A 115343-nucleotide genomic window follows, 5' to 3' on the forward strand; every position below is an offset into this window, starting at 1 on the left:
CCAAGGGCCTGAAGGAAGGCTCTTACGCGCTGGGCGCCACCCGTTGGCAAACCATATACCGCATCGTGCTGCCGACGACGCTTCCGGCGTTGATGACGGGCATCGTGCTCGGCATCGCCCGCGCGTTCGGCGAGGCGCTGGCCGTGCAGATGGTCATCGGCAACGCGCCGCACATTCCGCGCTCGCTGTTCGAATCCGCTTCGACGCTGACCAGCGCGATTACGCTGAGCATGGGCAACACCGCCATGGGCACCGTCGAGAATAACGCCCTATGGTCGCTGGCGCTCATTCTGATGCTGATGACGTTCGTCTTTGTCTTTATTGTTCGCTGGCTGGAAAGGAGGTCGAAGGTATGAGCGCCAAAATGGCCAACAAAATCGCGACTGCCGTTATCGTCGCGGTCGCCGGTCTGATCGTTCTCGTCCTGGCCGGCCTTCTCGGCTACATTATGATCCGCGGTCTCGGCCATATCAGCTTCGACTTTCTGACGTCTCCGCCGGAGACGATCCGCCGCGGCGGCGGCATCGGCCCGCAGCTGTTCAATTCGGTGTTCCTGCTGTTCCTGACGATGATTATTACGATTCCGCTCGGCCTGGGCGCCGGCATCTACATGAGCGAATACGCGCCCGCCAACAAGGTGACGAACGGCATTCGCCTGATCGTCGAAGTGCTGTCGTCCGTGCCTTCCATTATCGTCGGCCTGTTCGGACTGCTCGTGCTCGTCAACCTGTTCGGCTTTGGCTTCTCGCTGTTCGCGGGCGCTCTGGCGCTGACCGTATTCAACCTCCCGCTGATGGTGCGGATTACGGAGCAAGGGCTGAAAAGCGTGCCGAGGGAGCAGAAGGAAGCCAGCCTGGCGCTCGGATTGTCCAAATGGAAGACGATTACGTCGGTGATGCTGCCGATCTCGATGCCGGTTATTCTGACCGGAACGATTCTCGCCGCGGGCCGGGTGTTCGGCGAAGCCGCCGCGCTGCTGTTCACCGCCGGCATGAGCTCGCCGCGGCTCGACTTCTCCGACTGGAATCCGTTCAGCCCGTTCTCGCCGCTGAACCCGTTCCGCCCGGCCGAGACGCTGGCGGTGCATATTTGGAAAATCAATTCCGAGGGCCTCGCGCCGGACGCGAAGGAGATCGCCGCCGGAGCTTCCGCCGTGCTGGTCATTACCGTGCTCGCGTTTAATTTCGCGGCCAGATGGCTGGGCCGTTACCTGTACCGCAAGTTCACGGCCATTAAATAAAGGGGAGGAAACCGGATGACCGCCATCGGCATGTCCACCAAAAATTTAAGCGTCTATTATTCCGACAAGCAGGCCGTCAAGAACGTGTCGCTGGATTTCCAGGCGAAGCAGGTGACGGCGCTCATCGGGCCTTCCGGCTGCGGCAAGTCGACGTTCCTGAGAAGCTTGAACCGGATGAACGACCTGATTCCCGACTGCAAGATCACGGGGGAAATCTGGATCCGGGATCGCAACGTCAACGGTCCGGATACGGACGTCGTCCTGCTGCGGCAGCGCATCGGCATGGTTTGGCAGAAGCCGAATCCTTTTCATAAATCGATCTACGAGAACATCGCCTTCGGTCCGCGCTATCACGGAACGAAAAACAAGAAGCAGCTGGACGAGATCGTCGAGCAGTCGCTGCGCAAGGCGGCGCTGTGGGAGGAGACGAAGGACCGGCTGCACAATTCCGCGCTGGCGCTGTCGGGCGGCCAGCAGCAGCGGCTGTGCATAGCCAGGTCGATCGCGGTCAGGCCGGACATTATTCTGATGGATGAGCCCGCGTCCGCGCTTGATCCGGTGTCGACGTCCAAGATCGAGGAACTGATCGCCGAGCTGAAGCGGGAATACTGCATCGTCATCGTGACCCACAACATGCATCAGGCCGCCCGCGTGTCGGATAAAACGGCGTTTTTCCTGACGGGGGAAGTGGTGGAGTACGACTTGACGACGAATATTTTCACGAATCCGCAGAAGCAGGAGACGAACGACTATATCACGGGACGGTTCGGATAACGCGCATTTCAAACGAACAAGAGGAGAATGGCCATGAACTCCATTATCGAGATCAATGATTTGAACTTGTACTACGGAGATTTTCACGCTCTCAAGAGCGTCAACATGGAAATTCCCGAGAAGGCCATCACCGCGTTTATCGGTCCTTCCGGCTGCGGCAAATCGACGCTGCTCCGCACGTTTAACCGGATGAACGACATGATCGCGGGAACGCGCATCGAAGGCAAGGTCGATATCGCCGGCACCGATATCTACTCCGGCGAGGTCGACGTGGAGACGCTTCGCAAGCGCGTCGGCATGGTGTTCCAGCAGCCGAATCCGTTCCCCAAGTCGATCTACGACAATGTGGCGTACGGGCCTCGCCTGCACGGCATCTCCGACCGCAGGAGGCTGGACGAGATCGTGGAGACGAGCCTGCGCTCCGCGGCGCTGTGGAACGAAGTGAAGGATCATCTGAAGCGCTCCGCGAACAGCATCTCCGGCGGTCAGCAGCAGCGGCTGTGCATTGCCCGCGCGCTTGCGGTCGAGCCGGACATTCTGCTGATGGACGAGGCGACCTCCGCGCTCGATCCGATCTCCACCTTAAAGATCGAGGAGTTGGCCCAGGAGCTGAAGGATCGGTATACGATCGTCATGGTCACGCACAACATGCATCAGGCGGCGCGGGTATCGCAGCAAACGGTCTTTTTCCTGAACGGAGAGGTCGTCGAATATTCGGAAACGGAGCGGCTGTTCTCCAATCCGACCGATCAGCGCACGGAAGATTATATTAGCGGAAGGTTCGGTTGAACCCCGGGGAGGATGGCGGAATTATGGTAAAAAGGCTGGAGTTCGATCATGGACTGGAGGAAATTACGAATCTGCTGATCGAGATGGGCAAGCGGGTGGAAGCGGCGTTGACCGAATCCATGGACGCGCTGAAGGATTCCGACGTGGAGACCGCCAAGCGGATCGTCAAGTCCGATATCTCGCTGAATCAGCTGGAGGAGAAGGTCAGCGAGATCGGCGCCAAGCTGATCGCCACGCAGCAGCCGGTCGCGAAGGATCTGCGGCGCATTCTGATCGCCTTCAAAATCTCCAGCGACCTGGAACGGATGGGCGATCTGGCCGTCGACATCGCCAAAGTCGTCATCCGGCTGGACGGACAGCCGCTGATCAAGCCGCTGCTCGACCTGCCGCGCATGGCCGAGCTGGTGGAGGTCATGATCAGCGAGTCGCTGCAATCGTACGTGGACGAGAACGCCGATCTGGCCTACAAGAGCGCCAAGGACGACGACCAGGTCGACGCGCTGTATTCGCAAATTATCCGCGAGCTGTTCTCGCTGATGGTCGAGAATCCGAAGACGGTCGGCCAGGCGATGCTGCTGAGCTTCGTCGGGCGTTACATCGAGCGGATCGCCGACCATGCAACGAACATTGCCGAGAGCGTCGTGTACTTGATCACCGGCAAGCGGCCGGATTTGAACCAATAAACAAAAAACGGAACGGTACCTTCCGGTCTGTCGGACGAACGCCTATACGCGCGCGGCGAATGCCGCATACGTTGGTAGCACCGATAATTGCCCAAGGGAGGTACCGATTTGCCGTTCCCCAGCGACAGCCAATACGTTCCCCTGAGTCTGACGGCCCTTCCTTCGGCCGGCGAGGCCGGCAGCGCCAATCCCGCTTATGTCGACGTCGTCGGCACCCCCTCATCTCCCGCCGCTTATTACGGCTATGACGGCATCAACGTTTATTTCCGGATTCGCCTTAAGGGCGACCCCCGCTTCAAAAGCGTCTTTCGCAACGCATACTGGGGCGTGCTGTTCGATACGGACGGACTGCTCTCCGCGTACGAATGGCTGCTTCGCGTGAACGGCACGGATCATTCCGTCGAGCTTGTCCGCAACAACGCCTCCCGGGGAACGGGCATCGCCGCTTTGGCCGCAATCGCGAACGGAACGTCCGCCGCGGGCTCCCGGACCGCCATCGTCAATTTCGATATCGCCCGCGCCAAGCCGGCCGACGACCGCCCGGGCTTGCGCGGCGATTATTTCATCGATTTTTACGTTAACGCGGGGGTTCTGTTCGGGGAGCTCGGCCTTGGGGCGGCTTCTCCGCTTCGGCTGCTGTTTTTCTCGGCGGAAACGGAAAACGGCGCCGGCAGCGATCTTCCTGTTTCCGGCACCGGCGCCCTCTCGAACGAGGTCGCGATCTCCGGCGGCAACGTCCGGGCGGAGCTGTCGGTCGCCCAGACGCTGAACGGAGCGCCGTTCCCGCAGGATCTCCCCGCCGGTCCGCAGCTTGCGCTGTCGGGGACGATCCAGGTGGCCAATACGGGCCGGAGCGCCGCCACCGCGCTGTTCGCCAATACGCTGTTTCAGATCGACCGGACGCTGGTCTCCTTCACGATCGATTCGGTATCGGCCGGCAGCGCGACCTTTACCTCCTCCAATCTGACGCTGAGCTGGACCGTCGGCAACCTCGAACCCGGTTCGACCGCGGAGCTGCGCTATACCGCGCAGGTCATCTTTGCCGGGGCGGGCAATCGGATTTTCAATACGACGCGGGTTCGCGGAGTCGATTCGTTCACGGGCAACCAGCTGGCGGAGCTGCTTGACATTCGGTCGGTCAATATTGTGCAGGTCCGCTTGGCGGGCTTGTCCGGACGGATTCAAAGCCGGGCGACCGGAATGTCCGTCCCCGGCGCGCAGATCGAGCTGATCTCCGGCGGGCGGACGACGGCCGGCGCGGCATCGAACGGATCGGGCTATTACAGCTTTACGGGCATCGTGCCGGGCTCCTACGCGCTGACGGTGTCGGCACCGCTGTTCCAGACGGCGACGGCGGACGTAACGCTGGCCAACGGGGAGGTGGCGATGCGGAACGTGCAGCTGGTTCCGCTTCCTTCGGGGCTTCAGGGAACGGTGACGGCGTCCGATACCGGTCAGCCGATCGCCGGCGTCTCCGTCCAGCTGAGCGATGTCGTGGAGGTAACCGCCGCGGGCGCTACGAGCGACGCTTCGGGTCTTTACCGGCTGACCGACGTCACGCCCGGGACGTATCGGGTCAGCTTCTCCGCGCCGGGCTTCCAGCATAACGATCAGCCGGTTACGCTCGAGCCCGGGGCCGTCCGGACGCTGAACGTCGCGCTTGCCCCGAATCCGGGCACCGTCTCCGGAACGATCTCCGATACGTTCGGCAATCCCGTCGCGGGAGCGCTGGCCGAAGCGCTTGACGACCGCATCAATCTGATCGCCCTGACGAACGCCGACGACTTCGGCGTCTACGCGATCTCCAGCCTGTCCCCCGCGTCTGACTATCGGCTGCGGGTCACGGCGCCGAATTACGCGACCGCGCTGCTCGGCTTCTCCGTGGCCGCCGGACGGGTGACGACGGTCGACGTTGCGCTTGCGCCGCTGCCCGGCTCCATTGCCGGCTCGGTGACCGATTCGTCGACCGGAGGTCCGATCGAGGACGCCTGCGTCCGCGTATACAATTCGGCCGGCCTCACCATTCAGACCGCCCGGACCGACGGGAACGGCCGCTACGAGGTCGGCTCGCTGGCTCCCGGAGCGTACAACGTTCTGTTCAACGACACCGGCTACGCGAACCGGACCGTCGGGGCTTTCGTGCGGGCCAACGAGCAGACGACGCTCGACGTCGCGCTCGACCTGCTGTCGGGCTCGCTGGAAGGCGCCGTTCGTTCGTCGGGCGCTGGCGGGGAACCGATTCCCGACGCGCTCGTGCGCGTGTATGCCAACAATCTGGTCGTCGCCCGCGCTTCGACGGACGAGAACGGACGTTACAGCGTGACGAGTCTGGCGCCTCGCTCCTATATTTTGACGGCGCGGGCGACCGGCTTCGGCGGGCAGACGCTCGGAGCCGTAATCGTGGCGGCGGCGACCGCAACCGTCGATTTCTCGCTGCAGCCGGAACCGGGAAGCCTGGTCGGAACGCTGACGGATACGAACGGAAACCCGGTTCCCGGCGCCGCCGTCGCCTTGATGAACGACCTGGCGGGGGGGCCGGCGGTCGTCGCGCGGGTCGTCTCCGGCGATGACGGCGCCTACAGCGTCGACGATCTGGAGCCGGGAAATTATGCGATTTGCGTAACGGCCGAGGGCTACCGGAACGCGGTGGCCGGCGTCATCATCCGGCCGGGCCGGGAATCGAACCAGTCCTTCGTCCTGCTGGCCGCGCCCGGCTCCTTGTCCGGCACGATCACCGACACGCTCGGGGTTCCCCTTGCCGGGGCGGAGGTGGAAATTCGCCAATCCGCCATCGGCGGGACGTCCGTCTCCTCGCAATTTGCCGATGCGGCCGGGAGATTTATCGTCGATAACCTGATGCCGGGAAGCTATACGTTGTTCGCCTCGCTGGTCGGATACCGGACGAATACGATTATCGCGACCGTAAGGGCCGGCGCCGTCACGGAGGTCGGAATCATGCTGGCCGCGCTGCCCGGCGCCATCGAAGGCAGGATTACCGACGAGACGACAGGGGCGCCGCTCCCGGGCGCGTTCGCGCGGGCGCTTAATCAAACCGGACTGCAGCCGGCGACGGCGGTAAGCGACAGCGAAGGCCGCTATCGGATGGACGGCCTCGTTCCCGGCAACTATACGGTCGTCGCCCAGGCGCGCTTCTATCAAAGCCGGTCGATCGGGGCGATCGTCGAAGCGGATGCGACGACTCCGATCGACCTTGCGCTTGCGGAGCTTCCGGGCAGCATTGCCGGAACGGTCAGCCTGCCGCTGCCGGGCGTGCTGATCGAATTGTACAATCGCGCCAATCTTCCGCTCTCTTCGACGTACACGGATAGCGCAGGCCGCTTTCGCTTCGATAATTTGCAGGTCGGCTCTTACGTGCTGACCGGATCTTTCGCGGATTACACGCTGGACACCGCGGGCGTTACCGTTCGGCCGGAGCAGGAGTCCGAGGTTCTGCTGACGCTGACCCCGAACCCGGCTGCCGTCAGCGGACGCGTCGTCGATCCGGCGGGCTCGCCGCTGGCCGGCGCCTCCGTCCGGCTGATCGATCCGGGCGAGACTCCGCGGGCGGTCGGACAGACGGACGCGGAAGGACGATTTGCCGTGGGAGGGCTGCCGGTCGGCGTTCTGATCGCCGTCGTGTCCGCTCCCGGCTATTCCACCGTCACCGTCAGTCTGCGATTGTCTCCCGGCCTTATGGTAGAAGGATTGCTGTTCACGCTGCAGCCCAATCCGGGAGGCATCACGGGGACGATCCGGGACGCCGATACGGGAGAAGCGATCGCGGGAGCGGCGGTGGAGGCCCGACAGTCCGACGCTTCCGGCGTCGCGATCGCCGTGGTCGCGACCAGTCCGTCCGGCAATTACATGTTCGAGGGGCTGCGTCCCGGGACGTACGCGATCGTCGTCTCCGCCGCCGAATACGTGACGGCTTCGATCGGAGCGATCGTCGCGAGCGGGGAGACGACGGACGGCAGCTTAACGCTGGAGAAGCAGGCCGGGGGCATCGAAGGCTCGATTACGGTGCGCGGCAGCGAACGGCTTGCCGGCGCCAGCATCTTCATTCGCGTGTTCACGTCGGGAGGGACGCTGGTCGTCACGCTGTTCGCCGGCGACGACGGCCGGTTCGAGGCGGGAGGATTAAAGCCGGGAGTCTATTCGGTAACGGTGTCGGCGATCGATTACGAGGCGACCGCGCAGACCGCCGTCGTGCTGCCCGGACAGGTGAAGAGGCTGGCGTTCGAGCTGATCCCGTCCAGGGCCGCGCTGCTGGGCCGGGTAGTCGACGAAGCGACGGGGACGGGCATCGACGGCGCGCTGATCAAGGTGAACCGGAGAGAACGGCTTCCCCTGCTGACGGCCGTCTCGGACGCCGCCGGCGAATTCGCGATTACCTCCCTGCCGATCGGCGTCTTCACTCTGACGGCGTCGGCCCAAGGCTTCGGCGCGGTCTCCGTCGGCTTTGCGACAAAAGCGGGGCAGACCGAGCGCGTAACGCTCCGTCTGGCTTCCTTGCCCGGGACGGTGTTCGGATTCGTCAGCCGCTTCGACAACGGCGCCAACCTTCCGGGGGCGGAGATTCGCCTCTATAACGGAGCGGGCGTGTTGGTCGCCACGGTGCTCAGCGACAGCGACGGATCGTACGCTTACGGCCTGCTTAAGCCCGGCGAGCATACCGCCGTCGCCGCCGCGGACGGGTTTGCCTCCGCGAACGGGGGCTTCGTCGCGGCGGCCGGCCAAAGCACGCGCTTCAGCTTCTCTCTGCAACCTCTGCCGGGGACGCTCTCGGGCCGCGTCGCCCGTTCGGAAGACGGAGCGTCGTTGGCCGGAGCGCTGGTGGCGCTGCGGCTGTTCAACAATTTCGGCGAAATATTGGCGCAAACCTCGACCGCAGCGGACGGAGGATATGCGCTGGAAGGGCTGGCCGCCGCGAATTATACCGTTGTCGTCTCGCTGGAGGGCTATGTCGGCCAGCAAACCTCCGTCTACGTGGGCCCGGGCGGCTCCGTGTCGTTAAACGTCGCGCTGGCGCGCGGCCTGCGTCGTCGAGGGCTCCGTTGCGACGGATAAAGGAACGCCGCTGCCGGGCGCGCCGGTAACGGCGACGGACGCGAACAGCGTCGTCATCGGCAGCGGCGTGTCGGACGAACAAGGAAGCTATATTCTCCCCGACCTGTCCGAGGGCGAGACGACCGTCACCGTTATCGTACCGACAAACCGCGCCCGCTCGGAGACGACGATGCTTGAGCCGAACCATCCCGACACGATACAGGTCCGTCTGCCGGCCGGCCCGCTGTCCGTCGTCGGCGCGATCGTCGAAGGCGGCACCGGGGCGCCGGTGCCGGGCGCAATCGTCACCTTGATCGATGCCTCCAACGTTCCGGTTGCGACCGTCGTCGCCGACGGCGCGGGCGTCTTCCGCTTCGACGGCCTTGCTCCCGGCTCGTACACGATCGCCGTATCGGCTCCGCTGTACGGCTCGGTCTCGAAGCCGGTCGCGGTGTCGGCGGAGCCGCCGGTAACCGATGCCGGAAAGCTGGTCGTCACCGCGGGATTCGGAGCGCTGGCCGGTTCGATTCGCGACGAATCCGGCCGCCCGATCGCTAAAGCGCTGGCGGAGCTGTTCACGGCTCCCGCGGCCGCCGCGGGAAAGGCCCGCCCGAGCGCTGCGGTCGCCGCGAGGGCTCCGCGGACGGCGACGGCGCTGGCAAGACCGCCCCAGTCGTCCATTCTGCGCTCCGTCATCAGCGACGAATTCGGCCGGTATTCGCTCACCAATCTGCCGCCGGGTGCGCTGCCCGCCTATTTCTCCTTTCCGGGCAAACGCTCGGAGCTGCGCGCTCCCGTCATTGTCGACGGCCGTACGACGGTGCTGGACATCGTGCTGCTGGACGAAGAGGAGGAGTGAGCCTCTGGCGGAAGGGGCTGTCCCCTAAGTGGTTCAAGTTGCTCTGAATGATGATCCATACGAAAGATGCCAGGGGTATGTACCTCCTTCCGATGCTATACGCTCCTAAAATGGGAATGATAAACCCGTTACAATGTAATTTTAGGAGCGTATGAGGCATCTCCAGGAGGTACATACCCCTTCTTTGTTTATCTATCCTCTCAAGCAACTCCACTTATGGGACAGCCCCTTAGCTTAACGACATCCCGAAAGTAGTCCGCCCGCTCCGCACTTTACCTTCCGTTAACAAAGTGTGGGATCAGAAATGACGAATCCGTGTTAAGGTGAAGAAAACAAGCGGATCTCGCAAACCGGGAAACGCCGGGCGGAGGTTAGACGTCATGAAGGAGACCGGAGGTTGGTTAAGCGGGGACATTTTGCGGCGGTGGCAGAGCAAGGACGGAAGCCCGGGACATTGCGGGCTGTTTGTCGTGCGGTGGGAGGGCGATCCGGAGGCGCCCCGCGGCTTCTCGCTTCGCGCCGCGCGCCTGCTGCGCGGAATAGGCATGCGGCTGGCGAAGCTGACGGATTCGGTGAGAGGCTGGACGCTGTCCGGAGACGATCTGATCCTGGCCGTATCGTTCGCGCCGGAGGAGAACGACGATTGGGCGTCCGGCGACGTTTCCTCGGGCCGGATGGCGTTTCTGATTCGCGATACGGCGCAGCGCCTGCTGCTGGAATTCGGAACTCCCGAGGCGATGCGGCCGGGCGGGGGCATTCGCTGCGGCTTCGGCTGGGCGGCGGGGAAAGACGGCCGGACGATTCCGATGCCCGGCAGCCTCCGCGAATGGGAGGCCGCGCTTCTGAACGCCTACGAGACGGCTTTGAAGCGGATGCTGTTCTCACCCGCGCCGCTCGTCCGGTTTCCGCTGGAGGAGCTGCGAGACTCCCTGATCGGATTCGAATTCGAGGTTCGCTATTTGCCGATCGTCTCGCTGCTGGACGGATCGCTGTACGGATACGAGGCCGTCCCGGTCGACGCGCTCAGAGGCAAACGGATCGAGCTGGAAGCGTTCTACGCCCAGGCCGACCAATCCGGCAAGCTGTTCGAGTGGGACCGCCGCTTCCGGGAGGCGGCCATTCGGGGGCTGCCGTCCGGCAACGGCGACGTTAAGCTGTTTCTCCCCGTGCCGGCCAAAATCATTTTCGATCCGCGGCTTTATCCCGGAAGCACGCTGCGCAGAATCGAGGCGGCGAACCTGCGGCCGGAGCACGTCGTGCTCGTCCTGATCGAAGGGGATAACGATTCCGCGGCCATGACGGGCTCGGCTTTGAAGCATTACCGCAATCAAGGCTTTCGCATCTCGATTCCGGGAATCCGTCCCGAGCTTGAGTCGCTGCGGAAAATGGCCGATCTGCACCCCGACTACGCGCGTCTGGACGTGGACTGGATTCGCGGGGAGACGACCGACGCGGTGGAGACGAGCCTGCTGCAAGCGCTGATCGCCCTGGCGCGCAAGGAGCAGATCGTCTTTATCTCCGGAGGGCTCGACCGGGAGCAGCTGCTGCCGGGGCTCGTCGCCAGCGGGATGCATTACGCGCAAGCGGAGAGGCTGTCCGAGGACGGAGGGGGCGAAGAGTCCGGGGCGGACGAACGGATTGCCCGGCTGCAAGCCCGCATTCGGACGGAGGTCGGCCGGAAATTTCGCGGGGCGTCCGGCACGATGGCCCTGCTGGCCAATCCGGTCAAGCAGTTCGGCCGGAATACGCCGGTGTCGGAGGCGTCCCGTCACTTCGAGCTGCACCGCGAAGCGCAGGGTGTCGTCATCTCGGAGGACGGCAAGCCGGTCGGACTGCTCATGAAGGAAAAGCTGCTCCAGCTGCTGTCGGGCCAGTTCGGATTGCCGCTTTATTGGAACAGGCCCGTAGGCAAAATTATGGACACCCACCCGGTCATTGTCGAAGAATCCGTCTCCGTGGACCAGGCGTCGCAGATGGCGATGGCCCGCGAGCCCGACAAGCTGTATGACGAGATGATCATTACCCGGGACGGACAGGTGACGGGGACGGCTTCGGTCCGCTCGATGCTGGAATGGGTATCCCAGGCCCGCGTGAAGGACGCGCAGTGGGCGAACCCTCTGTCCGGGCTTCCCGGCAACGAGCCGATCCGCAAGGAAATGAACCGCAGGCTTGCCGAAGGCCGTCCGTTCGCGGTGCTGTACGCGGACCTGGATCATTTCAAATGGTTTAACGATCAGTTCGGGTTTCAGCGGGGGGACGACGTCATTCGCTATACGGCCGAGACGCTGGTGCAGTCGGCCAGGGAGTGCCCGAACGGCGATTGCTTCGTCGGCCACATCGGCGGCGACGACTTTATCGTGATGTCGTCCGGGATGGACGCGCTCGAAGCGGCGCAGGGGACGATCGCCAGATTCGAGCAGGGGAGCGGTGCTTACGTCTCCGCCCATTCGGGCGTGGTGCTGGACCGCTCGGGACAGCCGCTGGAGGCGCCCGCCTTGTCCTTGTCGCTGTCGCTGCTCCTGTGCCGCTCGACGGCGGGATGGACGGCGGAGGCGCTCTCGGAGAGAGCGGCGCTGCTTAAGAAGCGGGCGAAGCGCCAGCGCGGCAATTCCATCGCCTGGGAAGAGCTTGGAGAACGGGACCAGACCGAACCGGCTTCGGAAATGGAGTTAACCGGGCATTAACACAAACGCGAAATTGCGTTAACAAAACTTTGTTACATTTATTGATGCGGTTATTTTTACAAGGAAGCTGGTGTTCAATCGTATGGCAACGTCCTGGTTCGGCATAGAGCAACTCATCGATCGAATCGAACATCATCCTTCTATCGGTCTTATTGGCATCGATCTTTCCGAATGGAGCGGCGGGCTGGCGTCCAAGTTCAGGGAAGAGAGCTTCGAATGGGAAAAATGGCTCGCCAAGTCGATGAACCGCAGCGACCTGTGGTTCGGCGACGAGGTGTCGGGCCATCTCTGGCTGTATGCCGGCCTGCCGGCTTCCGTGCCGGAGGACGAGAGGGATCCGTATTTGCGGGCGATGGCCAAACGCGTCCGGGAAGCGATCGCCGCGGAATCCGTAGGAAAGGCCGGGCAGCCGTCGGCGACGTCCGGACAGAAGGAACGGGGCATCGGCTATGCCAGCCTGCAGGGGCTGGGAACGGGCCGGATCAAAGATGTCGTCTACGACGGCGTCGTCAAGGCCGCGGAGCGAATTCGGGAATCGCTCAGCGGACAGCGGGAGTGGGAGCTTCGCTGCGAGCTGGAGCGCCTGCTGGCGGAGAGCAGCATCAAGAGCGTCTATCAACCGATCGTACGCCTCGGAGACAGCAAGGTGTTCGGCTACGAAGCGCTGACGAGGTGTCCGGAGGGCAGCCTGTTCGACGGACCGCTCGCCTTGTTCCGATTCGCGGAGAAAAATCAGATGGCTCTGGCCCTGGACCGCCTCGCGAGGGAAACGGCGATCCGGCATTCGCCGGCGCTCGCGGCCGTCCAGAAAATTTTCATCAACGTGACGATGAGCATCATCAACGATCCGCATTTCGTGTCCGGCCAGACGGTGCGCTGGCTGAGCGAGAGAGGGATGTTCCCGGGCCAGGTCGTATTCGAGCTGACCGAACGAAGCTCGATCGACGATTTCGACGCGGCGAAAAAAATATTGGCGCATTATCGCAGCCAAGGCTACGAGATCGCCATCGACGACGCGGGAGCCGGGTATTCGTCGCTGCAATCGATCGTGGAGCTGAACCCCGACTACATTAAAGTGGACCGCTCGCTCGTCAGTCTGGCCGACAAGGACGAGATGAAGAAGCATATGCTGCGCACGTTCGTCCGCTTCGCCAAGAAGATGAACATCCGCACGGTAGCCGAAGGAATCGAGCGCCCCGAGGAGCTGCGGCTGCTTCGCGCCATGGGCTTCGATTACGCGCAAGGCTACTTGATCGGAAGGCCGAGCGAATTTCCCGCGGCCGCCAATCCGGGAGTCCTCCCCAGAGCTTGACAGCTCCGGCGGGGGCTCTTTTCTCATTGTGGAGGGAATACCTGCGGGGTGCGGCTCGTTCGGCAATTATGTTATGATGAGGCTATGACAAAAAGTCGGCGAGGTGGACGAACGGGCATGGCTAATGAGAAGGACAAGCTGGTTCTGATCGACGGGAACAGCATTATCAATCGGGCTTTTTACGCGCTGCCGCCGCTTACGAGCAGCAACGGATTGCATACGAACGCCGTTCTCGGGTTTACAACGATGCTCCTGAAGGTGCTGGAGGAGGAGAAGCCGAGCCATGTGCTCGTCGCTTTCGACGCCGGCAAGGTGACGTTCAGACACGAAGGCTACTCGGAATATAAAGGCGGCAGACAGAAGACGCCCCCGGAGCTGTCCGAGCAATTCCCGCTGCTCAAGGAGCTGCTGCAAGCGTTCTCGATCTCGCAGTACGAGCTGGCCGGCTACGAGGCGGACGATATTATCGGCACGATGGCGAAGCAGGCCGAGGAGCGGGGCAAAACCGCGATTATCGTGTCCGGGGACAAGGATATGCTGCAGCTTGCGACCGATCGGGTAAGCGTCTGGATTACGCGCAAGGGTGTCAGCGAGGTCGAGCGGTTCACGCCGGAAGGCATCGGGGAGAAGTACGGGCTGACCCCCGGGCAGATCATCGATCTGAAGGGCTTGATGGGCGACGCGAGCGACAACATTCCGGGCGTTCCCGGCGTCGGGGAGAAGACGGCGCTTAAGCTGCTGCACGAATTCGGCACGGTCGAAGGCGTGCTGGAGCATGTCGAAGAGATCAAGGGCAAACTGCGCGAAAATATCGAAGCCAACCAGGACAGCGCGAAGATGAGCAAGGAGCTGGCGACGATCTATCGCGAGGTTCCGCTTGAATATTCGGTGGAAGAAGTCGCCTGGAAGGGCTACGATCCGGCGGCTCTGGCGGGGGCGTTCCGCAAGCTGGAGTTCAAGGCGCTGATCGAACGGCTGAACCTGGGGATGGCGGACGAAGCGCTGGAGCAGCAGACGGCGGAAACCGCCTCTCATTACGAAGTCGTCCAGGTTGCCAAGGCGGGCTGGGACGGCCTGTACGGCGCGTTGACGGACGCGGAGGCGGTTCTCGTCGACGCGGCGGGAGACAACCCGCATCAGAGCGAAGGGATCGGACTGGCGATCGCGGCCGGCGAGACCTGCTATGTCGTTCCGTACGCTTCGCTGCTCGGCCCGGAAGCGGAACGGCTGAGAGCGTGGCTGGCGGACGCGGACGCGCCCAAGACGAGCTACGATCTGCATCGCGTCGATCTGGTGCTGGCCCGCTCGGGCATCGAGCTGCGGGGACATTCCTTCGACGTGCAGCTGGCGGCGTATTTGCTCGATCCGACGGAGGCCGATCCGTCGCTGCACAAGCTGCTGCAGCGTTACGGGCTGGCGCCGATTCCGTCCGACGAAGCAGTGTACGGCAAGGGCGCGAAATTCCGCGTTCCGGCGGCGGACGAGCTGGCCAAGCATCTCGCGGCCAAAGCCGACGCGGTGCGCCGGCTGAAGGAGCCGCTGTCGGAGCAGCTTGAGACGCTGGGCATGCACCGGCTCTATTACGAGCTGGAGCAGCCGCTGTCCGTCGTGCTGGCGGACATGGAGAAGATGGGAATCAAGGTGACGCCGGGGACGCTGGAGGAGCTGGGCACGGAGTTCCAGCGCCGTCTCGAGGAGATTACGGAGAAGATCTATGCTTGCGCGGGCTTCGAATTCAACATCGGCTCGACGCGCCAGCTCGGCGATGTGCTGTTCGAGCGTCTGCGCCTGCCGGCCGTGAAGAAAACGAAAACCGGCTATTCGACGGATGCGGAAGTGCTGGAGAAGCTCGAGTCGCATCACGAGATCGTCAGGCTGATTCTGCATTATCGCCAGCTGTCCAAGCTGCAGTCGACCTATATCGAAGGCCTGCTGAAGGAAATTCGTCCCGAGACGGGCAAAATCCATACGTTTTACCGGCAGACGATCGCGGCGACGGGAAGGCTGTCAAGCCAGTTCCCGAACCTGCAGAACATTCCGATCCGCCTGGAGGAGGGCCGCCAAATCCGCAAAGCCTTTGTACCGTCCGAGGCGGGCTGGAGCATTCTCGCGGCGGACTATTCGCAGATCGAGCTGCGGGTGCTGGCGCATATTTCCGGAGACGACGGGCTGAAGGAAGCCTTTTTGAAGGAAATGGACATTCACACGAAGACGGCGATGGACGTGTTCGGAGTGCCGGCGGACCGGGTGGACGCCAATATGAGACGCCAGGCGAAGGCCGTCAATTTTGGCATCGTATACGGCATCAGCGATTGGGGCTTGTCGCAGAATCTGAATATTACGCGCGGCGAGGCCGCGGACTTTATCGAGCAATATTTCGTGGCGTTCCCGGGAGTGCGCCGCTATATGACCGACATCGTGGAGCAGGCCAGGAAGGACGGCTACGTGACGACGCTGCTGGAGCGGCGCCGTTATTTGCCGGAAATTCGCCATTCCAACTTTAACCTGCGCTCCTTCGCCGAGCGGACGGCGATGAACACGCCGATCCAGGGGACGGCGGCGGACATTATCAAGCTGGCGATGATGCGGATGAGCGAGGAGCTGTCCGCGCGCGGCTTGCGCAGCCGGATGCTGCTGCAGGTTCATGACGAATTGGTGTTCGAGGTGCCGGAGGACGAATTGGAGACGATGCGGAGCCTTGTGCCGGAGACGATGAAAAACGCGTTAAAGCTCGACGTGCCGCTGCTCGCGGAAGTGAGCGTCGGTACCAACTGGTACGAAGCGAAGTAAGCGGCAGAACACAGCGAAGAGACGATCCCATGAAACGGGGAAAGGGACAGGGAGAAGGAAGGGGAAAGAAATGCCGGAATTGCCAGAGGTAGAGACGGTGCGCCGCACTTTGAACCAATTGATCGCGGGGAAACGGATCGAACGCGTGACGGTGAATTTACCGCGTATTCTGCAGAAGCCGGACGATCCGCAAGTATTCGCCGCCATGCTGGAAGGAAGAACGTTCCAATCGGTGGAGCGCCGCGGCAAGTTTCTGCGGCTTGTGCTGGACGGGCTGGTGCTCATCTCCCATCTGCGGATGGAAGGCCGCTACGGCTTGTACGGCAAGGGAGAGCCGGTCGAGCTTCATACTCACGTGCTGTTTCATTTTACGGACGGCACCGAGCTGCGTTACAAGGACGTCCGCCAGTTCGGAACGATGCATCTGTTCGCTCCGGGAGACGAATGGATCGCCGCTCCGCTGAATAAACTGGGATTAGAGCCGCTGGACGAGAGCTTTACGCCGGACGAATTCAGGCGGGTTCTCGGACGGAGGAAGACGAAGATCAAGCCGCTCCTGCTCAACCAGGAAGTCGTCGTCGGCCTGGGCAACATCTACGTGGACGAGGCTCTGCATGCCGCGGGCATTCATCCGGAGACGCCAGCCGACGAATTGAAGCGGAAGGAGCAGGAGAAGCTTCATGCCGCTATCGTCGCGACGCTCGCGGCCGCCGTGGAAGCGGGCGGCTCCTCCATCAAGTCGTACGTGAACGGGCAGGGCGAGATGGGCCTGTTCCAGCACAGCTTAAGGGCGTACGGCAGAACGGGCGAGCCTTGCCTTGTATGCGGCTCTCCGATCGAGAAGTCGGTCGTCGACGGAAGAGGCACCCACGTGTGCCTGAAATGCCAAAAGCCGCCTCGCGCTTCGCTCGGCTCGTTGGCGGATGCCGCGCCGCGGCGGCGTTCCAACGCAAATGCCAAAGCCAATGCCGTCAAACGGCGGTTGGACGGGGCTGAACGATAGCCCAGATATAAGCGGGGCATTGCGGCCGTCGTCTGCATAGGATGGAAGGTACCCGGTTTCGGAATCGGAAGACCGGGATCGCATCCATGCAGGGGGAAATCCGCTATGATGGCATCTGTGGCGTCTCTTCTTTTGTTGTCTTTTGCCGTAAGCCTGGACGGCTTCGGCGTCGGTATGACCTACGGCGTCAGGAAGATCAAAATTCCCGTATCGTCCGTGGCGATTATTTCGGCCTGCTCCGGTCTGATCATTCTGCTCTCGATGATGGTTGGCGTCGCGATGGCGCGGTGGATTCCGCCGCGAGGCGCTTCGGCCGTAGGCGCGGTTCTTCTGATCGGCATCGGCATATGGGCGCTGGTCCAGTTCGTCCGAAGCGGAGAACGCGACGGGCGCGACGCAGGGAGCGGCGGAGCGGGATCGGGAAGGGCGGATACGGTCGGCGATGCTCCCGTACTCAAGATGGAGCTCAAAATATTCGGATTCATCATTCAAATTCTGCGCACGCCTTCGGCCGCCGACATGGACCGGTCGGGAACGATCAGCGCGGGAGAAGCGTTCCTGCTGGGAACGGCGCTGTCCCTGGACGCCTTCGGTGCCGGCATCGGCGCCGCTCTGGTCGGTTTTCCGCCGTTAGTTACGGCCGTTCTGATCGCGGCTTCCAGCGGACTGTTCCTCTGGTCGGGCACCAAGTTCGGATTATGGGCGTCGCGCTGGCGCTGGATGAAGCAGTTGTCCATGCTGCCCGGCATCATTCTGATTACGATGGGAATATTCAAATTGCTGGTATAGGGAAGAGGGCTTATGAACATTGGTTTAACGGGGGGCATCGCCACCGGCAAGAGCACGGTCGCCAAGCTGCTGACGGAGCGCGGGGCTCTGCTGATCGATCTGGACAAAATCGCCCGGGAGGTCGTCGAGCCCGGGCAGCCGGCCCTGCTCGCGATTGCCGAGCGGTTCGGACAAGCCGTGCTGCAGCCGGACGGCTCGCTGGATCGCAAGAGGCTGGGCTCGATCGTGTTCGCGGATTCGGCGGAGCGCAAGGCGCTCGAGGCGATCACGCATCCGGCCATTCGAGCCGTCATGAAGGAGCGAATGGCGCGCGGCGAGACGGAGGAGCCGGACAGGCTGGTCGTCGTCGACGTTCCGCTCCTGTACGAGTCGAAGCTGGAGTCTTATTTTCACCGGGTAATGGTCGTATATGCGCCTCGCGAGACGCAGCTGGACAGGTTGATCGAACGCGACGGCCTCTCGCGGGAAGAAGCCGAGCAAAGGCTCGCGGCCCAGATGGATATCGAGGAGAAGAAGCGCCGGGCGGACGTGCTTATCGATAACGGCGGAACGCCGGAGGAGACGAATCGGCAGATCGAACGCTTCTGGCGGGAAACGGGGTTGGGATGAAGAGAAGGGTCAAACGCAAACGCTTCATCCTGCCGTTGGTCGTTATCGTATTGGGAGCGTTGTTTATCCGGTCGGACTGGCTGGGAAAGCGGATTTATCCGATCTCTTATCAGGAAGAAATCAAGCGGAACGCGCAGCATTACGAGCTGGACCCGCTCTTGATCGCGGCGATCATCCGGGTCGAATCGAACTATAAGCTTGCCGCGGTGTCTCGCAAGGGAGCGATCGGCATTATGCAAATTATGCCCGATACGGCGGAATGGATTTTGAAGCAGGACGATTTCGGAGCGATCACGGTGAAGGACGCGGGAACGCAGGCGCATGCGGGAATCGCGCTCGGCTCCTGGTACGTGAAGGACCTGCACAGGCAGTTTGGCGGCGATCTGACCAAATCGCTTGCCGCCTATAACGCCGGGCCGGGCAAGGTGAGATCGTGGCTGCAGGAAGGCGTATGGGACGGCGACGAACGGACGATTAGCGATATTCCTTACGGAGAGACTAGACATTACGTACAGCGTGTGTTGTATTATTATAAGAAGTATCAGGATATATACGAAACCTTGTAGCCGACGACGCCGCAAAAGGAAGCCTTGAAACGCTCGCGCGTCTCAAAGCTTCCCGATATTAAGTGCTTCAGCCGACTGTCAGGTCGAATTAACGGCCCGCCAGTTGTTGTTCGGCGATTTGTACCAAACGGCGGGTAATGTGACCCCCGATGGAACCGTTGTCCTTCGTCGTCATGTTACCTTGGTAACCGTCTTGCGGGATGGCAATGCCAAGCTCTTGGGCCGCTTCGTATTTCAGTTGGTTCAGGCCTGCAGTCGCTTGTGGTACGACCAATTGGTTGCTGTTGTTGTTTTGTCCGGCCATGTGTGTTCACCTCCTTGCGGTTGGTAACTGTATTATGTGCTTTATCCTACCGATCATGTAAGGGAAGGCTTGGAAAATCAAACGTATTCGAAGGAGGCGAGAGCGGCGACATGAAATGCCCTTTCTGCGATTACAACGGAACGAAGGTGCTGGATTCCCGGCCGGCCAACGATAACAAATCGATTCGCCGCCGGCGGGAGTGCGAGAAGTGCTGCCGTCGATTCACGACTTTCGAGACGGTCGAGGAAACGCCGCTGATGGTGATCAAGAAGGACGGGAGCCGCGAGGAGTTCAGCCGGGACAAGGTGCTCAGGGGCCTGCTCCGCGCCTGCGAGAAACGTCCGGTATCCGTCGGCCAGCTCGAAGTCATCGTCTCCGAGGTGGAGCGCGAAATCCGCAACACGGCTTCGGCCGAGGTCGAGAGCCGGATTATCGGGGAGCTGCTGATGGAGCATATCTATCCCGTCGACGAGGTCGCCTACGTTCGCTTCGCGTCGGTATACCGTCAGTTCAAGGACATCAATATGTTCTTTAAAGAGCTGAATACGTTGATGAACAAGCATGGCATTTAACGCGCGTACAAAAAAGCCAGCTGGAGCGACGTCGGACAAGGGGGCCGGAATGGAACGTTTATCGGTTCCGTCGGTTTCTGTCCTGTGCGCGTCTCTCCAGCTTGATGGCTCCGATTTCGGCCGTTGCGACGGCTAATTTTCGAATCGTGTATGCCGTCGATCGATGCTCCGCTAAGCGTCGATCGAGTGCCGGAAAGACGCTTTTCCGACGGAAGAAGCAATCGGCACGTTTATGCGCTCTTTTCGCTCGAAAAGGCATTGACAACCCTCCCGCCCTCATGGTAAACTCATTTTTGTCGCCAATTCTTACGGGGCTTCGGCAATGTATCGGTATTTTAGCTTCAGCTGGGAGTACGACATGGTCGGCTACACTGCCCTAAGAATTATCAAGTTTTATATCCCGGGCCTTTAGCTCAGCTGGGAGAGCGCTTCGCTGGCAGCGAAGAGGTCAGCGGTTCGATCCCGCTAAGGTCCACCATAATGTAAACATTGCAACCTGGAAAGGTTGCTTTTTTCATTAAGGGAACTTATCAGCATTATCAAAAATCTTTTTGATATACGGGTTGGTTCGTCGCTTGGGTGTGCTGGTGATATTGAAGTTATATCGTAATTTTGATAAAATAAAGATAAATTACTGTGGGGGATGATCGATATGCCTACGATACGGCGAAGTTCCGATTTGCGGAACAATTATAATGAGATCTCCGATTTTTGCCATCAGTACGATGAGCCTGTCTATATTACGAAGAATGGTCAGGGTGACCTGGCTGTGATGAGTATTGAAACGTATGAGAAATTAGTCGGTAAATTCGAATTGCATAAGCTATTGGATGAAGGTATGGAGGCTATGCGGAATAAAGAAGTAAGACCTTTTCGCGAGGCGCTTGCAGATATTGAACAGGGGATTCAGAAGTGAGTATGAGGTTTCGTGTAGTCATTACGGAACCGGCAGAAAGTGATCTGCGCGGTATCGCCAACTATATTTCCCATGAATTGCTTGAACCTGTAACTGCGCGTACAGTAGTTGCGAATATTTCGGAGGCGGTACTACTACTGGAAACGATGCCTTACAGGCATGAATTAGTCAGGGATCAACGATTGGCTGGACAACATATTCGGAAAGTGCTTGTAGATTCCTATATCGTGTTCTATGTCATATCGGAGCAGGAAAAGACGGTCACGATCGTTCGGATTTTATATGGAAAAAGACATTGGAGCAGTATATTATGAACAAATTTGGTAGTGAAACCAGCGAATGCGGAAGAGCCCATCGCTGGCAGCGATGAGGTCAGGGGTTCGATCCCCCTAATCTCCACCATAATAACAAATTAACCCTCCATGTTAATGGAGGGTTTTGATTGTTGTGCGGTCGTGGCGGAATTGGCAGACGCGCTGGCTTAGGGTCCGTGTGAACGGCTCGTGCGGGAAGGGCAGCTGAAGCGGTCCGTAAGTATCTGCACAAGCTGTGCATCCAAAAACCAAGGAGATGCTGGAGGGATAGACGACAAAGTCTACGAGATTAGCGTCAAGGTTGGCTTCGAAAGCGTCAAGCACCTCACATGTATTTTCCGAGAAATTGTGGGTGTTACTCAGTTGGAATACCGGGTGCTGAAGCGGTTGTTGAGCCCCGAAAAATAACCTGCGAAGCAATCGATATGACTTCATAGGGAACATTCGGATATTTGATCCGGAACAGAATTTGTTGCGCCAGTCGAAAGCCGATATGCGAATTGGGCACCTGCACGGTGGTCAGGTCATCGGCCAGCGAATATTCTTGGTTGGCATCGAATCCGGATACGGCCACATCCTCGGGAATGCGCACACCGCGCCCCAGCAATAGCTGCATTAAAATGCAAGCGACATGATCGTTGGCGCAGACAAAGGCGTCCGGCAGACCGGGAAGCGCAGCGACAAAAGCGGATATTTCCTCTTTGTAGGTATCCCGGCCGATAGGGCCTGTCAGGCTGCGCTGCGAATCCATTGACAGACCATGCTGAGCCAGCGCTTTGGTAAAGCCCTCAAATCGCTCGTGGTTCGACTGGGCATAATCGATGTCGCCGATAAACCCGAAACTTCTCCGCCCGCTCGCGATCAGACTCTCCGTAATTTGGGCGATGCTGGCCCGATTCTCCGTCAGAACCAGATCGCCATTCAGCTCCGACGAAGGCACTGCGGTTGAGGTGTCGAGAAACACTTTGGGTAAGTGCGACGCCGCAAGCAGTCGCAGCAGCTGTTCGTCATAGACATTGATGATAATGATTCCATGCGTACCTCCGTTGGTGAGCGAAGCCGGCAGGGTATAACCTGCGCCAACAGACGTAGGCAGGTACGTATAGATCAAGTTCACCTGATGCCCGGACAGTTCCTTGGCAATCCGGTGAATGATCGCCAACCAGAAAGTGGAGGTTTCCGGGCGGCAGACGGCCAGAGCGATATTGAGCGGAGCTTCGGCAGCGGCATCCGCTGCCGGGTAGGATCCCTCCGGAATGGTATAGTTCAACTCTTGGGCTTTAGCAATGATTTTACTCCGCAGATCTTGGGAAACCCCTGTCTGACCGCCAAATACTTTCCAGACCGTGGTGCGGGAAATGCCGAGGGAATCGGCGATTTCCTGGATCGTAACCTTCCTCATATTTGCCTCCATAACTTCCACATCGATCAGGGAACATGTTAGTTTATTGTTGGACAGCCGTTCATTTTACTTCTACCTTACCGCTCGAATAAATCACGATCGTCCTCAACTGATCAGCGGCAGGGCAGGAGATTACGAAGGTTTGGGAGGTTGTTTCAATGCGGTACGGCAGCGCCTGGATCGCGCGGTTCTCATCGCTCGGCGCGTAGGCTCGCAAAATATCCGCTAACTCTTCCAGCCGATCGCTGTAGCGCTTGTGCAAGTCTAAATAAATTTGCTGAGCGTAATAGAGTTTTCTCAGCTCCCACTTGCGGTATTCGTCTTCCGGGATGACGCCTGCGGCAGTTGCCGGGCCGGAACCGACAAAGAAGAGGAAGCCCCATAACTCCGGATAGTGAATATTGACGACACCGGTCGGCGCCCACACCCAGTTATCTTCCGGCAGCGCCCGGCCGGTCGCGGGATCGGTTTGCTTTTTGTATTGCCCGTCCACGATATCGGTTTTCCAGTGTACTCGCGAGAAATTGACCCGATAATAGTCGCCTGCTTGCGGCGACCGTTGCTGCGGCAGGCATTCGGTGATGGCGGCAAAGGGGATGACGATCTCCGCTGACCAGCTGCGGTTAGCCGCGGAGGGTTGGTTGATCGCTCCATCGACAAATACAGCAGTGCGCAATCCGCGAATATCATAACCGTTCAGGGCGCTGCCGCCATCCCGGTAAGCGACCGGGAGAAACAAATCCCACACCGTGTTTAACACATTCATTTCAAACTCATAGTACTGTTGGGTATCGGAATCGGGATCAATGAAGACTTCGAAGTCGTTATCCTGGAAAATAATATCGTCACGCCGGGTGACCGAGCCCCAAATCTCATCTCCATCAAGCTGAGCGCCAATATACAGGTTTTCGTCATCCCAGAGCAGTTTCACCCGAGTGCGGAACCGCGCGCCAGGCATGTGCGACCCTTCAATGTCGAGGAAATCGCTGGTGAAAGGTACGTCTTGCCAAAAAGGCTTGTCGAGCTTTCCGTTTAATTGAAAGGGAACGGCAGCTCGGCGGCAGGTATAGATGGGAGGGTTAAATCCAACTGCAGGGAGGGGGATTCTGACAGGTTCCATAAGGACCTCGATTCCGCGTCGGATGCGCAATATTGTCTATGGGTCGAATTATAGCATGGAAAGCGGTAAATTGTAAAATAAAATGAACATATGTGAACTTTATTTAACCAAAAATGTGAACAAGATTATTGAATAAAGGCCATTGAAGAAATAAATATTGGAAAAAAAGCAAAATTGAAAACGCTTATAAAAAGTATTGACAAAATATTTGAACACATGTTAGAGTTTGTTCATTAACATTTCCTGTGAATTTTTGAACAATAATGAACGTGATTAAACGAGGAGGGGAGTCCATGAATTCTGCAGCGATTAAGCGGAAAGGCCATGTTGGGCGGGTGCTGAGGAGAGATGCCTCCCTCTGGCTGTTTTGTATTCCTGGCATCGTACTGACTTTTATTTTCAGTTACATACCGATGTATGGCATACAGCTGGCTTTCAAAAGATTTAATGCCACAGCGGGCATCTGGGGAAGCGATTGGCAAGGGCTGTACTATTTTAAGCGGTTTTTTGAGTCGCCTTATTTTGAATCGACCATCTGGAATACCTTGGTTATCAGCTTCTACGGTTTGCTCGTATCGTTTCCGATTCCAATTATTCTGGCGCTGCTGCTGAACTCGCTTCATCACAAGCGCTACCGCAAACTGATTCAGACCGTCACTTATGCGCCAAATTTTATCTCGGTCGTTGTCATGTGCGGCATGATTATCCTGTTTCTATCGCCGACTGTAGGCGTTATCAATAGTGTCTTGCACTTATTCGGCATGGATCCGGTCAATTTCATGGCCAAGCAGGAGTACTGGCGGCACATTTATGTGTGGACCGGTGTCTGGCAAACCGCCGGCTGGAGTTCCGTTATCTTTTTTGCAGCTTTGGCCGGGGTCAGTCCGGAATTGCATGAGGCGGCCCGCTGTGACGGAGCGACGAAATTCCAGCTGATCCGGCACATCGACTTCCCTTCCATATTGCCGACAGCGACCATTCTGTTGATCTTGAACTGCGGCAGCATTCTCTCCGTCGGGTTTGAGAAGGCTTACTTGCTGCAAAACAACCTGAACTTATCGGTTTCCGAGATTATTTCGACCTATGTGTACAAAGTCGGTCTGATCAACAACGATATCTCCTATTCGACAGCGATCGGCCTGTTTAATACATTGATCAATCTGGTATTGCTCCTGATGGTTAACAAAATTGCCGACAAGCTTTCAGGCAACAGCTTGTGGTAGGGGGAAGATGAGAGGATGAAGCCAATCGCGGCCAGCCGTCTTAAAGTAAAACAGAAGCGCAGCAAGGAAGATGTCCTGTTTGACACAATCAACTTTACGGTGCTGACCTTAATTTTGTTAATTGTGGCGTACCCCCTCTATTGGGTCATCATTTCCTCCATTAGCAACCCGGGCGCCGTATCGAGCGGTCAGGTTCTGTGGCGACCGATCGGGTTTACCTTGCGGGGCTATGCTGAAGTGTTCGCGGACACCGCGGTTATGCGCGGTTTTTGGAACGCCATCGTCTATACCGTTTGCGGTGTGCTGGTGAATCTGTTCGTCACTTTACCGACCGCGTATGCCCTGTCCCGCAACAATTTTAGCGGCAGAAAGCCGATCATGATCTTCTACATGATCACGATGTTCTTTGGCGGCGGTTTGATCCCTACCTATTTGGTAGTAAAAAATCTCCATATGATCAACACAATATGGGCGCTGATTCTGCCTGGAAGTTTAAGCGTATTCAATATGATTGTCGCCAGAACTTTCTTTAAGACGAATATTTCCCAGGAGCTGTATGAAGCGGCGGAAATCGACGGCTGTACTCAGGGGAGGTTCTTCTTCGAAATTGCTCTGCCGCTGTCTAAAGCGATCGTCGCCATCCTTGTGCTGTATTACGGCGTGGGACACTGGAACGCCTATTTCTCGGCATTGATCTATATCTCGGACAAAAACATGTATCCGCTGCAACTGGTGCTGCGCAATATCCTGATCACCAATCAGGCCGCACTGGCTCAGGCGGCGACCTCGGAGGCGGCAAGAGCGGCGCTGCGCGAGAAGCAGGAACTCATCGCCCTCATGAAATACTCGCTGATCATTATAAGCAGCATCCCGGTGCTGGCTATGTATCCGTTTATCCAGAAGCATTTTGTAAAGGGCGTCATGATCGGTTCCGTAAAGGGTTGAGCGCAACGCTGTCGGGTAGTCTGCCGGAGTTCTTGCCCCGGCTGCTATATAAAAAAGAGGAGGGTATCACACATGAAGAGAAGGACAGTGGCATTGGCTTTAGCCGTGGTCATGGGCGCGGCGACACTGGCGGGCTGCAGCAGCGATAATAAGAAAGCTGCGAACAGCAGCAACGCCCCCGCCAACACATCCACACCGGCAACGGTGGATGATGCGGGAAAGGTAAACGGTCTGATGTACAAAGAGGGGTTGCCGCTCGTCGATGCAGGCGGGTACAAATTCTCCATCTTCGCTGACGACTCCAGCTCCACCGGGGAGTTTTACATGCTTAATGAATTTAAGAAGCAAACCAATGTCGAGGTTGATTTACGTATTTTCCCCTACGAAACAGCCAAGGAGCGGTTGAATCTGGATCTGAATTCCGGCGATTATGCCGACGTGATCGGCGGCTGGACTTTGTCGGACAGCATGATTCTGACCTATGGGGTCAAGCAGCAAGTATTCATCCCCCTGGAGGATCTGATCAAGGAATACGCCCCCAATATTTCGGCGATTCTTGATCTGCCCGGAGTACGGGAGCAAATGACGGCGCCGGACGGACATATCTATACGATTCCTTATGTAACCGGGGATACGAGTGTCAACTATACACCCTACATCAACAGCAAATGGCTGGAAAATGTCGGCATGAGCATACCCAAAACGACTGATGAGTTCGAAGCGGTACTGAAGGCATTCAAAGACAAGGATGCTAACGGCAACGGAGATCCAAACGATGAAGTTCCGTTCTCCGCCGATCCGAACAACAAGCATATTGAAGCAATGGCCGGCTGGTTTGGAATGCCGATGGATAAGTTCGGCCTTTCGGTCGCGGACGGAAAAGTGGTATATGGCGGCGCCAGCGACAAGTACCGCGAATTTCTCAAATGGTTTGCCGGACTCTACAAACAAGGCCTGATCGACATAGAGCTTTACACCCAAGACAAGTCAACTTGGGAAGGGAAGGGCAACAAGGATCTCTATGGCGTATCCATCGCTTACGGAAGCAAAGAGTTTTCCGGTTATACAGGCAAAGATAAAGGCGACTATGACGTACTGCCCGTATTGAACACGGATAAGGGCGGGATCTGGCTGCGTGACACAAATGGCTTCAGCGTGTTTAAAACCCAGGCCGTGATCTCCAATAACGCCAAAAACCCGGAAGTCATCATCCGCTGGTTTGACAACGCCTTCGCACTGGAAAACGGGATTGGCACCAGCAGAGGTCCGGTAGGCGTAGTGACCTTCAAGGATGGCGACCAATACCGGTCGATCGATACGGCTACTCTGCCGAAGGACGAACAGGAAAAGGTGAGCTGGAGCAACCTCTGGCCGCAGTCGCTGCCGAAATATTTGCCGGCAGGCTTTAAATTTATCGAAGAGAATCCCGGATATGTCGAAAAGGATGTTTTGCAAAAAGATTATGAGCCGTATTTGACCAAGGAGATCGTTCCCAGCCCTTGGATCGGTCTCGACGATGTCGACCGTTACTCCGATATCAGCACGGCCCTTCAGGATTATTTCGACCAACAGCAAGCTCTGTTTGTTACGGGACAGAAAGATGTGAACAACGACGCGCAGTGGCAGGATTACGTCAAGGGCCTCCATTCTTTAGGCTTGGATGACTGGATGAAGATTCGCAGCATCGATACAATCGCCAAATAAGAGTTGTACTAACGGAGGGACCGTCAGCATGGCAAATGACGAGCGCGGCCACCAACTATCATTAGGGCACATCGATACTGAAGAAGGGGAGCGCCCGGAATTGGCGGAGGCGGCTTTGGAGGCACGGATCGAGCAGGGCGTGCACCATTCCAGCGCCGCGGAAGATTACGTCTGGCCGACGGATCAGAAGGTTCGGGAAAAGCTGGAGTGGTTTCAGGATCAGAAGCTGGCTTTGATGATCCACTGGGGACCATATGCTCAGCTTGGCGTGGTTGAATCCTGGGCGCTGTCCGACGCCGACGCCGATTGGTCCAGGACGGGGATCGACTGGGGCGTCAACGCGCAGGAGTTCAAGCAACAATATTTCGGACTGAACAAAACGTTTAATCCCGTCCGCTTTCAGCCGGAACAATGGGCGGAGCTTGCGGCGGAAGCCGGCATCCGCTATCTGGTTTTCACCACGAAACATCATGACGGCTTTTGCATGTGGGATAGCGCGTATTCGGACTACAAGATCACGGCGGCGGATTGCTCTTACCATGCCAATCGGTATGCCGATATTTGCGGACATTTGTTTGAAGCCTTCCGCAAGAAGGGGATCGGCATCGCCGCCTACTTCTCCAAAGCCGATTGGCACAATGAACATTACTGGGCGAAAGGTTATCCGCGAGGAGATAATACGTGGAGAGGCCCGACCTATGAGCCGAGCGAACATCCGGAGCAATGGGAGCAATTCGTGCAGTTTACGCACAATCAGATTAAAGAGCTGGCCAGTCAATACGGCAAGCTGGATATGATGTGGTTTGACGCCGGCTGGGTCTGCGAACAGGCCGGACAAGACATTCGCCTGGGCGAAGTGATCGATCAAGTCAGAATGTGGCAGCCGGGAATGCTATGCGCGGATCGCACGGTGGGCGGCCCTTACGAGAATTACATTACGCCGGAGCAGTGCGTGCCTTCTGGGCCGCTAGGCGTACCGTGGGAGAGCTGCATCACGCTAGGCACTTCGTTCTCCTTCGCTTATGAGGATACGTACAAGTCGCCGCGAGAGGTCATCCACTTGCTGGTCGATATCGTAGCCAAGGGAGGCAATCTGGCGATCAATGTCGGCCCGCAGCCGGACGGCCGGTTGCCGCGCGGAGCGGTGACGACCTTGCGCGGGATGGGAGAATGGCTCGCTGTCTATGGCGAGGCGATCTACGGTACCCGGGTCTGCGCGCCGTACAAGGCGGCAAACCTCGGATTCACCCGAAAAGGAAATACCGTCTATGTGCTGGAGCTGTTTACCGACGAGACGAAGCAAGTTCCCGACTTGGTATGGATCCCTTACACGGGAGCCGTGCAAAAGGTAACTTTGCTGGATACGGGGGAAGAGTTGGTCTTTACCGCCGATACGGCGGGGATTACAGTGAACGTCCCCGGCGAACAGAAGGGCGCAGCGCCGATCTCCCGGGCATACAAATTAGTGATGAATGGGTAAAATGATGAGAAAATTGATTGGGTACGTAGGTACGAGAGATCTTTCCGCAATGCGGGAGCAGGATGTCCGCTCCCTCGATGTCATCAACATTGCCTTTGCCGGCTTGCAGGACGGTCGCGTGATTTGGTCCGGCGAGGGCAGCCGCGAGGCGCTGCGGCGAATTCGCCGGATCCATCCCGGGATCAAGCTGATGCTCTCGGTCGGCGGCTGGGGAGCGGACGGGTTTTCTCAGGCTGCAGCGACTCAGGCGGGGAGAGAGCGGCTGGCTGCCAGTGCGGTGGAACTAATCGGCGAATACGGTCTGGACGGCGTCGATATCGACTGGGAATATCCTGGATCTTCCCTCGCGGGGATCTCGGCAAGTCGCGAGGACAAACGGAATTTCACTTTGCTCTTGAGGCAGCTGCGAGAGGCGATAGACACCGGTGGTCCCGGACGGATGTTAACTATCGCCGCCGGCGGCGATACGTACTTCACCTTGCAGACGGATATGAGGGAGATTTGCCGCTATCTCGATTATGTTATGCTGATGACCTATGATCTGCAGGGCGGGTTCCAAACCGTGACGGGCCACCACGCGGCGCTATATCAGGGCAGTAGAAATCTGATCGACGCATGCGTGGACAAAGCGGTCCGAGTGTTCGGCGAAGCCGGTGTGCCTGCGGAAAAGATGATAATTGGCGTGCCATTTTATTCCCGGCAATGGGATGGAGTAAAGGGCGGCGGCGACGGTCTCGGTCAGGAAGCGGCAACCGTCGGTCACTATGGTCCGGATTACGGCAGTCTGGCTGATTATGTCGAACTGACGGATCGCGCTCAGCAAGGCGCTTACCGCCGCTATTGGGACCCGGAAGCAGGCGTTCCCTATCTGTTTGACGGCGGCACGTTCATCAGCTATGAGGATCAACAGTCACTGGCCGGCAAGATTGCCTATATCCGGGAGCGGGGCTTGGCCGGTATCATGTTTTGGGAATACCGATCCGATCCGACCGGGACGCTGATCCCATTCCTAAGAGAACAAATGGATAAATAGACGGACTCCCTCCTGTTGGAGAGGATAAGATCGGTTTACCTGTCTGTTCAATTGCAGAAATTGGTATGGCAGGCGCCGAAGCAGGGGGCGAAAAGGCGGTGATAGATGCCTCTGAACGGGTTTGCATACACGCCCTAGCTTCAATTTAAAAGTGTCAAGACAGAAAGCAGGCGGGTCCTCCGCCTGCTTTCCGTCTTGTATACCCGGCAATATACATTAGCGATCTATCTGCCGTATTAGAATAATGCATATTCAGGGAGCGAAATTTCGCTTACGGCACCCTAATTATAGAATTGCCAATTCGCTTTGCCATCGTACAATAGAGATAGGAATTTAAGAATGCCATTGAAAGGCGGATTTGTATGCCTAACCGCTTACGCTTGAAGCTTCTGGAACGCAGTCGAAAGGTGATCCAACCTTTTACGAACAGCATCCGGAGGAAGCTGATTGTACTGATGATCTTGATCACTTGTTTGCCTTTGATTGCGGTTATAATCTTTGCTATAACAGATGCGCGGAATAAACTGGAAGCGGAGATTATCCAATCCAACACCTCGAAAATCGAAACTTCTGCCCTATTTATGGACGATCAGCTGGAGTTTTTAGATAATATTTTATTTTCCGTTATGGCTGACAAGGACATTACCCACTACATGGAAACCTCAAGCGAAGAAGCGGCTGCTTCTCTGTTCATGATTCAGAATTATATCTTTTCAACGCTGAGCACCTTATATTTGCCCAATCTCAATAGCTTTGACGAAATTACCCTTTACAAGAAAGAAACGGACAAATCCTATGCTCTTAGAAATGGCGTTGGACATGTTTTGCTGCGCCAGAGCGAACATCGGCCTTGGAATCGACTGGGGAATATTAAACCGGCTTATGTCGTGGGCAGCCCCGAAGAGGAGAATTTCCACATGTATCGCACCTTTTATCGCTTTATCGACCATGAAATCCGTGGCGGGGTTGATCTATTTGTGAAATGGAGTGCGTTCGGACAAGTTTTTCAGTCCCTCAAAACGGAGGATAAAAGTCTTATTCTTGTGATGGACGAGCAGGGGAGAGTCGTGTATCGGCCTTATGGCTCTATGGAGCCCCGCATGGATATTTCGGTGATTTTTACCGGAATGAAAAGCTATCCGGACGATTTATTTTTTAAGTCGAATTCTCATTATGTTTTTTATGAAAAGGTTGCAAGAGGGAATATGTATTTGGTGAAGCTGATTCCGACCAGTCTTGTAGCGGAGAGTAGCAGGGGGACATTGTCGTTTAGTATTGCCGTCGGATTTATCGTAATCCTCGCTTCCGTTGTTGCCTCGGTCAATATTGCCAATCGGGCATCCGCGCCGATTCTCAAGCTGATCCGTGCCATCTCCTTGACGGAGGAAACCAACAGCGACAGGTTCATTGAGAGCAATCGCACGGATGAAATTGGCCTCTTGGAGCAGAAATACGGAAAAATAATTCAATCGAGATATCTGCTGCATATTGAGAAACGAACCGCCCAGCTTAAGGCGCTGCAAGCTCAGATCAATCCTCACTTCCTGCATAACGCATTGCAATCTATTGGAGCGATGGCTATTGTAAGGAATATGCCGGAAATATATCGGATTATTCAAGCGCTTAGTCAGTCGTTTCGGTATACGATGACCAAGGGGCAGGATTTGGTGACGCTGAGAGAAGAACTGGAGCATGTGGAAAATTATTTGCGGATTCAAGAATTCCGGTTCAAGGATAGAATTAACTTTAAAATCGAGATGACTCCCGGGCTTGATCGCGCGCTGCTGCCGCCATTAACCTTACAGCCGCTTGTCGAAAATGCCTTTGAACATGCTTTTCCCCATAAAAGAGGCAGCTGGGAGATTCAGATTGAAGCTTATCTGGACGACGAGCGACTTAAAATCATCATAAATGATAATGGGACAGGCATATCAGAGCTGCGATTAGACGAAATTCGACAGAAATTGGCACAGGAAGCGGGTAAGGTCATCGATATTCAAGAGAGTATGGCGTTAACCAACATTCATGCCCGGCTGAAAGCAATCTTCGGCGACAATTCCGGACTGGAGATAGAGAGTAAATTGGCGCAGGGCACTCGGATTACGCTCGATTTTCCCTATTATTCCCCGGATAAGCGAGGTGACCGAATTGAAGCGGTTAGTGATTATAGAGGATGAGCATTGGACTCGAGAATTAGTTAAACAATGGGTAAAGGAAGCGAAGCTGCAGATCGAAATTGTCGGGGAGGCCGAGAATGGAGAGGATGGGCTGCGGCTTATTAAGGAGCTTGACCCGGATATCGTCATTACGGATATGAATATGCCGCTTATGGACGGAGCGCAGATGCTTCATCATCTGGAGCAATGGGAAAAGCCGATTCAAATTATGGTGTTAAGCGGCTATGATCATTTCCAATATACGAGACAGGCGATCCGATCCGGAGCTGCGGAATATTTATTAAAGCCTGTAGATCCGCTCGAACTGAAGCATGCGCTGGAATTGTGTATACAAAAAATAAAACAGAGCCAGCAGCAGAACCCGATCGCGGGTACGACGGTTCAGCTTCCGGGAGAGGCGATCTTCATCCTTGCCGGCTGCAAAAGAAGACTAAGCGTCCTGTTTACGGAGAACGAATTCGAGCCCATTAAGCAAGAGCTGGAGGCCTGTCTCGGCAAGCTGGAGGCCGCATTCCCCCAGTGCACCGCGGAACAATGGCGGAGAATTTATAGTGAATTGACCCTGCATCTGGAAGTCATTATTGCTGCTGATAGCGTGGAGGAGACCCACGAGATCAAGGAAATCCTGGAGCAAATTAACCGCTTGTCTTTTGAGGGTCATTCCGAGGAAGCGGCGCGCGCGATTTCCGGCTTTTACTATAAAACCTTAGCTATTCTGGCGGATCGAAGAAAGAATCGGAAGAAACTGAATATGGCGGTTATTCAAGAATTTATATTAAATCATTACGCTGAGCCCTTAACCTTGGAGTTATTGGCGAATCGTTTTTTTGTCAGTAGAGAGTATTTAAGTAAAGCTTACAAGCAGCAATATAAGGAGAATTTGATGGATTATTTGCTTCGTCTGCGGATGGAAAAAGCATGGAAGCTCATTGAGGATAGCCGGCTGCAAATCAAAACGATTGCCCAGGCCGTAGGCTACAAGGACGTTTCTTATTTCCATAAGGTTTTCAAAAAATATTACGATATTTCGCCAATGTCGATTCGCAAGCCATGAATGCGGTTCACAATTTTCCATTCCAATCCGCTAATATCCTACAGTTACAAAGAAAAAGAATCCCTTTAATATAAGGAAAGCGCTTAAATAGAGGGAGGCAATCAAAAATGAAACAAAGGATTACATCGGCATTGTTGCTTGTAGCGTTAACGGGAGGTTTGCTGGCGGGATGTGGAAGCGACAACAAGAGTCCTTCGACTTCAACTGAAAGCGGTAACAATTCGGAAGCCGGAGTGAATCAAGAAGCTCGGAGCGTCAAGCTCAACATTATGCTGCCGGGACTTGGGCGTTTCAAGGATTCGTTCGATGGCTATTTGAAGCAATTTGCTCTAAAAGAAAAGGCCGAGAAGAACATCGAGGTCACTTATAATCTGGAGTTGCCGTCTGACCCGAACCTTTTGACTACCCGTTTGGCAAGCGGAGATGCGCCTGATATTTTCTGCCTTCATATCGTGAATCAAGGCAAAGTGTTCGAAAAGGGGGGATATTTAGCCGATCTTTCGGATCAGCCCTTCGTCGGCAAATTGCTGGACAGCGCGAAGGAAGTAGTAACCATCAATGGCAAAGTTATCGGATTACCTCTGGAAACCTTCGCTTGGGGGTATTTGTACAACAAAGACATTTTTAAGGAAAATGACTTGAAGGTGCCCGCAACGCTATCCGAAATGATGGCGGTTGTGGATACGTTGAATAAGAAAAAGATTGTCCCCTTCGAGCTGGCTTACAAAGATAACTATGTGCCGGGCTGGGTAACTTTTCTGGCCATGAATGCCATCGCCGACACTGAAATTCCGGATTGGTGGGAACGGATGGCCGAAGGTCAAGGTTCCTTTCAAGAGGTGGTCGACAAAGGGGTATTTGATATCTTTGATTTGGTGAATGCCAATGGAACTAAACGCCCGCTTGAGGTAGGCGTAGAGGATGGCGTGGCAGATTTCGCAAGCGGGAATGCGGCCATGATGATAACCGGTCCATGGTATTCGGCAAATATTTTGAAGGTGAACCCGGATTTCAATCTTGGACTTGCCCCACTTCCTGTGAACGACGACCCTGCCAGTACAAAAGTAATTGTGGCAGCTACCACAACCTTGGCAGTGTATCCGAAAAGCCCGAATAAAGAAGTAGCCATCGATTTTATAAACTATGTGCTTGATGACAAGGATTCGTCCGCGTTGTTTGAAGCTATGCAATTTAATCAGGTATCCAAAACACAAGCAATTAAAGTTCAGCCCTGGACCGAAGAAGGTCAAACGTATATGGCAAACGGTCATGCTTATTTCGGAAAAGAGCTCCCTTCGGCGGCGAACGAAGCCAATGGCAAGCTATCCCAAGCATACTTTGCAAAACAGCTGTCGAAAGAAGAATATATTAAGCAATTGGATGAAATATGGAAGAAATCAGTGGAAATTAGCAAATAAAGGATTGCGGCGGGGGCGATAACGGATGAGAAGACGGCACACCTCAAGGCGTTGCTGTCTTCTCGCTGCAAGGAGGGCCAATTCGATCCGTTCGCTGCTGCTCATCCGTCACGCGCTCCGGCGGAACCGGTTCGTACGGCTTCCGCGATCGGATCTCCTTTCTGACTTATCATTTATTCAGGCGGTGATTTTAATGCAAGTCCAAAGAAATAGACCTTGGCTCGCCTTGTTGGCTTTTACGGCACCCGCTTTATTATTCTTTATAATCTTTCTGGCCATCCCGACACTCGGAGGGATTTATTATAGCTTAACGGACTGGAACGGATTATATGAAAATCACAATTTTGTGGGCCTAAGCAATTACGTTGAAGCCTTAACCAAGGACTCGCGATTTATCCATTCTTTATTTTATACCTTGCAGTATGTGATTGTTATCGTGATTGCACAGAATGCCATAGGCATAGGATTAGCGCTGCTTGTTGAGAGCAGAATGCGCACCAAGTTCCTGTTCCGGACCTTGTTTTTCATGCCTAACATGATTAGTGTATATATCACCACATTAATGTGGGCGTTTATTTTCGCCAAGGTACTTCCTTACATTGCGGACCATACGATTCTGACCTTTTTTAATCAGGGATGGATCGGCGATCCCAAGGTCTCTTTTTTTTCCATTCTAATTGTTTCGATTTGGCAGGGTTCGGGTTACCTCATGGTCATTTATATCGCGGCCTTGCAAGGTGTGCCTAAAGACATTCAAGAAGCGGCAATGATCGACGGGGCATCCGTTTTACAGAAATTTATCCACATTGTGCTGCCTATGCTGATGCCCGCCATAACCATTTGTGTGTTCCTCACCTTAAATGGCTCGTTCAAAATATTTGAGGTCGTTTATGCCTTAACCCAAGGCGGACCGGGGTACAGCACGGAGGTCATTGCGTTGAACATTTATCAGGAGGGATTTGCAAGAGATATGCGATTTGGCTTCGCAACAGCGAAAGCGATGATTCTGCTTACGATTATTCTGGTTATCACCTTCATTCAGGTGTCCATCTTTAAGAAAAAAGAGGTGGAAGCATGACGAATAGACAGCGTTTATCCAATTTGTTCATTTACGCCTGCCTTCTGCCGATCACCGTCTTTTTCCTGTTTCCACTGCTGCTTGCCTTGATGAATTCGTTAAAAACACAGGGAGAAATGTTCAAGTCCGTGCTGTCGCTTCCGAGGAAGCTGCATTGGGAGAATTATACGCATGTGCTAACGGAAGTTCATCTTCTGCATAATTTTTATAATACCTTTATTATTACTTTATTGTCCCTGATCGGTATTATCGTTTGCGGCTCCTTGGCGGGTTATAAATTGTCGAGGGTTCCCGGCAGACTAAGCGCTTTTTTATTCTTCTTGTTTGTCGGATCTATGCTGATCCCTTTTTTCTCCATTATGTTTTCCTTGATCGAGATATCCAAGTTAGTCGGAATTAACGGCTCTATCTATGGCTTGCCGCTTATCTATACCGGACTTGGCGTAAATTTCGCGGTATTCCTTTACCATGGTTTTGTTAAATCCATTCCGCGTGAGTTAGAAGAATCAGCCCAAATGGATGGCCACGGCCAGTTCAAAATCTTCATCTATATTATTTTCCCGTTGTTGATGCCCATTACGATGACCGTTGCGATCCTCGATTTGCTGTGGATCTGGAATGATTTTATGCTTCCTCTCATCATGATTACCAATTATGACAACTATACACTTGTCCTTGCGGCAAGCAGCTTTTTTAGTGCTTATAACACGGAGTGGTCCTCCATTTTGGCGATTCTGGTATTAACTTCTCTGCCTGTAATTGTATTCTACCTGCTTTTTCAACGTTACATTGTTCAAGGTATAGCTGAGGGGGCGATAAAAGGATAAAGTCGGGGTTCGTCCGCTACCGTGAATGGAAGATTCAGTGAGCTTGCAAACGGCAGGCTCTTTTTTTATTTGCGAATCCGTCCATTTACGGGATGACGGGCGTATCCGTTTTCCAACAGGTATCGGATAAAGTTTTCTTGATCTGCTGTCTTGACAGGGGTTCCAAGCCATACACTGCTCAGCCTACTCGCGTTTCGTGTATAATAATGGGAGAAATGTCTCGAACGGGCGAAACAAAATCGGTAGGAGAGATGAATGCAAAATGAGTATCTTTCGCGAGAAGGTTTGTTTGGTTACAGGCGGCGGGTCTGGGCTTGGTCGGGAAGTATGCAGCCAATTAGCGGATCGGGGAGCTTGCGTGGTCATTGCCGACCTGAATGAAGAAGCCGCGCGGGATGTCGCACAGAAGATTTCGAATCATGGCGGTACGGCGATCGCTTCCTATGTGGATGTGACAGACTCCAAATCGATAGAAGTTCTTATTGATGCAGCATTGGCGCAATACGGAAGATTGGATTATATGTTCAACAATGCCGGCATAACGGTAGTTGGCGAGTTTCGGGACTTGCCGCTTGATGAATTGAAGAAGGTATTGGACGTTAATTTGACCGGTATTCTTCACGGGTCTCATTATGCCTTTCAAGTCATGGCAAAACAAGGCTATGGGCATATTGTGAACACCGCTTCCGGCTTCGGCCTCGTGCCGGGTCCGACCAATCTGCCCTATACGGTGGCGAAATTCGGTGTTGTCGGGTTGTCGGAGACCATGCGCTGCGAAGGCTTGGATTTGGGCATTAAAGTAAGCGTTATCTGCCCCGGCTATATCCGCACTTCCATGATCGACAACATGCGCACTTTCAACGCCGACTCTGCGGATGTCATTTCGCAAATCCTCGCCAAAATGGTTGACCCGCAGCAAGCAGCCCGTCTTGTACTGCGGGGAGTCGAGAAAAATCGCGCGATCATTGCTTTCCCGTCCTACGTAGGTGTGTTGACCTTCTTGTACAGATGCTTTCCCCGGTTGTTCCTTCGTTACTCTCTCACCACGATCCGCAATTTCAGAAAAATCCGTAAAAGTTGAGCCCCTGAGCGATTGCTTGAAATTGTACTGTATCCTATTCGGCTCGTTCCTTGCCTTGCTCGAGAATGAGCTTGTCCTGCACGTACTTGGCATCGAAGAGGAACAGGCGCATCAGCAGGATGAGGGAAGGAAGGAGCAGGCAAAATCCGGCGATAAAAGCGATGATCAACGCCCAGGCCATTGCGTCGCCGGTCACGCTGTCTTTGATATTCAGATAAGGATACAGAAGGTAAGGGAGATGCGCTGCCCCGTAGCCGTAGAAGGCAAATGCGAACTGCAGCATAACGAGGCCGAAGGCGGCGCCGTATCGTATGCGCCGCCAGACCAGCACGACGGCACCGGCGAAGCAACAAAACGAGAGAACGAACATCGGGCTCCATCGGATCATATGGTCAAAATGCCAGCGGCTGTGTTCCCGAATGGAGATGAACACGAACAAGGAACTGACGATCGTCGGCAGGCTCCAGGCGAGTGCATACCGCCGCAATTGCTCGGTAGCCGCCGCATCCTTGGCGGATGCCGCATAATAGGTCAAAAACATGGCCGATATGTACAGCACGCTCACGACAGCGAGCAGCACGACGCTCCAGGAGTAACTGCTCAGCAGCAGCTCGGCATAGTCGAGACGAATTCGCGAACCGCCGGCGATGCCAGGTACTTCTTCGATATAACCGCCTTCCGAAAGCGTCAGCACGGTCGAGAGTGCCGCCGGAATAAGCACGCCGGTTGCCCCGTAGAGAAACATGTAGCTGCGATGCTGGGACAAGCCGTACGTATTGAAAGCATAGTAAGCACCGCGGATCGCGAGCATGATAATGGCCACGCTGCCCGGTATGAGCAGCGCTGTTCCGTAATAGTAAGCAGTGCGGGGAAAAAAGCCGATGACGCCGACGAAGAAAAACACAAGGAACACATTTGTGACTTCCCAGAAAGGAGAGAGGTAACGGTAAATCACTTTCCCGACCAGATGATTTTTCCCCGTAACCGTGCTGTAATAGTTGAAGAACCCCGCGCCGAAATCGATGGAGGCGACGATCAGGTAACCGAACAGAAACGTCCACAGTACCGCAATGCCGATCAGTTCGTAGCTCATGATTCCGGTTCCTCCGACTCTTCTTCAATCTGCGCGCTCAATCTCGGCGCCACGGGATCATTCAATTCCGCTTCGGGCGGACGATTGGCGAACATGCGGCTCAGCACGCGCACCACGGTCAAGCCGAGCATCAAATACAGCGAGCAGAACAGCACCAGCATCAGGTCGACGTGTTCGGACGTCGTGGCGCCTTCGCCTGTCTTCATGAAGCCAACGAGAATCCAGGGCTGCCTTCCTCTCTCGGTGAACATCCATCCCAACTCGATCGCCAGCATCGCGAGCGGTCCTCCGAGCCATACGCCTCTCAGCAGCAAGCGATTATCCGCCAGCGTTTTGAATCTGCGCCAGCCGCTCCCGATGGCAGCCAGCGCAGATACAATCAGCAAATAGATGCCGATTCCGACCATCAGATCGAAGTAATAATGAATGACAAGCGGCGGCTCTTCGTCATCCGGAAACCGGTCCAGGCCGATGACTTCGGCATGCGGATCGGCATGTGCCAGGAAACTGAGCATATAGGGCAGCTTCAGCCCAAAAGAGACACGCCGGGTTTCCTTGTCGAGAATGCCTCCCACGATGAGCGGGGCGCTTCGCGATGTCTCGAAATGCCATTCGGCCGCCGCGAGTTTCTCCGGTTGATATTCGGCCAAGTATTTGCCCGACAAGTCTCCGACTGCGATTGTCCCCAAGGCGAAAACCGCCGCCGCGATCATGTTAAGCTTCAGCGACTTGCGGTAATACTCATGCCTGCGGTTCCGCAGAAGTCCCCGCGCCGCGAAGGCGGCCAGAATAAAGGCTACGGTGAGGTAGGCGCTCAGCAAGACATGGCTGACCTTGCTCGGCGTGGCCGGATTGAACATCGCAACGAGCGGCTGCACGTCGGTCAGAATGCCGTTCTCCAGCCGAAAGCCGACGGGCGAATTCATGAAGGCGTTAACCGTCGTAATGAAGAAGGCCGAGGCGCTCGAGCCGAGAACGACCGGTATGAGGAGCAGAAAATGAATCATCGGGTTGTTGAAGCGATCCCATGTATACAGATAAATGCCAAGGAAGATGGCTTCGAAGAAAAAAGCGAACGTTTCCATAAACAACGGAAGCGCGATTGCCTGACCGGCCATCTCCATAAAGGCAGGCCACAGCAGGCTGAGCTGCAGGCCGATAGCCGTTCCGGTCACTACGCCCACGGCGACGGTAATCGTATAGCCCCGCGCCCAGCGGCGGGCCATGAGCAGGTAGTGGGGGTCCTTGCGTCGGATGCCGATCCATTCGGCCAGCGCCAGCAGAATCGGCACGCCGACGCCAACTGTAGCAAAGACAATATGAAAGGCCAAAGTAGCGAATGTCAATATCCGGGCATAGAGTACGGGATCGTAAGCAGGCAACGAATAATTCAACTCCTTGAGCGGTTCAGATCAAATGTCGCAAGAATGAGAGCAGTAGAATGGCCGCAACGGCAAAGCAGACGATGGCCAAAATCTTTTCCTGACGCTGGCTCGGCAATCTGCGCGACTCCCTTCTACCGAAAAAATCCATGACAGGATTAGAGTTTCCCGAATGATTGCGGTTATGCACGGCTTCCGCGGCGAAGATGGTTCCGCCGAACCAGCCGCTTCTTCTCTATTGCCAAAGCGGAATGCGCAGTAAAACAGCAGCTCAAATTTTGCGGAAGAATGGCTGCCAGGACCTCGCGCACCTGCAAGGCGGGCTTGGTGGCTGGAATGGCAAGTTAATTCGCAAATAGGCTGTTTCGAATCGTTTGTTTGAGACATTGCCTTTCACTATAATACCTATAGGGGTATGTGCGATTTCAGACGATTAAACGGGGTGATGCGGGGATGAATTATACCTATACGGAGGAATTGAAGGTCCGCCTGCGCAGAATTGAAGGACAAGTACGCGGCGTGCTTCGGCTCATGGAGGAAGGCAAACCTTGCAAGGAAGTCGTCGCTCAGCTTTCGGCGGTACGCAACGCTTCGGACAAAGCGATTGCCCAGATCGTCGCCGAGAATTTGCAGCAGTGCATTTTGGCCGAGCTGGAAGCAGGCCAAGATACCGGGGCTATTGTGAAAGAAGCCATCGAACTGCTTGTGAAGAGTCGATGACCTGATAAGGTGAACACCAGTATAAAGACAGGAGGAAAATATCCCATGTTCCATTATACGGTCGAAACGAAAAAGACGCCCGAGCAGGCCATCAATGCCGTTATAGACAGCTTAAAGTCGGAAAAGTTTGGTGTATTGTGGCAGGTTGACATGAAGGAAAAGCTGCTGGAGAAGGGCGTCGAGTTCGATCGGATATATCACATTCTAGAGGTGTGTAACCCCATCGAAGCCAAACGCGTAGTATCCGTAAGTCCGTTGGCCGGATATTTTCTTCCGTGCAAGGTGGCGGTATATGAGGAAAATGGCGTTACCAAAGTAGGCATTCCGAGACCGACGGCTTTAATTGGACTGATGGAAAGCGAACAATTGATGGATATTGCGGCGGAGATTGAGAACCGGCTGATCGAGTGTATTAAAAAAGTCGCCGACTGACAAAGAGCGCGACTGGGTGCTGGCTGCTGGGTGCAAACGGTATACCGCCTATCCGCAGCTTTTTCCCATGGCCTCGCCGAGGGCTTCTTTATGATTTTGTTAGTTATAGCTGCTTCTTCCCCCTTTCGGGGAGAGAGAGCAGCTATTTTTTAGGGACGAAGTATGAAGAAACGATGATATATAAAAGTCTTTCATCCTTTTCAAAGTTGAAGAGTTCAGGGAAGCGGAACGGGAGATGGCGGCAGCCGGCGTTCCCTGTTATCCGAATGGTATCCCGACGAAGCGAATAAACGAAATTATGGCCGCGGATTTGTCGAAGGCTATGGATGCCGGCGACGAGTTGGCAGCCAACATTTTGCGGAGCGCGGGAACATAGCTTGCCCTGGCATTGGAATCTGCGATTTACCTGCTCGGTCCTGAGTAATTATCATCGGCGGGGGCGGCGTGCGAGCCGGCGAGAGACCGCTGAGGCCGATCCGGTTCGAGTCCACTCGACCGCAGCGTGCATCAAACAAGCACTTCTCTCGGGAAGAGTTTTTATTTTGCATTTTATCAACAATGTCTGAAGGGGGTTACGAAATAGCTCAAAAGCAGGAAACGAATAGAGAAATTTATATAAATAAAATTGAATTTGATTCCGGCTGACTACGACCGCCTGCAGGCCGAAAATCATCGATAGCGTTTGGAAAACGCAAGCCTTCATTCTGACGCTCACAGTGAAAAGGTTGAGAAGCAGATAGCAAGTTTTCCTAAGAATCGTTGGGATCTTTGTAAAAAATATACCACCGCCACTGAAAAATTGGCGCTCCAATAAAACCAGATGAATTGACTTGCAAAAACTATAACTGCGAGGTAATTTTAGACACATTAATCATTCGAGATGCCGTTTTTATTTTCCCTTGCATCGGCATTGGACGCGATTGGGCGCGCAGTCATAACTCCCTATGGCCATGCATACATATGGATGAGAATGTAGACATGGAGGTCGAGGAATGGACGACAGGAACTCGCGCGATCAGACGAACAATCAAAGCTGGCAAGGAACGGCTCCTTCGCAATGGAAGGGCGGTCCTCATCCGGAGCGTTACTCGCAGACGGTAGGAGAGCGCGGCCCGATTCTGGAGCAAGACACGATGCTGCATGAAAAAAACGAAACGTTTATCCACGAGACCCTGCGGGAGCGCCCATTGCATGTGAAGGGCTTCGGAGCCTTCGGTTATTTCGAGACGATTAACTCGATGGCGGCTTACACGAAGCTTTGTTTCCTCCAGCGTCCGGGCCAGCAAGTACCCGTCGCCGTCCGATTCTCGCTGGCGGCCAGCAACAAAGGAACGCCGGACACTTCGCGCAATGTACGCGGGTTCTCGACTAAATTTTATACCGAGCAAGGTATCTTCGACTTAATATGCAACCATCTTCCCGTGTTTACGATTCGGGACCCGATGCGGTTTGCAGAGACGGTCAGCGCCCTCAACCCGTCGCCCGTCAACAACCTGATGGATCCCAACCGGTTCTGGAGCTTCTACGCGAAAAATCCGGAAGCGACGCATTTCGTGCTGCAGCTGTACTCAGACCTGGGAACGATCAAGAGCTTTCGTCACATTCCGGGTTACAGCGTGAGCACTTATGTTTGGAAGAACGGGCAGGATGTCCGTACTTATGTGAAATACAACTGGATTCCGTTAGCCGGCGCGCAGTATATCGATAGCGAGGAGGCGGCGCGGCTCGCCTGCGAGAACCCGGATTACGCGGGCAAGGATCTCTATGACACCATTGCCCAAGGAAAGCAGGTCGAATATGGGCTGTATGTTCAGCTTATGAATCCGCAGGACGAAGCTGCGCTGCCGTTCGATCCGCTGGACGATACGAAAGTGTGGGATGCTCGGCAGTACCCGCTGCTTCCGGTCGGCAGGATGGTGCTGAACCGCAATCCCGACAATTATAAGGAGCAGGTGGAGAAGCTGGCCTTTTCCCCGTCCAATATGCTGGAGGGCGCCGAGTTTTCATTCGACAGAGTGCTTCAAGGCCGCGCCAATATTTATACGGATTCGCAGCGTTTTCGGTTGGGGCCGGATTTCCGCAGCATCCCGATCAACCATCAGGCGAACTGGAAGCCGTCGGACGAGATAACAAGCGGCACCGGCCACTATGTGGCAGGGCGGCTCGAGCGTACCGCGCCTCCCAAAGGGGACGACTTCACGCAGCCGGGGCAATTTTACAACTCGCTGTCGCCCGTGCTTCAGGAGCACCTCGTCCACAACATTGCCTCCGATCTTGGAGCTGCCGTGCCGGAGCTGCAGCGGATTGTGATAGGTTATCTGGCCCAAGCGTGCCCGGAGCTCGGGGAACGCGTTGCCCGGCAGATCGCGGCCAAGGGAAAGAGTTAGCGTCATCCAATCGTTCGATTCTTCGGGCTCCGCCATACCTTAAGCGCAAACGGCAGTGATGCCGTTTTTTGCGTTCTCCAGGCCGCCGCTTTCGTGCAGAGCGGTCCCCATTTACATGTTGGCTCCGGCTCCTGCTTTGGCTTTATTCGTCAAAAACAAGGCGGGAACGACCATGACTGCCGTTACTGCGCTGGCGACAAGGAAGCCGGTTTGGTAAGCGGAAGCCGGATGAGCGAGATCGGGGACGGCTTGATTCATCTGATTGGCGACAACCGTGGCCAGCACGGCCGATCCGAAGGCTCCGCCAATATTTTGAATAATGCGCGTGGCGACGCTCGCTTGCGGGATTTGTTGGCGAGAGAGCCCCGTATAGGCATCCGTCATCACGGGGATCGTAATCCCGCCAATCCCGATGCCCCGGACAAACAGCACGACGCCGATCACCCAGTAAGGAACGCCTGCCGAGAACCAGACGAATGGAATCGTTCCGACCAACGTAATCGCAAGGGCGCACAATACGACAATTTTGGCCCCGATCCTGTCTGTCAGCGTCCCGATCAGAGGTCTGGCGAGCAGCATGCCCAGGCCTTGAGGGACCAGCGAGAGCGCGGCGAGGATAACCGTGTCGTGCCGGATGTTTTGAAAAAATAAAGGCAGCAGCAGCATCGCCCCGTTCATCCCGGTACCCGCCAGGAACAAGGCAAAGACGGAGGCGGTGAAGCTCCGGAAGCGCAGCAGGCGCAAAGGGACGATCGCTTTAGCGGGACGGGCCAAGGCGTACAAGACATAAACGACGGTCAAAACGACGCCCGACGCCAGGAATCCGATCGTGGCCGCATTGCCGAATCCGGAGCCTGACGCAGCCTGCGAGATCCCGTAGATAGAACTGGCGGAGAGTCCGCCCAGCAGCAGAATGCCGATCCAATCCAGCGCAGCCCGTCTGTCGGAGGCCGGGAAACGCGGCAGCTTCATGCGGATAAAATACATGGCAATAAGTCCGACCGGAACATTCACGAAGAAGATCCAGCGCCACGAGACGTATTCCGCGATCAACCCGCCGATGACCGGCCCGAGGATGGGACCGAGAATGATCGGCAGGCCCACGATGGCCATCAATTTCCCCATATTGTTCTGTCCCGCTGTCTGTACCAGCAGCGTGGTGAGCAGCGGAATAATCAGCCCTGCGGCGAACCCTTGAACAAGCCGGAACGCAATCAGGCTTTCGACATTCCAGGAAAATCCCGCGAGCAGGGAGCTGATCAGGAACAGCAGCTCAGCGGCGAGATAGACGGATTTCCCTTCAAAGCGCTGAACCAGCCACCCGGAGAAGGGAACGGCGATTCCCATCGCCAACACATACCCCGTCATAATCCACTGGACGGTGTCGAGCGAGGCATGAAAATCCCGGCCGAAATCGTTCAGCGCAATGTTCACCATCGTGGTATCCAGCATCGGGGCGATGGCTCCAAGCACCAGCACAAGCGCGATGCGAACCAGATCCTTCGGCAGCTTCTCTCCTTTTTTCTTTCCCATACTATCCATCCTCTCCAACTCTCAATAAGGTTCAAATTGTATCTTATCTACGAAACGAGTATACCTCTATCGCATATAAAGTACAATATGTATCTTAAGGTGTGGTAAACTGATTGCAGGAAGTCGCGGGAGGGAAAGGGCAATGAAGAACGAACGCAAACGGGGAGAGGAATTGGAGGCGGCGATTCTGGAGGCCGCTTATGAGATCATCCAGACCACCGGGTATGAGGGCATGACCTTTCAGCATGTCGCCAAGCGGGCGGAAACCAGCCGGACGGTCATTTATCGCCGCTATGAAACCCCCGTGGAGCTGCTGCATGCCTTGGTTCGATACAAAACGATTCAGGCTCTTGGAGGCAGAATAAACGATTTGTTCCGGGATCAGGGGAGCCTGCGCGCCAATTTATTGGCTCTCGTACGCCTCTACCAGCGTTTTTTCGAGGCCGTGGGGCCGAAGATGCTTAGCGCCATGCTGACCGAATTAAGCCGGAATAACGAGCAGTTCCAGGTATGGGCCTCGCAGGCCCGGAGCAGTAATATAGAGGTCATGAAGAAGATTGAGGAATATGCCAAGCGGAACGGGGAAATCTCGCATGAGTTTACAACGATGCAGATGAATTTGCCCTTTAACCTTTTGCGGTTCGAGAATATCATCAGCGATGAAAAGGTAACGCCGGCGTATTTGACAAGCCTGGTGGATGAAGTGTTGATGCCGGTCTTATCGAGAGGCGGATAGGAGCTTTAACTCTGCCGACAAAAACGCTCTCCCGTCCGATGGACGCCGAGAGCGTTTTTGCTTGTATTCGGAGGGATTCACTTTTTTGTTGGTGATGAGAATGATTATCAATTATAATGGGATCAAAAGAAAAATCCGACCGGCAGCGGGCAGGGCGGTCCAAGCGGCCCGGGTCGGCGGAGCGGAGCGAGAAGGAGAGGAAACGACAAGGTGGACATGGGCACGCAGATTGCGCTGTGGAACCAGGTATATATCCGGATCGTCGATATACGCCATACGAGGATGTCTCAAGGAGATGCGCTGCGATCGTATTTGCTGCCTTCCAGCGCTTTTATATATGTGATCCGGGGCAGCGCCAAGGTGAGCCTGGACGGGAAGCCGGCGCGGGCGGAACGGTTTAACGTGCTGCATGGCGGGAAGGGGCTTTGTCTCGACATCGAGGCGGAAGAGCGGTTCGAGTACGGACTCATTTTATATCAGGCGCTATTGCCGATAAAATCCCGTCAGGAGCTGATCGAGCGTCTGGAGCGCGACAACCCGTTCCGGCTGCAGTATGCGTTCGCTCCGACCTATCCGCTGTCGCTGTACGGACTGGTGGAAGCGATGACGGCGGGCTGGAGCAAGGGCGGTTCGCTGGAGGTTTTGCGCGTCAGGACGACGTTCTATCAATTCGTGCAAGAGCTGCTTGCGCAGATGGAGGAGCAGGGGGTGCGGCCGGTCAAGCCGGACCTGACGGAGCAGGCCGCGCGTTATTTGAGGGAGCGGTATCGGGAGCCGATCACGCTCGCTTCGCTGGCGGCCGCGCTCGATTGCAATCCGCGCCAGCTGCTGCGGGCGTTCAAGAGCCGGCAGCGCACGAGCCCGATCGATTATTTGATTCGCATACGGTTGGACCGGGCGAAGGAGCTGCTGCTGGATACCGATTTTACGCTGCGGGAAATCGCCGAGGCCGTCGGGTACTCGGACAGCTATTATTTCAGCCGGATGTTCAAGAAAATCGAAGGGGTGGCGCCGACGGTTTTCCAGGAACGGGAACGCCGCCAAGCGAACGGTCGGCATAATCCATCCTTGCCGTCCACATATCCCATTGCCGCCAAACTGCGCCGACGGTATATTTATAACGATCATGATAATCATTCTCAGTATACCGGAGGGAAAACGTCAGTTATGCACAAAAGATTCAGAACGTCGATGGCAGCAGCCATGTTGTTAAGCTTCCTTGTTTTGGCCAGCGCCTGCGGAACGGCCGGCAACGCGAATTCCATCGCGTCGGGAGAAGCCGCGACCCCGTCGTCCAGCCAGGCGTCCGCCGCAGCCGCATCGCCGACTCAAGCGGAAGCGGAAGCGCCGCGGGTCGTCAAGCATGCGATGGGCGAGATTACGCTGACCGGAACGCCGAAGCGCGTCGTGATTCTGACCAACGAAGGGACCGAAGCGCTGCTGGCGCTCGGCGTCAAGCCGGCCGGAGCGGTGTCCTCCTGGGTCGGCGATCCGTGGTACGACTTTATTAAAGACGACATGCAGGATGTGACCGTCGTCGGGGACGAGCTGCAGCCGAACCTGGAATTGATCGCCGGACTGAAGCCGGATCTGATCGTCGGCAACAAGGCCCGGCAGGAGAAAATATACGAGCAGCTGTCGCAAATTGCACCGACCGTGTTCTCGGAGGATCTGGGCGGCGACTGGAAGACGAACTTTAAGCTGTATTCGGAAGCCGTCGACAAGCAGGCGGAAGGCGAGCAAGCGCTCGCGGCCTACGATCGGCGAATCTCGGACATCAAGGCGAAGCTCGGCGACAAGACGGCTACGCAAGTATCGGTCGCGCGTTTCTCCGCTTCCCAGGTTCGCATCTATCAGAAGCTGTCGTTCTCCGGCGCCATTCTGAACGACTTGGGTTTTGCCCGTCCGGCTTCCCAAGACAAGGATTCCTCGATCGAAGTGATGTCGAAGGAGACGATCCCGAGCATGGACGGCGACGTCCTGTTCTACTTCGTCACGAGAGTCGCGGGCAAGACGGACGCGGACCAAGTGGTGAAGGAGTGGATGGACGATCCGTTGTTCCAAAATTTGAACGTGGCCAAAGCGAACAAAGTTGTCGAAGTGGACGAGGCGATCTGGAATTCGTCCGGCGGCATCGAAGCCGCGAACCTGCTGCTGGACGAGCTGGTTAACTATTTCGGCATTGAATAAGGAACGGTCCGAGGCGTCGGACAGGCAGCCGGGCGGGAGTGTGGACAGCGATGACGGTTTGGATGGAGGGCGGCAATCGGAAGGTCGCCGGATTGGCGGTCGGCGCGCTGCTGCTTCTGGTAGGTATGGCGTGCAGTCTCTTGTTCGGCGTACATACGTATAAGCTGGCGGATATATGGACGGCTTACGCCCGGTTCGACGGTTCCAACGAACAGCTGATTCTGAGAACCTCGCGGGTGCCGCGCACGCTGATCGCTGCCGCCGTAGGCGCAAGCCTGGCGGTTGCGGGCGCGGTGATGCAGGTGCTGACGCGGAATCCGCTGGCGTCGCCTTCCGTATTCGGGATCAATTCGGGCGCTTCCTTGATGATCGTCGTCGGCTTGACGGCTTTCGGTTCGTCGATGACGATGGGCAGCATGGTGTGGACGGCCTTCCTGGGAGCGGCCGCCGCGGCGGTCTGCGTGTTCGCGCTGGGGGCGGGAGGCGGCGGCTTCGAGCCGATCCGGCTGACGCTGGCGGGCGCCTCTATCGCCGCCTTCGCTTCCTCCGTCACATCCGGTCTCATTTTGCTCAACAAGCAATCGCTCGACGCCGCGCTGCTGTGGATGATCGGATCGGTATCCGGCCGCAAGCTGGACCACTTGATGATCGTGCTTCCTTATATGGCGGCGGGCCTGCTGATCGCCCTGCTGCTGTCCGGTTCTCTTAATGTGATGGCGCTTGGCGACGACAATGCAAGAAGTCTCGGACAGCGGCTCGGGCTCGTCCGCGCGCTGTCGGCGGCAGCCGTCGTGCTGCTGGCGGGGAGCGCCGTCGCCGCGGCCGGCCCGATCGCTTTCGTCGGGCTTGTCGTTCCGCACCTGTGCCGGCATCTGACAGGCAGCGACCATCGCTGGCTGCTGCCTTATTGCGCGCTGACCGGCGCAATTCTGCTGGTCGCGGCGGATACGGCATCGCGGCTTATTCTGCTGCCGAAGGAGGTGCCCGTAGGCGTCGCGATGGCGCTGATCGGCGTACCGTTCCTGATTCGCGTTGCGAGAGGGAGGCGCCATGATTAGATCGCGACGAAGCAAAGCGATTGCCGTTCTGTCGACGCTGAGCCTGCTGACCGCGGCGGTTGCTGCCATATCGCTGGCGGTCGGCGGCGTCAGAGTTCCGCTCGGCGAGGTTTTCCTGTCGCTGCTGGGACGCAATTCCGGGAGCAGCGACCTTATCGTGATGCAGCTGCGAATGCCGCGCATCGTCGGGGCCATTCTGATCGGAGCGGCGCTGGCGGTTGCCGGCGCGCTCCTGCAGGGCATCGTCCGCAATCCGCTCGCCTCGCCCGATCTTGCGGGCGTAACGGGGGGAGCTTCGGTTGCGGTCGTCGCTTTTATGACGTTGTTTACGGGCTACAGCATCCATCTGGTGCCGCTCGTCGCCATCGCGGGAGCTTTTGTCGTTGTATGGATTCATTATGCGCTCTCCTGGAAAAAGGGCGTTACGCCGTTCCGGTTCGTTCTGATCGGCATCGGCCTGTCGACGGCGTTAAGCGCGCTGACGGCGTTCCTGCTCATCAGCGGTCCGGCCTATTTGGCGGCGCAGGTGCTTAATTGGATGACGGGCAGCATTTACGGAACGAATTGGAGCTACATTCGAATGCTGACGCCGTGGGTCGCCGTGTTCATTCCGTTGTCGCTGCGATTTGCGCATTCGTTAAACGTGCAATCGCTTGGAGACGAGGCGGCCGTCGGGCTGGGCGGCAGGCTCCAGCTTAGCCGGATGGCGGTCTTGTTCGGCAGCGTTGCGCTCGCCGGCGCTTCGGTCGGCGTCGCCGGCACGATGTCGTTCATCGGGCTGCTCGCCCCGCATATCGCCCGCAGGCTGACGGGGAACGATTATCGTCTGGTTATTCCGGTGTCCGCGCTGGTGGGCGCGCTTGTATTGCTGCTGGCGGACATGGCGGGGAGGACGTTGTTTCTGCCAATGGACATTCCCGCGGGGGTGTTCACGGCGGCGGTCGGCGCGCCGTTCTTTATGTATTTGCTATTTCGCCTGGGACGGGCGTATGGACCCAAATAGGAAGGAGGCATGGCCGACCGGATGGAGAGGTTCGACGTCACGATTATCGGAGGCGGGCCGGCCGGGCTGTATGCCGCTTTTTACGGCGGGCTGCGCGATATGAGCGTCAAGCTTATCGAAGCGGGCAGCGAGCTTGGCGGCCGGCTGCGCTCGTATGCGGACAAGACGGTCTGGGACGTCGGGGGCGTGCCGCCGATTCGCTGCGCGCGGCTGATCGAGCAGATGATCCGCCAGGCGCGAACGTTCGAGCCGACGATCGTGCTCGGGCAGCGTATCGCCGAGCTTGAGCGGCGGGAGGACGGGACGATGACGGTCGTCTCCGCGTCCGGGGAGCGGCATCATACCCGCGCGCTGATTTTGGCTCTTGGCCATGGCGTGCCGCAGCCAAGAAGACTGGAGATCGAAGGGGCGCAGCGGTACGAAGCGGCGAACCTGCATTATGCGGCGACGGCGGACCCGGGGCGGCTGCGCGGCAAAACCGTGCTGCTGTCCTGCTGCGGAAGCGGCAATGTCTCCGCCGTCCGAATCGAAGAATTGGCGGCGCTGGCGGCTCGCGTCGTTGTTGTGCGAGGTCGCGCTGATTTGCAGCCAAGCGACCGGAGCCGGCCGACTCCTTCGGTTGAGTATCGCGCGCCGTTCGTCGTCGAACGGCTCCACGGGGACGGGAACCGGATCGAAGCCGTGACGATCGCGCGGGTCGACGGGGAGGGCGATTTTGCGGGGGAGCGGGAACGGATGGAGGTCGACGAGGTGCTCGTCGATCACGGGACGCGCAGCGAATACGGCCCGATTGTCCGCTGGGGATTGGAGAAGACATCCTGGAATTTCGACGCGGACGAGCGGCTGGCGACCCGGCTGCCGGGCGTCTTCGTCGCGGGCGACGCGGCCAACTATCCGAGCAAGCTGCATCTGATCGCCGGGGCGATCTCGGACGCGGCGATAGCCGTCAACAGCGCCAAGCGTTACCTCGATCCGACCGCACCGAAGTCGGCGCCCATGTCTACGAGCAGCGCCAAGTTTGCCGATCGCAACAAGGCGCTCGGCCTTTGAAGGCGCCACCGGCTCGCATGCGGAAGCGCCAATGCCGGGGACAATGAATCGCCGTGTTCAAGCCGAACATGGCGATTTTCCTGTATTCCGGCTATTTAAGCGCGCATGTTCTTTAGATAGGGACGTGCATTTTTTCTATGACCGACCAATTCGCATACATGAACTCGAAGGAAGCGCGAACCCCTACTCAACCACCCCTCTTTACGGCCCGGCAGGGGCCCATTCGTGCAGTTGGCCGCATTTAGCGGTCAGGGAGGCCGTTAAGCAAGCCCATTCGTGCAGTTGGCCGCATTTAGCGGTCAGGGAGGCCGTTACGCAAGCCCATTCGTGCAGCTGCCCGCATTTAGCGGTCAGGGAGGCCGTTACGCAAGCCCATTCGTGCAGCTGCCCGCATTTAGCGTTCTGACAGGCCGTTACGCAAGCCCATTCGGGCAGCTGCCCGCTTTTAGCGTTCTGACAGGCCGTTACTGGGCGGCTTCAACCGATTTTGGCTCGAAGGAATTGTGTGTCGAAGCACGGGTAATGTCATGGCGGGGGTTAATCTATTTCGATTCTGGCGAGTTCATGTACGTCAACTGGTCGGCCGTAGTTTTTTGCGTTTTAGCCGAAAGCGGAGGTTGTTCTCCCAATTAAATCGAGAGATAATATGACAAATAAGAGATCGAATTCCACGGAGGAAAATAGGTTTGCGATACAACCTTGCGATTGCTCGGACGATCATGCGATTAAAGTGGACAAGGAGCAGCTGACAAGGAATTAAAGAAGTATATCTTAAATACGTATGCGGTTTTTCTTACCCGCGGCATTAGTGGAACGTATGTTTACGTTTGCGATCACAACCTAGAGAGTATTTGAAAAGGTATATCGCTTGCGAAAAATATCGGCATGCGGAGCCACCTATAATTGAACTACCGTGATTTACCTCAAGGAGGATTGTGCTTAATGAAGAGGCGGATATTGCTGGGAGTGGCGCTGGTTGCGGTGCTGGGAGTCGGCTGGCTGCTATACGATCAGGGCAGCTCCATGCCGGACGCAAAGTCGGATGGGACGGCGTCAACCGCGACTGCGGACGGAGCGGATGCGATGCCATCGGCTTCGCAGGCGGATGCGGCCCCGCAGGCGCAGGATATCGTCGATTTTCGCATGCTTGATCTGGATGCGGGGTGGTTTCGGTATGCCGATGGCGCAATCATGGTGACCGAGGACGGAGGCGTTCATTGGCGGCCGGCGGGACCGGACTGGCGCGAACCGGTGGACGAAGACGGAACCGGGGCAAAGGAAGCCGACGGAGACGCAGAGAAGCTTGCGGACGAGGTTGAGCGGGCGATACGCGCGATCGAGGCGGCCTATACCGAATTCTTGCCCGGCGAGACTATCGATTACGAGGGCCGGCAGCTCGCGGTGAAGCGGGCGCAGCCCGTCTCCGGACAAATCGGCTGGGCGCTGGCAGCGGAAGGAAGCGGACTGGGGATGCCGCTGCTGGTTACCGTCGACGGCGGGCAGACCTGGCACGACGAGGTGACAGCCGATCTGCGCGCAAGGATGGAGGAAGAGAAGAACAGGCGCGAGGGCAGGGCGGAAGAAGCGGCTCTGTACGGATCGCCAGAGTTGGCGCGGAAGGCGATAAAGCCGGGCTGGACCCTGCTGCCGGATCGAACGTTTCCTGGGGACGTCGTGCTCGTGCGTCACGGCGAGCCGGGAGAGCTGGAATGGCAAGGGAAGACGTACAAGCTTCAGCCCTATAAAGCCGGGTATTTCACATATCTTCCTATCTCGCGGTCGATGGAGCCGGGATTATACGAGATTGGAGACGGCCGGTTGATCGTGGAGGAGAAGGAGTTCAAGACGCAGCATCTGGAAGTCTCGAAACAGATGGAGAGCATGCGCGAGAATACGGAGCGGATTCAGGCCGACCAGGAGAAGGTCGGCGCGGCCCGGGCGAATTCGGCTGCGACCTTCCTGTTCGATTCGGAGTTTATCGTGCCGCTCGAAGGACGTTTGTCGACCCCCTTCGGGTATACGCGTTACGTAAACGGCAAGCTGAGCAATTCGCACATGGCCATCGACCTGGCTGTTCCGCAAGGAACGCCGATTAAGGCGGTGAATGACGGGGGAGTGGCGCTGGCGGACGAATTGTATTTATCGGGCAACACGATTTATCTCGATCATGGGCTGGGTCTGTTTTCCCAGTACGCGCATTTGTCGGAGCTTCAGGTAGCCGCCGGCGATACGGTGAAAAAAGGCGATATCATCGGCCTCGTCGGTTCAACCGGCTTCTCTACCGGCCCCCATCTGCATTTCGCTTTTTGGGCGCATGACGTTCCGGTCAATCCGGATCTGTTTGTGGAGACGACGCCCTTCCAATGGTTGAAGGAATCCGCATAAAATCCCTGCCGCTATGCCAAGATGCCAGGGTTGTACGCTTTTCGATTTGATGTATAATAAATGATATATATCATACGATATATATAAAGCGCTGCGCTGAAGCGCAAAGCGGGAGGGCCGGGATGAAAGAAGGAATCGTAATCATTACCGGAGCAAATTCGGGGATCGGCAAAGCGGCGGCGATCAAGTTCGCGTCGGAAGGGTTTCGGGTGGTCATGGCGTGTCGCAATAGGGCGATAAGCCAACAAGCACAGCAAGAAATAGCCGCAGTTTCCCGCAGCACGAATATCGATTTATTGGAGCTGGACGTCTCTTCCTTTGAGTCCGTTCGCGCTTTCTGCTCAACGTTCGCGGCCAACTATCCGAGGCTGGATATTCTGATCCACAACGCCGCCTATCTCAATCATGGCGAGAAAACGTATAAGCTCAGTCCCGAGCATATCGAGCTGACGTTCGCCACGAACGTATTCGGTCCCCTTCTGATGACGCGTTTATTGGCTGACCAGTTGGGAAAGTCGCAAGATCCTCGAATCCTGAACGCCTGCACGACAAATATTAAGCATTTTTTCGACCCGAAAAGGAAAATCGAGTTTGATAATCTGCAAGGCGAATTCCGCGATACCCGGCCTTACAGCGTCTATAAGATGTACGGGGACTCGAAAATGGCGCTGCTGATGCTAACCTTCAAACTGGCCGAGCAGCTAAAGAGCCGGGGGATCAAGGTCAATGCGCTGCAAATCAATCGTGTGAAAATATCGCAGGAGACGATTCGAAAGATGAGCCCCTTCTGGAGAGCGCTTGCGCGGGCTCAAAATCTGACCAATCCTTTGCCGTCGGGCATGGCCGACAACTATTACCTTATTTGCACCTCCGAACAATATAAGGACGCGACCGGAAAGCTTTTTAACCATCGAAGGGAAATCGTTCGGGCGTCGACGAGGGAAACGGGCTTTGCGCAATTAAAAAACATTTTCGGCTCCGGAAGTTATCCTGCCTATGCGACCGATCCGGTCAACGTGGAAAAAATATGGGCAATGGGCAGCGCGCTGACCGGGGAAGAATAGCGTCGAACCGGACTGGACCGGCGCGGCATTGCGGACGATTTTATTGTCTATATTATTTGCAGCTTGTCCTATTGACATCGCTCCCCCGTGCGTATTATAATAATTTTTGTGATTTTGTTCAGGACGGTAGAGCGTTTCGCTTGTAGCGAAGAGCCTAGCGACTCAGCCTTTAATCACTTACATGCGGGTTCTTAGCTCAGCTGGCAGAGCAGGTGACTCTTAATCATCAGGTCCAGGGTTCGAACCCCTGAGAACCCACCAGCATATTGCAGACAAAACGGCAGAGATGCCGTTTTTTTGTTTTTCGTTAACCCTCTTTGGCGGACGTTGGCGGCCGGCTTCGAACAGAGACGGGTTATCGCGAGACGATCGTGTCGTCCCGCGGCAAGCCGGAGGCGGTCCATCTCGCCGAAGCGACCCGGCCCGCGTTTGTGCTTATCCTTCCCTAGAGATCGATGAAAGCAACAATTTGAACAATCGATGAATACTACCGGGGGATGTATCTTCCTGCGCTGCTGATACGGTCATGAAATTAGGAATCGATTAACCCGTAACAGGGTAATTTCATGACCGTATGAGGCAGGCGCTTCGCTCTCCGGAAGATACATCCCCCTATTTTTATCCTGATCATTCAAATTGTCTTTCTTAGGAAGGCAGCCTCTCTTTTGCGATCAAACGAGCTGCTTGAGCTCGACTGTCACGCCGGAGGAATCGACGCTGAGCGCCTGCCCGTAGATCGTAAGGTCGACCGGGCGGCCGGAGACGACCTTAATGGAAGCCTGATGCTTGTCGACCTCGACGAGCAGCTTCGATTCCTTGTACGAGATCGGGAAGCTGTAGCGGTCCCATTGCGCCGGAATCGTCGGCCGCAGAACGAGACGGTCGCCGTCGGACCGCATGCCGCCGAAGCCGTAGACGATGTTCATCCAGGCGGCGGCGATGGAGGTCGTATGCAGACCTTCGCGTGTGTTGCGGTTGTAGTTGTCCAGATCGAGCCGGGTCGCGAATTCGAAAAACCGGTAGGCTTCCTCGCCTTTCCCGATCTCCGCCGCCAGAATGGAGTGGATGGAAGGCGAGAGCGAAGACTCGTGGATGCAGCGCGGCTCATAATACTCGTAGTTGGCGATTTTCTCGGCCAACGGATAATCTCCGCTATACAGGAATAGGAACATGAGCACGTCCGGCTGCTTGATCATGTCGTACCGGTACAGGCGATCGTACGACCAATGCGAATAAAGCGGAAATTCCGTCACCGGAATCGAATGGATGTCGAGATGCGGCATATCGAAGAAGCCGTCGTGCTCCTCGTAAATGCCGGTCTCGGGGTCCTGCGGAATTTTCATCTTCTCCGCCTTGAGCCTCCAATCGGCCTGCTCGTCTTCGGTCAGGCCGAGCCGTCCGGCCAGTGCTTCGAACGCTTCCCCGGCTTCCCGGGACATGCGGCCGATGACCTCCAGCGTATACTCGAACAGCTTTTTCGCCATCAGATTGAGATAGCAGTTGTTGTTGACCATGAGCTGGAATTCGTCCGGCCCCATGACGCCGAAATAGCCGTACAGCCCGGTTTTCTGTCCCCATTGTCCGCGAGTCGCGTAGAAGCGGCTGATTTGAACGAGCATTTCCAGCCCTTTGCCGTACAGGAATTCGAGATCGTCCGTCATGCCGACATAGTGGCGAATGCCGTAGGCGACCGCCGTGCCGACATGAAGCTGAAGATTCGAGTGCTGCCAGAGATCGCAGCTTTCCGTGCCGTCGATCGTCGCGATCGGGTAGAAGGCGCCGGCGCAGTCGAGCTCCTTCGCGCGCTCCAGCGCATGGGGCAGCGACTTGTAGCGGAATTCGAGCAGGCTCTTGGCGGCTCGCGGATTGTTGAAAATGTAGAACGGCAAACAATAGGACTCGGTATCCCAGAAGGCCAGCCCTCTGTATGCCTCTCCCGTCAGCCCTTTCGCTCCGATGTTGAAGCCCGGATTGTCGCCGTGGTACGTCTGATACAGGTTGAAAATGCAGAAGCGAATGCCCTGCTGATTGTCGGGATCGCCTTCGATGACGATGTCCGATTCCTTCCATACATTCTCCCAGTAATCCGCCTGCCGCCGTTCCAGATCCGCGTAGCTTGCGCTGACGTAAGCTTTCGTATGCCGCAGCCCCGCGCTCCACAGCTGATCGTTCGTCGCCGACGGCTCCTTCTCCGCGCAGTTAAAGACGAATTTATCGAAGGTCGACGCTTCGCCCTGCGTCAGCCGGATCGTCACGTCCTGTCCGATAAAACGGTCGGCCTCGACGAGTTCCGTCCGCACCGCGTCCGGCACGTCCAGCGCAAAGCCGGAATACAGCCGGTTTTTCGTCCGGATCGTTTTTCCCAGCATCGCCGTTACGCCATCCTCCCGGCCGTGCCGGACGCTTTGCCAGAAGCAGCGGCCCTGGTCCTCGTGAACGACGGAGAAATCGAGGCCCGTTCGGACGTCGACCCGTCCGGAGAAGTTAAGCGGCTCGAACACGATGCGCTGGCAGCCCAGATTGGACACGTTCATGCTGACGAATCTCTCGAACGTCAGGCGAAGCCGCCTGCCGCCGGCCAGCTGCCAGACGAAGCTGCGCACGTATTTGCCGCGCTTGAAGTCAAGCTCCCGCCGGAAATCGTCGAACCGGCTTGTCGCAAGGTCCAGCGTTTCTCCGTCGACGCTGATTCTCGCATACAGCCAGTCTACGGCGCCGACCATAAAGCGAAGGAAACGGATAATGCCCTTGTAATGGGCGGCCACCTCGATCTCTTCGAACAGCCCGTTAAAATAACTGCCGACCAAGGAGTCTCCGCCGTAGCCCTCCTCCGGATAAGCCCGTACCCCCATATACTCGTTGCCGAGGGAAAATATCGATTCCGAGACGCGATTCCTGTCCCGGTCAAAGCCGTTTTCGACGACCTTCCACGTGTCTACGCCAAGATACCTGTCGGCTATTTTTGCCACTTCGCTCCGCTCCTCTATCGACTTGGAATTCCATGCACAGTTAGGATAGGGCATTCGGAGAGCGGATCGAAGGCTTATCGTTAAGCATTTTATGTGTATTTATACCGGAATTCGAAAGCGGCCGGGCTCAATTGCCAAGCGGATTGCTCCATTCTCTTTGGAAGCCTTGCCGGAATCGTCCGATAGGATTGGCCAAACTCCATTTACACGGTTTTGCGAGGATGATATCATTTTGAACAAAAGTACAGCGAGAAGTCGATTCGATCGCCGTTCGACGAAAAGGGCGCCGTAACGTGCAGGAATTGTTCAGCTGAGGCAGCAGGAAGGGAAGAGATAACATGTGGAGCGTGGAAGAATTTTGCGCGGCCTATGGCGTTGACAGAAGAAACAGCGATAGCGTGAAATGGGACCGCGTCGAGGAGCGGTTCGGAGCGGGAGGCCTGCTCCCGATGTGGGTTGCCGATATGGATTTCAAAATACCGGAGGCGGCGCAGAAAGCGATGATCGATCGCGTTCTTCACGGGGCGTTCGGATACGGCGGGATTCCGGCTTCGTATTACGAAGCGTTGTTCGGCTGGATGAGTACCCGTCACGGCGTGGAGCTGGACCAGAGCTAGATTCGGTTCTCGACGGGGGTGGTCAATTCCTTCTTCTGGACGGTGCAGGCGTTCACCAAGCCCGGCGACGCGGTGCTCGTGTGCTCGCCCGTGTATTATCCTTTCTATCATGCGGTCGAGGACAACGGGCGTTTGCTTGTGTGCTCGGAGCTGGTCAATACGGAGGGCGAATACGCAATCGACTTCGACGATTTCGAGGCGCAGATCGAAGCCCGCCGCGTGAAGCTGTTTATCCATTGTTCGCCGCATAATCCTGTCGGCCGGGTGTGGACGGAGGAGGAATTGCGCCGGATCTTCGATATTTGTACGAAGCACGGCGTAATTGTCGTCAGCGACGAGATTCATCTGGACTTCACCCGTCCGGGAACGGAATTCGTAAGCGCCTTGAAGCTGAAGTCTTATTTTCCCAACTTGATCGTGCTGCATTCGGCTTCCAAAACGTTTAATCTCGCCGGACTGCTGCACTCCCATCTGATTATTCCGGACGAACGGCTGCGGGAGGTTTACGACGCGCATGCCAAGCAGGTGAACAAGGCCGCGACGAGCGTGATGGGTTTGATTGCCACCGAGGCCTGCTACCGCGAAGGCCGCGAATGGCTGGACGGCTTGCGGGGTCTGATCGAGCATAATTACGGGCTGCTGAAAAACGAATTCGCGGAGCGTCTCCCGCGGGCCGTGCTCAGCGAGAAGGAAGGCACGTATCTGGCCTGGCTCGATCTCAGAAATTGCGCCGCCGCCGACCAGGTACGCGCTGCGGTGCAGGACAAATGCGGGCTTGCCGTGGATTACGGCGAATGGTTCGGGGAGAAGTCGCAAGGGTTTATCCGCATCAATCTGGCGACTGTGCCGGAGCATATCCGCTTTGCCGCCGAGCAGATCAGCAAGCATTTCTCGATTTCCTGAGAGTGGGCTGTCTCTGGTTCAAGGAGCAACCATTTGATAGATCGATGATTAGGTACCGGGGTATGTATCTCCTTCCACTACAATGTACCCCAGAAAATGACGGGAAGCTTCGCAGCTTATTCCGATTACTTTCCGGGGACCCCGAAGCGCGGTCATGAAATCAGGAATGGATTAACCCGTGACAGGGTAATTTCATGACCGTATGAGGCAGGCGCTTCGCTCTCCAGAAGATACATGCCCCTATTTCTATTTCGATCCTTCAAATGGTCCGCCCCGAGGAGACAGCCCTCTTTGGTTTGAGGCCCAAAAATCAGACAGCCCTCGTTCGGGAAATCCTAAGCGAATGCCGCAAAGCGCAAGCAGACCGGTCGGGACACCTCGAGCTCGATGCCGGCGGGCCGCAGCTTGCCACTCTCCGCGTCGCGGGCGAACGTGACGATGTGGTTGCTGTCGCGGTTGGCGACGAGCACGAACTGTCCGTCGGGCGAGATAGCGAAGTTGCGGGGATGGCCGCCCAGCGCAGGCGCGAGCTCGACCAGCGTCAGACTGCCGTCTGCCGCGTCGACGCGGTACACGGCAATGCTGTCGTGACCCCGATTGGAGCCGTACAGGAATTTGCCGTCCGGAGACAGGTGGATGTCCGCGCAGGCGTTGCTTCCCTCGTAGCCGTCAGGCAGCGTGGCAATTGTCTGGACGACGCTCAGCCGTCCGGCGTCCGCGTCGAACGCGTAGACGTTAATCGTGCCGTTCAGCTCGTTAATGCCGTAGCCGTACGGCAGCTCCGAATGAAAGACGAAGTGGCGCGGTCCCGATCCCGGGGCGACGCTTGTTTCGCTATGTAAGACCAGGGATTGTTCCGCCGCGTCGATTCGGTACACGAACACCTTGTCCAGGCCGAGATCGGAGACGACGGCGTAACGGTTGTCCCGGTCGACGACGGCCGAATGGACTCGGGGCTGGGACTGGACCGGCAGCACGCTGGCTCCCTCGTGCCGATGAACCTGCAGCACAGGGCCGATGCGGCCGTCGTCGAGCACGGACGAGACGCCCAGTGCGCCGCCATGATAGCTTGACGTGATCGCCAACCGACGCGTGCGGTCCAGCTCGATATGGCAAGTCGTCCCCGGCGTCGTGGCCTCCAGATTAAGCCGCTTCAGCCGCTCCGCTTCCGGATCGAAGCGGAACGCGGCTGCGGCGCCGTTGCGTTTTCCATCCTCATCCTTGATCTCCGTAATGGCATAGATCGTTCGCTTGTCCTCGTCGGGAACGAGGAACGTCGGGTTCGGCAGACCGCTCGCCTGGTCCAGCATCGTCAGCCGGCCCGTCCGCTCGTCGTAGGAGCAGGCGTACAGCCCCGGTCCGCTCTCCTCTGCGTAAGAACCGATAAAGGCATACACTCGTTTTGTCATCCTTCCATTCCCTCCTGAATCCTGTCGCATCTCTGATTCAACGGCTATAGTCGCTCTAGAATTGTATCACGATTCGTCGGAGGACGCATGCGAATTCCCGGGCGCTCCGGAGTCCGCCTCCTCCTCGAGACCGATCCGCAAACCGTTCCGCGGAAGGTTTATCGGCCGCCCGAGGTTCCTTACAATGGAACAAGAAGCGGCAGGAGCTGTGTCCGCCGCCGTTCATACTCAGTTCATAAACATGAGTTATTTTTCTAGGAGTCGATTGCATACGAGGAGGAATTGAAATGTATAAAAACGACGAATGGGCCGTCGAAGCGCGCGGACTCGTCAAGGTGTTCGGCGATAATCGGGCCGTAGACGGAGTGGATCTTAAGGTGCGGGCAGGTTCGATCTACGGCGTGCTCGGGCCGAACGGAGCGGGCAAGACGACAACGATTCGAATGATGGCGACGCTGCTGCGGCCGGACGCCGGCACGGCGCGCGTTTTCGGCTACGACGCGGTGAAGGAATCGCAGATTGTCCGCCAATTGATCGGAGTGACCGGGCAGTACGCCTCGGTGGACGAGTCGCTCAGCGCGACCGAGAATTTGGTCATTTTCTCCCGGCTGCTCGGGCTGGGGAAGGCGGAAGCCCGCAAGAAAGCGGCGGACCTGCTTGAAGAGTTTGGCTTGACCGAGGCGGCGAAGCGTCCGCTCAAAAATTTCTCGGGCGGCATGCGCCGCCGGCTCGATCTCGCGGCGAGCCTGATCGCCCAGCCGCCGCTGATTTTCCTGGACGAACCGACGACCGGTCTGGACCCGCGCACGCGGGCGCAGATGTGGGAGACGATCCGCCGTCTGGTGAAGACGGGCTCAACCGTGCTGCTGACGACGCAATATCTCGACGAAGCGGACCAACTGGCCGACCGAATCGCGGTCATCGACCGCGGGCACGTCGTGGCCGAGGGTACCGTCGACGAGCTGAAGACGTCGATCGGCACCTCGTCGCTGCATCTGCGCTTGGAGCAGGCGGCCGACGTACCGGAGGCTCGCCGCACGATCGAGCAAGTGCTGAAGGCCGTATCCGGCATCTCGTCGGAAGCGGGCGTCATCACCGCTCCGATGGCGAACGCGGATCTGGTGACCGATCTGCTCGTCGCGCTCCGCGCGAAAGGCATTCGCCTGTCCGAGATGAGCGTGCAGAAGCCGACGCTTGACGAGGTTTTCCTCACGATTACAGGCGAAGGCGCCAAGCAAAAAGAGGAGGCAAGCGCATGAGAACCGCAACCGTCAAAGCGGGAGCAGCCCGCCAATTGAAAAACCATACGAGCTTTGGGCAATCGCTGCGCCATTCGTTAACGATGGCCTACAGGGGACTGCTGAAAATCCGCCGCACGCCCGAGCAGCTGTTCGACGTGACGCTGCAGCCGATTTTGTTCACGCTGATGTTTACCTATATTTTCGGCGGGGCCATTTCCGGCGACGTGGTCAGCTATTTGCCGGTCATTATCCCGGGCATTCTCGTCCAGACGGTCATCACGACCTCCATCGTCACCGGCGTTCAACTGCGGGAGGATATGGACAAAGGCGTGTTCGACCGGTTCAAATCCCTGCCGATCGCGCGCATCGCGCCGTTGGCCGGAGCGCTGCTCGCCGACACGATCCGCTATACGATCGCCACCGTGCTGACCTTTACTATGGGTTACATTATGGGCTATCGTCCGGACGGCGGCTTGGAGAACGTCGCTCTGGCGGCGCTGCTGGTTATTTTCTGCTCGTGGGCGATCAGCTGGATTTTCGCTTTCTTCGGCGTCATCGCCCGTACCGCCTCCAGCGTGCAGGGCATATCGATGATCGTGCTGTTCCCGCTCACGTTCCTGTCCAACGCCTTCGTGCCTGTCGACACGATGCCGAAATGGCTGCAATGGTTCGTAAACATCAATCCGGTCTCGCATCTTGTAACGGCCGTGCGCGAGCTGGCCAATTCCGGCACCGTGAGCTGGGACCTTGGCATTTCCCTGCTCGGGGCCGCCGTCATCGTCGCCATCTTCGCCCCGATTACAGTGCGCGCGTATATGCGCCGGACGTAACTTCCTGCGTGGATCTACGACCTCAGAACATCCCAAAAAGTCCCGACTTCATCCAATTGGAATGAGGTCGGGACTTTGCCGTTCGTACGGGGATTTTTGGACCCACGATAATTGCATAATAATATAAGGAAAAGAATAAGTCTATATTTTTTTGCAGTTCCTTCTATACTTAGGGCTATCTTGGAGAAGAATAGAGGGATATCGCGATGATCAATCGTACCGAAGCGGAAGAGAGAGCTTATCTGGATGCGACGACCGCCCGGATTCGCAGAGCGGCCGAAGAGTTGGACGAACGGATAAGGACCGCGGGAAAAGACATTGTCGAGAGCAAAAAGTACGTATGGGAAAACAGGGCACAGCTCGATCCGGCGGAGAGAGCGGCGAACGTCGTCGACATCCTCACGGCAATCGACAGGGGAGAGAGTGTGGCAGCCAGACGGGACAGGTTTCGCAAGCTGGAGTCGTCCCCCTATTTCGGTCGGGTCGACTTTATGGCGAACGATCGGGAACGGGCGAACGCTTATTATATCGGCGTTTTTTCCTTCGGCGAGCAGGCCGATCCGAACCAGGAAATCTACGATTGGCGGTCTCCCGTGGCAAGTTTGTTTTATGATTATGCCGTCGGACCGGCCAGCTACATCGCGCCCGAAGGCGACGTCGACGGAGAGATCGGACTCAAGCGGCAGTACCGCATCCGGCAAGGGCGGATGGAGTATATGCTCGAGAGCGCGATCAACATTAACGACGAAGTGCTTCGGAAGGAATTGAGCCGCGCCTCGGACGAGAAAATGAAAAATATCGCCGCCACGATCCAGAAGGAACAGAACGAGATCATCCGCAACGATTACTCCCACGAGCTGATTATCCAGGGGGTCGCCGGTTCGGGGAAAACCTCTGTCGCGCTGCATCGGATCGCGTTTTTGTTGTATCGGCACAAGCTGACGCTCGCTTCCCGGAATATTCTGATCCTTTCGCCGAACAAAGTGTTTTCCGACTATATCTCGAACGTATTGCCGGAGCTCGGAGAGGAGCCGATCGCGGAGCTCGGATTCGACGATATTGCCGACCGGGAGCTTGCCGGCGCGGGTGCGTACCAGACGTTCGCCGAGCAGGTTGCGGAGCTGACGGCTTCCGGGAGCGCGTCTTTGATCGAGCGAATTCGCTACAAGACCGGAGCCGGCTTCGTGCGCTTGCTGGACGAATATGCCGATCAGGCGAGCGAGCGTTTTTTTTGCCCTGCCGATATTCGTCTGGATAACGTGTACGTCGCCAAGGAACGGATCGCGGAGACCTACGGGAGCTTCGCCGGATTGCCTGTAAAGCTAAGGGCGGACAGGACCGCAGCGGCTGTGGCCGGGCGAACGCGGGATCAGGACGGGGGAAGGCTGTCGATTTCCGAGGCGAACAACATTAAGGCGATGATCCGGAAAATGCTCAAAAAACCCAAGCTGCTCGGGATTTATAAAGATTTTTACGACCATATCGGAAAGCCGGAGCTGTTGAAGCCGGCGAAGCCGCGAACGCTTGAATATTCCGACGTGTTTCCTCTCGTGTACTTGAAGTTACGGATCGAAGGGGCGAAGGAGTACGGCGAGGTCAAACACCTTGTCGTAGACGAAATGCAGGATTACACCGTCGTTCAATATGCCGTTCTTTCGCTGCTGTTCAAGTGCAAGAAGACGATACTCGGAGACGTCGGGCAGTCCGTCAATCCGTACTCCTCCTCCACCGTCGACGACGTTCGCCAAGCGTTCCCGGAAGCCGACGTCGTACAGCTGTTCCGAAGCTATCGCTCGACCTTCGAGATTATCGAGTTCGCGCGAAGAATAAAGCCCGACAGCCGGATTGTTCCGATCGAAAGGCACGGCGCTCCGCCGCAGACGATCCGAGCCGACGACGCGGACCGTGAAGCGTCGATCATCGGCGAATTGATCTCGCAATTCGAGCAAGCCGCTTTTCAGACGATGGGCATCGTCTGCAAGACGCAAGCGCAGGCGGAGGCTCTGCATCGGCAGTTGACCGGCTCCGGTAAGTCCGTTCGATTGTTGGATTTCGGCAGCGACAGGTTTTACGAGGGTGCCGTCGTCACGACGGCGCATATGGCCAAAGGGCTGGAATTCGACCACGTTGTCGTGCCCTTCGCCGATGGCGGCAATTACCGGACGGAGATGGATCGGTGTCTGCTGTATATCGCCTGCACAAGGGCGATGCACGCGCTGACCCTGACGTTTCACGGGACGCGCTCTCCGCTGCTCGACTAGCCGGGAGAGTTCATCTCCGCATTGCTCGTCGTTTGGCAAAAAAACCGCATTTGGATTCGGGCTTCCGAGTAGGACATCCGCCCGTTTCGTGGTATGATGGGAAGCGGGTGAAGCAGACAATGGACAATAATGAGACAAAAAACGCGTCAAGCGACGGCCAGGAGGCCAACAAGGACGAGAAATTCGCCGAGCTGGTCAAGGCGGTTCATCATAACGGCCTTGTCGCTCTGAGGATGCACTTCGACCAGGTCGAAGGACAGGTACTGAACCAGGACGTATACGGTCCGGTCTTTGCTTTTCGTGTCAAAGACGAGGCCGACGACGGGTATGAGTGCGGGTTTTTCCTGCGCGAGCTCGTTGCCAAATTCCAGGGGAAAGGCGATCCTTCGGAATGGATGGCGTCCTTTTTTATCGAGCTGATGAAAACCAAAGGGGGCCAAGCGTTCCCCAAGCCTCCCGCGAACGAGACGGAGGCCAAAGCGCTGATCGACAATGTGCTCGTTCCGCAATGCATCAAGGCGGTCACCGAGGAGTTCGCTCCGGAGCAAGTGCATGCGGGCTTGGCGTGGAATCAGGAGCACGGCCCTGTCTTCGAAACCGGGTTTCCGGCCATTCGGGACGGCAACAACGTGTGTGCGATTCCGCTGCACCTCTTGTTCACGCATCTGCTGTTGAACCGGGACCCGGCCGACCTGCTGCTGCAGGGGCTGTACAAAATCAGAGAAGAGCACGGCCTGCAGTAAACCGGAAATCGAACCGGATCAACACGGCGATCATACATCTTCAGAGGTGGAACATACACACATGGAATCCGTTAAGCCCGAACTATCGCCGGTACCGATCTGGCGCTGCCGCAATGCGGAATGCAAAGTATGGATTCGGGAGGAGCTGGCCGCGTCTTCATCGCCGGAATGCCCGATGTGCAAGGGCGTCATGATGCGGGGCATCAAGCATTTGCCGAAGCTGATCAAGAAGCACAAGAGCGTGCGGAAGACGAAGGACGAAGCCGACGCTTGGAAATAAATCGCGCCAACGGCCGCACTTATCGCTAACCGTCAAGGAACCTTCCCGCTGCTCCGGCTTCCGTCGGAACGGGGAGGTTCTTTTTTTACGCGGCGCGGGGAGGGGGGAACGCGGGAGGATGATCTTGACAATTCTCCGCTAATCCATAATGATAGTAAAGGATATTATGAAAATGATTCTCATTATCACAAATAAAGTTGCGTGAAAAACATAGAGGAGCAGTGGGACATGAAGATGAAAAAAGCGTATCTGCCGATCATGCTCGGGTTTGTGCTGATCGCCGGCGCATGCAGCGGAGGCAAGCCGGGTCAGTCGACCAACGCGGCATCAAGCGCATCCCAGGCGAGCGGCGGGGGCTCGGGCGGGGAAAGGAAGCCCGGAATCGTCACCTACGAATCGGAGAACGGACCGGTGGAGGTTCCGGCCGACCCGCAGCGCATCGTCGGTCTGACGAACGCTCCGAACATCGCTTCCCTGGACGGCAGATTGGTCGGGGTGGACGAATGGACGAAGAGCAATCCGCTGTTCGCCGCCAAGCTGGCCGACGTCGAGGTCGTATCCGACGCGGATTTGACCCGAATCAGCGAGCTGCATCCCGATCTGATCGTCGCCGGAGCGTGGATGAACCATCTCGACGAGATGAGCGAGATCGCTCCGACGATTATTTTCACATGGGGCATGGATTACTTGGACCAGCAGCTCGAGATCGGCAAGCTGCTCGGCCAGGAAGCGCAGACGCAGGCGTGGATCGACGATTTCAAGAGCCGGGCCAAAGCTGCCGGCGATCGGATCAAAGCGAAGCATGGCGACGACGTGACGGTATCGGTGTTCGAATACGACTCGAACGACATCTACGTATTCGGCAACAACTGGGCGCACGGCACCGAGATTTTGTACCAGGCGATGGGCCTGAAGATGCCGGACAGAGTCGAGCAGGACACTGCGGAAGCGGGCTATTATACGCTCGTCCAGAACGAGATTCCGGATTACGCCGGAGATTTCGTCGTTCTGAGCAAGAACAAGGACGGCAACGACGCGTTCCTGGAATCGGCAGCATGGAAAAACCTCCCCGCGGTAACCGGCGGCAGGGTAATGGAGATCGACAGCGCATCGACCGCCTCCAGCGACCCGACTACGCTCGAATATTTGCTGGACATTTTCAAAGAAGGATTTTTGACCGAGCCTTAATTCGTCTTCGGAGGCGGCGCAGGAGCTGTTCTCCAAGCGAACAAAGACGTACAGAACGAATAATCGAGGGAAGGTTATAAGTCGCATCTATCTTTTTCCGTTGCGGGAGATGGATGCGACTTTTTTTCTGCGGCTGGCCAATTGACTCAACTATGACTTTATCCATGCTCCGACAGGCGATTCCTTCGAGCCTTCAGGCTCCAAAATCTGTTGAAGCCGCCCAATAACGGTCTGTCAGACCGCTAAAAGCGGGCAGCTGCCCGAATGTGCCAGCGTAACGGTCTCCCAGACCGCTAAAGGCGGGCGGTTGCCCGAATTCGTCCGCGTAACGGTCTCCCGGACCGCTAAAAGCGGGCAGCTGCCCGAATGTGCCAGCGTAACGGTCTCCCAGACCACTAAAGGCGGGCGGTTGCCCGAAAGTGCCAGCGTAGCGGCCTCCCAGACCGCTAAAAGCGGGCGGTTGCCCGAAAGTGCCAGCGTAACGGCCTCCCAGACCGCTAAAAGCGGGCTGCGCTCGGGGGTTTTTCGAGAGGATATAACCGATTCTGTAGAACATTGCTCGCCGTTTGAGCGGAATTAAGGAGACGTTACTCGATTTTCTAGAACATCTCGGGTCAATTGGGAGTTTTTCGAGGGGAAGCGTCGCTTGACGAGGCAATTAGGAAAATGCTACATTCATTATAGACCGACGGTCGGTCTAAACGATAAATGGTTTGCAAACGGAGGGAGCTGTCATGAGGGTTTCCAAAAACCCGGAGGAGAGGAAAAGCGAAATTTTAGATGCCGCCGAGCGGCTGTTCCTCTCGAAGGGGTATGCGCGTGCGACGATCAACGATATTTTGGGCGAGGTCGGGATTGCCAAGGGGACGTTTTATTATCACTTCCAATCGAAGGAGGAAGTGATGGACGCGATCGTCATGCGATATATCGATGCGGGCGTGGAAGCTGCCGCGGCGATTGCCGCCGATCCTGCGCTGACGGCGCATGAGAAAATCTTCCGGATCGTCGCCTCCGGAGGCCCGGAAGCCGACGGGAAAGAGCAGATGATCGAGCAGCTGCATCAGGTCCGCAACGCGGAGATGCATCAGAAAAGCCTCGTCGAATCGATCCTTCGCCTGACGCCCGTATTGACGAGCGTCGTCGAGCAAGGGATAGAGGAGGGAGCATTCCGTACGGCTTACCCGCGCGAGACGGTGGAGTTTCTGCTCGTCTCCTCGCAGTTTCTGTTTGACGAAGGCATTTTTCAATGGAAGCCGGAGGAGCTTGCCCGCAAAGCGGCGGCTTTCGCTTCGATGATGGAAGCGGCGCTGGGAGCCAAGCGGGGCAGCTTCGGATATATGCTGGGCTTAATGGCCCAAGGGACGGACCATCCGGAAGAACCGCGGGAAGGGAGCTAGTGCGAGGAAGATGCTCATTCGAATGCTGAAAAGGGATTTGCTCAGGAACAAAACGATATCCGCGGCTTTGCTCGTTTTTATTTCCTTGTCGGCGCTGCTGGCTTCCAGCGGCGCGAACATGATCGTCGAGCTGTCCCATTCGCTCGGAGCGCTGTTTCAGAAATCCGGCGTTCCGCACTTCGTGCAGATGCATGCCGGCGACGCGGACCTGGAGCGGATCGACCGATGGGCGGACAACAACGGCCTTGTCCGGCGGCATCAGACGGCGGAGATGATTAGAATCGAGGACGGCAATCTCGCGCTCGGCGAAGGGAACGGCCCGGGGAGCGGGGGCGTCATGGATCACTATTTTGTCCGTCAGAACCGTTCCTTCGATCTGCTGCTGAATTTGGACAGCCAAGTTGTCCAGGTGAACCGGGGAGAGGTCGCGGTTCCGATCTATTACAAACAGCGCGACGCTCTGGAGATCGGGGACACGGTCCGGATCGCCGCGCCGGGTTTCGCGATGGAGCTGCGCATCGCCGATTTCGTCCGCGACGTGCAGATGAATCCTTCGATTATTCATTCCAAGCGTTTTGTCGTTCACGACGACGACTTCGCCCTCTTGAGCGGCAGCCTGGGAGAACGGGAATATTTGCTCGAATTTCAATTACACGATCCCGGCAAGCTCGGCGCGTTCAGAACCGCCTTCGAAGCGTCCAATCTGCCCAAGCTGGGACCGGCCGTCGACCACACGCTGTTCCGAACGCTTAATGCGTTGACGGACGGCCTGTTGGCCGCCGTTATCGTGCTGGTCGGCCTGCTGATCTGCGCGATTGCGATCTTTTGCCTGCGATTTACGATTCTTGCGGCGATCGAGGAGGATTATCGGGAGATCGGCGTCATGAAGGCGATCGGCATCGGAGCAAGCGACATCCGCAAGCTCTATCTGCTGAAGTACGCCGTGACGGCCGCCGTCGCCGCGGCTGTCGGCTATGCGGCTTCGCTGCTCGTTAATCCGCTGTTTACGGGCAACATTCTGCTGTATATCGGGACGGCGCCGAAAGGGCTGGGCCTTCGCCTGATTCCGGTTGCCGCGGCCGCGCTTATTTTCACTATCGTCGTCTTCTTCTGCCTGCTGACGTTGAGAAGGTTCAACCGCATATCGGCGGCGGAAGCGATCCGGTCCGGAACGGTTGGAGAAGCGCTTCCGGCCGGAGACAAGCTGTCGCTGCGCGGAAGCCGGGCGCTCAGCGTGCCCGTGTTCCTCGGGATCAAGGATGTCGTAAGCCGCTTCAAAATGTACCGCCTGCTGCTGCTTGTCTTCATCGCCAGCTCGTTTATTCTGCTCGTTCCGGTCAACTTTTTCCACACGGTGCAATCTCCGGGCTTTAATCATTACCTGGGCATCGAGCGGAGCGATCTGCGCATCGACCTGCAGTATGCCGATTCCGCCGCGGACGATTATCGCCGCATCCTCGACCGTCTGCGGGGGGACGGCGACGTGGAGCGACACGCCCCCGTGCTTGTCGGGTCGTACAAGACGATGAACAACGCCGGCGTCCCGGAAAATATGACAGTCGAGATCGGCGACTTTTCGCTGTTCCCGCTGGACTATTTGCAGGGCTCGGCGCCGGCGCGCTCCGACGAAATCGCGCTCTCTTACTTAAACGCCAAGGAAATGGACAAGAAGCTGGGCGATCCGGTCAGGCTGCTCGTTGACGGCGAGACGAAGGTGCTGAACGTAAGCGGCATCTACCAGGACGTCACCAACGGCGGCCGCACGGCCAAAGCGGCGCTGACCGACGCGCCCGAGACGGTGCTTCGCTACGAGATCGTCGTCGATCTGAAGCCCGGCGCCAACGTCGCCGAGAAACGAAATCTGTATGCGCAAACGATGCATCCGGCGAAGGTGACCGACCTGGAAGGCTATATGGCCCAGACGTTCGGCGGTACGATCGAACAGCTCAAGCTGGTCGCGACTGTCGCGGCGGCCGTCGCTGTGCTCGTATCGGCGCTCATTACGGCGCTGTTCCTGAAAATGGCCGTGGCCAAGGACGCCGGACAGATCGCGATCATGCGCAGCATCGGCTTCTCCGTGCGGCACGTCCGCATACAGTATTTGACCCGGGCGCTGCTCGTGCTTGCCGTCGGCATCGCCGCCGGAGCGGTCATCTCCAATACGGCGGGAGAGAGCCTTGCGGGCTTCGCGATGTCGTTCATGGGAGCCGCCCGAATCAAATTCGCGGTCGACCCTCTCCAGGCCTATGTGCTGTATCCGCTGCTGCTGTTGGCCGTCGTGACCGCCACGGCGCTCGTCAGCGTCGCGTCGATCAGAAAAACGAGCCTAACCGGAATAAACGCAGCCTAAGAAGGAGGATTCGCGATGGGAGTATTGCTGGAAGCGAAGGAGCTGGGCAAATCGTATGCGATCGGCCCGAACGAAGAGCAGCACGTATTGAAAAAGGTGAGCCTGCAAATCCGCAAAGGCGAATTTATCGCCGTAATGGGACCTTCCGGGTCCGGCAAGTCAACGCTGCTGTTTCATCTGAGCGGGATGGATCGCGCCAGCTCGGGCAGCGTAACGTTTAACGGGGAAGAAATTTCCTCGCTGTCCGAGAAGCGGCTGGCCGAGCTGCGCCTGACGAAAATGGGCTTTATTTTTCAACATATCCATCTGCTGAAAAACTTGAACCTCTTCGACAACATCGTCTTGTCCGCCTATCTGGCCAAGCGGAGCAGCCGCAAAGCCGTGAACGCCAGGGCGCTGGAGGATATGAAGCGGTCGGGCATCGCCGAGCTGGCGGACAAAAGCGTGACGCAGGCGTCCGGCGGCCAGCTTCAGCGGGCGGCTATCTGCCGGGCGCTGATCAACCGGCCCGACATCGTGTTCGGGGACGAGCCGACAGGCGCGCTGAACTCCAGGTCCGCGGGAGAGATTATGGACCTGCTGGCGGAGATCAATCGGGAGGGGACGACGATTCTGCTCGTGACGCACGACGTCAAGGTGGCGGCGAAGACGGACCGCGTGCTGTTCATGCTGGACGGCAGTCTCGTGGCCGAACGCCAGCTTGGCAAGTACAGGAAGGAGAACAACGACGGCAAGGAGAGGGAGGAGCGGCTGGCCGGTTGGCTGGCGGGCCTCGGGCTGTAGACGGGCGCGCCTGCAGCCCGGAAAGCTTCGTAAATTCGAATACGGGGAGAGGGATTGGCGATGAAAATGTCGGGAACCGAACAGGTCGAACAGTTCCTGAGCAAGCTGGAGCATCCGCTGAAGCCGGAAATCGAAGCGGTGCGGCGCATCGTGCTGGCGGCGGACGAGCGGCTGACCGAGCAGATCAAGTGGAACGCGCCGAGCTTCTGCGTCAACGGCGAAGACCGCATTACGATGAATTTTCGGGGCAAGGGCGGGCTGCTGCTCGTCTTCCACCGGGGCGCCAAGGCGAGCCGGGACAGCTTCGAATTTCGGGACGATACGGGGCTGCTGGAGTGGGCCGCGGCCGACCGGGCGATCGTGAAGCTTGCGGACAGGGACGATGTGGAGGCGAAAAAGGAGCGGCTTGCGCAGGCGGTGGCGAAGTGGGTAACCGCGACAATCTGATCCTCGCAACTTTTTCCAATTTCATTGCGTCTAACCGGTGGAACGAAAACGGACGGAAGGCGGCATGACGTGTCTACATATTTTCGCATGACAAGAGCGCTTGCGCTAAGCTGCCTGGCGGCCGCAGTCCTGCTTGAGGCTTCCTGCTCCAGGGGGAACGGGGCGGGCGCGGCGGACTCCGAAGGGGCGGCGGAAATTGCCGGGAACGCTCCGGGCGAGGCCGTTGCGGCGGCGAATCTGGTTCCGGAGCCCGCGGACGAGGATGGAGACGGGATTTTCCGGCCTTATTTGCTGGCTTCCGTCCCCGAGCGAGACATCTCCCTGTTTGCCGAAGAAAACGGGGTCGTTCTGCAGGCAGGCGGGAAGTCGCGGGAATACGAATGGAGCTACATGACACCGCAAGCGATTGGGCCGGAGCTGTGCGTGCGCGACTTCGACGGCGACGGGGCGGACGAGTTGGCCGTTATTTTGCATATCGGTTCGGGAACGGGAGTCGCCGTAAGCGAGCTCCATCTCGTCGAGCTCGACGATCTGCAGGATTACCCGCTGTCGGAGGACGAATACCGTCCCCGGATCGAGCGGGCGATTGCCGAGCTGAAGGCAAGCTCCGCCATTCCCGCGGCGTTTGCGGAAGAGAACATTTTGTTCGGCAGCTGGATTTCGTACGATGCGGACGGGGACGAATTGCGGGCCAGAATCGGCTTGGGCCTGTCGGGGCAGGACCAACCGGCGTTGACGCATATCGGCGACCTGCTCGCGGACGTGCAGTTCCGGGCAGGCAAGTATGAGCTGACCGGTTTTGAGTTCGAGAGCGATCCGGCAGCGGAAGGAAACGGGCTTGCCGAGTCGGACTTTAGCGATGGAACCGCCGAACTGGACGCAAACAACGGACTGGCCGAGCCGGGCGTAAACCACGAATCCGCGGAGTCGCCGGACGGGCGGTATTTGATCGAAGCTTATGGCGTCAACAAGAAAATTACCGCAGGCGGGCTGTATCCCGCCGAGGGCATCCGGCTCGTGAAGCGGGCTTCCGGCAAGGAGCTGTGGTCGACGACGGGGTATTACAGCCATTCCTTCTTGTGGTCGGCGGACAGCCGTTATGTGGCGGCGTCCTACGCGGCGCGCATATGGGAAGGCTCGATTGTCCTGGACGCGCGGGACGGCTCGGAAATCGAGCTGCCGGGCGTAGAAACGATGCGGAAGCAAACGAAGCGGACGACAACCGTCCACGAAGCCCGGTCCGATCCGTATTTTCATGCCGAGGAATGGCTGGATAACCGCAGCCTGCGCGTATCGTTCCAATGGACGGGAGCGGATTACGAAGATTACTCCGGAGATTACGTCTATGACGTACGTTCCCGCAAGCTGCTTGAAGTCCGTTGGCACGAGGGGGACACGCCCGCGTCGTGATCGGCAATCTGTGGTATACTGTTTACATCGTATACACTTACCAAGGAGAGAACGATGGAACACAATCGCAACGGGAACGACCGGGACGGAGTGGACGAGGCGGCGCTGGAAAAGCTGCCGAACGGCGCCAAGCTCGGGTGGGGGCTGGCGAAGCCTTCTACTCGCGGACCGAAGGGAGAGCTGAGCGTCAAGAAGATCGTCGACGCCGCGGTCGCGCTGGCCGACCGGGACGGGTTGGCCGCCGTATCGATGAGCCGGGTCGCGTCGTCCCTGGGTTTTACGACAATGTCGCTCTACCGATATATCGCGAGCAAGGACGATCTCCTGATGCTGATGTACGACTCCGTTAGCGAGGTCGAGCTCCCGGCAAGAAAGGACGGGGACTGGCGAGCCGAGATGCGGGATTACGTATGGGCCTGCGTCGAGGTGTTCGTCCGGCATCCCTGGTTCGGGGACATTCCGGTGACCTCGATCCCGATCATGCCGAACACGCTGAAGATCGTCGATTGGGTGCTGGGGACGATGCGCTCTTTTCCGCTGAACGAGCATGAGAAAATGTCGATCCTGCTGCTTCTGAGCAGCTACAGCCGCTCCGTCGGATTGATCAACCGCGACTTCGGGCAGGCGCTCAAGGCGGGAGCCAATCCGGATACGTTTAACGGGCTGGAATACAGCGCGGCTCTGAAGCAGCTCGTCAAGCCGGAAAGTTATCCTCACCTGCATCCGATCGTCATGTCGGGAACCTACGCGGGGGAGAACGAGCAGACGAGCACGGTCGGCGACGACTTCGATTTCGGATTGGAGCGGATTTTGGACGGCGTTCAGCATTATTTGGATATGAAAAAGGGATAAAGAAAACGGCGGCGCGCCCGGTGAATACCGATGCGAACCGCCGTTTTTCTTTTATCTGCGTCCGGCCTTGCGTTTGAACGAGAGGCTGCACCAGACGACGGAGCCTACGATGAGCAGCGCGCACCAGCCGACGGCCAGCCAGGCCTGATCGCCGATCGGCGTGCCGGTCAGCAGGCCGCGAATCGTCTCGATGACCGGGGTGATCGGCTGATGGTTGGCGACGCCCTGCAGCCAGCGCGGCATCGTCTCCGTCTGCACGAACGCGCTGGACAGATAGGGAAGGAACAGCAGCGCGAAGCCGTAACCGCTGGCCGCGGAAGGGCTGCCCGCGACCAGGCCGATCGCGGCGAACAGCCAGGTGAAGGCGAGAATGAACAGCACGATGACGCCGAGCGCCGCCAGCCACTCCGCCGCTCCGGCGTTAGGGCGAAAGCCGACGAGGCAGGCGACGCCGATGACGATCGCGGTGGCCAGCAGGTTGCGGGCGAGACTGGCGGCGACATGCCCGGTCACCACGCCCATGCTGTGGATCGGCATCGTGCGGAAGCGGTCGATGATGCCGCCTGTCATGTCCATGGAGACGTCGACCGCCGTGCTGGACGAGCCAAAGCCGGCGCACAGCAAAATGATGCCCGGGACGACATAGTTGACATAGTTGCCGCCCGGATCGAGCGCTCCGCCGAATACGTAGGTGAACAGCAGCATAAGCATTACCGGGAGCATGACGGCCATGATCAAGGCCTCCACGTTCCTTAGACTGAGGCGAATGCTGCGGCCGACGAAGACGGCATTGGCGACGAGGAAGGATGCCGAAGCGGGCGCCGTACGGGGTGAGAGATTCATGAGACCGATTCCTCCAAACGCTGTTGGGATGTCAGAGCAAGGAACACGTCGTCCATGCTCGGCTTGCGCAGGCTGACGCGAGTGTCCGGCGGGAGCAGGGGAGCGAGTTCGGTCAACGCTTGACGAACGTCGGAGATCGTGCCGGAGGTGGCCACCGTCTGCAGCAGCGTCTCGTTGCGGTCCCGCAGCTCGATCACTTCTTCGCCGACGCGGGCTTTCAGCTCCGCGGGGGTTCCCGTCGCGACGATCCGTCCGCCGTCGATGACCGAGATTGCGTCGGCCAGTTGATCCGCTTCCTCCAAGTATTGCGTCGTCAGGAAGACGGTAATGCCCCGTTCCTTTAATTGAAGGATGATTTTCCATAACGTCTGCCGGCTGATCGTATCGAGACCGGTCGTCGGTTCGTCCAGGAACAGCACCGGTCGTTCGACGACAAGGCTGACGGCGAGATCGAGCCTTCTGCGCATGCCGCCCGAATACGATTTGACCCGCTTTTCCCCCGCCGCCGCGAGCTCGAACCGTTCCAGCAGCTCCGCCGTACGGGTCTTCGACTGCGTCGGAGACAGCCCGGAGAGCCGGCAGATCATGCGCATGTTTTCTTCCCCGGTGAGCAGTTCGTCCACCGCCGCGAACTGGCCGGTCAGGCTGATGGAGCCTTTCACCTCCGTTTTTTTCGTCGCGACGTCATATCCCGCTATTCTTGCCTCTCCGGCATCCGCGGCCGTCAGCGTGGAGAGAATGTGAATCAGCGTCGTTTTGCCCGCCCCGTTCGGTCCGAGCAGCGCATAGATACTGCCGGAAGGCACGGACAGGTCGACTCCGTTCAGCACGTTTTGTTTGCCGAAGCTTTTTTTCAAACCCTTCGTTTCTATGGCAAGCTGGCTCATTCAAGCGCTCCTTTCTTGTTCTAAACTGTGTTCTGCATAAACAGTATATTATATACACTATTTTGACGCAACACTAAAAATCCAAAACTCGTCCGGGCGCGTCAGCAGGGTTCGCTGTCATCCCATAGACGGAGCTCAGCGATGGAGATTGTCCGGCGGCCGGCATGCGTGTACACTGAAAGTTACATGGAAAAAATGATTAGCCGGAGGACGGATATTCGATCTATGGAGGAATTATATACGTGTACGGGCGCATGGCGAACCGTGCTGCAGGCGGCGGACGGAGCGGACAGACGCTGGACGGACGGCTACTGCCTGTTCGTCGCCCTTGGAGGCCAAGGCCGGCTGGAGATCGACGGGGAGCAGTGGATTATGCACCCGGGAGCGGTCTTCTTCTGCAATCCTGACCGGCTTGCGGAATTGCGGGCGGCCGACCGGCGCCATCTCGAGGTCGCCTGCGTCCGCTTTCGGATTGTCCGCCGCAGCGAAGCGGAGAGCGAAGAGGGCGTTTACCGGGAACGGACGAGCCGCTGGCTGCCGGACGGGGAGCTCGAGAGCGGGGCGTCCTATCGGGCGGCGGAGCTTATTCGGGATATTTTGGCCGCTTCGGCGGAGGCCGACGACATGAAGCTTATGCGCAGGGATATGCTGCTGTACGAGCTGCTGCTGCAGCTGCGCGGGAACGTTCAAGCGGCCGAGGGCCAAGCCGAGGCCGCGGATCACCGGACATCGATCCGCACGGTGATCGCTTATTTGCAGCAGCATTACAGCGAGGAGATTACGAGGGATGCGATGGCGGCGCTAGCCGGCTTTCATCCGCGTGTGTTCTCCGGATTGTTCAAGCAGGAGACCGGCATCGGCTTCGCCGACTATTTGGCCGGCATCCGCATTCGCAAGGCAAAGGAGCAGCTTCTGCTCACCCGCGGCAATCTGGACGAGATCGCCCGCAATGTCGGCTATTCGAACGGCTTGTATCTGAGCCGCAAGTTCAAGCAGGAGACGGGGCTCTCGCCGAAAGCTTATTTGCGCGAGCCGAAGCGGGTCGTCATCTACGACCTGATCGGCAGCCTGCTGGCGCTCGGCGTAAAGCCGGTCGGAGCTTCTTATTTCTACGGGCTGGCGAATCACCATCTGCTGAAAGAGGAATTGCGGGGGATCGCGGACGTGGGACGCACGACGGTGCAGCCGGTTATCGATCTGGAGCCCGAGCTGATCGTCGTTCCGTTGTGGCTCGGTTCGGAGCTGATCGGCAAGCTGCAGGCGATCGCGCCGACGATGATCGTTCCTTACGGAGACCCGGTCGATCGCATGCGCCGGCTGGCCGACGCGCTGGGCAAGCGCGCCGAAGCCGAAGCTTGCGTGTCCGGCTATATGGAACGGGCGAAGCAGGTTCGGGAAGAAATCGGCGAGGTGATCGCCCTCGGCGAAACCGTCGGCCTCTACGAGCTGAGTGCCGACAGCGTCTGGGTGTTCAGCGAATTTCACGGCCGCGGAGGCTATAACCTGTATCGGGCGATGGGGCTCGAGCCCCCGGAGAACGTTCGCCGGCATGTCATGGGCAAAGGCATGATTACCGAGGTGCGAATCGAGCGGCTGCCGGAATATGCGGCGGACCACATGTTCGTCTGCTATCCGTTTGCGTCCGACAGCGAACCGTGGGTGACCCGGATGATGCGGCATCCGGTGTGGAGCTCGCTCGAGGCGTATCGCCGCAACCGCATTTACTTTATCAACCGGAAGCTGTTTCATTCCGCGGACATGCTGTCTATGATCAAACAGCTCGAACTGCAGAGGGAACTGCTGCTCAAGCATGGAAGAGCAAGCGAAGGGCCTTGCGTCTTTGTGCATAAAAAGGATGACTTTAATGCATAGACGGGCGCGTTCATCCTGATAAAATAAAACTGTTCGATGATAATGAGAATCGCTCTCACCTTGGTCGGACAGTTTATGAAATCGGGAGGAATAATGAAGGATGGGTTCGAAGCAAAGAAATAGACAGGGGTACACTGCTGCGTTGATTGTCGCGGCGCTGACGTTCATGCTGCTCGCCGCTTGCGGCAGCAATAACGATAAAGCGGGGAACGCCGCTTCGACGGAATCGGTCGGCGCGGAGCAGCCGGCGCCGTCCCAGGAGCAGGAAGCCGCGCCTCCGGAGGAAGAGACGAAGCCGGACGAGCCGACGGAGCGTACGCTGGTCGATCCGCTCGGACACGAGGTGGTCGTGCCGGCCAAGCCGCAGCGCGTGCTGGCTTCTTATTTGGAAGACTATCTGGTAGCGCTCGGCGTCGTCCCGGTGGCGCAGTGGTCGGTCGGCGGCTCGCCTATGGGGTATTTGCAGGAAGAGCTGGCGAATGTGCAGACGGTGCCGCATGATCTTCCCTACGAAGTGGTGACCAGCCTCGAACCGGATCTGATTCTGATTGGGGACGAAGCGCTTATCGCGGACGGTAAATACGATACTTATTCCAAGATCGCTCCGACTTACGCTCTTGGCCAAGAAGTCAACGCGGACTGGCGCAAGGCGCTGCTAAAGGTCGGCGAGGTGCTGGGCAAAGACGAGGAAGCCCAAGCGGTGCTGGACTCGTACAATCAGGAGCTGCAGAGCGCGCGCGAGAAGATCGACGCGGCTTACGACGGCAAACGTCCTTCCACTACGGCAATCTGGCTCGTCTCCAAAACGTTCTGGATGGTCAGCGACAATCAGTCCAGCGGCGACGTATTGTACAAGGATCTCGGACTTGCCGTCCCCGAGCTAGTGGCGCGCATCTCCAAGGGCGAGGGCGGCATCTGGAAATCGGTGTCGATGGAGGCTTTGACCGAGCTGGACGCCGATCATATTTTCCTGATCAACAGCGATTCCGCATCCGGGTCGGAGGCGCTGCAGGACCCGGTCTGGCAGAGCATTAAAGCGGTCAAGAACGGTAATGTTCACGAATATCCCGCAAATTCGAGTTGGCTCTACACGGGCATTATCGCCAACCGTCAGATCGTCGGGGACGTACTGGAAAGCCTCGCGCCTTAAAAATTGATACTTAGTGGAGAAAGCCTTCCGTTCCCGCTGTTTGCACGGGCCGGAGGGCTTTTTTGCGATTTTTGCGAGGGATAACCGGGATTTGTCCGGCATTTCGAGTGGAATTGGGGGGCTTTGGGCGAGGAGATAGCAGGTTTCTTAGAACATCACGAGTGGAATAGGGGCTTTTGGCGGGGAGATATCAGGTTTCTTAGAACATCTCGAGCGGATTGGAGGCTTTTGGCGGGGAGATATCAGGTTTCTTAGAACATCTCGAGTGGAATGGAGGCTTTTGGCGGGGAGATAGCAGGTTTCTTAGAACATCTCGGGCGGAATGGAGGCTTTGGGCGAGGAGATAGCAGGTTTCTTAGAACATCTCGAGTGGAACGGAGGCTTTTGGCGGGGAGATAGCAGGTTTCTTAGAACATCACGAGTGGAATAGGGGCTTTTGGCGGGGAGATATCAGGTTTCTTAGAACATCTCGAGCGGATTGGCGGCTTTTGGCGGGGAGATGGCAGGTTTCTTGGAACATCTCGAGCGGATTGGCGGCTTTTGGCGGGGAGATGGCAGGTTTCTTGGAACATCTCGAGCGGAATGGAGGCTTTTGGTGGGGAGATAGCAGGTTTCTTAGAACATCTCGAGTGGATTGGCGGCTTTGGCGAGACGATAGTAGGTTATCCGCTATCTGGCCTGGGTTGCGCACGGCGAAGGAGTCTCCCGTTCCGATTTCGTGTTTTATATTCGGAAGTTGTTGTGGCCTTGCAGGAATTTTGCTATGCGGTGCGAATCGATAAGGCGATACCCTTATCTACTAGGAAGAAGGCGATCTCGGTGAGCAGACAGGTAAGCATCGGAGTTATCGGATTGGGCGGAATGGCGCGGTATCATATCGAGCAGTTGGAGAAGGTCGAGGGCGTAAGCATCGTGGCCCTGTGCGACGTCAGCGAGGAAGCGCTCGCCGAGGTCGGCGGGCGGCTGAACGTGCCGGAGGAGCGGCGGTATCGCGACGCGCAAGCGCTGATCGCCGATGCGGAGGTGGAAGGCATCGTTGCGGTAACGCCGAACGATTCGCACGCGGCGATTCTGCTGGCTTGCATCGCGGCGGGCAAGCCGCTGCTGGCGGAGAAGCCGCTGACGCGGACGCTGGACGAAGCGCGCGAGGTGCTGGAGGCTTATCGGCGCAATCCGATCCCGCTGCTGATCAATTTCTCTTATCGCAACGGGCCGGCATTCCAATATGCGAGGAGATTCGTTGCCGAAGGCAAGCTCGGCCGCATCAACCATCTGTTCGTGCAATATTTGCAGGACTGGGGCTCGACGGCGAAAAACACGCCATTCTTGTGGCGCTTCGACGAGGCGGTGACCGGAACGGGCACGCTGGGAGACCTCGGCTCGCATATGATCGATATCGCCGAATATTTGACCGGTGGGCGGATGGCCGAGCTGCAGGCGATGCTGACGACAATCGTGCCGGAGCGTCCTCATCCGCGGACGGGAGAGCCCGTGGCGGTCAAGGTCGATGACTTTGCCTGCTTTAACGCGCGCTTCGCGGACGGAGCCGTCGGCGTGTTTCAGACGTCCCGCAACGCGCTCGGCTCGGGCAATCAGCACGAGGTCGCGCTGTTCGGCGAGAAGGGCACTTTGCGCGTCAGCACGTTGAACGACCGGCAGCTCGTCTGGACATACCCGACGGAGGACGGCAGGGAGACGGCGACCGAGACGATCGACGTCGCGGAGAGCGAAGGGCTGAACCCGTGGGCGGAGTTCGCCGAGCGCATCCGCGGCGATCGTCCGGCCAGCCCGGAATTCGCCGGGCTGGAGGACGGCTACCGCAATCAACTGCTGCTGGAGACGGTCGTACGGGCGAACGCGGTCCGCGCCGTCGTTCCGGTCGAAGCGGAATAAGAAACGTTACTCTAAGTTAAAAAGGTGTCGGACGTTCCGATCGCATTCGGAATGTCCGACACCTTTTTGCCGTGCACGGCCGGAGCCCTCATCAAAGAACGGAACGGATTCCCCCCAAACGATAATGTAAGCGGTTTCCGACAGCCTGCGATTTCCTGCATACTGAATGGGCAACGACATCCAAATCACGTTGACGGGGGAGAACAGTCGATGAAAAAAAGCTTATCCGTTATGCTGGCGTTCGCGCTGATGTTCGTTATGGCCGCGTGCGGCGGAGGAAATAACGCAGCCACTCCAAGCGGCAGCCAAGACGCAAGCTCGAACCAGCCGTCCGAAAGTTCCGGGAAGTCGGCGGAAAAAGTCGCGATCGAATACTGGCACACGTATTCCGATTCCGAGGAGAAGGTGCTGCTGGAGAAAATCAAGCCGAAGTTCGAGGCCGATTATCCGAACATCGAGCTGAAGCTGACCCGCATGCCGTACGAGGGGCTGAAGGATCAGGTGATCGCGGCGGTGGCCGGCGACGCGGCTCCGGATTTGATGCGCATGGACATCATCTGGGTGCCCGAGCTCGCCGCCAAGGGAGCGCTGAAGAAGCTGAGCGACTTGCCCGGCTTTGACGACGTGAAAAGCGCCGTATTCGACAGCCCGATGCAGACGAATATTTTCGAAGGCGAATATTACGGCGTGCCACTGAACACGAACACGAAGATCGCCATCTACAACGCGGACACGCTGAAGGAAGCGGGATTGGAGCAAGCGCCCGCGACGATGGACGAACTCGTGCAGGCGGCGCGCGCGCTCAAAGCCCAAGGCAAGCAGGGCATCGGCGTATCGAGCATCGGAGCCTGGGGCATGCTGCCTTACTTCTGGAGCCTCGGAGGCAAAGTGACAAGCGACGATTACACGCAGGTGGACGGCTATCTCAACAGTCCCGCCAGCATCGAGGCCTTGGAGCAGATCGTGGGCTGGAACAACGAAGGGCTCGTTATTCCGGCGCTGCTCGGCGGGGAGCCGGGGGCGTGGGACGGCCTGAAATCCGGCCAGTATATGATGATCGACGACGGCCCGTGGTTTTTCAGCATTTTGCTCGGCGACGCCGAGAATACGTTCGACCCGCTCGTGAAAACGGTCCGTGCCCAGCTTCCGGCCGGTCCGGGAGGCAGCGTCTCCGTCGTGGGCGGCGAGAATCTCGTCTCGTTCGCCAACTCCAAGCATCCGGAGGAAGCCTGGACGTTCATGAAGTGGATGCTCGGCAAAGAGCCGCAGCAGATCATGGTCGAAGCCGGGATGGTGCCGACGAATCGCGAAGCCGCACAGGCGATCGACGAGGGCCAGAATCCGTATATCGGCCCGTTCATCGAACAGCTCAACACGGCGCTGCCGCGCACGCCGATTCCGCAATGGGGCGAGATGGAAACGATCTTTAACCTGAGCCTGGAAAAAGCGATCCGCGGCGAACAGACGGCGTCCGAGGCGCTGAACGACGCGGTGAAGCAGATAAACGCCATTTTGGCCAAGTAGCAGCCATCCGTCCATCGACGACGGCCGCGCAGGCGAGCGTTCGCGTTCGCGGCGCGGCCGTCGCTATCCCGCAGAAGGAGGACCTAGCCATGACGCAAGCGCAAGCGACGTTATCCGCCAAATCCCGGTTCCGAACCGGCCTGGCGCAGTGGCTGAACGCCCTGCCGTTCGTCGCCGTCGGGCTCGTCGGCGTACTCGTTTTCGTCGTCTATCCGATGATTCAGAACGTCAAGGTGAGCTTTCAGGAGTTCAATATTTTGCCGGGTCAGAGCAGTCCGTGGGTCGGCTGGGACAACTACCGGGCCGTATTCGAGGACCCGAACGACAAGTTCATGATCGCGCTGAAGAACACGTTCCTCAACGTCGCGGTCACCGTGCCGATCAACTGGTTTCTGGCCGTCTTTTTCGCCGTCGTCATCAATACCCGGTTCGTGAAAATGAAGGTCGCCTTCCGCACCTTGTACTACTTGCCGATCGTAACGTCGTGGATCGTCGTGGCGCTGCTGTTCAAGTATTTGTTCGCCGACGGCTCGGGCGGCTTCGTCAACTACGTGCTGCTGCACGTCGGCATCCTGTCCGAGCCGGTCGCCTGGAAGAGCCATTACTGGTCGGCGATGATTATGATCTGGCTGTTCCACATTTGGAAAACGGTTGGCTGGGGCGTCGTCATCTATCTGGCTGCCCTGCAAGGCATCCCGCGCGATCTGTACGAGGCGGCGGACATGGACGGCGCTTCGGCGACGGGCAAGTTTTTGCGCGTGACGCTGCCGATGCTGCGCCCGATTACGCTGTTCGTGCTGATCAACCTGGTTAACGGCGCGTTCGGCTTTTTCCCGCAGGTGTACTTTATTACGGCCGGCGGTCCGATGAACCAGACGCAGGTTATTCCGAGCCTGATCTACATGGAGGCGTTTAAGCACTTCCACTTCGGGGAAGCGGCGGCGATGGGCGTCATGATGGGGCTGCTCGTATTCGCCGTCACCTATTACCAGATGACCAAGATCGGCAAGCAACGCTTGTTCTGACGACGAGGGGAGGAATTGCGCCATGCGAACGCCATGGATAACGAAGCTCGCCGTATACGCCGTTCTTGTAGCCGGGGCGCTGCTGTTCGTTTTTCCGTTCATTTATATGATTCTCACCTCCTTCTTCACGGCGACGTTCTCGCTGCCGCGGCCGGAGGAGGTATTCAGCGTCACGCCCAACTTCATCAACTATCAGGTGGTGTGGGGCAAAAACCATTTCGCGCAGTATTTCGGCAACAGCGTGCTGCTGACGTCGGTCGCGATGCTCGGGGCGCTGCTCGTCAGCTCGCTGACGGCTTACGGGTTCGCGCGGTTTTCTTTTCCCGGCAAGGAGGGCGTATTCCGTCTGTTTCTGCTCACGATGATGATCCCGTCGGTCATCAACATTATTCCGCAGTTCATCATTGTCAAAAATATGGGGCTCGTCAACACCTACGCGGGCCTGTGGCTCGTCTACATCGCGACCGGGGTCGTGGGCAACATGTTTTTCCTGCGCGGGTTTTTCGAGAGCATTCCGCGGGAGCTGGAGGAGTCGGTGCTGATCGACGGCGGGGGGAGCTGGCGCATCTACTGGAACATCTATCTCCCCCTGTCGCTGCCGGCGATGGGAACGCTGGCGATCTTCGTGTTCCAGGCGACGTGGGAGGAATACTTCCTGGCGCTGACGATCATCAAGAGCGAGGCGCTGCGCACGCTGCCGATCGCCATTCTGATGTTCAACGACAAGTACGCCACGAATTACGGGCAGATTTTCGCCGCTTCGATCATCGCGCTGCTGCCGGTCATTGTCATCTATATCGCCTTCCAGAAAAGGTTCGTGCAGTCGGGCTTTAACGAAGGGGCGGTAAAAGGGTGAAGCGGACGGGGGACGGAATTCCGGAAAATGAGACACCATCCTGAAAGTGCTTTCATCCTCTCCTGCGGACGGTGTACAATGGAGAACACGGGAGGAGAGGCGAATGAATCCACTTGCATGGGGAGCGGGTCAGCGGCTTCGCGGGAGCAAAAGGTTCGCGACGAAAATGATTCTGGCCCTGCTCGTCGTCATCCTCATTCCGACGCTGACGAGCGTGCTGTTCTACAACGCCTCGTCGAAGCTGGTCAAGAAAAATGTGCGCGTCACCTCGCTGCAGCTCGTCCGGCAGGCCGCGGACGCGCTGTCCGCGATTATGCTCGCCGGCACGGACGCTTCCAATATTTTGTACAGCGACGTCAAGCTGCAGCAGGCCGCGCGCAACACAAGCCCGACGCCGGAAGACGAGGAAGCCTACAAGACGTACGTATCCAACCTGCTGAACAACTATGTGGGCTCCAACTCCTTCGTTAAAACGCTGTACGTGCTGCGGGAGGAAGGGACGAGCTGGGGGAGCGGCTCCTTTAAGCTGTCGAAAATTTACGTGCAGTCGCTGCACGACCTGGATTGGGCGGCGATGGCCAGGGAGAAGGACGGCGAGACGGCCTGGGGGCGGCTCGCTTACGATCCGTACAGCGGCATCGGGGACATCAACGATCTCGTGCTGCCCGTCATACGCGTTATCAAAGACTTCGAATCGCTCGACGACGTCGGTTATTTGCTCGTCAATCTGGACGGCAACAAAATATTGGATCGGTTCGGACAAATCCGTCTCGGGGATACCGGCGGTTTTTTCGTCGTGGACGAGTCGGGAACGATCGTGATCGACCGCCGGCTGGACCGTCTCGGGCAGCCGCTCTCCGATCCGGAGCTGAGGCAGTGGGCGGCCACCGGCAAAACGGCCGAATTCGAGCACGAGGAGGACGGCGTCCGCTACTATCATATCAAGCAGCTGCTGTCCAACGGCTGGAGCGTCGTCGGCTCCGTGCCGATTCATGAGATTACCGACGAGCTGACGCGCATGCGCCGCCTGATCTGGACGTCGGCGCTCGGCTTCGCGCTGCTCGCCGTGGCGATCGGCCTCGTCCTGGCCCGTCAGGTGACGAAGCCGATCCAGCAGCTGACCTCGCAGATGAAGGTGGCGGAGGGCGGCGACTTCACGGCGCGTACGGAGGTCCGCTCCAAGGACGAGATCGGGCTGCTCAGCCGGCAGTTCAACAAAATGATCAAGCGGGTCGACGAGCTTGTCCGCGAGGTGCGCGAGGTGCACGAAGGCAGGCGTCAGGCGGAGCTGCGGGCGGTGATGCACCGTATCAATCCGCATTTTCTGTTTAATACGCTCAGCACCATCAAGTGGCTCGTCCGCTACAATCAAAGCGCCAAAGCGTACAACGCGCTGTCGTCGCTCGTCCTGCTGCTGGAGGCGAACATGGGCAAGAAGGGCAGCTTTGTCACGCTGGCGGAGGAGCTGGACATCGTCGCGAAATATTTGTCCATTCTGCAAATCCGCTACGATACGGAATTCCGGCTGCATCTGGACATCGCTTCGGAAGCGGAGACGTTCCCGGTGCCGCGGATGCTCGTTCAGCCGATCGTCGAGAACGCCGTATTCCACGGGCTCGTGCCGGTAGGAGGAGGCGGAGACATCTGGATTGAGGCCAGGGCGACGGAAGAAGCGATCTCCATTGCAATCCGCGACAACGGCCGCGGGATATCGCCGGACGACCTGCAGAAGCTGGACGTTCCGCAAGGTGCGGAGTCGTCCGGAATGACGGGAATCGGGCTGACGCACGTTCGCGAATGGATTCGTCTCTATTATCCGGCCGGCTCGGAGCTGCGAATCGACGGCGGCGGAGCGGCGGGCGGCACGGTCGTACGCATGAAGCTGATCAAGCCGGCCGACGACATCGCGAAGCGGAAGGGGGAATGACGATGTATCGCGTAGCCATCGTGGACGACGAGCCGGTCATCCGGTTCGGGATCAAAGCGTCGGTCGACTGGGGCCGGGAAAACGTCGGGCTTGTCGGAGATTTCGCCAACGGAGACGAAGCCTGGCGGACGCTCGAGCGCGACCCGGTCGATATTCTGATTACGGACATCAAAATGCCGGTGATGGACGGCCTCGAGCTGACGCGCCGGACGCTGGAGCGGCATCCGCGCACGAAGGTGATTTTCGTCAGCAGCTACAACGATTTCGAGTACGTCCGGCAAGGGCTTAAGCTCGGCGTCGTCGATTATTTGCTGAAGCCGACGCTGGAGCCGGAGGGGCTGCTGGAGCTCGTCCGCAGATGCCTGCGGCAGATCGAGGAGGAGCGGCGGCAGGACGAAGACCGGCAGCTGCTCCGCAGAACGAAGCTGGTCTCCGGCCGCCGCCGCTTGGAGTCGGACGTCAAGCGGGCGCTGGCCCACGACGACGGCGGTCCGGACGCGGAGTCGGTACCCGAATGGATGCGCCGCAGCTACGCGATCTGCACCGTGCTGATCGACGGTCTGCGGGAGACGGAGGAGCGGTTCGGTCAGCTTCATGCGGCGATTTTGCTGGAGGAGATGCAGGAAATCTTCTACGAGACGGCGCCGGAGGGAATCGCGTTCCTGGTCGGCACGCGGACGCTCGCGCTGATCGTGCCCGCGCCGGACGGAGAACCGCCCCGGACGGCGTTTGCAGCGGCGTCGGAGGCATGGTCCGACCGGCTGGGAGTCGAGGTCACGGCCGGCTGGGCCCTCGGAGGAAGCGTCGAGCGGCTGCGCGAGGCGTTCCGGGCGAGCGGACGGGCGGCGGAGCGCCGGTTTTTCGAAGGCGGCGGGGAGTACGGATTGCGGGAGCCGATCTGGACGGAAGCGTCGCGGCCGTCCGATTATCCGAGCGCCGCCCAGCTTCTGCAGGAGCTGAAGACGCACGCGTTATCCCGCGACGCGGAAGCCGTCGACAGGCTGGTCGGCGCCTGGATCGGACGATGGGAGACGCTTCGTCCGGACCCGGATACGGTGCGCCGCGAGGCGTTCGAGATCGTCACCGCGCTGTTCGTGAACGAGCAGGAAATGACCGTGCTGCTCGAAGGCTTCGAGGAGCTGAAGCGCAGCGAGACGCTCGGCGAGCTGACCGCCCTGCTGCAGGCGCAGATTCGGGGCTACCGCAAGTCGTTCGCGGCCGGCTCACACACGCACAAGGGCAACAAGCAGCTGATCGACAAGGCGATCGCCCGCATCTCGCAGCATTACACGGGAGAGATTACGCTGCAGCAGCTGGCCGATTACGTCCACATGAGCAAAAACTATTTCTGCCTGCAATTCAAGCATCACACGGGCTTTAATTTTATCGACTATTTGATCCGTCTGCGCATCGGCAAAGCGAAGGAGCTGCTCGGGGACCCGAGTCTGAAAATATACGAGGTGGCGCAGAGGTCCGGCTTCAACGACGTCAAATATTTCAGCAAGCTGTTCAAAAAGACGACCGGAGCGTCCCCGGTCGAATACCGCGAACGTCTGTCGCAGCGCGAGTAGGAGAGGAGGCGAGGACGGTGTCGAAATTTTTGAACGCGCTGGACGGCAGGCTTCGCTGCCGCCCGCTGGCCGTTCTGTGGCTGGCGCTGGCCGCCGTCCTGCTGCCGGGCTGCGGCGCCGAGAGCATTATCGACGGGGACGAGGTCGAGCTGGTGATGGAGCCGGAGGCCAGCGAGGTGATCACGGTCTGGCATACGTACAGCGACGTGGAGATGAAAGTGTTCGAGGAGGAGGTCATTCCGGCCTTCGAGGCCGAGCATCCCGACATTCGCGTCGTGTCGGTCAAGCATCTGTACGAGTATTTCAAGGGCTCGCTGATCGCCGAGACGACCTCGGGCACCGGTCCGGACATCGTGCGCATGGACATCGCCTGGCTGCCGGAGTTCGCCAAGCTGGGGCTGATCTACCCGATCGACGCATATCCGGAGCTGCCCCGCGTCACGAAGCTGCTGCTGGAATCGGCGCTCGAGTCCGGGAAGTACGAGGGCCGGTACTACGGCCTGCCGCTGAACATCAATACGAAGGCCGCTATTTACAGTCGCGAGCTGCTGCGGCGGGCCGGACTGGAGAAGCCGCCGGAGACGATGGACGAACTGGTCGCGCTCAGCGAGCGAACGGGTTACCGGATCGGCGTCAACGGCATCAATACGTGGGCAGTGCTGCCTTATTTTATCGGACTTGGCGGACAGCTTACGAACAAGGATTACACGAAGGCGAGCGGATATTTGGACAGTCCGGCGAGTGTCGGGGCCGTTCATACCTTGCGGCGGCTGGTCGAGTCGGATCTCGTCAGCGACGACGTGCTGTCCGGCAAGCTCGAGCGCTGGCAGGCGGTGTTGGACGGCAAACTCCTCATGATGGATGAGGGACCGTGGTATTATACGATTTTGTCGAACGTGGAAGGCTACGATTACGAGAAGCTGCAGCAGGACACGGTGCCGGCGCCGTTCCCGCACAATCCGGGAGCGAAAGGCTCGATCATCGGCGGCGAAAACCTGGTGCTGATGGAAAACTCCCGGCACAAGCAGGCGGCCTGGACGTTCATGAAATGGATGGCGGGCGCGCAGGCGCAGCGGCTGATGTTCAAGGCCGGGCTGCTGCCGACGAACGCGGAAGCGAGCGAATCGGAAGAGACGTACAGTCCGACGATCCGCCCCTACGTGGAAAGCCTGAACGCTTCGTTCCTGCGCCCTCCCGTGGCGAACTGGGCGAAGATCGATACGGCGTTTAACGAGATGTTCGAACGCATGCTGCGCGGACGCGTTCCGATCGAGCTCGGTCTCGAACAGCTGGCGAAACAGATTGACGAATGGCTGCTTAACATTTAACAGGAGGCGACCATGGTGACTACCGATGAGCTTAGACGGCTGGCGCTGGAGCTGCCGGAGGCGGAAGAACAGATGCATTGGGATAAGCCCTCATACCGGGTACGGGGTAAAATTTTCGCCGTCGAGCAGCCGGACGGCGTCACGGCTCTGCTGAAAATGTCGTTGGAGGAGCGGGAAGCCCAAGTGACGCTCGCTCCCGATATTTTCGGCATTCCGGAGAAGTACGCCACACTTGCCTACGTCTTCGTCCGTCTCGACCGGATCGAACGGGACGAGCTTCGCTCTCTGCTTGTCGGCGCCTGGAAGCAGGTTGCCCCCAAAAGCCTCCTCAAGCGCTTACCGGACGATATCCCCGGCACTCCGTCCTAGGGCGTGTATGCAAACCCGCTCGGGGGCATCTTTCACCGCCTTTTCGCCCCCTGCTTCGACCCTTTGACGTACCCCCGGTACGCCTTCACAAAAGTTCCTTGCATGGAACGAAAATTCGGCAATATCTGCTATCCTCGGAGGTTGCATACACGCCCTAGCGGCAGCGAAGCCAAATATCGATCGCCTTGAACATCGGCGGCCTTAGTCTTTTCCGGTTGCAGCGGAACCTGCTCAGGCCGTCGTTCGGATAGGCGCTGCTACCCAGCCCGTCGTGCGGTTCATCGTGCGGCATGCTTTCGCGCCAGCTCGGCGGCGATCAGATCTTCCCCCGTCTGCCGAAGCAGCTCGATTAGCGCCTCTTCGCTGGCTCCGGGCAGCGCGCCGTTGATGTCCATGACGGACAGCCCCAGCTGAAAGACGCGCATCTTGAACAAAATCCCCATCAATTCTTCATCCGAGAAAAGCTCCAGTTCCGGCTTGCGCTTCATGTAGGCGAGCAGTTCTCCGACAGGCGTCTGAACGTCCTTCAGACGGGGATGGTTGTTGATCGCCAGCTCGCGAAACAACGCGGGGTGCTCCCGAGCAAACTTCAGGCTGGCGATACCGATGCTCAGGAACGGGTCGGGGCTGTAGGGCGTTTGCGCCATTTCCGCCGATAACGCGACAATTCGGTCCAGCACCGCGTCTTTCAGCTCTTCGACATCCTTGAAATTGACGTAGATCGGCGCGATCGAGCTTCCCAGCTCGTCCGCGATTTTACGAATCGTAACGGCATCCAGCCCCTCGCGATCGGCAATGGCCAACGCAGCGTCAACAATCGCTTCCTTGGAAAATCTGGCTTTCGGAGGCATAATCAAACTCCTTGAAAATCGATCGATACATATCGTGTGATATATCATGGCATAGGGACCGCGTGTTGTAAAGCTGCAGCAGGCCAAAGGCTGGACAAGCGGCTGCTCTATTTGGCTGTCCTGTCTATGTGATCCGCCCCATCCATTCTCTAAGCCCCATTCGAATACCGCCCCCAGTGACGCCGATGTTCTACACATTCGATTATCCTCGCTCGATTTGGCCTCATTGGGGCGCCGATGTCCTACACATTCGATTATCTCCGTTCGATTTGGCCTCATTGGAGCGCCGATGTTCTACACATTCGATTATCTCGACTTGATTTGGCCCCGTCGGAGCGCCGATGTTCTACACATTCGATTATCCTCGCTCGATTTGGTCTCACGGGAGCACCACTCCAATAGAAAAAGCCGGCTTGGAGGCCGGCGTTTCCGGGTGGGGGTTATTGGAGGGCGGGAAGGGGGCCCACGGATTCTCCTTTAATGAGCGTGACGTAGATTCTTTCGGTTTCGACGGGTTGTCCGGCGATCATTTTCAGCAGCTGCTCGGAGGCGATCGCTCCCCACTTCCGCATTGAATAGTCGATGGTGGCAAGACGGGGTCTGGCGAACTGGGCCAGCTCGATATTGTCGAATCCGATCAGATGAATGTGCTCTCCGATCTTCAACTCCGTACACGACGTAAAATAACGATACGCGCCGACGGCCATCTCGTCGTTCAGACAAAATACGGCCGCGGGCCGTTCGTATTCGGCGGCGATGCTGCGAGCCGCTTCTTCCCCGGACGCTCTGCTGAAATCGCCCGGCAGCTCGATGACCCGGGCATGCGGGGCGCGTTCCGCCATTTGACGGACGGCGCGAAGGCGCCGGTCGGCGTCGTATGAACCGGACGGACCGGTTACCGCATAGATTTTGTCGTGCCCCCGCTCCAGCAAATATTCCATCGCCAGCGTCGCGCCGGCTTTGTTGTCCAGTAGCACCTGGTTAACGTTCGGATGGACCAGCTCGCGATCGAGTACGACAGCCTTGTGGTCTTTTTCGGCATATTGGAGCAACTCCTTGTCGGAAAACGTGACGTCGAGCACGATGGCCCCATCGATCATCCGTTCGGGAATGAGCCGCCGCGATTTCTCTCCGCTGCAGACGAGCAGATCGTACCCTTTGCCGCTCAAATATTCCTTGACCCCCTGCAGCAGATCGCCGTAAAAGTTACCGCTGAAATCGGTCAGAAAAATCCCGATCAGGTTGGACTGTCGTTTTTTCAGCAGACGCGCGGCGGCGTGAGGGACATAATGGAGTTCTTCGGCGATTTGTATGATTTTGGCGGCCGTTTCCTTCGTTACCTTATCGCTGCCGTTCAGGGCATACGAGACGGTCGAGATGGAGACGCCGGCTTTTTTGGCGATGTCTTTAATGCTGGCCAAGTGAGGTTCTCTCCTTCGCATTCGGTGAAACGTTTCGATTTTAACTATAACGGATCTGGAAATCGTATTCAATAGCGGATATTGAACGTTTGACAGGGTTAAAATTCGATTTTATAATCAAAATGAAACCGAATCGAAACGTTTCTATTACATCTGAGAGGTTGCGAATATATGACGGAATGGAACGGCAAACAACCTGATCTGCAAGAGCTGGTGCGGCAAATGACATTGGACGAGAAGGTTGCTCAGCTGATTCAGCTTGCGGTGCCTTTTTACGAGGGGGCGAAGGACGAGGGGCTGATCACGGGGCCGATGGCGTCGCTCGGCATCGACGAGACGACGGTTCGCGATTCCGGCTCGGTGCTCGGCATGGCCGGAGCGCAGGAGGTCATCAACGTGCAAAGAACGCATTTGGCGAACAATCGCCACGGCATTCCGCTGCTGATGATGGCCGATATCGTGCACGGGTTCAAAACGATTTTTCCGGTTCCGCTGGCCATTGGCTGCTCATGGGATTTGGGGCTGGCGGAGCGAAGCGCGGAGATCGCGGCGAAGGAGGCGTCCGTATCGGGCGTCCACGTCACCTACGCTCCGATGGTCGATCTCGTCCGCGACCCGAGATGGGGCCGGGTAATGGAGGCGACGGGGGAGGACCCTTACTTGAACTCGGAATTCGCCCGGGCGTTCGTGCGCGGCTTCCAGGGAGACGATTTGTCCGCCGATACGGACAGGGTCGCGGCCTGCGTCAAGCATTTCGCGGCGTACGGCGCGGCCGAGGCCGGACGCGATTACAACACGGTCGACTTGTCGGATCGGCAGATGCGCGAGTTTTATTTGCCGGCGTATAAGGTTGCGCTGGACGAGGGCTGCGAGATGGTCATGACCTCGTTCAACACGGTCGACGGCATTCCGGCGACGGGCAACGCCAAGCTGATGCGCAAGTTGCTGCGGGAAGAGTGGGGCTTCGATGGTATCCTCATTTCCGACTGGGGCGCGGTGAAGGAGCTGATTGCGCACGGCATCGCCGCGGACGAACGGGAAGCCGCGCTTAAGGCGATGAAGGCGGGAGTGGACATCGAGATGATGACCTCCTGCTATGTGAAGCATCTGTCCGAGCTGGTAGAAAAAAAGGAGATCGAAGAGTCGCTGATCGACGAAGCGGTGCTGCGTATTTTGACGCTGAAGAAAAAGCTCGGCTTGTTCGACAACCCGTATCGCGCGGCCGATCCGGAGCGCGAGAGGGAAGTCGTGTTCTGCGACGAGCATCGCCGCGTTTCGCGGGAATTGGCCGTGAAGTCGTGCGTGCTGTTGAAGAACGAGGGTGTCCTGCCGCTGGACAAAAAACGCAAAATCGCCCTGATCGGTCCGTTCGCCACGAGCGAAGACGTGCTTGGGCCGTGGTCGTGGACGGGCTCCAAAGAGGACGCGATCAAGCTCGCCGACGGCATGAGGAGCAAGCTGTCCGACGCGGCGGAGCTGACGGTGGCGGATGGCTGCGGCATCAAGACGGCTTCGGAGGAGCAGATGCAAGCGGCTGTGGCGGCGGCTCGGGAAGCGGACACAGTGGTGCTGGCGCTTGGCGAGCATTCGGACATGAGCGGGGAGGCGGGCTGCCGGGCCGATATTCGGCTGCCGGAGGTTCAGCTTGAGCTCGTTGGCCGCATCCGCGCGCTCGGCAAACCGATGGTGGTCGTGCTATTCAACGGCCGCCCGCTGGATCTGCATGGCGTATACGACGAAGCGGACGCGATTTTGGAGGCATGGTTCCCGGGCTCCGAAGCGGGCGGCGCGGTGGCCGACCTGCTGTTCGGGGACGCCAATCCGTCGGGACGTCTCACGATGTCGTTTCCTTACAGCGTCGGTCAAGTGCCGGTATACTACAACGCCTACAACACGGGACGCCCGCAAGGTGCGCCGGACGCGCAGGTTCGGTACGTGTCGCAGTATTTGGACATTCCGAACGAGCCGCTGCTGCCTTTCGGCTTTGGCCTGAGCTATGGGGATTTCGAATACGATAACGCGCGGCTGTCGTCGGAGGAGATGACTTCGGACAGCGCGCTGTCGGTCTCCGTTACGATAACGAACAAAGGCGCAGTCCCCGCAGAGGAAACGGTGCAATTGTACGTTCGCGACTTGTCCGGCGAAGTGGTGCGTCCGGTGAAGGAACTGAAGGCGTTCCGCAAAGTCACCCTGCAGCCCGGAGAAAGCCGCGACATCGAGTTTACGCTGGAGGAATCGCAGCTCCGCTACTACCATTCGGACCTGACGCACAGCAGTGATGCCGGCGCATTCATCGCCTACATTGGGCCCAACAGCCGGACAAACTCCGCTCTTCCTTTCCGCTTGATCAAGTAATCGGTCAAGAGGGAGGCCGTAAAAGGCGCAGATGGAGGTCGCCCGAAGCGTTTAACGGTCTGCCGAGCCGTTAGAGGCGGGGATGAAGGTCGTCCGAAGCGTTTAACGGTCTGCCGAGCCGTTAGAGGCACAGATAGAGGTTGCTCGAAGCGTTTAACGGTCTGCCGAGCCGTTAGAGGCGCAGATAGAGGTCGTCCGAAGCGTTTAACGATCTGCCGAGCCGTTAGAGGCGCAGATGGAGGCCGTCCGAAGCGTTTAGCGGCCTGCAGGCCGTAAAAAGCGCGGATAGAGGTCGGCCAAGCATGTAACGGCCTGCGGAGACCAAAAGCAAGCGGCGCTAATAAGGATAAGGCCGATAACGGCTAACCGAGGAGACAGGGCTGTTCCATATGCGGTATGGGGCAGCCCCTCTTCTGCAGATTTCGTGCGTTCGTCGAAGGCAGAATGGGTTTGGTGTGCAGCGGAAGTGGCGCGCAGCAGAGTGAACGGGAGTATGAGGAGCGAACTCAATAGGTGTGTGGCAGGTCTAACGTGCGCGGTACCAAGGTGCGGGAACGGAGCGGGGATCGAGATCGCAATCGCAATGCGTCTCTGGCGCGAATAAGAAATTCAATGTTCAAGGAAGCCCCAAGAAGTCCAAAAAGAGGCTATCCCATAAGCTAGGGCAACAAAAATGATCGCAAAAAGAATGGGGATATATCTCCTGTAGAGCGAAGCACCTGCCTCATACGATCATGAAATTACCCCGTTACGGGTTAATCGATTCCTGATTTCATGACCGCGCTTCGGGGTCCCCGGAAAGTAATCGGAATAAGCTGCGAAGCTTCTCGTCACTTTCTGGGGTACATTGCAGCGAAAGGAGATATATCCCCATGGTAATAAATGGATCATTTTATAGGGTTGCTCCTCTAATGGCTTATGAGACAGCTTCTTAACCCGGCAACGAAGACGTCGCCCCGAACTATTCCTTAACCGCGCCGATAACGACGCCTTTGACGAAGAAGCGCTGCAGGAACGGGTAGACGAGCAGGATCGGGAGCGCGCCGATGAAGATTTGCGCCGCTTTGATCGTCCGCTGCGCTTTGTTGACGACGACCGAGACGTCGAAGCCGGTCATATCCTCGGCAACGATGATCGTCTGCATGAAGCTGGCGAGCGGAAGCTTTTCGGCCGTCTTCATATAGATCAAGCCGTCGAAGTAGGCGTTCCAGTGGCCGACCATCGTGAACAGGGCAATTGTGGCGATGGAAGGCAGCGAGATCGGCAGGTACACCGAGAAATAGGTTCGCAGATGGCCCGCGCCGTCGATGAACGCGGCCTCCTCCAGCTCCTTGGGCACGTTGCGGAAGAAGTTCAGCATCAGAATGAGGTTGTAGACCGCGACCAGTCCCGGAAGGATGAGCGCCATCAGATTGTTCATCAGGCCGAGCTTCAGAATCAGAATATAGCTTGGAATCAAGCCGCCGCTGAACAGCATCGTGACGACGAAGTACCACATGTAGACGGTCCGTCCCCGGAACATCCGGTTGTCCTTCGACAGCGCGTAGGCCGCGCTGGCGTTAACGACCAGCGCAAGCGCCGTTCCCAGCACCGTTCGCTGCACCGAGACGTTGAGGGAGGTCAGGAAATTTCTGTTCTCGAACGTTCTGGCGTAAGCATCGAACGAGAAGTCGATCGGCCAGAGCGAGACGAGACCGGCGTTGGCCGGCGCCGCGGAGCTCAGCGACACCATCAGCAAATGATACATCGGAAGCAAACACAGAATAGAGATTACGCCGAGCAGGATGTAGTTGAAGATGTTAAATATTCGGTAGGGCAATGTTTTATGATACACGCGATGTCATCCTTCCATTTGAGCTTGCATTAGAAGATTCGATATCCGGCAAGCTTGTAGGCCAGGCGGTACGAAATGGCGATCAAGATCAGGCTGATCACCGACTTGAACAGGCTGACCGCCGTCGCGAAGCTGAATTGACCGCTCAGCAAGCCTTCCCGGTAGACGAACGTGTCGATGATATCGCCTTGCTGGTAAATCATCGGGCTGTACAGGTTAAACACCTGGTCGAAGTTGGCGTTCAGCACGTTGCCCAGCGCCAGCGTCGCGACGACGATCAGGATCGGAACGAGCGACGGGATCGTTACGTACATCGTTTGCTTAAAGCGACCTGCGCCGTCCACTTCGGCCGCCTCGTAGAGAGAAGGATTGATGCCGGCCAGCGCGGCCAGGAAGATGATCGTGTTAAAGCCGAATTCCTTCCACACGTCGCTGACCACAATCGTAATTCGGAACCAGGTGCCGTCTCCGAGGAAGAAGATCGGTTTTTCCAGGCCGAATACGTTCATTAAGAACTGGTTCACGATCCCGGTCTGGGACAGGAGGTCGATCAGAATGCCGGACAGAATGACCCACGACAGAAAGTGGGGCAAGTATACGAGCGTCTGGATCGCCCGCTTGTAGCCCATATTCCGGATCTCGTTGAGCAGAAGCGCGAAAATAAACGGAATGATCAGGTTCAGGACCACTTTGGAGCAGGCGAACAGCAGCGTGTTGCCGATAATTTTCACGAAATAATCGTTCTCGAACATGTAATTGAAATGCTTCAGGCCGACCCACGGGGAGCCGGTAAAGCCGAGCGCCGCTTTATAGTCCTGGAAGGCGATAATAATACCGGACATCGGCAAATAAGCAAATACGAATACGAGCACGACGGCCGGAAGCACCATCAGGTGCAGCGTCCACGGGATTCGGTACCCTTTTTTTCTCCGCGTTCCGGGGGCTTTCGTCAGTTTCGTTTTCGGCAAAGTCGTATCGTTCATAGCTCTCTCCCGTTCCATGAAATTCCCGTTATCGTTCAGGCCGAAGCCTGCTATATCATAGTAACAACGCGCGCGAGCATCGAACTATAGGACATTGTTAGGATCGATAGGGTTTTGTTAGGGTCATGAGCTGGGGGGACTGGATATGAGGCTCGGCAAGAGCATGAATTACGTCACGAAAAAATCAAGCCTGTTTGCGAAAATGAACGGACTGATCTTGCTGCTGTTTATCCCGATTTTGGCGCTGTACACGTATTCCAACCAGGTGGCGACCGATGTCGTCGACAAGGAGCTGAAGGCGTCGAATATTCGGCAGTTGATCTTCCTGTCCGGCCAGATCGATTCGCGAATCAACCAGACGATGGACTTCGTCGTCACCTTCTCCCGGGACCCGAACGTGCGGAAGTTCAACGGCTTGAACATCTGGGACGACCGCTACGACAAAATGCAAACCCGCTACATCATCCAGGAGAAAATGGCGCTGCAATCCGGGATTATGAACATTTGGCCGGTGCGCTTCACCGTATACTCGCAGTTGAACAAAGACGCGCTCTCCAATGCAACCGAGGATTGGCAGCCGACCTACGACGAGGAATACCTGAGACGCAACGTCACCGGCAAATGGTCCTACGGAGACGGAACCGAGCCCGTTCCCGGCCAGCAGCCGGCCTTTCATTGGTTTTACACCGATTCGTTCGGCCAGCAGAACGTGCTGAGAGGAAGCAATCTGGTCGTGGAGGCGAGGTTTAAGCACGACAACATTCAGAACATGCTTGACTCGTACAAGGAAGGCGGCCGCGGCGATCCGATTTTTTACCATCGCGGCGACCAGCCGATTACGAACCGGACGGCCTCCGCCCAGCTTACGGACGAGCTGGTCCGTTATCTCGACGGGGCGGAGCTTAAGGAGACGATGCAGGAGGTCGTCAAGCTGCAGGGCAAGAGCTATCTGATCAGCGCCGTGCTGTCGCCGCAGCTGGGCTGGCATCTGGTGGACGCCGTGCCGGTCGACCAGATTCTCGGCCCGATCTCCTACAGCCGCAACCTGTTCTACCTGACGATGGTACTGCTGTCCGTCGTCGGCATCTCGGCTTCCGTACTGATCTACCGCAACGTCCAGCGCCCGATCCGCAAGCTGATCCGGGGTCTTCAAAGCGTGCAGCGGGGGGACTTCTCGGTGCGCATCGAGGCGAATGCGAACAACGAGTTCGCGTTCCTGTTCTACCGATTCAACGATATGTCGCGGCAAATCCAAAGTCTGATCGAGAACGTGCTGAACGAGAAGCTGCGAGCGCGCGAGGCGACGCTCAAGCAGCTTCAAGCGCAGATCAATCCGCATTTCCTGTACAACTGCATCGGCTATATGATTAACATGGCCCAAATGAAGGACGAGGAAGCCGTCGTCTCCATGGGGCACAATCTTAGCGCTTATTACCGCTATATCACGAGAATGGAGCGCCCGACGGCGTCGCTGGGCGACGAGATGCGGCTGATCGTCAATTACCTGGACATCCAGAAGCTGCGCAACGGACGGATTCACTATACGATCGACATTCCCGAGGAGATGCAGAGGCAGCAGGTGCCAAGGCTGCTGCTGCAGCCGATCGTCGAGAACGCCGTTATTCACGGCGTCGGCAAGTCCTATTCCTCCGGAGAGATTCGGATTGCCGGGGAGATAAAGGACGGATTGTGCCGCATCTGCGTGGATGACGACGGGCCGGGCTTGGACGAGGAGCAGCTTAACGCGCTGAACCGCAAAATGAAGGAGCCGCTGCAGGACGACATGGGCTACGGCTTCTGGAATACGAGCCAGCGGCTTGTGACGCAGTTCGGCGAGAAATCGGGGCTTCGCTTCTCCGCCTCCGGGCTGGGCGGACTTCGGACGGAGATTGTGTGGGAGACTGCGGCGCCCTCCCCGGCGGCGGACCAGAGCCCGTTATCTAAACAAGAGGGAGACCGGACAGATGCAAATGATCATCGTTGACGACGAAGCCCATTGGGTGGACAACTTATCGACAACCAAGCCGTGGCACGAGCTCGGCATTGAACAGGTTCACAGGGCGTATTCCGCGCAGGAGGCGCTCCGCCTCATCGAGACGTATCCGATCGACCTCGTCATCTCCGACATTCTGATGCCCGAGATGACGGGAATCGAGCTGATCGAGAAAATTCGCGAGCGCGACAAGCGGATCAAGTGCATCATCTTGTCGGGCCACTCCGACTTCGAATACGCGCAGGAGGCGCTTCGCAACCAAGCGGTGGACTATCTGCTTAAGCCGCCGACCGACGCCGAGCTGATGGAGGCGGCGCGCTCCGCCGTCGATCAGCTCAAGGCGGAATGGGAAAGCGTCAGCTCGCGCGAACGAACCGAATACACGCTGCGCGAGAATTTGCCGCTGCTGCGGGGGCAGCTGCTGCTTAACGCGCTGCATGGGGAACGCTTGTCCGAGGAGGAATGGGCGCGCAAGCTGAAAAGCTACGGCTTGCCGTTCCACCGCGGAGAGAGCGCACTGCTGCTCGTTCGTCTGGAGGACGAGTTCGGACAGACGTGGAGCGACGGACAGCAGCTGCTGGAATACGCCATCCTCAACATTGCCGAGGAAATATTCGGCGAATATGCGAACGTATGGGGCGTGAAGGAGGAGCACGGCTATCTGGCCTTTCTCCTGCAATTCCGCGCTGCGGCCGAAATCGGCACGGATATGCTGCTGGAGAAGCTGTCCATGCAGCTTCAGGCGAAGGTCAAGCAGTTCCTGAAGGGCTCCTTGTCGATCGTGACGACGGAGACGTTCCCGTTTCCCGACAAGGTTGCGGAGCGTTATCGCTACGCGCTGGCCTGTTTCCGGCAGATCGTCGGCGACGAGCGGGAATTCGTCATGCGGGCCGGCGAACTGGAGCGCGGCGTCTCGCAGGAGGCGCTGGACGTGCTGCATGCGCCGCCTGGCCTCGGCAATCTGCTGGAGGCCGGACGCTGGGACGCCGCCGAGCGGAAGCTGCTCGACATCTGCGCGGAGCTGGACGAGAAGGGCTCCGAATCGTGGGAGCACTGCCTCGAGGCGGGTTACGTTGTCGCTTCCTCGTTCGGGCATTACGCCCATCGCAACGGCCAATCGCTGGCGTCGCTGATCGGGGACGACATCGAGCCGCTGCAGAGCGGGGAAGCCTTCGCCACGATCGGCAAGCTGCGCAACTGGTCGCTCGGCGCATTGGGCAAGCTGAAGGAGGGCGTGTCGAGCGAAGTGAAGGACATTCGCTCCGTATACGTGAAGAAAATTCAGGAATTCGTGGAGCGCAACCTGCATCTGGACGTCTCGCTGCGGGCGCTGGCGGACCACATTAATCTGCATCCGACGCATCTGTCGAAGCTCTACAAAATCGAGACCGGTGAAGGCGTCAGCGATTACGTGTTCCGACTCAGGATGGAGACCGCCTGCCACAGGCTGAAGACGACCGACAAGAAGATCTACGAGATCAGCTCGGAGATCGGTTACCTCGATCCGGCTTATTTTATCAAAGTCTTCAAGCGCCAGTACGGGGTTACGCCGCAGGAATACCGGGACGGCAAAGCAACAACATGACAGACTCCTATCGAAACTAACAAAATCCTATAGATGAGCGTCATGCCCCGTTGGTAAAGTTACTCATGTGACAATCTTACAACGCAGGGGGATAAGCGAACATGAGTCAATTCAAGAAGCTGTGGCTGCCTCTCGTAGGCGCGGCGCTGGTCGTATCGGCTTGCAGCAACAATGCGAATAACGGCGGCAATGCGGCCGCTGCCGGGTCGGCCAGCCCCGACAGCTCGGCGGCGGCATCGCCGTCCGAATCGAAGTCGGAAGCGGATCTCGCGTTCGAAAAAGGCAAGTACGATCCGCCGATCGAGATCAGCACGGTTATTATGCCCAGGGAATACACGAAGGGCGAGACGAAGGATGACAACGTCCACGACAGATGGATGCTCGACACGCTCGGCATCAAGCACAAGGATACATGGTATCCGGCCGGCAGCGATCAATACAAGCAGCAGCTCCAGCTTGCGCTCACTTCCGGCGAGAAGCTGCCCGATTTCGTCATGGTGCCTACGGACGCCGTTCTGACGAACCAACTGATCGATTCCGGACAATTCATGCCGATCGACGAGCTGTTCGACAAGTATGCGAACGACCTCTGGAAAGGCCACGCCCAGGAGCATCCCGAGCTGTGGTATCCGTTCACGAAGGACGGCAAGAAGTGGAACCTGCCGATCATGGAGTATACGGACAACGACGATACGATTCTCTGGCTTCGCGAAGACTGGATGGAGAAGCTGAAGCTGGAAGCGCCGAAGACGATCGCCGATCTCGAAATCATCCTGGACAAATTCAAGAACGAAAATCCGGACGGACTGGCTGCCAAAGACGTTTATCCGCTGGCGATTTCCCTGAAGAACAACACGAACACGTGGATGGGCGGGCTCGACTGGCTGTTCGGCGCTTACGGCACCGTGCAGGAGCAGTGGAACAAGGACGCGAGCGGCAATCTCGAATACGGCTCCGTCAACCCCGGCGCGAAGCAGGCGCTCGCCAAGCTGCAAGAGTGGATGGACAAAGGCTACATTCATCCCGACTCGGCGCTGTGGGACGAAGGCAAATCGGCCGAAATCTGGACGAAGGGCAACGCGGGCGTACTGCCGGGCGCGAACTGGGTTCCGGACTGGCCGGCTCCGGATCTGCTCCAGAACGTTCCGGGCTCGAAATACAAGGCTTATCCGGTTCCGGCAGGTCCGGACGGCCACATGGGCACGAAATGGCAAAACTCCGGCGTCAACAGCAGCTTTATGATCAACAAGGACGCCAAGCATCCGGAAGCGATCATTTTGTACTACAACTACTTGCTTGACAACCTGGCCAATCCGCAGGTCGGCAGCCCGTACGAGTACGGCTTCGCCCAAGGCTACGACTGGGATATCGTCGACGGCCAGCCGACGAACGACAAGGACAAGATCAAGGACTTCTTCGACAAGTTCCCTTACATTACGGGACCGGCGCGCATTCCGGATCTGTACATGAAATCCCTCGTCAAGCTCGCGGACGGCGGCGCGCCGGAGACGCCTTACGAGAATCAGCTCGCCACGTTCCGCAAGCCGGAGAACTGGTACGCCGCGAAGGTCGTCATGTCGCAGATGGACGTCCGCAAGCAGAACTACTTCACCGGCGCGGCTACGCCGACGATGATCTCGAAATGGAACCTGCTTCGCCAGTCCGAGCTGGAGACGTTCAACAAAATCATCTACGGCAAGCTTCCGGTAGACGCGTTCGACGACTTCGTCGCAAGCTGGAAGGCGAACGGCGGCGATCAGGTGACGCAGGAAGTCAACGATTGGTTCAAATCCGTATCGCAGCAGTAAACCGTTCGGCTCGACGCTCTTAGTCGGGAAGTCGACAGAGGTCGGTTGAAGCGCAGATTTGCGCTCGGCCGGCCTTTTATTTTTCTATTTACAAACCGATGGTCTGTTTGTAAAATGGAAGCAGAGAAGGAGATGATGCCCGTGAAGCAAGAGGAACGCAGGCAGATGACGATCGGCCGTCTGCTGGACGCCACGAAGGAGCTTATCCGGGAAAAAGGCTGCGCCTCCATTACGATGAGCGACATTATGGATCGATCGAAGCTGTCCAAGGGGGCGATTTTCCACCATGTCAGGAGCAAGGACGAAATTTTCGCCTGGGTGCTGCACGAACGGCTGGAGGAGACGGACAAACGATTTACGGCGGAGGCGGAGCGCGAAGTAAAGACGTTCGAAGGGCCGCTGGGCAAGATCGCCGAGGATTTCGCCGCCCTGGAGGACGGGGAGGACGTGACGAACAAGGTGCTCGCCTACTTGCTGGGCAAGGACGGGGACCCCGCCGTCGGGGAGGCGCTGGGGCGCTATTACGAACAGACGGCGCGATTTTCCAAGCAGTGGATCCGATCCGGGCAGAGGCACGGCGTCATTCCGGAGACGGTGGACGCGGGGAAAATGGGCGATTTGTTCGTGCTGATCTCCCTGGGGCTGAGCGTGCGTTCGACCATCCCCAATGTGTCCGCCGACTTTACCGCGCCTGATTTTACCGCGGTGATCCGCAGTCTGCTGCAGCCCCAAACATCGTTAAGAGGAGAGGATAATCGATGAACTTGTGGTTAACGCTTCACCTTGTCGGCGTCGTTCTGTTCGTGGGGAACATCGTGACGGCCGCGTTCTGGAAAGTGCGGGCGGACATCGGGGGGAACCCGGTCGTCGTCCACGACGCCGCGCGGAGCGTCATGCTGGCCGACTACGTCTTTACGCTGCCCGGAATCGCGCTGATTACGGTCTCGGGCCTCGCCATGGCGCACAGGGCCGGCATTCCGATGAACGAGAGCAATTGGCTGACGGCTTCGCTGGCCGTCTTCGGCGCGACCGGCCTGATCTGGGGAGCGGTGCTGATTCCGCTGCAGCGGGCGATGATCCGCCACAGCGCCGCATCCGTCGCCGGCGGAAGCCTGATCGCGGAATACCGGCGCGCCTCGCGTCTATGGGCCGTCTTCGGCGTAGCCGCGACCCTGCTGCCGATCGTCGTGCTGGCGCTCATGATCGCCAAGCCGTTCTAAGCTTCGGATAGACCGAGCCGTTTCGCCTGCTCCAGCCAGTCGGCCCGCTGCGCGTCCGTCGAGCCTCTGATCGGGGTGAGCTCGGTAATGCGAACCGGCTTAATGCCGCAAAACTGCAGGATATTGCGCTTCATGACCCCGTGGCCGGCCCGTCTGTAGATGAACCGATTGTACCAGGACGGGGTGTCCATCGTGACGATCAGCCGCGCGGTTTTGCCCTTGAGCAGCTTATCCCACAGCGGCGAATCGTCCCGGTACTTGAAGGCGAAGCCGGGCAGGAACACGCGGTCGATGAAGCCTTTCAGAATGGCGGGCATGGCGCCCCACCAGGTCGGATAGACGAAGACGAGGTGATCGGCCCGGCGGATCGCTTCCTGCGCCTCGGCCAGCGCGGGCTCCAGCTCGGTTCTTTGGCGGTAGCCGTATTTCAGATTCGGATCGAACGGAGTCCGGCTCAGATCGATCAAGCGCACGTCGGCCCGGGCGCCGGCTGCGCCGTCCGCATAGGCGCGGGACAGGGCGGCGCAGAAGCTGTCGGGATTCGGGTGGCCGGAAATGACGAGAATGTTTTTGCTCATAGCGTTGACCTCCATGTCGGGAAAAGGAGCCGTTCGGGCTTCTTTTTCCCTTTTTTTGTGTTAGGATAACGGATAAGAACTGTATTCAGCATACGACAAACGACGAACGTCGCCTATGATGCGACGCGCAGATAAGCTGCTGAATCGCGCAAGGGAGGATCGAGCGTGAACGATCGGGGAATGGCCGTGTCGATGGTGTATCCGATTCTTAAGACGCTTGTGCGCAAAGGCTGCGATACGGAACAATTCGGCGAGTTCGCTTCGTTCGACATGACTCTGCTGCGGGACCCCGATGCGCGGATTGCCGCCAAGGAGCTGGAGCGGCTTATGAACGCCGCGGCCGCGTATACGGACGACGATTATTTCGGGCTGAGGCAGGGGCAGATGACGGATATGTCCGATATGGGCATTCTCGGCTACGTGATGATGCACTCGGAGACGATTGCCGACGCGCTGGACGCCTATCGGAGGTTTAATGTCATTCTGTGCAGCGGCTACAATCTGGCGTGGGAGGAGCAGGGGGAGGATGCCGTACTTCGCCTGTATACCCTGAATCCGGCGGTCCGCATGTCCCGGCATTGCATGGAGGATATGGCCAGCTCGGTGTACCGGCTGATGTGCCGAATCGGCAACAAGGACATCCCGCTGCGCGAGCTTCATTTTTCCCACGATGCGCCGGAAGACGTCGCTCCTTATCTCGCCGTCTTCGGGATCGAGCCGCGGTTCGGCGCCGCGGAGACGTTATTCCGTATGGACAGGGCGGTGCTGAGCTGCCCGATCCTCTATTCCGACGCGCGGCTGCGGTCGTCGTTCGAAGCGATCGCCGTCGAGACGATGGAGCGGGTGACCCGCGGCAACAAGCTGGCGGACGGCGTCTTTCAATGGCTGATGCAGCGGCTTCCGACCGGTTTCCCGACGCTGCGGCAGACCGCCCTGCATTTCGGGATGAGCGCGAGGACGCTGCAGGCGAAGCTCAAGGAGGAGAACGCCTCCTTCAACGGTCTGTGCGCAAGCGTCCGGATGGAGCTGGCCAAGGGTTATTTGAGCTCCTCGGAGCATTCCGTGTCGGAGATCGCCTACCTGCTGCATTATTCGGAGCCGAGCGCGTTTCAGAACGCGTTCAAGAAATGGGCGGGTGTGACGCCCGTGCAATTCCGCTCCGGAGCGCGTCGCGGCAAGCGGTATGAAAAGCCGCCGAAGATGGAAGCCTAATTTATAAATTTCGGGAAGAAAACGGGTTGACATTCCCGATTCGACGTCCTATAATAGCCATTAACTTCAATACGCAAATGTTGCGATTAGAAATAGTAAGAATGACATGATCTTTCAGAGAGCCGTTGGCTGGTGCGAAACGGCAGGTCGTCCATTCCGAACTCGTCTATGAACAGCTTGCCCGACAACGTAGGGCAGGACGGAATTCCACCGTTACAGGGATAGATGGTGATGGCCATCGAACAAGATTGTTTTCCGTACATGGAAAACGAATTAGAGTGGTACCGCGAGTTCAACCTCGTCTCTATAACAGAGACGGGGTTTTTTGCGATTCAGGCAAGGGCGACAACAACCGTTTCTGCTTGGTTTGGCCGGATTCCGGGTCCGTCCGACCTCGCTTCATATAGATCACGACTACCGAATTACGGGAGGAAACGAACATGAGCAGAAAAATTATCGTACTGGACACGACTTTGCGCGACGGAGAACAGGTGCCGGGAGCCAAATTGAACGTATATCAGAAGCTGGAAATCGCCAAGCAGCTCAAGCGGCTGAACGTCGACATTATCGAGGCCGGGTTCCCGGCATCGTCGGAGGGAGACTTCCATGCCGTGCAGGAAATCGTGCGCAGCGTAGGCGACAGCATATCGATCACGGCGCTTGCCCGCGCGGTGAAGAAGGACATCGACGCCGTCTACGAGAGCATCAAGCTGGCGCAAAACCCGCTCATTCATATCGTGCTCGGCACGTCGAACGTACACGTCGAGAAGAAGTTTAACCGCTCCAAGGACGCGGTGCTGCAGATGGGCGTCGATGCGGTAAAATACGCGAAGACGCTGCTGCCGAACGTGCAGTATTCCACGGAAGACGCTTCCCGCTCCGAGTTCGAGTATTTGTGGTCGACGATCGAGGCGGTCGTCAAGGCGGGGGCGACGATGATCAACGTGCCCGACACGGTCGGCTTCGCGGTTCCCGAGGAATACGGCGAATTGATCCGCAAGCTGAACGAACGGCTCAAAAACCTGGACGACCGCGTCGTCTTGAGCGTCCACTGCCACAACGACCTCGGCATGGCTACGGCGAACACGCTAAGCGCCATCCGCAACGGAGCCGACAAAGTCGAGGTGACGATCAACGGTCTGGGCGAACGGGCGGGCAACACCTCCCTGGAGGAAGTCGTCATGGCGCTTAAAGTCCGGGAGAGCTTCTACGGCGGTCATACGGACATCCGGACGCAAGAGCTGCTGAAGTCTTCCCGCCTGGTCAGCCATCTGACGGGGCTGGACGTTCAGGTCAACAAGGCGATTACCGGCGAGAACGCGTTCGCGCATTCCTCGGGCATTCACCAGGACGGCTTGCTGAAGGATAAGAACGTCTACGAGATCATGTCCCCCGAGGACGTAGGCGCGGAGAAGATGGAGATGATTCTGACCGCAAGATCCGGCCGCCACGCGTTCCGCAACGCGGTCGAGAAGATGGGCTTCGAAGCGGGCGAGGGCGAGGCGTTCGAGGCGCTGTTCGCGAAGTTTCTGGCTCTGGCCGACGCGAAGAAGGAAGTGTACGACCACGACGTATTCTATCTGGTGGCGGACCACAACGAGGCCGACGGCGGGGATAAGCAGCTGTACGCGCTCGATTCGTTCCAGGTGGTCAGCAACGATACGTTCCCGACCGCATCCGTTCAGTTGAAAAAAGGCGGAGAGATCGTCAAGGGCAGCGAGATGGGAGACGGTCCGATCGACGCGCTGTACGGCGTTATCAAGTCGCTGGTCGGATTGGACGTCGAGCTGAACGATTACAAGATCAGCAGTCTGTCCAGAGGCAAGGAGGCGATCGGCCGGGTGAACCTTCGCGTCTCCTACGAAGGCAAGTCGTATACCGGACGCGCGATGGATACCGATATCATCAAGGCCAGCGCCAACGCGTTCCTGAACGCCATCAACGCGATTCTGCTGGACGGCGCGAAGGAATAGAGGCGGTCTCGCGCGGATTTTCGACCAGGGGGGACGCCCTCCGGTCGAAAAATCTTCCGCAAGGCTAAGGACGCCCCCGACTTGGGTTGGGCGTCTTTTCTATTAAAATTAGGTATAATGGGAGGACGGGACTTCAGAGAAGAGGACGAGAGAAAAACATGAGCTTCAATATCGAAAAATTGTTCGACCATTATGGCTACGAGGTTCTGTTTCTGGGATTGCTGCTGGAGTTCATCGCGCTGCCTTTTCCCGGAGAGACGACGATGCTGTATGCCGGCTATTTGTCGTATGCGGGCATTCTGGATGCGTGGAAGGCGTTCGCGTGCGCTTTCGCCGGTACGACGATCGGCATGACGATTACGTATTTCATCGGATTAAAGGCGGGAATGCCGTTCATAGAACGGTACGGCAAATGGATGCTGCTGACTCCGTCCAAGCTCGAAAAGACGAAGAAATGGTATCGAAAGTACGGCAACGCGCTCGTCTTCATCGGATATTTCATTCCCGGCGTAAGGCATGTGACCGGTTATTTCGCCGGGATTATCGGTTCGCCGTTCCGGACGTTCGCGGCGTACGCCTACAGCGGGGCCTTGATCTGGTGCGCCTTGTTCGTCGGCCTTGGCCGCGTGTTCGGCCCGCAGTGGGAAGGCGTGCTGCATGCGATCGAGCATCAATCCTGGAAGCTGGCGATTGCGGTTTCCGTCGTCGCTTTGGCTGTCTGGTGCGTCAGAAGGGCCGTGCTTCACAGCAGGAAAAAGAGACAGGAGATCCGCTCCGAATAGCGCGTCCGCCCGCCCTGTCAGCTGCCTGATTTTTTGCATGTTCAGTCCGCCGGATTAGTGGTATAATTCCCTTCATGTTTAATGAAGGAAACGGAGCGGGAAGGCAACATGAGAAGCGGACTGTTTAACGCAATATTCGCCTATATCATCTGGGGGCTGCTCCCCCTTTATTGGAAGGAATTTGAGACGATGCCGGCAGGAGAGATTCTGTCGCACAGAATTATTTGGTCGTTCGCGTTCGTAGCCGGATTGATTTCGCTGCAGCGGCGCTGGAGGGAACTGGCCGGCTTGCTTAAGAATCGCGCAACGCTGCTGCCGCTTGTCGCGAGCAGCGTGCTGATTACGATCAACTGGCTCATCTTCATCTGGGCCGTCAACAACGGCCATGTCATCGAGACGAGTCTCGGGTATTATTTGACTCCGCTCATTAACGTGGCGCTGGCCATCGGATTTCTGCGGGAGAAGCCGACGGGAGGACAGTGGCTGGCGATCGCGCTGGCGGGAGCCGGAGTCGTTCTCGTCACGATCGATTATGGAAGCGTGCCTTGGGTTTCGCTCACCTTGGCGCTCAGCTTCGGCCTTTACGGCCTCGTCAAGAAGCGGGTTGCGGTCGATTCTTCGCTTGGCCTGATGACCGAAACCGCGGTTGTCGTTCCCGCGGCGCTGATCTACTGGAGCTATCTCGGCGCTTCGCACTCGGCTATCGCCTGGACGCTGCCCGCGTCCTCGCTCGTGCTGCTGCTGTTCGCCGGAGCCGCTACGGCGCTCCCGCTGCTGCTGTTCGCCAGAGCGGCCAAGCAGCTGCCGCTGTCGATGCTTGGCTTCATTCAATACATCGGCCCTACGCTGACTTTGATTCTGAGCGTGACCGTGTTCGAAGAGACGGTCAGCCATGTGACGCTGATCAGCTTTATTCTGATCTGGGCGGCGCTGATCGTCTATGCGGCGGCTTCGATTCGCGACGCCAGGACGCATTCGCATTCGGCCCCGCTTGAGGCCCGCGGAGGAACTTCGACTTGAAGACGAACGCTGTGAAAATCAATTATTGGCTGCTCCTGCTCATCGTGTTCGGAGGTTTTCTCGTTTTCGGCTTTTCCGAGAACGTCAAAGGCCCGGCCATTCCGCGCATGCAGGACGACTTCAGCTTAAACGAAACGCAGCTCGGAATGCTGCTGGCCTTTAACTCGCTGGGCTATCTGGTCGCCTGCTCGTTCACGGGCGCGATGGCGGGCAAATTCGGCATCAAGCGGACGGGAATCGTCGCGTTCGCCTCGATGGCCGTATCCGGCGTGCTCATGTATGTGTCGGCCAACTACGTTCAGCTGTCGGCGTCTTATTTTCTCATGTATATCGGCAACGGAATGCTCGAGATCGGCCTGGCGATTATGGCGGCCCGCATTTTCGTCAAAAACACCGGAGCGATGATGAACCTTGCCCACTTCTTCTACGGACTCAGCTCGGCGGTCGCCCCGATTATCGCCGCGTCGATGATGGGCTGGCGGCCGATGGGCGGAGAGCTGGGCTGGCGGGGGATGTACCTGATCATGCTGTCGCTCTCGCTGCTGCCGATTATTCCTTCGCTGTTGGCCAAGTTTCCCGGAGACGGCGGGGAGGAGCACGGCGAACGGCTGACGCTCAAGATCGTCGGCAAGGACCCGGCCGCCTGGCTGATCGTGCTGGTCCTGTCGATGGGCGTCGTCTCCGAGCTGGCGGTCGGCGGCTGGCTGGTCAACTACCTGGAGAAAGCGTACGACTGGTCCACCGGGGCCGCTTCCAGAATGCTGTCGATCTTCTTCGTCTTCTTCATGGCGGCAAGACTGTTCCTTGGACCGTTAACGGACAAAATCGGCTATACGCTGTCGATCATCCTCCTGTCGGCGTTCTCGGGGCTGTGCAGCTTTGCGGCCATCCTGATCGGCGAGCCGGGCGCGATCCTGTTCGCGGTGGCCGGCGTCGGCATCGCGCCGATCTACCCGACGGTGATGGCGATTCTCGCGAAGCGGTATCCCCGCGGCACCGAAACGGCGATTACATTCACCGTAACGCTGATGGGCATCGCCTGCGTCATCGGCAATCTGTTGATCGGCGTCATTATCGACGGTGTCCAGAAGCTGTTCGGAGCCGGCAAAGCGGCCAAGGAAAGCTTGACGCTCGGGCTGCAGGCCGGTTACGGCTTCATTGCGCTGATGGCGCTGCTGTGTTCCGTCAGCTGCATCTATCTCTACTTCTACTTGCGCAGAAGGAACGAACTGGTATAGCTCTCCGCTGCGACACAATCGGGAATGGGAATAGCCTCATATACTATCGGAAGCTTGTCAGGCCTGCAGCCGATAGATAGGAGGTTATTCCCATTCGCATGAAAATCGCTTTTTTCGTCAAACCGGGATTGGACGCCTTTTTGCAGCCGATCGTCGACTATCTGTCCCAAAAATACGAAACCCGGAAATTCGTCGTGCGAAGCGTCGATAGGATCGGGGAGGCCATGGAATGGGCGGACGTCTGCTGGTTCGAATGGTGCGACGACCTGATCGTGCACGGCAGCCGGCTGCCGATCGCGTCCTATCGGCCCATCGTATGCAGACTTCACAGCTACGAAGCGTTCACCGGCTACATCCGTCAGGTAAATTGGCCGGCGGTCGATCGACTGATCTTCGACGGACAGCCGATTCGGGAGTACGTGCTGAAACAGCTGCCCTCTCTTACCGAGGATCGCACCGCCGTTATTCCGAACGGGGTCGCGATGGAGAAATACCCGCTGGTGCGGCGGTCGAAAGGCTTCAACATCGCTTACGCCGGCTTTATCAATTACAAAAAGGGCCCGATGCTTCTTTTGCATGCGTTTAAAGCGATTCACGATCGCGACGACAGGTACAGGCTGCATATCGCCGGGAAGTTTCAGGATATGCGATACCGCTTGTATTTCGATCAGATGATCGAAGAGATGGGACTGGCGGGCAGCGTCCGATTCGACGGCTGGCAGTCCGATCTGAACGCCTATCTTCAAGACAAGCAGTACATGATTTCAACCAGCCTGCTCGAGAGCCAGCATATGTCCGTCATGGAAGCGATGGCTGCGGGAGTCAAGCCGCTTGTTCACCATTTTTACGGGGCGAAAAAGATTTACGACGAGAAATGGGTGTGGAATACGATCGGAGAGCTGGTCGACAGGGTTGCCGAGGACGAGTATCATTCCGCGGAATATCGCGCGTTCGTGGAGAACCGGTATTCATTCGCGGAGAACGCGCGCAAAGTCGAAGAGCTGCTCGGTTCTCTGTTCCTCTCGACGTCTGACCCGTCGGATTCCGCCATGCAGAGCGCGCCGAAGATTACGATCGGCATCGTTAGCTGCAATGACGGCCGATTTCTGGAACAATGCCTCCAATCGGCGATTCGCCAGACGTATCCGAACAAGGAAATCCTGATCGTCGACGATGGGTCGACGGACGATTCTTTGGCGAAAATCGAGGGCTATCGGGCGCTCGATCCGTCGATTCGATTAATCGCCCATTCGGCGAACGCCGGGCTGACCGACGTCGCCATTCGGGAGATTTTTCAAGAGGCCGCCGGGGAATACGCCTTGATCGTGAGCGCGGAGGACTACCTTCCGCACGACCGGGTGCTTGAGGAGTACATGGCATGCTTTCGCGGTCGCGCCGATTTGGATTACGTATACGGCAACCTCGGACTTGTCGACGAGCGGGGCAAACCGATCGGGGAGTGGACGTATCGCGGGTACAATACGGACGAGGCGGTTCGCGCCATTTTTAACAGAATGGGCTCCGGGGTCATTCCGATGACGGGGCTGTACAAACTGGCCTTTTATCGAGACCGCCGAGCCGAGTGGCGGGCGGACGAGCGGATGCCGACCGCCGGCGACGTGCTCAACTGCCTCGTCAATCTGAAGGCAGGATGGAAAATCCACTGGATGAACAGGCCCGTTCTCTGCTACCGCCAACCTAGGAGCGGCGTATCCCGCAAGCTCGAAAACCGCATTCCGTCCCTGGCCGTCGTTCTGGACTACCTCGTCGGGAATTTTCCCGAAGAGGTCTATCTTCCGCGCCCGGATTAAGCCTTATACCGCGGACCGGAAGCGGGAATGCCTCAGGCCGTTGACCGACCGAATGCAGCGGTATTTCGTTCCGAGTCTCGCGAGCGACGACGCTTACGGCTCCCGGATCAAGGCCGCATTCGGCGAGATCGAAGCCTTAATGAAGGCGTGATAAGGAGCTGACCCCGGCTTGGGAGTCAGCTCCTTGGCTTATCGGACATGGATGCCGTATCGAACGACGCGAGCGGCAAGCGCACGGGAACGCCGAGACGAGACGATTCGTAGACGGCGAAGGCCACCTCCAGAGAACGGCGGGCTTCGGCGGCCGAGACGGACAATGAAGCGTTCTTCGCTTTCCCCCGAAGCGCGGCAATAAAATGTTCGTACATTTCGACACGTTCGTCGACCGCGGCCAGCGGGAAGGAGGGGGCGGGAAATTCGTCGGCGTACCAGCGATGAACTTCCGTCAGCCCGACGCCGCCGATGCGGATCGTTCCCCGATCGCCGACAAGCGTCAGGGACTGTTCCAGATTGTTCGGCTTGCAGAGCGTGGTCGCGTCGACGGAGCCGATTGCTCCTCCGGCAAACCGGATCGTCGCCGCCGCCGTTTCCTCCGTCTCTATGGCGGAAGCGCTCCGGCCGATCAGGCCGTACACCGAATCCGGACGTTCGTCCATTAGCCACAGAAGCAGATCGATGAGGTGAATGCCTTGATTCAGCAGCATTCCGCCATCCCTCCTCCAGGTCCCTCTCCAATCGGATGCGGCGTAATAGTCCGGGGAGCGGTTCAACAGAATCGAGACGGAGCCCGTTTGCAGCTTCCCCAGCGCCCCTTGGTCCATCCAACGCTTTGCCAGCCGCAACAGCGGGCGGTAGCGAAGCTGGTGACAGACGTGTACACGCAGCCCGCTTGCCGAGGCCAGCTCGACAACGGCATCGACGTCCGACAAGGACAAGGCGATCGGCTTCTCCAGAAGCACGTGTTTGCCGGCGCGAAGCGATTCTGTGGCCCACCGGGCATGCATAAACGAAGGAGCGGCAATGACGACGGCGTCTACTCGGGAATCCTGAGCAAGCCGGCTCGGATTCGCATAGGCGGCGACGGACGATGCCGGCACGGAGCGGGCTTGGGCATATTTGCGGGCGAGAACAGCCATTCTTTCCGGGACGGGATCGGCCAGCGCGACGAGCTCGGCGCTCGAGCAGGCGGCGATGGACTCTACGTGCCTGGCCGCGATGCTTCCGCAGCCGATCAGACCGAAGCGAACCATGCCGTTCATCCTTTCTCCGCGATATTTTGAAGAATGGTAACGACGCGTTCCTGCTCTTGCTCCGTCAGCAGCGGGCCCATCGGCAATGCCAGAATCTCCGCGGACAGCTTCTCCGCCACGGGAAAATCTCCGGCGGCGTAGCCCAAAGAGGCATAGGCGCGCTGCAGGTGCAGGGGACGGGGATAGTAGATTCCGGTCTGAATGTTTTCCGCCGTCAGAGCTTCGCGAATCTCTTCCCGCCGCGGGCTCGTTATGCAATAAAGGTTGTACGCGTGAAATCTCCTCTCTTCCGTTCCGGGAACCTCCAACAACGAGCCAAGCGAGCGAAGCCGCTCGTCGTACGTTTGCGCGATCGCGCGCCTTCTCTTAACCGACTCTTCGACATGATCCGCCATCACCAGCAGAATGGCGGCATGGAGCTCATCCAAGCGGCTGTTGTAGCCGATCGCGTCATGATAATACCTTTTGGAGCTTCCGTGCTGCCGCAGTTTTCTAAGACGTTTCGCCAGTTCGGCGTCCGGCGTGACGACGATTCCTCCGTCTCCCATCGTGCCGAGATTTTTGCTGGGAAAAAAGGAGAAGCAGCCCGCGATGCCGAGCGTGCCGACGGATTGTCCGCCGTATTTCGCGCCGAAAGCCTGACAGGCGTCCTCGACGACCGGAAGTCCCCGTCTGTCCGCGATGGACCGAAGCCCGTCCATATCGGCAGGCTGTCCGAACAGATGAACGGGCAGTATCGCTTTCGTTCGGGGGGTGATGGCCGCTTCGACCCGTTCCGGATCGAGGCTCCAGAACGGGTCGATATCGACGAATACCGGGACGGCTCCGAGCCTGGAGACAGCCTCCGCGGTGGCGAAGAAGGAATAAGGCGTCGTGATCACCTCGTCTCCCGTTCCGATGCCGAGCGCATCGAGCGCAAGCACGAGCGCGTCCGTTCCGTTGGCTACCGCGACGGCATGTCCCGCGCCGATCATGGCGGAGATCCGGTTTTCCAGCTTCGCCACCTTCGGGCCTAAAATATAGCTTCCTTGCTCGATCGTATCGGAGATTTCTCGGAGAATCTCGTCTTTAAGCAAGCGGAACTGCCGAGCTATCGGCATTAATTCGATCATCTGTCCACGCTCCCTGCTCCCGTTGATCGTACAAGGTATGCATCACGGATTCCTTCTGCTTCCGCGACCACACTAGCAACCGCAGGTGGACTTGCATAAACCATGTAAGTGACGTTTTGCCGCCAAACGTTCCTTGTACGCCAGTAGAGAGAAGGGAGGAATGAATCATGTGGATAGATCCGTCCGCGTCATTGGGAAGCCATGTCTCCATCGGACGCCATGCGGTCATCGAATCCGGCGTGACGATCGGCGACAACGTTGCGATCGGGTACGGCGCGATCGTAAGATCCGGCACAACGATCGGCAGCGGGGCGAGCATCGGTGATTTGACCGTGCTCGGCCGACGGCCGACGGGCAACAGGAAAAAGGCTGTAAAGCCTCCATCGCAGCTCTCTCCGCTCGTTATCGGAGACGGCGCATCCATCGGATGCAATTGCGTTATTTATCTCGGGGTATCGCTTGGCGCGGATGTGCTCGTCGGGGATCTGGCCAGCATTCGCGAATTCGTGTCTGTCGGCGAAAGCACGATTGTCGGCAGGAATGCCGTCGTCGAGCCTCATACGGCGA

Annotated in this window: 94 protein-coding genes, 2 tRNA genes and 1 other annotated feature (2 of these 97 only partly in view); of the genes, 79 read left to right on the forward strand and 17 right to left on the reverse strand. The window is 57.7% G+C overall.

Annotated features, from left to right (window positions below; genetic code table 11):
- The 14 genes from pstC to ACFFT4_RS24065 all read left to right on the forward strand — a co-directional run.
- On the forward strand, positions 1–356 hold the final stretch of the coding sequence (pstC, locus tag ACFFT4_RS24000; protein WP_378051445.1) for a phosphate ABC transporter permease subunit PstC. The gene continues 547 nt to the left of window position 1, outside the view; only the last 356 of its 903 coding nucleotides appear in the window; the start codon falls outside the window, past its left edge; it ends in the stop codon at positions 354–356.
- The gene (gene pstA / locus ACFFT4_RS24005) at positions 353–1240 is read left to right on the forward strand and encodes a phosphate ABC transporter permease PstA (protein WP_378051447.1); all 888 of its coding nucleotides are present in this window, start codon (positions 353–355) and stop codon (positions 1238–1240) included. The genes pstC and pstA overlap by 4 nt, the downstream gene beginning before the upstream one ends.
- 15 nt (positions 1241–1255) lie before the next feature.
- Complete coding sequence (pstB, locus tag ACFFT4_RS24010; protein ID WP_378051448.1) at positions 1256–2014, forward strand: phosphate ABC transporter ATP-binding protein PstB; 759 nt, start codon at positions 1256–1258, stop codon at positions 2012–2014.
- A 33-nt stretch (positions 2015–2047) separates the two neighbouring features.
- Complete coding sequence (gene pstB / locus ACFFT4_RS24015) at positions 2048–2803, forward strand: phosphate ABC transporter ATP-binding protein PstB (protein WP_378051449.1); 756 nt, start codon at positions 2048–2050, stop codon at positions 2801–2803.
- 23 nt (positions 2804–2826) lie between these two features.
- Positions 2827–3486, forward strand: a complete 660-nt coding sequence (gene phoU / locus ACFFT4_RS24020) for a phosphate signaling complex protein PhoU (RefSeq protein WP_378051451.1) — start codon at positions 2827–2829, stop codon at positions 3484–3486.
- Positions 3487–3594: 108 nt separating this feature from the next.
- Positions 3595–8553 carry a carboxypeptidase regulatory-like domain-containing protein gene (locus tag ACFFT4_RS24025; RefSeq protein ID WP_378051452.1) on the forward strand — a complete coding sequence of 1653 codons (4959 nt, stop codon included), beginning with the start codon at positions 3595–3597 and terminating at the stop codon, positions 8551–8553.
- Between the two features lie 10 nt (positions 8554–8563).
- A complete protein-coding gene (locus ACFFT4_RS24030; RefSeq protein WP_378051632.1) occupies positions 8564–9391 on the forward strand; it encodes a carboxypeptidase regulatory-like domain-containing protein in 828 nt (275 codons plus the stop codon).
- Positions 9392–9771: 380 nt separating this feature from the next.
- Positions 9772–12075, forward strand: coding sequence for an EAL domain-containing protein (locus ACFFT4_RS24035; RefSeq protein WP_378051454.1), 2304 nt, complete (start codon positions 9772–9774; stop codon positions 12073–12075).
- A gap of 82 nt (positions 12076–12157) precedes the next feature.
- Positions 12158–13387 carry an EAL domain-containing protein gene (locus ACFFT4_RS24040; protein WP_378051455.1) on the forward strand — a complete coding sequence of 410 codons (1230 nt, stop codon included), beginning with the start codon at positions 12158–12160 and terminating at the stop codon, positions 13385–13387.
- 117 nt (positions 13388–13504) lie between these two features.
- A complete protein-coding gene (gene polA, locus ACFFT4_RS24045; protein ID WP_378051456.1) occupies positions 13505–16177 on the forward strand; it encodes a DNA polymerase I in 2673 nt (890 codons plus the stop codon).
- 70 nt (positions 16178–16247) lie between these two features.
- Positions 16248–17180, forward strand: a complete 933-nt coding sequence (gene mutM, locus ACFFT4_RS24050; protein WP_378051457.1) for a DNA-formamidopyrimidine glycosylase — start codon at positions 16248–16250, stop codon at positions 17178–17180.
- A gap of 105 nt (positions 17181–17285) precedes the next feature.
- Positions 17286–17969: a sporulation membrane protein YtaF gene (gene ytaF / locus ACFFT4_RS24055; RefSeq protein ID WP_378051458.1), complete on the forward strand. Its 684-nt coding sequence runs from the start codon at positions 17286–17288 to the stop codon at positions 17967–17969.
- 12 nt (positions 17970–17981) lie between these two features.
- A complete protein-coding gene (coaE, locus tag ACFFT4_RS24060; RefSeq protein WP_378051459.1) occupies positions 17982–18578 on the forward strand; it encodes a dephospho-CoA kinase in 597 nt (198 codons plus the stop codon).
- The gene (locus ACFFT4_RS24065) at positions 18575–19144 is read left to right on the forward strand and encodes a lytic transglycosylase domain-containing protein (protein ID WP_378051460.1); all 570 of its coding nucleotides are present in this window, start codon (positions 18575–18577) and stop codon (positions 19142–19144) included. Before coaE ends, ACFFT4_RS24065 begins: the two co-directional genes overlap by 4 nt.
- Positions 19145–19232: 88 nt before the next feature.
- Here ACFFT4_RS24065 and ACFFT4_RS24070 read toward each other — a convergent pair whose 3' ends face one another.
- A complete protein-coding gene (locus ACFFT4_RS24070; protein WP_116060355.1) occupies positions 19233–19448 on the reverse strand; it encodes an alpha/beta-type small acid-soluble spore protein in 216 nt (71 codons plus the stop codon).
- A 110-nt stretch (positions 19449–19558) separates the two neighbouring features.
- On the opposite strand from ACFFT4_RS24070, the gene nrdR reads away from it, so the two are divergent.
- The 4 genes from nrdR to ACFFT4_RS24090 all read left to right on the forward strand — a co-directional run bounded on the left by nrdR (position 19559) and on the right by ACFFT4_RS24090 (position 21250).
- A complete protein-coding gene (gene nrdR / locus ACFFT4_RS24075; RefSeq protein WP_378051461.1) occupies positions 19559–20020 on the forward strand; it encodes a transcriptional regulator NrdR in 462 nt (153 codons plus the stop codon).
- A gap of 402 nt (positions 20021–20422) precedes the next feature.
- Positions 20423–20498 (forward strand) — tRNA-Ala (locus ACFFT4_RS24080).
- Between the two features lie 174 nt (positions 20499–20672).
- Positions 20673–20936, forward strand: a complete 264-nt coding sequence (locus ACFFT4_RS24085; protein WP_378051463.1) for a type II toxin-antitoxin system prevent-host-death family antitoxin — start codon at positions 20673–20675, stop codon at positions 20934–20936.
- A 2-nt stretch (positions 20937–20938) separates the two neighbouring features.
- Positions 20939–21250 carry a type II toxin-antitoxin system RelE/ParE family toxin gene (locus tag ACFFT4_RS24090; protein WP_378051633.1) on the forward strand — a complete coding sequence of 104 codons (312 nt, stop codon included), beginning with the start codon at positions 20939–20941 and terminating at the stop codon, positions 21248–21250.
- Between the two features lie 355 nt (positions 21251–21605).
- Here the strand turns inward: ACFFT4_RS24090 and ACFFT4_RS24095 are convergent, their stop codons facing one another.
- Both ACFFT4_RS24095 and ACFFT4_RS24100 read right to left on the reverse strand, forming a co-directional pair.
- Positions 21606–22652 carry a LacI family DNA-binding transcriptional regulator gene (locus tag ACFFT4_RS24095; RefSeq protein ID WP_378051464.1) on the reverse strand — a complete coding sequence of 349 codons (1047 nt, stop codon included), beginning with the start codon at positions 22650–22652 and terminating at the stop codon, positions 21606–21608.
- Positions 22653–22713: 61 nt separating this feature from the next.
- Positions 22714–23772, reverse strand: coding sequence for a carbohydrate-binding family 9-like protein (locus ACFFT4_RS24100; RefSeq protein WP_378051465.1), 1059 nt, complete (start codon positions 23770–23772; stop codon positions 22714–22716).
- A gap of 293 nt (positions 23773–24065) precedes the next feature.
- Here ACFFT4_RS24100 and ACFFT4_RS24105 point away from each other — a divergent pair, with 293 nt between their 5' ends.
- The 11 genes from ACFFT4_RS24105 to ACFFT4_RS24155 all read left to right on the forward strand — a co-directional run bounded on the left by ACFFT4_RS24105 (position 24066) and on the right by ACFFT4_RS24155 (position 37792).
- Positions 24066–24995: an ABC transporter permease gene (locus ACFFT4_RS24105; RefSeq protein ID WP_378051467.1), complete on the forward strand. Its 930-nt coding sequence runs from the start codon at positions 24066–24068 to the stop codon at positions 24993–24995.
- Between the two features lie 15 nt (positions 24996–25010).
- Positions 25011–25940, forward strand: coding sequence for a carbohydrate ABC transporter permease (locus ACFFT4_RS24110; RefSeq protein ID WP_378051468.1), 930 nt, complete (start codon positions 25011–25013; stop codon positions 25938–25940).
- A gap of 72 nt (positions 25941–26012) precedes the next feature.
- The gene (locus ACFFT4_RS24115) at positions 26013–27644 is read left to right on the forward strand and encodes an extracellular solute-binding protein (protein ID WP_378051470.1); all 1632 of its coding nucleotides are present in this window, start codon (positions 26013–26015) and stop codon (positions 27642–27644) included.
- 28 nt (positions 27645–27672) lie between these two features.
- Entirely contained in the window at positions 27673–29124 is a 1452-nt protein-coding gene (locus ACFFT4_RS24120) for an alpha-L-fucosidase (protein ID WP_378051471.1), read from the forward strand.
- Positions 29125–29128: 4 nt separating this feature from the next.
- Positions 29129–30157: a glycoside hydrolase family 18 protein gene (locus ACFFT4_RS24125; RefSeq protein WP_378051634.1), complete on the forward strand. Its 1029-nt coding sequence runs from the start codon at positions 29129–29131 to the stop codon at positions 30155–30157.
- A gap of 362 nt (positions 30158–30519) precedes the next feature.
- Positions 30520–32334, forward strand: coding sequence for a sensor histidine kinase (locus ACFFT4_RS24130; RefSeq protein WP_378051473.1), 1815 nt, complete (start codon positions 30520–30522; stop codon positions 32332–32334).
- Positions 32306–33388, forward strand: a complete 1083-nt coding sequence (locus ACFFT4_RS24135; protein ID WP_378051474.1) for a response regulator transcription factor — start codon at positions 32306–32308, stop codon at positions 33386–33388. Before ACFFT4_RS24130 ends, ACFFT4_RS24135 begins: the two co-directional genes overlap by 29 nt.
- A gap of 107 nt (positions 33389–33495) precedes the next feature.
- Positions 33496–34806, forward strand: a complete 1311-nt coding sequence (locus tag ACFFT4_RS24140; RefSeq protein ID WP_378051475.1) for an ABC transporter substrate-binding protein — start codon at positions 33496–33498, stop codon at positions 34804–34806.
- A gap of 193 nt (positions 34807–34999) precedes the next feature.
- A complete protein-coding gene (locus ACFFT4_RS24145) occupies positions 35000–35884 on the forward strand; it encodes a carbohydrate ABC transporter permease (protein ID WP_378051636.1) in 885 nt (294 codons plus the stop codon).
- Positions 35881–36711 carry a carbohydrate ABC transporter permease gene (locus tag ACFFT4_RS24150; protein WP_378051476.1) on the forward strand — a complete coding sequence of 277 codons (831 nt, stop codon included), beginning with the start codon at positions 35881–35883 and terminating at the stop codon, positions 36709–36711. The genes ACFFT4_RS24145 and ACFFT4_RS24150 overlap by 4 nt, the downstream gene beginning before the upstream one ends.
- Positions 36712–36973: 262 nt before the next feature.
- Complete coding sequence (locus tag ACFFT4_RS24155) at positions 36974–37792, forward strand: SDR family NAD(P)-dependent oxidoreductase (protein WP_378051477.1); 819 nt, start codon at positions 36974–36976, stop codon at positions 37790–37792.
- Between the two features lie 34 nt (positions 37793–37826).
- Here ACFFT4_RS24155 and ACFFT4_RS24160 read toward each other — a convergent pair whose 3' ends face one another.
- Entirely contained in the window at positions 37827–38885 is a 1059-nt protein-coding gene (locus tag ACFFT4_RS24160) for a cytochrome d ubiquinol oxidase subunit II (RefSeq protein ID WP_378051478.1), read from the reverse strand.
- Positions 38882–40267 (reverse strand): cytochrome ubiquinol oxidase subunit I, encoded by a 1386-nt coding sequence (locus tag ACFFT4_RS24165; protein ID WP_378051479.1) that lies wholly within the window; start codon positions 40265–40267, stop codon positions 38882–38884. The genes ACFFT4_RS24160 and ACFFT4_RS24165 overlap by 4 nt, the downstream gene beginning before the upstream one ends.
- Positions 40268–40473: 206 nt before the next feature.
- Here ACFFT4_RS24165 and ACFFT4_RS24170 point away from each other — a divergent pair, with 206 nt between their 5' ends.
- From ACFFT4_RS24170 to ACFFT4_RS24185, 4 genes are all read left to right on the forward strand, one after another.
- Positions 40474–40626, forward strand: a complete 153-nt coding sequence (locus ACFFT4_RS24170; protein WP_378051481.1) for a rhodanese-like domain-containing protein — start codon at positions 40474–40476, stop codon at positions 40624–40626.
- A 94-nt stretch (positions 40627–40720) separates the two neighbouring features.
- The gene (locus ACFFT4_RS24175; protein ID WP_378051483.1) at positions 40721–40987 is read left to right on the forward strand and encodes a metal-sensitive transcriptional regulator; all 267 of its coding nucleotides are present in this window, start codon (positions 40721–40723) and stop codon (positions 40985–40987) included.
- 45 nt (positions 40988–41032) lie between these two features.
- The gene (locus ACFFT4_RS24180) at positions 41033–41419 is read left to right on the forward strand and encodes a DUF302 domain-containing protein (protein WP_378051484.1); all 387 of its coding nucleotides are present in this window, start codon (positions 41033–41035) and stop codon (positions 41417–41419) included.
- A gap of 992 nt (positions 41420–42411) precedes the next feature.
- Positions 42412–43806, forward strand: a complete 1395-nt coding sequence (locus tag ACFFT4_RS24185) for a catalase (protein WP_378051485.1) — start codon at positions 42412–42414, stop codon at positions 43804–43806.
- A gap of 111 nt (positions 43807–43917) precedes the next feature.
- Here ACFFT4_RS24185 and ACFFT4_RS24190 read toward each other — a convergent pair whose 3' ends face one another.
- Entirely contained in the window at positions 43918–45339 is a 1422-nt protein-coding gene (locus ACFFT4_RS24190; RefSeq protein WP_378051486.1) for an MDR family MFS transporter, read from the reverse strand.
- A gap of 142 nt (positions 45340–45481) precedes the next feature.
- Between ACFFT4_RS24190 and ACFFT4_RS24195 the strand changes: the two genes are divergently transcribed.
- The 9 genes from ACFFT4_RS24195 (at position 45482) to ACFFT4_RS24235 (ending at position 55086) form a co-directional block, all read left to right on the forward strand.
- Entirely contained in the window at positions 45482–46075 is a 594-nt protein-coding gene (locus ACFFT4_RS24195) for a TetR/AcrR family transcriptional regulator (RefSeq protein ID WP_378051487.1), read from the forward strand.
- Between the two features lie 216 nt (positions 46076–46291).
- Complete coding sequence (locus ACFFT4_RS24200) at positions 46292–48265, forward strand: ABC transporter substrate-binding protein (protein WP_378051637.1); 1974 nt, start codon at positions 46292–46294, stop codon at positions 48263–48265.
- Between the two features lie 50 nt (positions 48266–48315).
- Entirely contained in the window at positions 48316–49323 is a 1008-nt protein-coding gene (locus ACFFT4_RS24205; protein WP_378051489.1) for a FecCD family ABC transporter permease, read from the forward strand.
- Positions 49316–50326, forward strand: coding sequence for a FecCD family ABC transporter permease (locus tag ACFFT4_RS24210; RefSeq protein ID WP_378051490.1), 1011 nt, complete (start codon positions 49316–49318; stop codon positions 50324–50326). The genes ACFFT4_RS24205 and ACFFT4_RS24210 overlap by 8 nt, the downstream gene beginning before the upstream one ends.
- Before the next feature lie 9 nt (positions 50327–50335).
- Entirely contained in the window at positions 50336–51376 is a 1041-nt protein-coding gene (locus tag ACFFT4_RS24215) for an NAD(P)/FAD-dependent oxidoreductase (protein ID WP_378051491.1), read from the forward strand.
- Between the two features lie 768 nt (positions 51377–52144).
- Positions 52145–52231 carry a DNA/RNA helicase domain-containing protein gene (locus ACFFT4_RS24220; RefSeq protein WP_378051638.1) on the forward strand — a complete coding sequence of 29 codons (87 nt, stop codon included), beginning with the start codon at positions 52145–52147 and terminating at the stop codon, positions 52229–52231.
- Positions 52232–52318: 87 nt separating this feature from the next.
- Positions 52319–53761 carry a M23 family metallopeptidase gene (locus ACFFT4_RS24225; protein WP_378051492.1) on the forward strand — a complete coding sequence of 481 codons (1443 nt, stop codon included), beginning with the start codon at positions 52319–52321 and terminating at the stop codon, positions 53759–53761.
- A 122-nt stretch (positions 53762–53883) separates the two neighbouring features.
- On the forward strand, positions 53884–54825 hold the full coding sequence (locus ACFFT4_RS24230) for an SDR family NAD(P)-dependent oxidoreductase (protein WP_378051493.1): 942 nt from the start codon (positions 53884–53886) through the stop codon (positions 54823–54825).
- 185 nt (positions 54826–55010) lie between these two features.
- A tRNA-Lys gene (locus ACFFT4_RS24235) sits at positions 55011–55086 on the forward strand.
- A gap of 410 nt (positions 55087–55496) precedes the next feature.
- Here the strand turns inward: ACFFT4_RS24235 and ACFFT4_RS24240 are convergent.
- The gene (locus ACFFT4_RS24240; RefSeq protein WP_378051495.1) at positions 55497–57794 is read right to left on the reverse strand and encodes a glycoside hydrolase family 65 protein; all 2298 of its coding nucleotides are present in this window, start codon (positions 57792–57794) and stop codon (positions 55497–55499) included.
- Between the two features lie 338 nt (positions 57795–58132).
- On the opposite strand from ACFFT4_RS24240, the gene ACFFT4_RS24245 reads away from it, so the two are divergent.
- Both ACFFT4_RS24245 and ACFFT4_RS24250 read left to right on the forward strand, forming a co-directional pair.
- On the forward strand, positions 58133–58411 hold the full coding sequence (locus ACFFT4_RS24245; protein ID WP_378051496.1) for a beta C-S lyase family protein: 279 nt from the start codon (positions 58133–58135) through the stop codon (positions 58409–58411).
- An 18-nt stretch (positions 58412–58429) separates the two neighbouring features.
- Positions 58430–59314: a MalY/PatB family protein gene (locus tag ACFFT4_RS24250; protein ID WP_378051497.1), complete on the forward strand. Its 885-nt coding sequence runs from the start codon at positions 58430–58432 to the stop codon at positions 59312–59314.
- Positions 59315–59649: 335 nt separating this feature from the next.
- Here the strand turns inward: ACFFT4_RS24250 and ACFFT4_RS24255 are convergent, their stop codons facing one another.
- Complete coding sequence (locus ACFFT4_RS24255; RefSeq protein ID WP_378051498.1) at positions 59650–60723, reverse strand: lactonase family protein; 1074 nt, start codon at positions 60721–60723, stop codon at positions 59650–59652.
- 287 nt (positions 60724–61010) lie between these two features.
- Here ACFFT4_RS24255 and ACFFT4_RS24260 point away from each other — a divergent pair, with 287 nt between their 5' ends.
- The 12 genes from ACFFT4_RS24260 to ACFFT4_RS24315 all read left to right on the forward strand — a co-directional run bounded on the left by ACFFT4_RS24260 (position 61011) and on the right by ACFFT4_RS24315 (position 74505).
- Positions 61011–61982 carry an ATP-binding cassette domain-containing protein gene (locus ACFFT4_RS24260; protein ID WP_378051500.1) on the forward strand — a complete coding sequence of 324 codons (972 nt, stop codon included), beginning with the start codon at positions 61011–61013 and terminating at the stop codon, positions 61980–61982.
- A complete protein-coding gene (locus tag ACFFT4_RS24265; protein ID WP_378051501.1) occupies positions 61979–62794 on the forward strand; it encodes an ABC transporter permease in 816 nt (271 codons plus the stop codon). The genes ACFFT4_RS24260 and ACFFT4_RS24265 overlap by 4 nt, the downstream gene beginning before the upstream one ends.
- Before the next feature lie 206 nt (positions 62795–63000).
- On the forward strand, positions 63001–65055 hold the full coding sequence (locus tag ACFFT4_RS24270) for a HelD family protein (protein WP_378051503.1): 2055 nt from the start codon (positions 63001–63003) through the stop codon (positions 65053–65055).
- A gap of 119 nt (positions 65056–65174) precedes the next feature.
- Positions 65175–65798: a hypothetical protein gene (locus ACFFT4_RS24275; protein WP_378051504.1), complete on the forward strand. Its 624-nt coding sequence runs from the start codon at positions 65175–65177 to the stop codon at positions 65796–65798.
- Between the two features lie 61 nt (positions 65799–65859).
- Entirely contained in the window at positions 65860–66078 is a 219-nt protein-coding gene (locus tag ACFFT4_RS24280) for a cold-inducible protein YdjO-related protein (RefSeq protein ID WP_378051505.1), read from the forward strand.
- A 228-nt stretch (positions 66079–66306) separates the two neighbouring features.
- Positions 66307–67266, forward strand: coding sequence for an ABC transporter substrate-binding protein (locus ACFFT4_RS24285; protein WP_378051506.1), 960 nt, complete (start codon positions 66307–66309; stop codon positions 67264–67266).
- 734 nt (positions 67267–68000) lie between these two features.
- On the forward strand, positions 68001–68663 hold the full coding sequence (locus ACFFT4_RS24290; protein WP_378051507.1) for a TetR/AcrR family transcriptional regulator: 663 nt from the start codon (positions 68001–68003) through the stop codon (positions 68661–68663).
- 22 nt (positions 68664–68685) lie between these two features.
- Positions 68686–71013, forward strand: a complete 2328-nt coding sequence (locus ACFFT4_RS24295) for an FtsX-like permease family protein (RefSeq protein ID WP_378051508.1) — start codon at positions 68686–68688, stop codon at positions 71011–71013.
- Between the two features lie 15 nt (positions 71014–71028).
- Complete coding sequence (locus tag ACFFT4_RS24300; RefSeq protein ID WP_378051509.1) at positions 71029–71796, forward strand: ABC transporter ATP-binding protein; 768 nt, start codon at positions 71029–71031, stop codon at positions 71794–71796.
- A gap of 60 nt (positions 71797–71856) precedes the next feature.
- Entirely contained in the window at positions 71857–72243 is a 387-nt protein-coding gene (locus ACFFT4_RS24305; RefSeq protein WP_378051511.1) for a DUF1801 domain-containing protein, read from the forward strand.
- Positions 72244–72312: 69 nt separating this feature from the next.
- A complete protein-coding gene (locus ACFFT4_RS24310; RefSeq protein WP_378051512.1) occupies positions 72313–73653 on the forward strand; it encodes a hypothetical protein in 1341 nt (446 codons plus the stop codon).
- A gap of 54 nt (positions 73654–73707) precedes the next feature.
- On the forward strand, positions 73708–74505 hold the full coding sequence (locus ACFFT4_RS24315) for a TetR/AcrR family transcriptional regulator (protein ID WP_378051513.1): 798 nt from the start codon (positions 73708–73710) through the stop codon (positions 74503–74505).
- 51 nt (positions 74506–74556) lie between these two features.
- On the opposite strand, the gene ACFFT4_RS24320 is transcribed toward ACFFT4_RS24315, so the two are convergent.
- Both ACFFT4_RS24320 and ACFFT4_RS24325 read right to left on the reverse strand, forming a co-directional pair.
- A complete protein-coding gene (locus ACFFT4_RS24320) occupies positions 74557–75348 on the reverse strand; it encodes an ABC transporter permease (RefSeq protein WP_378051514.1) in 792 nt (263 codons plus the stop codon).
- Positions 75345–76235: an ATP-binding cassette domain-containing protein gene (locus ACFFT4_RS24325; RefSeq protein ID WP_378051515.1), complete on the reverse strand. Its 891-nt coding sequence runs from the start codon at positions 76233–76235 to the stop codon at positions 75345–75347. Before ACFFT4_RS24325 ends, ACFFT4_RS24320 begins: the two co-directional genes overlap by 4 nt.
- A gap of 225 nt (positions 76236–76460) precedes the next feature.
- Here ACFFT4_RS24325 and ACFFT4_RS24330 point away from each other — a divergent pair, with 225 nt between their 5' ends.
- From ACFFT4_RS24330 to ACFFT4_RS24375, 10 genes are all read left to right on the forward strand, one after another.
- On the forward strand, positions 76461–78107 hold the full coding sequence (locus tag ACFFT4_RS24330) for a helix-turn-helix domain-containing protein (RefSeq protein WP_378051516.1): 1647 nt from the start codon (positions 76461–76463) through the stop codon (positions 78105–78107).
- A 100-nt stretch (positions 78108–78207) separates the two neighbouring features.
- The gene (locus ACFFT4_RS24335) at positions 78208–79257 is read left to right on the forward strand and encodes an ABC transporter substrate-binding protein (protein ID WP_378051518.1); all 1050 of its coding nucleotides are present in this window, start codon (positions 78208–78210) and stop codon (positions 79255–79257) included.
- An 819-nt stretch (positions 79258–80076) separates the two neighbouring features.
- Complete coding sequence (locus ACFFT4_RS24340; RefSeq protein ID WP_378051520.1) at positions 80077–81150, forward strand: Gfo/Idh/MocA family protein; 1074 nt, start codon at positions 80077–80079, stop codon at positions 81148–81150.
- A 210-nt stretch (positions 81151–81360) separates the two neighbouring features.
- The gene (locus ACFFT4_RS24345; RefSeq protein ID WP_378051521.1) at positions 81361–82674 is read left to right on the forward strand and encodes an extracellular solute-binding protein; all 1314 of its coding nucleotides are present in this window, start codon (positions 81361–81363) and stop codon (positions 82672–82674) included.
- Positions 82675–82763: 89 nt separating this feature from the next.
- Positions 82764–83699, forward strand: a complete 936-nt coding sequence (locus tag ACFFT4_RS24350) for a carbohydrate ABC transporter permease (RefSeq protein WP_378051522.1) — start codon at positions 82764–82766, stop codon at positions 83697–83699.
- Positions 83700–83721: 22 nt separating this feature from the next.
- Positions 83722–84555, forward strand: a complete 834-nt coding sequence (locus tag ACFFT4_RS24355; RefSeq protein ID WP_378051523.1) for a carbohydrate ABC transporter permease — start codon at positions 83722–83724, stop codon at positions 84553–84555.
- A 103-nt stretch (positions 84556–84658) separates the two neighbouring features.
- Entirely contained in the window at positions 84659–86482 is a 1824-nt protein-coding gene (locus ACFFT4_RS24360; RefSeq protein ID WP_378051524.1) for a cache domain-containing sensor histidine kinase, read from the forward strand.
- Positions 86483–86484: 2 nt separating this feature from the next.
- Positions 86485–88053: a response regulator gene (locus tag ACFFT4_RS24365; RefSeq protein WP_378051526.1), complete on the forward strand. Its 1569-nt coding sequence runs from the start codon at positions 86485–86487 to the stop codon at positions 88051–88053.
- Positions 88054–88070: 17 nt separating this feature from the next.
- Positions 88071–89381, forward strand: coding sequence for an extracellular solute-binding protein (locus ACFFT4_RS24370; RefSeq protein ID WP_378051528.1), 1311 nt, complete (start codon positions 88071–88073; stop codon positions 89379–89381).
- A gap of 12 nt (positions 89382–89393) precedes the next feature.
- Positions 89394–89750 carry an MmcQ/YjbR family DNA-binding protein gene (locus tag ACFFT4_RS24375; RefSeq protein WP_378051530.1) on the forward strand — a complete coding sequence of 119 codons (357 nt, stop codon included), beginning with the start codon at positions 89394–89396 and terminating at the stop codon, positions 89748–89750.
- A gap of 278 nt (positions 89751–90028) precedes the next feature.
- Here ACFFT4_RS24375 and ACFFT4_RS24380 read toward each other — a convergent pair whose 3' ends face one another.
- Both ACFFT4_RS24380 and ACFFT4_RS24385 read right to left on the reverse strand, forming a co-directional pair.
- The gene (locus ACFFT4_RS24380; RefSeq protein WP_378051532.1) at positions 90029–90601 is read right to left on the reverse strand and encodes a TetR/AcrR family transcriptional regulator; all 573 of its coding nucleotides are present in this window, start codon (positions 90599–90601) and stop codon (positions 90029–90031) included.
- A 440-nt stretch (positions 90602–91041) separates the two neighbouring features.
- Positions 91042–92022 (reverse strand): LacI family DNA-binding transcriptional regulator, encoded by a 981-nt coding sequence (locus ACFFT4_RS24385; RefSeq protein ID WP_378051533.1) that lies wholly within the window; start codon positions 92020–92022, stop codon positions 91042–91044.
- A gap of 171 nt (positions 92023–92193) precedes the next feature.
- Here ACFFT4_RS24385 and ACFFT4_RS24390 point away from each other — a divergent pair, with 171 nt between their 5' ends.
- Positions 92194–94377, forward strand: coding sequence for a glycoside hydrolase family 3 N-terminal domain-containing protein (locus ACFFT4_RS24390; protein WP_378051534.1), 2184 nt, complete (start codon positions 92194–92196; stop codon positions 94375–94377).
- 961 nt (positions 94378–95338) lie between these two features.
- On the opposite strand, the gene ACFFT4_RS24395 is transcribed toward ACFFT4_RS24390, so the two are convergent.
- Entirely contained in the window at positions 95339–96211 is an 873-nt protein-coding gene (locus ACFFT4_RS24395; RefSeq protein ID WP_378051535.1) for a carbohydrate ABC transporter permease, read from the reverse strand.
- Positions 96212–96240: 29 nt separating this feature from the next.
- The gene (locus ACFFT4_RS24400) at positions 96241–97194 is read right to left on the reverse strand and encodes an ABC transporter permease (RefSeq protein ID WP_378051536.1); all 954 of its coding nucleotides are present in this window, start codon (positions 97192–97194) and stop codon (positions 96241–96243) included.
- 145 nt (positions 97195–97339) lie between these two features.
- On the opposite strand from ACFFT4_RS24400, the gene ACFFT4_RS24405 reads away from it, so the two are divergent.
- The 5 genes from ACFFT4_RS24405 to ACFFT4_RS24425 all read left to right on the forward strand — a co-directional run bounded on the left by ACFFT4_RS24405 (position 97340) and on the right by ACFFT4_RS24425 (position 103800).
- Entirely contained in the window at positions 97340–99178 is a 1839-nt protein-coding gene (locus tag ACFFT4_RS24405) for a sensor histidine kinase (RefSeq protein WP_378051537.1), read from the forward strand.
- Positions 99159–100772, forward strand: a complete 1614-nt coding sequence (locus tag ACFFT4_RS24410; protein WP_378051538.1) for a response regulator transcription factor — start codon at positions 99159–99161, stop codon at positions 100770–100772. Before ACFFT4_RS24405 ends, ACFFT4_RS24410 begins: the two co-directional genes overlap by 20 nt.
- Positions 100773–100873: 101 nt before the next feature.
- Complete coding sequence (locus ACFFT4_RS24415; protein ID WP_378051539.1) at positions 100874–102580, forward strand: type 2 periplasmic-binding domain-containing protein; 1707 nt, start codon at positions 100874–100876, stop codon at positions 102578–102580.
- Positions 102581–102721: 141 nt separating this feature from the next.
- Positions 102722–103342, forward strand: coding sequence for a TetR/AcrR family transcriptional regulator (locus ACFFT4_RS24420; RefSeq protein WP_378051540.1), 621 nt, complete (start codon positions 102722–102724; stop codon positions 103340–103342).
- Entirely contained in the window at positions 103339–103800 is a 462-nt protein-coding gene (locus tag ACFFT4_RS24425; protein WP_378051542.1) for a DUF2269 family protein, read from the forward strand. Before ACFFT4_RS24420 ends, ACFFT4_RS24425 begins: the two co-directional genes overlap by 4 nt.
- On the opposite strand, the gene ACFFT4_RS24430 is transcribed toward ACFFT4_RS24425, so the two are convergent.
- The gene (locus ACFFT4_RS24430; protein ID WP_378051543.1) at positions 103797–104378 is read right to left on the reverse strand and encodes an NAD(P)H-dependent oxidoreductase; all 582 of its coding nucleotides are present in this window, start codon (positions 104376–104378) and stop codon (positions 103797–103799) included. The genes ACFFT4_RS24425 and ACFFT4_RS24430 overlap by 4 nt on opposite strands.
- Before the next feature lie 165 nt (positions 104379–104543).
- Here ACFFT4_RS24430 and ACFFT4_RS24435 point away from each other — a divergent pair, with 165 nt between their 5' ends.
- The 6 genes from ACFFT4_RS24435 to ACFFT4_RS24460 all read left to right on the forward strand — a co-directional run bounded on the left by ACFFT4_RS24435 (position 104544) and on the right by ACFFT4_RS24460 (position 112414).
- Positions 104544–105590 (forward strand): AraC family transcriptional regulator, encoded by a 1047-nt coding sequence (locus ACFFT4_RS24435; protein WP_378051545.1) that lies wholly within the window; start codon positions 104544–104546, stop codon positions 105588–105590.
- Positions 105591–105663: 73 nt separating this feature from the next.
- Positions 105664–105899: a binding site (T-box leader), on the forward strand.
- 131 nt (positions 105900–106030) lie between these two features.
- Positions 106031–107563: a 2-isopropylmalate synthase gene (locus ACFFT4_RS24440; RefSeq protein ID WP_378051546.1), complete on the forward strand. Its 1533-nt coding sequence runs from the start codon at positions 106031–106033 to the stop codon at positions 107561–107563.
- Positions 107564–107721: 158 nt separating this feature from the next.
- The gene (locus ACFFT4_RS24445; protein ID WP_378051547.1) at positions 107722–108345 is read left to right on the forward strand and encodes a DedA family protein; all 624 of its coding nucleotides are present in this window, start codon (positions 107722–107724) and stop codon (positions 108343–108345) included.
- Between the two features lie 108 nt (positions 108346–108453).
- Positions 108454–109365 (forward strand): EamA family transporter RarD, encoded by a 912-nt coding sequence (rarD, locus tag ACFFT4_RS24450; RefSeq protein WP_378051549.1) that lies wholly within the window; start codon positions 108454–108456, stop codon positions 109363–109365.
- Positions 109362–110603: an MFS transporter gene (locus tag ACFFT4_RS24455; protein ID WP_378051550.1), complete on the forward strand. Its 1242-nt coding sequence runs from the start codon at positions 109362–109364 to the stop codon at positions 110601–110603. The genes rarD and ACFFT4_RS24455 overlap by 4 nt, the downstream gene beginning before the upstream one ends.
- 98 nt (positions 110604–110701) lie before the next feature.
- Positions 110702–112414, forward strand: coding sequence for a glycosyltransferase (locus ACFFT4_RS24460; RefSeq protein WP_378051551.1), 1713 nt, complete (start codon positions 110702–110704; stop codon positions 112412–112414).
- A gap of 176 nt (positions 112415–112590) precedes the next feature.
- On the opposite strand, the gene ACFFT4_RS24465 is transcribed toward ACFFT4_RS24460, so the two are convergent.
- Positions 112591–113673, reverse strand: a complete 1083-nt coding sequence (locus ACFFT4_RS24465) for a Gfo/Idh/MocA family protein (RefSeq protein WP_378051552.1) — start codon at positions 113671–113673, stop codon at positions 112591–112593.
- The gene (locus ACFFT4_RS24470; RefSeq protein ID WP_378051553.1) at positions 113670–114776 is read right to left on the reverse strand and encodes a DegT/DnrJ/EryC1/StrS family aminotransferase; all 1107 of its coding nucleotides are present in this window, start codon (positions 114774–114776) and stop codon (positions 113670–113672) included. The genes ACFFT4_RS24465 and ACFFT4_RS24470 overlap by 4 nt, the downstream gene beginning before the upstream one ends.
- Positions 114777–114943: 167 nt before the next feature.
- Between ACFFT4_RS24470 and ACFFT4_RS24475 the strand changes: the two genes are divergently transcribed.
- Positions 114944–115343, forward strand: the 5' portion of a protein-coding gene (locus ACFFT4_RS24475) for an N-acetyltransferase (RefSeq protein WP_378051555.1). It continues 314 nt past the right edge of the window; the window shows 400 of its 714 coding nt (coding positions 1–400); its start codon is at positions 114944–114946; its stop codon lies off the right edge, out of view.

This window comes from Cohnella cellulosilytica (genome assembly GCF_042431195.1).
In the GTDB taxonomy this organism is placed as follows: Bacteria; Bacillota; Bacilli; order Paenibacillales; family Paenibacillaceae; genus Cohnella; species Cohnella cellulosilytica.

Coding starts and splice junctions, on each gene's coding strand:
- ACFFT4_RS24375 (WP_378051530.1), top strand. CDS start 89,394: ATGGTGACTACCGATGAGCTTAGACGGCTGGCGCTGGAGCTGCCGGAG.
- pstB (WP_378051449.1), top strand. CDS start 2,048: ATGAACTCCATTATCGAGATCAATGATTTGAACTTGTACTACGGAGAT.
- ACFFT4_RS24335 (WP_378051518.1), top strand. CDS start 78,208: ATGGGTTCGAAGCAAAGAAATAGACAGGGGTACACTGCTGCGTTGATT.
- ACFFT4_RS24175 (WP_378051483.1), top strand. CDS start 40,721: ATGAATTATACCTATACGGAGGAATTGAAGGTCCGCCTGCGCAGAATT.
- rarD (WP_378051549.1), top strand. CDS start 108,454: ATGAGAAGCGGACTGTTTAACGCAATATTCGCCTATATCATCTGGGGG.
- ACFFT4_RS24320 (WP_378051514.1), bottom strand. CDS start 75,348: ATGAATCTCTCACCCCGTACGGCGCCCGCTTCGGCATCCTTCCTCGTC.
- ACFFT4_RS24125 (WP_378051634.1), top strand. CDS start 29,129: ATGAGAAAATTGATTGGGTACGTAGGTACGAGAGATCTTTCCGCAATG.
- ACFFT4_RS24440 (WP_378051546.1), top strand. CDS start 106,031: ATGAGCAGAAAAATTATCGTACTGGACACGACTTTGCGCGACGGAGAA.
- ACFFT4_RS24255 (WP_378051498.1), bottom strand. CDS start 60,723: ATGACAAAACGAGTGTATGCCTTTATCGGTTCTTACGCAGAGGAGAGC.
- ACFFT4_RS24365 (WP_378051526.1), top strand. CDS start 86,485: ATGTATCGCGTAGCCATCGTGGACGACGAGCCGGTCATCCGGTTCGGG.
- nrdR (WP_378051461.1), top strand. CDS start 19,559: ATGAAATGCCCTTTCTGCGATTACAACGGAACGAAGGTGCTGGATTCC.
- ACFFT4_RS24280 (WP_378051505.1), top strand. CDS start 65,860: ATGGAATCCGTTAAGCCCGAACTATCGCCGGTACCGATCTGGCGCTGC.
- ACFFT4_RS24230 (WP_378051493.1), top strand. CDS start 53,884: ATGAAAGAAGGAATCGTAATCATTACCGGAGCAAATTCGGGGATCGGC.
- polA (WP_378051456.1), top strand. CDS start 13,505: ATGGCTAATGAGAAGGACAAGCTGGTTCTGATCGACGGGAACAGCATT.
- ACFFT4_RS24115 (WP_378051470.1), top strand. CDS start 26,013: ATGAAGAGAAGGACAGTGGCATTGGCTTTAGCCGTGGTCATGGGCGCG.
- ACFFT4_RS24445 (WP_378051547.1), top strand. CDS start 107,722: ATGAGCTTCAATATCGAAAAATTGTTCGACCATTATGGCTACGAGGTT.
- ACFFT4_RS24150 (WP_378051476.1), top strand. CDS start 35,881: ATGACGAATAGACAGCGTTTATCCAATTTGTTCATTTACGCCTGCCTT.
- ACFFT4_RS24065 (WP_378051460.1), top strand. CDS start 18,575: ATGAAGAGAAGGGTCAAACGCAAACGCTTCATCCTGCCGTTGGTCGTT.
- ACFFT4_RS24105 (WP_378051467.1), top strand. CDS start 24,066: ATGAATTCTGCAGCGATTAAGCGGAAAGGCCATGTTGGGCGGGTGCTG.
- ACFFT4_RS24295 (WP_378051508.1), top strand. CDS start 68,686: ATGCTGAAAAGGGATTTGCTCAGGAACAAAACGATATCCGCGGCTTTG.
- ACFFT4_RS24160 (WP_378051478.1), bottom strand. CDS start 38,885: ATGAGCTACGAACTGATCGGCATTGCGGTACTGTGGACGTTTCTGTTC.
- ACFFT4_RS24390 (WP_378051534.1), top strand. CDS start 92,194: ATGACGGAATGGAACGGCAAACAACCTGATCTGCAAGAGCTGGTGCGG.
- ACFFT4_RS24130 (WP_378051473.1), top strand. CDS start 30,520: ATGCCTAACCGCTTACGCTTGAAGCTTCTGGAACGCAGTCGAAAGGTG.
- ACFFT4_RS24270 (WP_378051503.1), top strand. CDS start 63,001: ATGATCAATCGTACCGAAGCGGAAGAGAGAGCTTATCTGGATGCGACG.
- ACFFT4_RS24145 (WP_378051636.1), top strand. CDS start 35,000: ATGCAAGTCCAAAGAAATAGACCTTGGCTCGCCTTGTTGGCTTTTACG.
- ACFFT4_RS24110 (WP_378051468.1), top strand. CDS start 25,011: ATGAAGCCAATCGCGGCCAGCCGTCTTAAAGTAAAACAGAAGCGCAGC.
- ACFFT4_RS24090 (WP_378051633.1), top strand. CDS start 20,939: ATGAGGTTTCGTGTAGTCATTACGGAACCGGCAGAAAGTGATCTGCGC.
- mutM (WP_378051457.1), top strand. CDS start 16,248: ATGCCGGAATTGCCAGAGGTAGAGACGGTGCGCCGCACTTTGAACCAA.
- ACFFT4_RS24305 (WP_378051511.1), top strand. CDS start 71,857: ATGAAAATGTCGGGAACCGAACAGGTCGAACAGTTCCTGAGCAAGCTG.
- ACFFT4_RS24325 (WP_378051515.1), bottom strand. CDS start 76,235: ATGAGCCAGCTTGCCATAGAAACGAAGGGTTTGAAAAAAAGCTTCGGC.
- ACFFT4_RS24260 (WP_378051500.1), top strand. CDS start 61,011: ATGTATAAAAACGACGAATGGGCCGTCGAAGCGCGCGGACTCGTCAAG.
- ACFFT4_RS24190 (WP_378051486.1), bottom strand. CDS start 45,339: ATGGGAAAGAAAAAAGGAGAGAAGCTGCCGAAGGATCTGGTTCGCATC.
- ACFFT4_RS24285 (WP_378051506.1), top strand. CDS start 66,307: ATGAAGATGAAAAAAGCGTATCTGCCGATCATGCTCGGGTTTGTGCTG.
- ACFFT4_RS24425 (WP_378051542.1), top strand. CDS start 103,339: ATGAACTTGTGGTTAACGCTTCACCTTGTCGGCGTCGTTCTGTTCGTG.
- ACFFT4_RS24035 (WP_378051454.1), top strand. CDS start 9,772: ATGAAGGAGACCGGAGGTTGGTTAAGCGGGGACATTTTGCGGCGGTGG.
- ACFFT4_RS24380 (WP_378051532.1), bottom strand. CDS start 90,601: ATGCCTCCGAAAGCCAGATTTTCCAAGGAAGCGATTGTTGACGCTGCG.
- phoU (WP_378051451.1), top strand. CDS start 2,827: ATGGTAAAAAGGCTGGAGTTCGATCATGGACTGGAGGAAATTACGAAT.
- ACFFT4_RS24275 (WP_378051504.1), top strand. CDS start 65,175: ATGGACAATAATGAGACAAAAAACGCGTCAAGCGACGGCCAGGAGGCC.
- ACFFT4_RS24460 (WP_378051551.1), top strand. CDS start 110,702: ATGAAAATCGCTTTTTTCGTCAAACCGGGATTGGACGCCTTTTTGCAG.
- ACFFT4_RS24315 (WP_378051513.1), top strand. CDS start 73,708: ATGGAACACAATCGCAACGGGAACGACCGGGACGGAGTGGACGAGGCG.
- ACFFT4_RS24265 (WP_378051501.1), top strand. CDS start 61,979: ATGAGAACCGCAACCGTCAAAGCGGGAGCAGCCCGCCAATTGAAAAAC.
- ACFFT4_RS24070 (WP_116060355.1), bottom strand. CDS start 19,448: ATGGCCGGACAAAACAACAACAGCAACCAATTGGTCGTACCACAAGCG.
- ACFFT4_RS24120 (WP_378051471.1), top strand. CDS start 27,673: ATGGCAAATGACGAGCGCGGCCACCAACTATCATTAGGGCACATCGAT.
- ACFFT4_RS24215 (WP_378051491.1), top strand. CDS start 50,336: ATGGCCGACCGGATGGAGAGGTTCGACGTCACGATTATCGGAGGCGGG.
- ACFFT4_RS24100 (WP_378051465.1), bottom strand. CDS start 23,772: ATGGAACCTGTCAGAATCCCCCTCCCTGCAGTTGGATTTAACCCTCCC.
- pstA (WP_378051447.1), top strand. CDS start 353: ATGAGCGCCAAAATGGCCAACAAAATCGCGACTGCCGTTATCGTCGCG.
- ACFFT4_RS24350 (WP_378051522.1), top strand. CDS start 82,764: ATGACGCAAGCGCAAGCGACGTTATCCGCCAAATCCCGGTTCCGAACC.
- pstB (WP_378051448.1), top strand. CDS start 1,256: ATGACCGCCATCGGCATGTCCACCAAAAATTTAAGCGTCTATTATTCC.
- ACFFT4_RS24430 (WP_378051543.1), bottom strand. CDS start 104,378: ATGAGCAAAAACATTCTCGTCATTTCCGGCCACCCGAATCCCGACAGC.
- ACFFT4_RS24300 (WP_378051509.1), top strand. CDS start 71,029: ATGGGAGTATTGCTGGAAGCGAAGGAGCTGGGCAAATCGTATGCGATC.
- ACFFT4_RS24085 (WP_378051463.1), top strand. CDS start 20,673: ATGCCTACGATACGGCGAAGTTCCGATTTGCGGAACAATTATAATGAG.
- ACFFT4_RS24415 (WP_378051539.1), top strand. CDS start 100,874: ATGAGTCAATTCAAGAAGCTGTGGCTGCCTCTCGTAGGCGCGGCGCTG.
- ACFFT4_RS24290 (WP_378051507.1), top strand. CDS start 68,001: ATGAGGGTTTCCAAAAACCCGGAGGAGAGGAAAAGCGAAATTTTAGAT.
- ACFFT4_RS24465 (WP_378051552.1), bottom strand. CDS start 113,673: ATGAACGGCATGGTTCGCTTCGGTCTGATCGGCTGCGGAAGCATCGCG.
- ACFFT4_RS24405 (WP_378051537.1), top strand. CDS start 97,340: ATGAGGCTCGGCAAGAGCATGAATTACGTCACGAAAAAATCAAGCCTG.
- ACFFT4_RS24245 (WP_378051496.1), top strand. CDS start 58,133: ATGTGGAGCGTGGAAGAATTTTGCGCGGCCTATGGCGTTGACAGAAGA.
- ACFFT4_RS24360 (WP_378051524.1), top strand. CDS start 84,659: ATGAATCCACTTGCATGGGGAGCGGGTCAGCGGCTTCGCGGGAGCAAA.
- ACFFT4_RS24095 (WP_378051464.1), bottom strand. CDS start 22,652: ATGAGGAAGGTTACGATCCAGGAAATCGCCGATTCCCTCGGCATTTCC.
- ACFFT4_RS24400 (WP_378051536.1), bottom strand. CDS start 97,194: ATGAACGATACGACTTTGCCGAAAACGAAACTGACGAAAGCCCCCGGA.
- ACFFT4_RS24170 (WP_378051481.1), top strand. CDS start 40,474: ATGGTTCCGCCGAACCAGCCGCTTCTTCTCTATTGCCAAAGCGGAATG.
- ACFFT4_RS24210 (WP_378051490.1), top strand. CDS start 49,316: ATGATTAGATCGCGACGAAGCAAAGCGATTGCCGTTCTGTCGACGCTG.
- ACFFT4_RS24180 (WP_378051484.1), top strand. CDS start 41,033: ATGTTCCATTATACGGTCGAAACGAAAAAGACGCCCGAGCAGGCCATC.
- ACFFT4_RS24330 (WP_378051516.1), top strand. CDS start 76,461: ATGGAGGAATTATATACGTGTACGGGCGCATGGCGAACCGTGCTGCAG.
- ACFFT4_RS24140 (WP_378051475.1), top strand. CDS start 33,496: ATGAAACAAAGGATTACATCGGCATTGTTGCTTGTAGCGTTAACGGGA.
- ACFFT4_RS24345 (WP_378051521.1), top strand. CDS start 81,361: ATGAAAAAAAGCTTATCCGTTATGCTGGCGTTCGCGCTGATGTTCGTT.
- ACFFT4_RS24470 (WP_378051553.1), bottom strand. CDS start 114,776: ATGATCGAATTAATGCCGATAGCTCGGCAGTTCCGCTTGCTTAAAGAC.
- ACFFT4_RS24185 (WP_378051485.1), top strand. CDS start 42,412: ATGGACGACAGGAACTCGCGCGATCAGACGAACAATCAAAGCTGGCAA.
- ytaF (WP_378051458.1), top strand. CDS start 17,286: ATGATGGCATCTGTGGCGTCTCTTCTTTTGTTGTCTTTTGCCGTAAGC.
- ACFFT4_RS24205 (WP_378051489.1), top strand. CDS start 48,316: ATGACGGTTTGGATGGAGGGCGGCAATCGGAAGGTCGCCGGATTGGCG.
- ACFFT4_RS24225 (WP_378051492.1), top strand. CDS start 52,319: ATGAAGAGGCGGATATTGCTGGGAGTGGCGCTGGTTGCGGTGCTGGGA.
- ACFFT4_RS24200 (WP_378051637.1), top strand. CDS start 46,292: ATGGGCACGCAGATTGCGCTGTGGAACCAGGTATATATCCGGATCGTC.
- ACFFT4_RS24040 (WP_378051455.1), top strand. CDS start 12,158: ATGGCAACGTCCTGGTTCGGCATAGAGCAACTCATCGATCGAATCGAA.
- ACFFT4_RS24195 (WP_378051487.1), top strand. CDS start 45,482: ATGAAGAACGAACGCAAACGGGGAGAGGAATTGGAGGCGGCGATTCTG.
- ACFFT4_RS24155 (WP_378051477.1), top strand. CDS start 36,974: ATGAGTATCTTTCGCGAGAAGGTTTGTTTGGTTACAGGCGGCGGGTCT.
- ACFFT4_RS24410 (WP_378051538.1), top strand. CDS start 99,159: ATGCAAATGATCATCGTTGACGACGAAGCCCATTGGGTGGACAACTTA.
- ACFFT4_RS24355 (WP_378051523.1), top strand. CDS start 83,722: ATGCGAACGCCATGGATAACGAAGCTCGCCGTATACGCCGTTCTTGTA.
- coaE (WP_378051459.1), top strand. CDS start 17,982: ATGAACATTGGTTTAACGGGGGGCATCGCCACCGGCAAGAGCACGGTC.